Origin of the sequence: Peribacillus butanolivorans, assembly GCF_001273755.1 — a bacterium.
Classification (GTDB): Bacteria; Bacillota; Bacilli; order Bacillales; family DSM-1321; genus Peribacillus; species Peribacillus butanolivorans.
Map to the genome: position 1 here is coordinate 4,064,668 of NZ_LGYA01000001.1, position 83,826 is coordinate 4,148,493.

The following is an 83,826-nucleotide window of genomic DNA, read 5'->3' on the forward strand; positions in this document are numbered from 1 at the left end:
AAACAAATCGTGACCGTATCTAAAACGTTTGCTTCTAGCCAATTGTGTTCTAGCTGCGGTTACCAAAATAAAGACGTTAAACATCTGAATCTTCGTGAATGGGATTGTCCTTTTTGTTCTACTCACCACGATCGAGATATTAACGCAGGACTCAATCTAATGAATGAAGCCATAAGGCTTCTAACCGTAGGAACTACGGGAGTAGCCTAATTAAAAATTGGCCGATAGGCTAATGTTCTTAGGAATCCCCCACTTCAATCAGACCGTAAAGTCGATAAGTGGTGGGTAGTTCAATCAGCCAGTAATAAATATCATTATGAGCTTTGATAGATAGAGTGTTAGTGAGGAAAGCGAGCAGTAGGATAGAGGGCCACCTTTCAATCGAAATTAAAGAGCCCCATTCGTACTAGTACTAGTACGAATGGGGCTCTTTACAATAAAAGGGTACTTTAAAAAATCGAGGAACTACTTGCTATATCTCTTATAGTGGGATTATTCCTAATACAAGAGATACCAAAATCATGACAAGTGTCGATCCGCAAGCCCACTTCAAGAAAGTACGCTGCAGGGCTCCAAAATCTTCTCCTACCATCCCAATCAATAGATAGGTAGATGGAACAAGCGGACTTAATAGATGAACTGGCAACCCTAAAAGAGAAGCTCTTCCTATCATGGCAGGATCAATTCCATAAGCAGCACCTGCCTTAGCAAGTAATGGAAGTACGCCATAATAGAAGGCGTCATTAGACATGAAGAAAGTAAAAGGTGCGCTAATGATAGCTGTGATAACGGCAAAGTGTGCACCCATTTGGTCAGGAATGTGCTGAATCATAGAGTTTGCCATAGCATCTACCATTTCCGTTCCGGAAAGAATTCCGGTAAAGACACCTGCTGCAAATATCATCGAAACAACTGATAAAGCATTGTCAGCATAATTGGCTACACGTTCTTTTTGATCACTTACTTTCGGATAATTAATCGTAATAGCAATGGCAAAACCTATCATAAATAGGACCGCTGAAGGCATAAGTTCCATAATCAGCGCCACTAGCAGGGTAAGTGTTAACGCATAATTAAAGACAATTAATTTAGGACGCTTAATGTAAGCATCTTCGGTTGCAGCCGCATGTTGAGCTACAGCATGATAATCTACTTCTATTATCCCAATTCTTTTTCTTTCTTTTTTACCCATACAATATGCCATGAATAGAACGAATAGCACACCGCCAATCATAGCAGGAATAACAGGCGTGAAAACATCGGACATTTCTAGTTTCAAAGCAGTCATCACCCTTGCTGTCGGGCCTCCCCAAGGAAGAAGATTCATGACTCCAGATGCAGAAACCGCGATACCAGCTAATATAAGCGGTTTCATTCCAATCCGTTTATATAGCGGAAGCATGGCAGAAATCGTGATCATATATGTGGTTGTACCATCTCCATCTAACGAAATAAGTAAAGCCAAAACTGCTGTACCGATGGCAATTTTTACAGGATCTCCTTTTACAAGTCTAAGGATCGTATTAATGATTGGATCAAAAACTCCAGCATCAATCAAAATACCAAAGAAAAGGATTGCAAATAAAATCATGATTCCTGTTGGCGCCACACTTTTGATTCCTTCTAGCGCCATTTCACCCATTTGACTACCGAAACCACCAATAAGTGCGAAGGCACTAGGTACTACGATCAAAGCTATCATGGCTGAAAGTCGCCCTGTCATAATTAAAATCATAAACACTAAAATCATCAAGTATCCTAATAAAGCGAGCATATCTATCACTCCTATCTTCTAATAAAGTAAATTGTATATGAAAACGCTTAATCTGTAAGCGTTTTCAATTTATTGTGTTTTAAAACTATTTTGTTAATTGTGTTCATTGTGTTCACGGAGGTACTTTTCATCTTCAATTTTCAGACAATACCGGATGCCATGCCGGGGTTTGAATCGTTGGTTTTTAAATGATTTTAACAATATTGGTAATCTCTCAAGCACTTTTCTACCCACCGATTTTCCCATCAAAAAAACACCTCCATTTACGAAGGTGTTTTTATATTTCCTAGGTTATCTTTCTCTGAATCAAATCTTATAATATCTACGTTCTGGTCTCCCCACTACTCCATATATTACTTCTGCCTTACATTTCTTTACGGATATCAGGTATTCCAGATAACGCCTTGCTGTTGTTCTAGAAGCGCCGATTTGAGAGCTCACTTGCTCAGCTGACAAACCAATGTCGCTTATTTCAAGAACTTCCATTACTTTCGTTAATGTGATTTCGTCGACTCCTTTTGGTAATGCAGGTCCATCATTGGTTTCCGGCGTAGCCGATCCCTTTTTTAAAATAAGATCAACAAAATCCTGGTCTATATCTTGTTTAGATTGCATCAGGTGGGCTTTCTTAAGATACTCCTCTATGACTTGGTTGAAGCGCTTCATTTCTACCGGTTTAATTAAATAATTCTCTACACCATAGTGAAGGGCCTTTTCAAGTTGTTCTTTTTCTGTGGCTGCCGTAATCATGATAATATCCACATTCGGGAATTTCTGACGAATGCTTGGAAGTAAGTCTGTACCAAGCTGATCCGGCATATAGACATCAAGCAGAAGCAGATCAGGGCTTTTTTGTTCCAAGATCCGAAGAGTTTTTTTGGCATTTACAGCTTTCCCGACCACTTCTATTTCTTCAAAGTTTTTTAAAAATTTTTCATGGATATCCGCTACACGAAAATCATCTTCTGCAATGACCGCTCTTATTTTTAGCATTCTTTCCCTCCTGTCTGCTCTTTAGGAAGATACACGGTAAATACGGTGTTTTCTTCCTCGCTTTGAACTTCGATGATGCCACCCAACTCTTTTACAACATGATCAGCATTTGATAGTCCATATCCACTTGGATTTCCACTTGTTTTCGAAGTGAAACCCCGGTCGAAAATAAACGCGATATCATTCTCGGGTATTCCCTTTCCATTGTCACTTACTTCAAATACCATATCATTTCCGATATCGGTAGCGAAAAATTTCACTAGTGGCTCATCCATGCCAGAAACCGCTTCCAGCGCATTATCGATTATATTGCCAAGAATCAAGGTAAGTTGGGACAATTTTATATGGTCCGGGAGTTTCTCTAAGTAACTTTGTGAGTCTATTTCAAAGGGAATCTTCTTTTCTGATGCTTTTCCTATCTTCCCAAGTAACAGAGCTTGTACCTTTGTATCTTTAATCTGTTCGAACACAACACGGTTCAGAGAGTACAATTCGGATGTTTCGCTTTGAATCATATCTATTGCTTCATCATATTCCCCTAACTGTATCAATCCGGATAGAACATATAATTTATTGGTAAATTCATGGGTTTGTGCCCTTAAATCCTCTGAATGCATCTTCACTTCCGATAGTGTGTTAACCATTTCCTCTATTTCTGTTCGATCACGGAACGAAGCGACTACACCGCTTACACCTTCACTATCGAAGATCGGCGTGCAATTCACAATAACAGATTTATCTTTCCATGAAATTTCTTTATCCACTTGCGGTTCCCCTGATTTCAACACTTCATATAAATATGTTGAAGGAAACAACCCATCTACATTCAAATGGCGAACAGGTTCTTTTATATCCAGCAACTTTTTTGCCGGCTGATTCATAGATGTAATCAAACCATTTTGATCAATGGCTAAAATACCTTCTTTCACCGAGTGAAGTACAGCATTTTTCTCTTTATATAAATTAGCAATTTCAAATGGCTCTAACCCTAATGTATCTTTACGTATGCTTCTTGCCAGCATATAGCTCCCGACGATTGATATCATAATGGCTACTAAAGACACAATCATCTCTTTAGATAAATCCTTAAAAATTTGGGCACGAACATCGTTCACTAAAAAACCGACCGAAACGATTCCAATTATTTTTCCATCCTTATCAAATACCGGTGACTTTCCTCGAATAGAAAGACCAAGCGAACCAGCCGCTTCAGAAACGTAATATTCACCATTTTTTATAGCTCGGTTGTTATCCCCACCTTTCATTCGCTTCCCTATTTCAGAGGCTAACGGATGAGAATAACGAATTCCCTCTTTATTTCCTACAACGATGAATTCAGCCCCCGTTTCCTTGCGAATTTTTTCGGCAATCGGCTGGATCGTCCTAGCAGGATTTTCGGATTCAAATGCCTCCGTGACGGTAGGCATAAAACTAATGGTTCTTGATAACTCCAAAGCTAACTGACCTTTATCCTTCGCTATTTGTCTTCCTTCCATATAAGAAAAGGAGGTCGTTAATAGGAGAATCAAAAATAAGCTCAATGATAAGACTAACCCAAGAATCTTGGTTTCTAGCGATACTTTCTTCATATTCAACAGCATCCTCTATTTTCATTTCCACTTTTTAAATTTTATAGGAATATAACGATTTTACCATTTCTAATAAATAATGAACATTAACCCTGATAAAAAGAGAGAGCTTGTTTTGAAAAAGATTTATCAAACCAAGCCCAAAACCTGTTCAATACTAAATGGTATTTACTTGATTTATTTCTTATAAAGCTTGTGGAACTACTTGTTGAGTTTTACTAAAATCAGCCTTTTCTACGGGATAATTTAACCAGAGAGGAGGACAATCAACAGTAGGATTTGTTGAATAATGGTTTTCTTTGGCTTGTCCTGATTCTATCTTGCTTTGAAACCCTTTCTAATTGGAAGAAAGCAAAGCAGTTTAAAGCTTAGATTATCAAATTTCTCCAATGTTCAAAGGAGATATTCTGACTAACATCCCCTTTGAATACTTTATTTTCAAAAACATGTAAATGAATTAATTTGTCTTGTATCAATGCCAAAGACCGTCCAGAACCTGCCATTCCATCTGAAGCCTGCAACAGATCGCGGACCGACAAAAATGGGATAATACCAGAAACTTGCACCATTATTTAACCATATAAATGTATTCCGGAATAAGCAAAATGAAATGGCTCCTGGATCTACAGCAAATGTTGAAGCCGATTGTTGGAGAGGGATAAACGATGGCGGAGGGGCCGTTGGCGCTTGTGAACTTGGTGGTGATCCTGGTTGGCCCGGAAATCCTGGTGCACCTGGAAATCCCGGTTGGCTCGGAACCCCTGGTAAACCAGGTAATCCAGGTATACTTGGAAAGCCGGGTAGACCTGGAAACTGTCGTACAAGATAATCTTGATCTTCATAATGATACATTGGGTACATATACATAGCCATTCACCTCTACATGATTGAATGTAATAAGATATGGTGAATAGGCTTGAGATGGTTGGGCAACTTTGTAATTATTAGGGGGATTCTCACTTAGTACGCTCTGTAAAACATTATTGTAAGCGAAAAGGGAAAACATTTTTGACTCAATATATCTATATGGCTTCTCCAATGAAACTTCCTGAAGGTTCGTTTGACCTTAAGCCAGTCTCACCTGAACAATCAAATGTTTTCAAAGATGAATTGGATTTCACACATTTACATTTTGAAGATATTACGATAGGGCATCAAAAACAGGATTTTCATATAGTTCCCACATTGAAAAATGAACATTCAAAAGCCCGCTTGAACCCAATTCAAGAGAGCTTTACCATGACTTTTCAATATAGCAATCTCCATAAATAGAACGTCGCATAAGACTCCCAATTGGCCCACGCTCCTGATAATTTGAGAATTTCTTCTTTCGTAGGTTTTGCTTCAGTTTCCATAACCAATTTCATTGAATTATGCAACCCGACATCATCAATTGGAAAAGCTGCTGGAAAACGTAAACAGCGCATCAATACATAGTTCGCTGTCCACGGACCGATTCCACGAATTTTGGTCAGCATTTTTTCAGCCGCTTTAACATCCTTAGCATTTAACAACTCTTCTTTTGTGAGATCTCCTCGAACCATCAGTTGGGCCACGCCAATTAAATATTCGCATTTCTTCACGGTCATCTTCATTTCTACTAAATCTTCTACGGTTAAATTCGCGATCACTTCAGGCGTTGGGAACAGCCAATATTTCTCTCCTTCATATTCTACAGATTTACCGAATCTCTCAACAAGTCTCCGTTTCAATGTATAAGCATACGTCAAGTTGATTTGCTGTCCAAGAATTCCCCAGGCAATAGCTTCAAATAAATCTGGGATACCTATATTTCGCAGACCATAAAATTGACTTACTGGCCTTTGCAAGATAGGATCATTTTTTGCTAACTCATAAAATGGAAGCAGATTCCTGTCCAGATCAAACCATTGTCGAATGTATAGGGAAACGGCTTCATGAACATGTTCTTCTATTGAAGTAGTACGACCTAAAAATCGAACAAAAATCATCGTGTCGTTCTCAGCTCGGATTTCAACTAATATTGTCTCGTTTTCTACGAATAAGGCACGATAAATTTTTTGATCAACAATTTCGAATAGACATTCATTGGAGGATCGTGACAGGTAGCTCAAGTTTTCCGAAAAGCTAAACTCTTTGGGGGCGTGGATGATCAATTCAGCCTTCTCTTTATCAAGTAATTCTTTGTTCATTTTATATGGCTCTTTCATATTGCCCCTCCTTCTTCACATTCTCTTTATTCTAATCGTATTTCCAAAAAATTAATTACGTTATCTTGCACTTTCCTTCAAAATTTGGACGGGGTATGAAAACAAACAAAAAAAGTAATGAATCCTAGAGGCTGAAAGTTGAGAAATCATAAGTAAACCAAAAGAAAAAAGACCATTATTTTTGGTCCTTCTTAGTGTCCATCGTCCATATATTAGGTTTTCCTAAGACCCTCTCATTGTTGACGGATTTGCAAAAGGGAGGAATTAATTTAATAAACCTAATCGAAAAGCAAGGGCAACGACTTGCGTCCTATTTTTTGCTTTTAGTTTAGTCATTAAACTGCTCACATAATCTCTCACCGTATGCTCGCTTAAGAACAATAATTCACCTATTTTTTTATTGTCGTACCCTTCCGAAAGCAAATCAAGAATCGTGGTTTCTCTTTCTGTTAAGTGAAGATCGGAAGTTTTTGCCACTTCTTCACCTTTTCTTGAAAAATATAAACCAAGACGGTTCCCGACTTGTTCTAGTAAATCTAGTTCACCTTTTGAACAATCAAATTCTTCACCTAATTGATCAAAAGTAAGCCATCCAAACAATTGATCTTGATGGGTGATCGGTATAAAGATAACGGAAGACAGATTAAATAATTTTACATGTTCCTCTTTCACATAATTTTTTGGATTTTTTAAATAAATCGGCTTTTTGGAACTTAAAACTGTATTCTGCTCACTAAGCTGTCCTTTCATGCTCTGTACCTTTGGAAGCTCTGCACCAATTACACCATAGAATTGATTCGACCATGGGATATAAGCGTAAAAAACACATCGTTTATAGTGAAAATACTCTTCACATTTTTTTAATATATAGGCTAAATCATAAACTCCTGAAGAGCGAATCAGGAGTTTGTTTAATTTGTCTAATAATTGTAGCCTTTTAAGTTCCCTATTTTCATGGGGATTTTTCTTGGTAAGATCTGTAGTATCTGCATCTACCCAATTGTTATAACTATGGACAAGGTAAGTAAAAATAGATAATGAAAACATTAATATAGGAATGATTCGGTTATGTTTTATTTGGATCATGAGTGTAATCAAAGATTTTTGGAAAATCAATTGAAACAGGTTAAAACTTTTCATATTTAATATCGATAGCTGAGATTGAAGCCAATTGTCAAAGTGGCTAGCTAAATCTTCATCGATACCTACAATATTCGATTGGGTTAATAGTTGAAAAAATGAATGCAGCAACGTATCAGTTATTTTTCGATCTGACTCGGAAATGGAAGGTTCTAGACTGAGATAGATATTTATATTTTCTTCAATCTGTTTGCTATGAGTTTTGATGAACAATACGAATTGTTGAAACGTAATTTCTTCATATGGATGAAATGGCTGAGTCATAAGAAATTCTTCTCCTTCAAACAAAATAACCCTATAAATGGAGGATATTCACTCTATTATTATACATCATCTTATAGGATAGTATTTCAAACTGAACGTAGTAAGATGAATGTGTAGCAAGTTAGTAAATCTTTTTGAATCCGATTTCGAATAGTAAAAAGGTTCTTTGTACACAATTTTATACATGATTTTAATAAATATTGAAAGGATGCGTACTTGTAATGAGACTTGAAAATAAAGTAGCCATCATAACCGGTGGAGGTACAGGAATCGGTAAAGAAACAGCCTTATTATTTGCTAAAGAAGGAGCAAAGGTTGTTATCACAGACATAAATCAAGAATCTGGAAATCAAGCAGTAAAAGACATTCAAACAAACGGGGGAGAAGCACTTTTCGTCCAACACGATGTTAGCAAAGAGGAAGACTGGAAAATGGTTGCAGAGGAAACCATCAAGATTTTTGGCAAAGTTGATATTCTTTTCAACAATGCTGGAATTTATAAAATAAAACCTCTTGCAGAGATTGAAGTAGAAGAATGGAATCTTTTAATGTCTATTAATGTGACTGGCGTATTCCTAGGAATGAAACATATCATGCCTTTGATGGCCAAACAAAATAAAGGTTCAGTGATTAATGCTTCCTCCATAGCAGGTTTGATGGGATCTCCAGGACATGTTCTATATGGTGCTAGTAAAGGAGCCGTACGTATTATGACAAAAGATGCGGCGATGGAATATGCTTCTGCGGGGGTTAGAGTGAACTCTATCCATCCTGGATACATCGATACTGGAATGGCAGACTATGCTTCTGAGGTAACTGGAAATTCAAAAGAACAATTAGGTGCAAATTTATTTCCTTTAGGACATCTAGGATCTGTAAAAGATGTAGCAAATACAGTACTATTTCTTGCTTCTGATGAATCAGCTTACACGACAGGTGCAGAATTTGTGATTGACGGTGGGGCAACAGCAAGATAAAAGATTTAGCAATGTTAACAATAGGATATCGACTTGAATTAATTGCAGAATGGAGAGATTGATATGAAATTAAAAGACAAAGTAGCAATCGTAACAGGTGGAGCAAGTGGAATTGGTGAAGCGACTGTTCGCCTTTTTGCTGAAGAAGGAGCAAAAGTGGTCATTGCTGACTTTTCAGAACGTGGTAAAGACATATCAGTAGAATTGAATACGAATGGATATAATACATTATTTGTTAAAACAGATGTAACAAATGAAGAAGATATTAAACAGATGATCAATGAAACCGTGAATAAATACGGCAAGCTAGATATTATGTATGCAAATGCTGGAGTTGCTGATGATGCACCAGCACATGAATTGTCCTATGAAAAATGGAAACGAACCATCGATATTAATTTGTCAGGAGTATTCCTTTCTGATAAATATTCGATTGAACAGTTTCTTAAACAAGGTACAGGCGGTGTCATTGTTAACGCTGGTTCTATTCATAGTTTTGTTTCATTACCAAATCCAACAGCCTATTCCTCTGCAAAAGGTGGCGTGAAGCTACTAACTCAAAACTTATGTACTGCTTATGCAAAAGATGGTATTCGTATTAATGCGGTCTGCCCTGGTTATATTGACACTCCTTTACTTGCAAGTGTTGATCCTCAAACGAAAGAATATTTAGTTTCTCTTCATCCACAAGGCAGACTTGGAAAACCAGAAGAAATAGCAAAGGCTGTCTTATTTTTAGCAAGTGATGATGCTAGTTTTGTTAATGGTACAACCCTTCTTGTTGATGGGGGCTATACCGCACATTAATTTAAATTAAGGGATATCTTTTAATAACCAAGCAGTCTAAATCGTAGATCATTTAGAACTGCTTTGTTATTTCATTTTGTATAAAAAAAGTGAACTAACTCTTTCATCAACTGATAGACCCTTTTGTGATTCACAACCAAACTATGTTTGCGAAACAGCCAAGTTATCACTCTGCCATAAATTAATTCTATTTGTCGCAAATACTCCTGGAGCTTTATCTACCTTCCTTAACAGATTCAACCTATTTATAGTCACACAAGAAAAAAATCGATCACTAATATAGTGAAAGGCTTTTTTCTTATTTTTTCGGTCAGCCATCTTCGGCGTCTTTTCCTATTCCTATTTGAAAGAAATTACGTTATCTTGCTTTTATATTATCGAAATGTTTGTATATCAATACTTTCTTGTATACTAATTGGAGAGGTGAATGTGATGAATTTGAAAAAAACAGACATTCCGAATGATTACTGGAAAGCTATTGTAGAGTGTGACACAGCGTATGATGATCATTTTTTATATGGCGTAAAAACAACAGGCATCTTTTGTCGGCCCTCTTGTAAATCCAGGGTGCCCAACAAAGAAAACGTGCAGATTTTCAAAAATGCCAATATGGCTTTAGAAGAAAATTTCAGGCCTTGTAAACGCTGTAAACCCGAAGGCTTGAATCTGCCAACAGATGAGTGGATTGAGCAAATAACTGAATGGATTGAGCAACATTACAGCGAGCCCCTCACCTTGAACACATTGGCGGATATTTCTCATGGCAGTCCCTACCACTTACAAAGATTGTTTAAGCGTGTGAAAGGTCTATCGCCTACTGAATATATTCAACAGCTTCGCCTTGAAAAAGCAATTAGAATGCTTGAAAGCTCCGAACAGCCGGTAACCGAAATAGGATTGGCTGTAGGATTTTCAAGCACCCCCTATTTTATAACGTTATTCAAAAAGAAAACGGGATATACACCATCAGGATATCGAAAAGCTTACCATCAAAACTTGAAAAAGGAGCGTGAACAACATGATGAATGTTAAAGAGCAAACAATAGATTGGGCCATTTTAAAATACGATAAGTGGCAATTATATGTAGCCAAGTCTGAAAAGGGCCTTTGTTATGTAGGTTCACCTGGTCAATCGTATGATGAGCTGAAAACTTGGATACAAAAACGCTTCCCCTTGACGAACCTTGTTGAAAATGAAGAAGCCTTAAAGCCCTATCTAAAAGAACTGTATGAATATTTCGAGGGAAATCGACAAACTTTCTCATTACCCGTAGATGTTAAAGGAACGCCATTTCAACAAGAAATTTGGGCAGCATTGAATCAAATACCCTATGGAAAAACCTATTCCTATTCTGATATTGCCGAGCACATTCAAAGACCTAAAGCTGTTCGCGCAGTCGGAACGGCTATCGGTGCCAATCCAGTTCTGATTACAGTGCCCTGTCATCGGGTAATTGGAAAAAATGGAGCCATAACTGGGTACCGCGGAGGAACGGAGATGAAACAATATCTGCTTCAATTAGAAGCACAAAATGGAGGGAGATAAATGAATAGGGAGTTGAATTCACCAATCTACACACTTGACTGGGGCCAAATTCATCAAACATTGGACGACCAAGGCTTTGCAAAATTGCCTGTCCTGCTTACTCCTGAACAATGTCAAAACTTTATCAATTTGTATGACCAAGAAGAACTATATCGAAACACAATCAACATGGGACGTTATCGCTTCGGTGAAGGCGAGTATAAATATTTCGATTATCCTTTGCCTGCTTTATTGCAGGAGCTACGTACAGCATTTTACCCTGAACTCGCAATAGCTGCTAATCGATGGTTGCACCAATTAGGGAAAGAAGCCATTTATCCTGATACGTTAGCTGCTTTTTTAGAAGAGTGCCATGAAAAAGAACAAACCCGTTCAACCCCTCTTATTCTTAAATATGAAGCAGGCGGCTATAATTGTATGCATCAGGATCTATATGGAGACGTTTATTTCCCGTTCCAAGTTGTATTTACACTAAATCAGCGGGGAGTCGATTATACAGGAGGAGAATCCATTCTTGTGGAACAGCGCCCCCGAGCCCAAAGCCGAGGGCATGTCATCACGCTAGAACAAGGAGAAGCACTCCTCTTCCCTACGAACCACCGGCCAGTAGAAGGTAAACAAGGATATTACAAGAATACGATGCGTCATGGCGTAAGCACTCTTCAATCTGGAATACGCTACGGGATGGGAATCATTTTTCATGATGCAAAGTAACGGTACAACACAATGACATTGAGATTTTCAGCTTTTTGAACACAACTTAAGCCCCAACAAAACTCGAATTGTTTTGTTGGGGCTTAAGTTTTAGTTAGCTTTGGTCAGAACCTGAAAGCTATGATAAGTTTTCTCTGATCAACCTAATAATGCTTTTATAATAGGAAATATCATGCGGCACAAATTTATCTCTGCCAACATATTGATCTATCATCATTCTATGGTCATCTTGATTGATTTCAAAGCCTTGGATATTCACTTCTTCTTTTGTTCCGTCCCACAGGTCTTCAAAATCAGCCAATTCAACTTTTACCATCCCTGAAACTTCTTCTTTTTGTAAGGTGAAGTCACTGAAACACTGAGTACTTTCATATAGAAATACGTTAGCTAATTCTTTGTCGATGAAATTTTCTTTTGTTACATGATATTCAATAATCCCTAGTGGGACCAACTCAGCGAATGAAACATCGATGCCTATTTCTTCTTTAATCTCCCTTACACCGTCGTATATCGTTTCATGAGCCAGCAAATGTCCGGCAGCCGTAATATCCAATAGGTTCGGATAATCTTTTTTCATCGCACAACGATGTTGGAGATAAAGATAATCTACTCCCGCTTCTCTACTAACGAACCAACAATGGAATACCTCATGCCAATATCCTATTCTATGTACTTCTTCACGAGTAGCCACGCCGATTTGTTTACGATCCGCATCAAATACTTTCAACATCTCATTTTCCATATTTCGCTTCTCCCTACTTTTTATTTTTTACTTTTCGTCTCCAAACATTAAAAAGAAACTGCGACATAGAGGACAATATGGGATGCAGGTTAGATATAGGTGGTGAAAAAGAGCCAAGATTTAATGTGGTTCTATACCCTCACTCTTTTTTACACTACCTTCTAAACTTTTATTTTTCATTTTCCTGCTTTTTCTTTTTTCCAATTTTTCGGGTTTAAGTAACTTTTAAAGTTAGCAGCTACTTCTTTTCCGACTAAAAGTGCACCTACCCAGAACATTACTTCTGCAAAGACTATTGCACCTGTTATGACCCCCGCTTTTACCGCCGTTGGAAATGGCGTAAAAGGAGCTATTACAGGAATAATCCAAGTGAGAAGAGACACTATTAGAAAACCCATTCCTATTTTGTAAAACTTCGATTTCGTTACTTCCTTACCTTCTTTATCCAATTAAATAACCTCCGTTATGATTATGCTCATTTAATTTTTCCGGCAACCATTTTACTTTCAATATACCATTCTCTAAATATATTCTTTTTTTATACGTTTGAATGGACATTTCGTTTCATTATAAATGAAAATAAAAAAATAGTTGATAGTGAAAGCATAATCAATAAGCCACTGAGGTTACCTGGGATGAAAAATAGAGTAGCCAAACAGGATGATTTATAGGTAACAAATGTACAATTCTCCTCCACAATTGGGCCATATAACATCATTGTTACTCGTGTTATAGGCCAGATTCAGAAAGAGTAATGCTAGTATTTGTAAGTTGTATAAATAATAAATATTCATTTTCGATTTCCATTGTTTACCAAACTTGTATATGATATAGTATCATCGTAACTTATTAAAGATCTTTAATAAGTTTTTATATTAGGTGGTGAACATTATGAATGAGTTATTCGTTACTCCAAAATCTAGGAAGAAGGTTATCCTTAATGGTATTCGTACAACTCTTTTAGAACTTGGAAGTGCAACAAAAGTTGAACTCAGCGATAAATTAGGAATTAGTTTCCCGACAATAAGTAAATTCCTAGCGCAGATGGAGAAGGATGGCGAACTTATTTTAGTCGGCCTCGATGATTCTAGTGGTGGAAGAAGAGCAAAACGATATGCCTACAATCCTGAACATATGTTAGGTTTAGCACTATTTTTAGAGAGAACAGAGACAAATTATACAATTTTTAATTGTTTGGGTGAAGTGAAGGAACAGGGAAAAACGTCAAGTGTATTAATAGATGATGATCTAAAATTATTAACCAAGTATATTGAAGACATAATAGCTAAATACTCAAAGATTAGTTCTATGGCAATTGGTGTCCCTGGTTCGGTTGATAATGGTCGGATTTTTTATATACCAGGCTACGAGCATTTTCAAAATTTTGATTTAAAAGGATACTATGAGGATCGTTTTTCTATACCTGTGGTAGTAGAGAACGATATGAATGCCGCAGTTCTTGGATATCACAATAATAAGGGGAATAATGACAATCAATCTCTTATATATTTGTATTCCGGTCAGAATGGTCCAGGTGCAGGAATTATGATAAATGGAGACGTGGTGCGAGGAAGTACTTTTTTCTCGGGAGAGGTTTCATTCGTCCCGCAGTATGATGACCGAAATTTTCTGCAAGCTTTAGAAAATGGAAGTGGACCTAATAAAGCAACTATCCGTGAGGAATATGAGATTGATGCAATTAGCCGTTTAGTAGCTACGTTTGTAGCAATCATTAACCCTCATACGATCATCTTTTGCAATGATGAAGTGAACAAATTAATAATAGACCAAATTGTAATAGGGAGCTCAAAATATATCCCACTAGAACATCTTCCAGAGATAACAATGAGTGATTGGAAACAAGACTATCTATATGGATTACAAAATCTTGGACTTGATCTCATGATCACTGGAACAAGCAGGTAAAACGAATCAGAAGTAAAATGGAGCACCGCAAAAAAAATTAAAGGCGGGTTATATACATGGCTACATTCTTTTTAGTAATCATCTATTTGGCTTTCATCAGCTTAGGTTTACCTGATTCATTGTTGGGAGTTGCATGGCCTGTGATGCAATTGGAATATGGAGCACGGCTTGAGACTGCTGGCTTGCTTTTTATGACGATAGCAGGTGGTACAATTATTTCCAGTTTAGCAAGCGGAACTGTGCTTAAACGGTTCGGAACTGGGAATGTTACATTTGTCAGTTGCTTAATGACTGCTGGGGCTTTGCTAGGTTTCACTTTTGCACCATCGCTTGTTTGGTTAATTATTTGTGCCATACCACTTGGATTAGGTGCAGGTTCTGTTGATGCAGGATTAAACAATTATGTTGCTACACATTACAAAGCACACCACATGAGTTGGCTACATTGTTTCTGGGGAGTTGGGGCTACACTTGGTCCCATCATTATGTCTCAGTTTATTTCAGAGCAAAATTCTTGGAGACAAGGATATCTTGCTATTGCTGGAATTCAGTTCGCATTAGTTGTAATCCTATTCTTCACTCTGCCTTTATGGAATAGGGTCGCAAGAAACAGCAATGTTACTTTAAGTGAAGAGCCGGAAGATTCAAAAAGTGTATTTTATGATGAAGATGCTAAAGATATAAAACCTTTGAAGATTAGGGGAGTTAAGCTAGCTCTGATATCTTTCTTGTTTTATTGTGGTGTTGAAGCAACAATGGGCCTATGGGGAAGTAGCTTTCTGGTAAATGTTAAGGAGTTACCCGTAGCGGTAGCTGCACAATGGGTTTCCCTATATTACGCAGGAATAACAATTGGCAGATTTATTACAGGTTTTATTACTTTAAAGGTCAGTAACCGTACTCTCATTCGGGTAGGCCAAATAACAGCATTGGCTGGTGCGGTACTTCTATTCTTACCATTACCGTCTAGTTTCTCACTTGTAGGCTTTATCATGATTGGATTAGGATTAGCACCGATATTTCCGTGCATGTTACATGAAACACCAGCACGCTTTGGAAAGGAGCATTCTCAGACAATTATGGGCTATCAAATGGCTGTTGCCTATACAGGTAGTACGTTCCTGCCTCCTCTTCTTGGTTTCATTGCATCTCAATCAACAATAGGAATCTTCCCGTTTTTTATTGTTGTTTTTGTTGCAGCAATGATATTTGGTTCAGAAAAATTAAATTCCTTATTGAAAAAAAAGGATTTATCAAAGGGGAAAAATACGAATTCTAAAGTACTTTAGTGATATAGAGTTTGCATTGATAACTACGTTGCTTATTTTTATATTAATGAGAATAAAGATTTGTAGTTGTTTAGTATGAAAAAAAACTGATAAAGAGACAATGTTGAATGATTATGTGAAAAATAATAAAGCAAAGCGTTAATTATACAAACGAAAAGGTGAAGATGATGAAAATTGAACATGTAGCTATTTGGGTGAATGATCTGGAATCAATGTGTGCGTTCTACGCGCAGTACTTCAAGGGCACAGCCAATCGTTTATACCGTAATACGGAAAAGCAATTTGAATCCTATTTTATTACTTTCGAAAATGGAGCACGTCTAGAAGTTATGCGACAGAAAGGAATACAAGATAAAATGACTACCCCAATAACAGGATATGCTCATATCGCTTTTTCTGTGGGAAGCAAAGAGAATGTCGATCAATTAACAGAAACGTTAAAAGCAGCAGGATACCCTGTGTTGAACGGCCCACGTATCACTGGGGATGGTTATTATGAAAGCGTAGTAAGTGACCCTGAAGGAAATCAGATAGAGATAACAATCTAACAGAAAAGCAGACCGCATGATAAAATTGATTGTGACTGTAGTTACATAGGTTTAAGAAAGTTTTTTTGAGAAATGAAATGCTTATTCTTTTGTAATGAAACTTACTTTTATAAACAAGTTTAGTGTCACTGTTCTTCTGACACTTAAATTGTTTTATCCAAAAATTAATGAACAGCAACAAAATGATATACTTTTATTATTCTGATTCCTATGAAGGATACCAAAGAACTTGTCAAGAAAGGAAAATCTAATGTACATTGAATTTATTGCCACAACCATAGAAGATGCCCTTTTAATTGAAAAATCAGGTGCAGACCGTATCGAGCTCGTTTGTGCTTTAACTGAGGGTGGTTTAACTCCCAGTTACGCCCTGATAGAAGCTGTCGTCAGTTCGGTAAGCATTCCAGTCAACGTGATGGTAAGGCCTCATAGCCAATCATTTCAGTATTCTCCTGATGATTTAAGTATTATGAAAAATGATATAAAGATTATTTCCTCATTGGGGGCAAACGGCGTCGTATTGGGTGTATTAAATGAAAAAAATGAAATCAATCAAATATACCTGGAAGAACTATTAACAGCATGTGAAGGTTTGGAGATTACATTCCACCGAGCCATCGATGATACTCCTGACCCAGTACGAGCTGCTGAAATGCTAGCACAGTATCCGGAAATTACAACGATATTGACGTCCGGTGGACATGGTGATTTCTCAACCCGCATGCAAACCATTCACCAAATGAAAAAAGCCTGCGGCGACATCTCGATTTTAGTCGGCAGCGGCTTAAATAAAGATAATATCCTTTCTATCCATTCCGAACTAAATACCGGTTACTATCATTTTGGTACAGCTGTTAGAAAAAAAAGCAGCTTAATTGAAGGAGTTCAATTAGATAAAGCGAAAGAAATTGTAAACATGCTAAAGATTTAATGAAAAGATTCTGTTATTTTAATTTCATCATTGGGAAAGGGACCATTTTTTTGGTCCCTTCAGTTTGTCGACAAAAGCGGTTATATCTAATTGTTAAAACAAAGTTGATTGGAATGGAAGGTGCGAGACTCCTGCGGGAAAAGCGCGTCCAAGGGAGACCCCGCAGGCGCAAAGGCGCCGAGGAGGCTCCCGGACCGCCCGCGGAAAGCGAGTGCCTGGAGTGGAAATCAACGTTCGAATTTTTTTGGTCCCTTTTATGATTGATTCATTAAATTTTTGATTCATAATAAAACCCAATTCATTGAACAGTTATATACTCCATTCAACCAAATTATTGTATGATTAGGAAAACATTATGAAAGTGAGCTGAAATCTGATGATGTATTCACCACTATTTGAAAATGATGTACCTGTAGTTATTCTCCCTTAACGGTAGAATACTACAACTCCGTTAAGGACAGAATTATTTGTCTAGAGAAAACGGAGGGCGCAAAATGAAAAACACCTTATTAGGTTCTTTATATTTATCACTCGCTGCTAGTATTTGGGGCGGGATGTATGTTGTGGTAAAGGTTGTGGTAGACTCTGTTCCACCACTTGAATTAGTATGGTTCCGCTATGTAATTGCAATTGTTGCATTGCTAATTATTGGTGTTGTAACAAAACAATCATGGCGTATTGAAAAACGAGACTGGTTGTTAATTTTCATGATTGGGCTTATTGGAAATACAATTTCCATTGTAACCCAGGAAATTGGTACAATGCTCTCTACTGCACAAATGGGTGCCATTATAACTTCAACAACACCTGCATTCATGGTGCTATTTGCGCGAATTATTTTAAAAGAAAAAATTACGTTTAAAAAAGCACTTTCAATTATTCTAGCTACAATTGGTGTCTGTATTATAGTCGGAAATGCGCATATCAATTCATCTAATCAACTTGGTGCGGTATCGTTACTTATTGCAGCACTAACATGGTCGCTTATGTCTGTTCTTATTAAGCGTGTCCCCGGGCAATATTCACAAATTGTGGTAACAACCTATGCTATTCTTGTTTCAATTGTCTTACTTACGCCTTTTACAATTAATAGATTAGATAAACTCGACTTCCAAGCCATGATGCATCCAACTATTTGGGGCGGTCTTTTATACTTGGGAGTCATATCGACAGCATGTGCCTTTTTACTATGGAATCGCGGATTGCAAATGCTTAATGCTTCAAGTGGCGGATTATTTTTCTTTTTCCAGCCTATAGTCGGTACCTTTTTAGGGTGGTTATTGCTAGGTGAGCAAATTGGCTTGCTTTTTTGGATGGGTACTATATTAATCTTTATTGGTGTTATCTTTGTCATTCGAGAAGAATAAGCATCAGGAAAAAGCTGATTGGTGTTATTGCCGATCAGCTTTTTATATAACTTTTAATTTTTAAACACTTTATTATTTTCTAAACGACTTTATTAATAGATAAATGAGTCACTTAGTAAGTAATTCTTCCCATTCTTCAAGTGAAAGTTTATTGGTCATATGCTTATATGCATCAGGTACTTCTATTGAACACATAAGCTCCAAACTATTACCATCTGGATCATTAAAATAGACGGAAGCGTTTCCTTGATGAGTACGAACAAAAGGTTCAATGGACGTTCTTTTTCCAAAAGGGACAACTTCAATTTGCAGGGATTGAAGCCAAGTCAAAGCATTTTTCATGTTTTCATAAGATACTCGAAAAGCGATATGCCGTAGTGAAGGGTGATATGGAGTTTGATATTCTTCCCCCTCCCACAGACCTACCCAACTTTTGTTTTCCTCGATCCAAAAGAAGGCAGTATCTTCATCCTTCCATGCCATTTTCAAGCCTATTTTCTTATAAAATTCCATTGAAATGGCTAAGTCTTTAACAGGTAAATGGGCTTCATATAAACCTTCTATCATAGTAGATTCTCCGTTCTCATTCTAAGTAATGAAAGCTTTTACTATTCTTGCGAAACATAAATGCCGGTAATATATTTTGGGAATGTTGTATGTTCTATCATTTTTTTCATTGGTTCATCTCCTGAATATCTCAATCGTCTATTTTTCAGTCCGAATTTTTATAGTGTCCTAAAATAATAGATAAACGTTTCCTTTTGACCGTGGTGTTCATTTTTTTCCTCATTAATTGAAATCCGTTTAAATCCGTTTCTTTCTAAAACTTTTTGAGAGGCAATATTGTTACTTGTTGTTTTCGCATGTATCTGGTTTACACTTAATTCTGCCGCTGTGTTTACTAATAGCTTTAATGCTTTATTGGCTATTCCCCTTTGCGTATACTTCTCTCCAATTCTATAACCCACATGTGCCGAGCCATTGGTATTATCAATATCAACCAAGTTAATTCTTCCGACAATTGAGCCTGAGTCATTCTTAATGAGATAAAAATATGAAATATTTTCTTCTTGTTCTTTTAATAATTCCCTATGTCTATTTTTAAACGTTTCGAAGGTATAATAATCATCTCCACGACTTGGGACCGTTTGTTCAAAAAACCTTCTATTATTGCATTCAAATGTAAATAACTCTTCCGCGTCTCGTTCATTTAGCCTATTAATAAATATTTCCATCACTACTCATCCCTTTCCAAAACACTTGGCTCATCTTTACAAAGTTTGATAACTTCAATACCCTATAATTCAAGAAACCTATTTACATATCCTTCCTGATAATACCTGCCCTATCAAGTTCCCAAATCTTTTTGAGAATAAATATTTTTCCATACGTTGTATAAAGTGTAAAAGCTTTTACAAAAAAACAAGGGGAATCATTACATGAAGTCTACTGATAAGAATTTTATCGAGCGGTTACAACGACAAGAAGAAGACGCATTAGAATTTATAGTTGATAATTATTTGCCATTGATTAAGGGGATCACAAATAAAATTCTCTCCCCCCTTAAGAACGAAGGAATTATTGAAGAATGTATCAATGATATTTTTCTCTCAATCTGGAACAATTCGAAAAAGTTCCATGGCGATTCAACAGATTTCAGAAAATGGATTTGTGCGATCGCTAAGTTTAAATCGATTGATTCCTACAGAAAAGCTACTAAGAAAGTGGAATTTACGTCAAGTTATACCGATGTGAATCTAGAAAAATCAGCAGAAGACGAACTGATTATGATGGAAGATAGAACGGAACTACTTCAGTTAATCGAGCTTTTAGAGCCTGTTGATCGAGATATTTTTATCTTGAAGTTCTTTCTAGGTTTTAAGAATGAGGATATTTCGATAAAACTCGGGTTAACCAAAGCTTCGATTGACAATCGAATTTATAGAGGAAAGAAGAAACTAAATCAAAAAGCTACGAATCTAAAGTTAGGAGGTAGCGTAGTATGAAGGATATTTATGAATTATTAAATGATATAGACATAGACGAAACTGAATTTGAGGAAATGGAAGTTACTGAACTAGAAAAAGCTAAAGTCAAAAGAACTCTTAAAAAATCAATAAGCAAGAAGAAAAAAATGAAGGGTTGGCAAAAGAAAGTTCTGGTTGCTTCCATTATATTCGGATTATCCACCGCAACCATTGGATTATCGTTCACAGCTTCTGCTAAAAGCATTCCTTTGATTGGAGATATTTTTAGCTTTTTTGGTAATGGAAATACTGGTCTCTATGATGATATCAAGAATGATGGAAAGGGTCTTTATAGTGATTATAAGAACTACTCCAACGAAATTGGCCTTACCGAAGAAAGCAATGGCCTTACTTTCACGATAAATGACGCCATTTATGATGGAAAAACAGTAACCATCACTTATACCATTGAAAGTGAAGAAGATTTGGGTGACGGATCATTCTATATTCCCGGCCCACAAATAAAAGAAATGAAAGCCCAAGCAGGATCAGATGGAATTACAAAAGTAGCAGATAAAAAATATGTAGGCTTACTAACGGCTAGTAACTTAGATGAGCTTAAAGAAGATACGGTAAATATAGACTGGGATATAAACAGCATTAGTATTACCGACACGAATAAAGAGATAAAAGGAAATTGGAACTTTGCCTTCTCTCTAAAAGCAACGGAAAGCAACGAAAAGGTTATCAATAAAAGTGTAGATCAATATGGAGTAAAGGTGTCCGTTGAAAAAATCGCGATATCACCGATGTCCTTTGTCGTTCATTACAATCAAGAAGTTTCCGACTTGGTTAAAAACAAGTGGGATGAGGTCTATGTTGGATTGACCATTAAAGATGACTTAGGAAATGTGTACGCTGGACAAGGCAACGGAGGAAAAGGTTTCGGTTCTTATAATATGAGCTGGAGTAAGACCTTCCAAAAAATTGATCAGAACGCTACGAAACTGATTGCAACTCCTCATTTGTCCTTACGTAATTTCACTTCAGAGAACCATGGGGAAGTAACCATAACGGAAGATGGTAAAGAAAAGGTGTCATCCTTCCCAACAAAACCAAGTAGTGCTCCCAAAGAGTTGGTATTGGATGATATCGTGTTTGATTTGAAGAAGTAATAATTGTATCTATGAGAGGTATACTGAAACCCTGATCCGTGAGTGGAGAAAGGTTTATGTATATCTCTCTTTTATTGTTCCTTCTTATTCAGTTCTTGAATATGGATAAATACATGAATTCCTCTCCAAGTCAAAAATAAATAATTTTCTTCTGGTAAATAAATAAAAAATGATGTATTATAATTTCAGATATTAATTAATCTTATTTGGTTAATCGGAATTGAGGAGGGAAATATATGATTGGTTATGTATTTTTAAATCTTGCTATTATGCTCGTACTTTTAGGCGTTTTATTTTATATGAATAAGAAACATGTTTCTTTTACAAAAAGGGTCTTTACTGGACTTGGATTAGGGATTGTATTCGGACTTCTTTTGCAGTATTTCTATGAACCTCAATCAGAAGCGATTGTTAAATCAGTCGATTGGTTTAACATTGTAGGTTCTGGATATGTTAAGTTTCTGCAAATGATTGTTATGCCGCTTGTTTTCATCTCTATCTTGTCAGCCTTTACAAGGTTGAAACTAACTAGCAATATCGGAAAGATCAGTGTCCTGATTATCGGGATCTTGCTTGGAACGACTGCGATTGCAGCAGCCGTGGGGATTACATCCGCAACTGTGTTCAATTTAGAAGCCGTTCAAATTGAGCAAGGAGATGCAGAGTTAAGCCGTGGGGATCAAATAACGGAAACATACGGTACCATTCAAGATAAAACGATGCCGCAACAAATCCTTGAATTGATTCCGTCAAATCCGTTTCAGGATTTAACTGGAGCCCGTCCCACTTCAACTATTTCTGTTGTGATTTTTGCTGCATTTCTTGGGATTGCCTATTTAGGGGTCAAAAGGAAGCAGCCTGAACATGCTGAGTTTTTTGCTAAAATAGTAGATACATTGCACAGCATCATCATGCGCGTGGTAACGTTAATTCTACGTTTAACGCCTTATGGAATCTTGGCGATCATGACTAAGACGGTAGCGACAAGTGATCTGGACGCTATCCTGAAATTAGGAAAATTCGTGGGAGCCTCTTATGTCGCCCTAATTGTCATGTTCTTGATTCATTTGTTATTGTTGACGCTTGCCGGATTGAATCCAGTGGTATATTTGAGAAAAGCTTTCCCAGTATTATCGTTTGCCTTCACTTCAAGAACAAGTGCGGGTGCTCTGCCATTGAACATCCAAACACAGAAACAATTAGGAGTGTCTGAAGGAATTGCCAACTTTGCTGGATCCTTCGGTTTGTCGATTGGTCAAAACGGCTGTGCCGGCATCTATCCGGCTATGTTAGCCGTCATGATCGCTCCAACAGTGGGTATTGACCCTCTAACACCATCCTTTATTGCCATGTTAATTGCCATTGTAGCCATTAGCTCTTTCGGGGTTGCTGGCGTAGGTGGAGGAGCAACTTTTGCTGCTATTCTAGTATTGTCAGCAATGAACTTGCCAATTGCCTTGGCGGGACTGTTGATTTCCGTTGAGCCATTGATCGATATGGGAAGAACGGCTGTGAATGTCAGCGGAAGCATGACTTCAGGTATTCTAACAAGTAAAATAACGGGTGACCTGGATAAGGAAAAATTCAGCGAAGAATCATCATTGAAAATAGAAGCTGAAATGTAAAAGCAAAAGCACCAATCTTCTTATTTCTTGAAGATTGGTGCTTTTTTTATTGTCTGTATAATGATTTTACTTAAGAAGCCTATATAAAATGCCACTGTAAGATATACGCTCCTTAGAGCTGGTATCTTACAGTGGCATTTTTCTGTAAACGGATCAAGGCATTTTCTCAAAAGACCTATAAATCCGTATTTTTTATTTCTTTTTTTATTTGTCTCCCTGCATAATGATTGATCTGATAGGCTGATAGTGCTTGGAACATATACTGTATCGAAACATACACCCCACATGCAAGGAGTATTCCTGCTAGTACATCTAAAACAGCATGCTGTTTCGTAAATAGCGTGGATAAGATAATCAGTGTTCCAAATGCAGTGACACTAGCAAACTCCCATTTATGCTGGTCTTTCCGTTTATACACAACGATCATCATAATAAATGTTGTCAGTACATGAATACTAGGTAAACAGTTAACAGGTTGATCATGACTATAAACAAGTCGAACTAAATTGGCAAAGATATCGTTCCCCACCACTTCTGGACGAGGTACGGTCGTTTGCCAAAAACAATATACAATAAAACAGATAAGTTTTCCGCTAATCAAACTACCTAATGCAACAAAATAATGCTTGCGGTCAACAAAACAGTAATAAATCATCAATCCATATATATACGGATACCAAAGTAAATAAGGAACGACAAATTCTTTAATGAAGGGAATCTCCCCATCTATTAGAGTCGTAACATCGACAGCATGACCTGTTGATTGATTGATGATCGAGTAAATAGAACTAGTAACTACCAAAAGTAATAAATAACATAATGGGTGAAAAGAGAAAAGAGTATTGTTTTTCATAGTTCGCTCCGGCTTTCAATATATTAGTTATTTTCCAAAGATTATTATACAACATTTAGCACTCAATTGGACTCATAACATGCTAGATTTAATGATTCCCAGGAACTATTAAATGGATATCTTTGACTCTTTCTAATAATAGACCTTCTCATGATAAAAAAAGCCATGGTATGTTAATATATACCATGGCTTAAATAAGTTGCTTAATCCAACTCTCTCATTCGTTCGATAATACTTTTCTTGACCATATGAAACTGGAACTGTACCTATAAGAGAAAAAGGGTTATTCATCCCTCTTCCTTCTAGATTTTATTAAAGCGTCTTTTCCATACATAAGTTAAGGTAATAAAGAAGTAGATGCTAAGTGTAATAATCGTTACGATGATGGATGTCGTGAAAATGATTCCAATCAGGATCGTTATTAATGCGATGATCGCAGCCCAAGTTGTATAAGGGAACCATTTAACCGAATAGGCACTTGTTTTTTCAGGATGCTTTTTACGTGATTTCAAATGAGCTATAGCTATGATTAACCAGATAAATAATACGGTATATCCCAGCGATCCCATTAGGAAATCGAAGGTCTTGCTTCCAGCAAATAAGGAAATCAGTACACCGCCATATAAAGCTGAAGTACACATTAATATTGCGTAAACAGGAACTTTCTTCTTGGATAAACGTGAAAAGATTTTCGGAATGCGACCGTCCACGGCTTGTGTATACAAAACGCGAGATGAACCATACAGTCCAGAGTTCATCGATGAAATGATCGCTAGTAGAACAACTGCGTTCATAATATGGTCGGCACCTGGAATCCCTATCATTTGAAAGACCATCACAAACGGACTTTCAGGCACCCCGTTTACTTCGTTCCAAGGAATTAAACTAACGATGATGAAAAATGGAATGATATAGAAAGATATGATCCTAACCAATGTACTGCGAACGGCTTTTGGAACCACTTTTTCGGGATTTTTCGTTTCAGCTAACGTGACCCCAATAATTTCAGTACCACCATATGAATAGATCACAACAAGCATCGCAGTGATTAAACCTGTTGATCCATTCGGAAAGAAACCACCATGGTCAGTCAAGTTAGAGAAACCGACGGCTGTATGATCACCAAAAGTTACGAGCAGTAACAATAATCCAGCCATGATGAACACAATAATGACGGTAATTTTAATTAACGCAAGCCAGTACTCCGTTTCAGCAAAAACCTTTACCGACAGCAAGTTAATCGCTGTAACTAACACAGAAACAGCTAATGCCAGTATCCAAATTGGATATCCAGGCAGCCAATATTGAATGAAAATCGCTGCAACGACGGATTCTGCCGTTATGTTCAATACCCACATTTTCCAATAAATCCAATCTAGAAAATAGGCAGGATACTTTCCTAGGATCGATTGAACTAAGTCCCTGAATGTTCTTGCACCGCTATTGCGGACCGCCATCTCAGCTAAACCTTGCATAATGAATAATAAGATGATTCCACCAATTAAGTACGCAATAATTACGGATGGGCCTGCCATATCAATGGCTGAACTGCTTCCTTTGAATAAACCTGCTCCAATAGCACCGCCTAATGCCATCATCGTAATATGCCGTGAAGTCATTGTCCTCTGTAAATTCCGTTTGTCCGTTTCCATATCCTTACCCCCCAAAAAATCAAAAAAGGCATATCGTCTCTTCCTTCATAATCAAATGAAGAAAGAGACGATATGCCTTAAGCTTACCGCGGTACCACTCTTATTGGTTCTTTTGAACCCTGCTTTAAAAACCTTGTAACGAAGGTTAATCGTTAAAACAAGAGAATAGATTAAATCTAATCTTTCGCTTTACCACTCCCAGGCAAGTTCAAAGTATTATTGGACTGCGTTACACCACCCCGCAGCTCTCTTTACCGAATAATTTGCTTTTACTACTCCTGATCTTTGCGTTTTGAAAATTATATCTGAATATTTTTAATAATATCCAATACTATACGGATTCGATGTAAATTTGTCAATAATTTTTTTAGAATAACATTTTAAAAGAAACAAATCTTAGTGAATTGTGGTGAACTAGCTATATAAAATCAGTAAAATACTATTTAAAATTAAGTATGATTCGTTATCACAGAAACTTTAAGATTTTGTTTGCCCAAAGGATAGTATAAAAGAAGCCTACCAACCTTCTGGGGAAAACGGGAGATTATTGATTTGCTCATTTGATCACTCTTTTACATATATGCTAATTTAGTATCCTACCTCTGTAGCTTTTAGGCGTTAAAACGTAACACTATAGCAGATTAAAAGTATATGGCAAACTGATTTTTGGTTAGATGGTGCCGGATTTACAGATCATCAACTTCCCTAGAAATTAAGCATTTTCACCTAAATAATAGGGAGTATATCTGCAGTTTGATTGTCTCCTAAACGTAGTGCTATCCCAATGTGACTCACTTCTCATTTCTTTTTATGAACCTTCTAAAGTTACTTGCAAATCACCGATTAATTCTATATCAAATCTTAACACCCTATATGAAACTCATAACCCAACAGAAATATTGAAAATCTAACCATATATATCAATATAAACTTTTGAAATTTTATGAATTTTACAAAAAACATAACTAGTTAAATAGACCTATGTTATCATGAAGTAGAAAATAAAAATTCTACAGGGAGATGATAGAATGAGCAAATGGTTTATGAGTATCTTAGTAGTATTTATGATTATGGCTACATCATCAGTTTTTGCAGAAGAACAACAAAATTTTGGTTCGTCTGACTTGATATCGAACGATACAGTAGAAGGTAAAAATTCAGGTGATGACTATTCTTTCTCTGTTGATTTATCAGAAATTAAATTAGCTGAAGGTGAAGTAGCTACTATTCCTTTAGTTCTAGTTCCTGCCAATTCAAGTAACAACCTTATCCAACCAACAATAGCCTTTCCTGGCCCCGGAGGTGTTCTAAATTTATGGGCCGAAGGAAGTAAAGTTAGATACAAAATAACTATGTCTATACCAGCAACTGGTTTTACTGGTACTATGCTTATTACAAATCTTACTTCAGGGTTATCCTCTGGGAGAACTTCAGTTTCAGGGTTTAGCGGGGCTGTTTCATATAAAGCGCTATATAATAATAGATATAGTGCACAATTAACCGGATCAGCAACTTTCCTCGGTAAAGTTGTTTCTTATACGGTTCCAAATTACATTACTTGGGTTTCTAAATAAGGGATATTTTTCAAAAAATAAGTAGACAATATATTATTATATTGTCTACTTCCATATATAATAGAGTTAAAAGTGAAAGAGGGTTATTCAAGATGATTGGTCATGAACCTAAAGAGTTATTAAAAACTCTTCTAAATGATTATAAAATGCCCGCAGCATCATTAAGTAAAATTACCGGAATATCTGAACAAGTCATTTTAGATTTTGCAAATGGTCATAATATTCAATCCTCGATAACTCAAACAGAAATGATGGACCTAATAGATTTAGTGGGCCTTTTAGTCATAGGGATTCCTTCAACCGATGCAAATGAAAGGGTCACCGCTATAACTCAAGCACTGAACAATGAATTTGGTATACCAGTAGAGACGATCTCCTTATTCTCTAATCTTGAGTGTGAAGATATCGAAAAATTCATGAAAGAAAATGATTCTCTTTCAATCGAGAAAAGATACAAACTTGCAGTAACAGTCCTTTTTTTGCATTATATATTTAAATGATTTGTTCTTAACTTTATCCTAATTCTTCCGAAAAGAGGATATACCGCCGAATAGTTAGGGGCACCCTCTTTTCTTTATTAAAATTAGCAAATCATTAGCTCATTTAGTAAGTATGATGCATGATACTCAGAAACCAGTAAAGCCTCCAAATACATAATTTGTTAGGAAAGAAGTCATGTTAGTCATCCAATCAAAAAACAAGAAAACACCCATAACAATCGTGAAATATCCGCCAATTTTAGTGAAGTTATGATTATACTTCCTTATCCAGCCTGATTTTCCGATAAAAAATGACATGATAAAGAAAGGTATTGAAAATCCAAGGATATAAGCAATCATATATAATAAGCCTTGTCCCGTATATAACCCAAGGGTCATTACGGCACCTAATATCGGACCCACACAAGGAGTCCATCCAGCTGCATATCCTATTCCGATCAAAACAGAACCTAGATAGCCAGATGGACGGCTTTTAAAGGTTATTTTCCTATCCATCATTAAAAATTTCGGCTGAAAAACTCCGACAATGATTAGTCCAAACATAACGATTAAAATGGCTCCTGCTTGTCTAATAAAATCAATATATTCATAAAACAGTTCATAAAAAAACGATGTCGAAAGCCCTAGCACCACAAAAATGATTGAAAATCCGACCAAAAAGAAAAAGGTATGAAACAGTGCCTTACGATTTAATTTGTTACTTTCTTCTTTTAACTCACTAACTGTAAAACCTGTAATATAAGATAAAAAAGCAGGATATAAAGGCAAACAACATGGAGATATAAAAGAAAGTATTCCTGCGCTAAATGCTAAAAAGATATTTAAATCTACCAATCTATTTTCCTCCGCTTCTAAATTTCCCTAATACTCACCTCAAGTATTAAAACTCTGTCCCTAACCATGATGCAACAACCATTAAAACCCCAACGACGACCACAACAACCGGTCCAACAACAATTAAGCCAAATAACAAAGATACTATAGCATCAATAAAGGTACGAACTGGTCCTACCTTCTCTTTTTTATTCGCTTGCTCCGTTAATAAGTCTTCAAGATGACCGACTTTTTGCTTCAATACCTGCAACTCTTGAATCACTTTTGTGTCTTGATCCATTATTTATTCCACTCTCCCTCATTAACAATAAGTGTTAATTCTATCATTTACATCCATTTTCAAAAAGTAAAAGTGACGATTTTCCAAACCTCGAAACCAACTCTATCTGTCTATTTCCATCCATAAAAATAAAATCTATTTTTTCAAAAACTGTCATCAATGTTACAATAACAAAGTTGAAATTAAACCAATCTATAGAACACGTGAGGTATCATACTTTTTATGAAAGCACTACGATTATTAAAAAGTTTTAACTTTTTATATTTTGGCCTGCTTGCCATTTTCATTCCGTTTCTCCCAGTCTATCTGGCTGATCAAGGTTTGCGTCCAGCCCAAATCGGATTCATCATTGGTACAGGAGGTTTTGTCACCCTCATTACCCAGCCTTTATGGGGAATGATCAGCGACAAAACGAGGACTATACGTAAAGTCCTGTTGTTACTTATCTTTTTCTCGAGCGTAATCGGATATTTTCTATATGACTCAAGCAGTTATCTTCAACTCATCCTGTTTGCCATGCTGCTTTATTTCTTTCTGATGCCGATCGATCCCCTGACGGAAAGCCTCAACTTTACCATTGCGGAGAAATCTGGGATCAGTTACGGTTCCATCCGGACATATGGTGCATTGGGTTATGCGGTCATCTCGCTGATCACTGGCTATGTTATGTCATATTTCGGAGCAAACAGCCTGGCCTTCCTTTTTGCCGTCATAGGTTTGATCAGTTTCATTGTCAGCTGGATGATGCCTGATGCACCCGTTTCAGGGAAACCTGTCACCTTAAAGAGCCTTAAGCATTTTTTCAGTAATAAAGAGACTCTTCTTTTCTTGTTATTGGTCTTTATCTGTGCTGTTCCAGCAAGGATGAATGATACTTTCCTCGGAGTATATATCCGTGAACTTGGAGGAAGTGCCAAGCTTGTGGGCTTAACCTGGTTCTTAGCAGCAGGAAGTGAAATTGTTGTTTTCGCCTTAAGCTTCTGGTGGCTGCGTAAAGGTAAGGAAATCATTATTATTTCGTTCGCAGCTGCGTTTTTCTTTATTCGTTACTTCGTCTCTGCCTGGATTACCGATCCACATTTATTAGCTTATTTGCAAGTCATGCAGATATTGACTTTCCCGATCTTCTACTCTGCTGCCATTCAGTACCTGTATCGGATTGTTCCGGTGGAGTGGCGTGCCACAGGCCAGACCGTACTGGCGCTATTGTTCTTTGGAGTTTCGGGAATCATTGCTTCTTATATAGGCGGAGCAATATATGGGGCTTTCGGAGGCAAGACTCTTTACCTGTTCATCTCCTCCATCTCCTTTATAGGAATGGTCTTTGCTTTGGTTCTTTATCGGATATATGGCAAGAGGCTCGATACTGCAGAGGAAGCTGTATAATCTGAAAACATAACTGTATAAAAAAGAGCATGTTTTGATTAAACTTAATCAAAACATGCTCTTTTTGCATTCCGTTAGCGAAATAAAGGGGCAACCGTTAACATTAGCACAGAGGAGCAAAGCAGTAAAGTAGTTGCCCTGTTTGAGAGTTTTACTTGTCCGCCATTTTTATAGAACCCCGAAAATTGAAGCCGGTTTTTATAGAGTACATAAAGTAATGGAAAAATTCCCATAGCAACAATCCATCCACCCGTGGTATTCTCTACGTTTATACCAAAAATCGCATAGATTGAATTAATGATGAACCCCATTATCATTCCAATAACAAAAATAATGGTGATTATACGAAATAATTCTAAGATAACTCTTAACATCATTTCACCTGCCTTCTGCCTACTTTCCCGTTATCCGAAAAAAAAAGGCTGCAATCAGCAACCTTGAAAGAACTTTTACAAGATGGGATAATTCCCTAAATATAACAAACTTTCATCTTTTCGTAAATAGACGCTCTTTACTCTACTTCTTGAACGAGCGAATGTTTAAATGCGTAAATCACTGCTTGGGTGCGGTCCTGCACCGCAAGCTTACTTAATATATTGCTGACATGTACTTTGGCTGTTTTCAGGGCTATGTATAGTTCATCCGCAATTTCCTGATTCGTTTTCCCTTGTGTCATCAACAATAAAATTTCCATTTCACGGTTTGTCAATTGTTCATGAAGCTGGGTTTTCTGAGGGCGACGTAACTTTTCCATCATTTTCCCGGTCACTTCAGGTTCAAGTACACTTTGCCCTTGAAAGGTGGAACGGACGGCTCTCGCAATCTCGCTCGCCTTTGATGTTTTCAACATATAGCTTGTCGCCCCGGCTTCCAATGCCGGATACACTTTTTCGTCATCCAGGAAGCTTGTCACAATGATGATTTTTGCTTCAGGCCATTTTTCAATAATTCGTTTAGTCGCTTCTATGCCGTCCATTTCCGGCATGACCAAATCCATCAAAATGATATCTGGACGTAACTCCATTGCAAGTTCAACAGCTTTCAAACCATTGTCCGCTTCACCAATCACTTCGATATCTGCCTGTGCGGATAAATAGGCAGATACCCCTATTCTTACCATTTCATGATCATCGACAAATAATACTTTAATCATCATGATCACCTCCAGTATTTAATAATGGGATTTTCACTTCAAGTTGTGTTCCTTTATTCGGAACACTTACCAGCTTCATCGTTCCGCCTAATTCAACAGCCCGTTCATGCATGTTTTGCAGACCATATGATCCGGTTTTCGACTCCTCGACGTTAAAGCCGATGCCATCATCCGTAATCCGTAAAATGATCAACTCATCACGAACGATCAATAGCACTTCAAGCGAGCTCGCTTTTGCATGTCTTAGTGTATTGGAAATCGATTCTTGTAAAATCCGAAACAGATGGTCCTCAATCCCCTTATCCAGAGTAACGGGCTCCATCTTCCAATTTATATCCATCGTCACTTTTTGGGCCAATTCCTCGAGGAGCTCCTTCATTCCTTCCTGCAATGATTTTCCCTTTAACGCAACGGGTCTCAGGTGCAGCAATAAAGCCCTCATCTCGAGCTGAGATTGATGGATCATCTCTTCCACTACCTTGAATTGTTTCATTTCTGTTTTTTCCATATTAGATTGTGACTCTGTAATGGCCGACATGAACATCGAAGCGGCAAACAATTGCTGGCTCACTGAATCATGCAGTTCCCGCGCCAAACGGTTTCGTTCCTGTGAAACAATTTCCTGGATCTGTTTCTCCTGATCAATGGCCTTTTCATTCGCCATTTTTTGAGATAATTTTGTCTGCTCATTGATATGCTTTTGGATCTGATTCATCCGTTCAACCATTTTAGCCATCTCTTGGACTGGATACATTTCCTGTTGCGAAGGTAAGCGGCCTTGTTCAAGTAAATAAAGCCCTTCATCCATCCTTTGCAGCTGCCTCTTCCAAAACATCCCTGAAACGACTCCATAGATCAGCCCTACCGTAATGACCAGACTTGGCAGGAATATGACGAAGGGTAACCCCATAACCACTTTATCCCACAATAATCTCCAGTCAGATAAAGGAAAAACAAAGAAAACCGCTGCCGGCAAGGCAAGGGATAGGACGAAGGAAACACAAAGGGCACTCAATATCTGACGTGTCAGTATACTCATACCCGCTTCACCTCTAAATCCCCAACTAAGATAGAAGTGATGATATGAACCTTTTGATCCGTTTCATTGAACCCTTCCGTTTGATAGGAATAGATTTGATTAAATACCCTGGATTCAGGCTTATTATCAAAAATCCGTGCTCTACCTGCAATGACCGAATGATGGACTCTGATTTCAATGCCATACGGTACTAGGATTGTGATATTACCAACTATATTTCTGATGGAAATGACAGCGTCGTCTTTCGGTAAAATCGTCCGGCTTAAATCAATAACTGTATCACCGACCCCACCCTGAACATTTACCGAATTCCATTCATATACATGTTCGGCCGTTTGTTGATGACCGAACAACCTATTTTGAAATAGATAATTGGTTTTCAATAATCGCTCTTTATTGATCCGTTCTTCGTCAAACCCCTCATTGGTTAAAATGGGATTGATCCAATCAGGATTTTTTTTCGATTGATAATAAAGAAGTAATAGATAAATAAGAATTGCTATTAGGAAAAATCTAAAGACGAACATATTCAGGACAGTAATAATAAGAGTTATTATTCCTATAAAAAAAAGGATTTTCCCGATTGTCCGTTTTGAAAATTTCCTTCCTAAATAGATAAGTCCAATTGAAAATGCTAGGGAAAATAAGAGACCTCCACCCTTAAATGAAATCTCTAAAATAAGCAGGACGATTCCGATGAGAAAGATCCAACCCATATAATCTGTTTTCATTTTGTTCAACATCGGTTCGCCTCCTCTGTAAGTTATCATGATATTCTTAAAAGGCACAGGAACCCGTGCCTTTTAAGAATACCATGAATTTATCACGTTATAACAGACTGTTTTCCCCCACCTTCGATTCCAAGTAGTTGGGGGATAACAGCAAAGCTTTAATAAGAAATCGACTATGCTTCTTTCTGTTCCATTTCCTTTTCAAGCTGGACAATCCTGGCATCGATAGTATGTCGATTATAATCTGAATGGACTTGATTCTCAATACGATCGATATATTGCTCCATTTCACCAAACATCGCTATCGGTTTGGCATCGGAGCTACCAGCATTTAAAACCCGATTGATCCGGTGGTTTGCCCGGGCAATATTCTCCCTGCCCATCAGTTCCATTCTCTTAAGATGCATATCCTTGAGCTTATGCTTCATTTCTTCATATTTCCGCTCCAGTTCATCTAACTGAACTTCTGCACTTTTTTGCGCTTCCTTCAAACTTAGCGCCCGATCTTCATAGTGCAGGTTTTCCTTTAAGGCGAATTCCATTAAATCAATTTCTCCAGCCTGCTTAGCAATTTCAGCCTGATGTTTACGCTTTTCAGCTAGATTTTGCGCTTGACTATATTCACGAGTGAACTCTTCTTTCAGTAGATATTGACGTTCAACCAGCTTTCCGACCTTCTCTGCCTCCTGCTCACATTGACGCAGATATTGATTTAACATTCCAATTGGATTTTTTTGCTCCTTTTTATCCAACAAGTCGTGAAAATCCGCTGAAATCGTTTGTTTCATTCTTGAAAATAGATTACTCATTCCAATTCCATCCCTTCTCCTAGTTTTTATTTAACTCTTTCCACTCTCTTTCAAAATTCGAGAATGGGTCTGTTTCCTTCGATACAATTTCATCATTTTCATTCCATTTTTTATAGACGAGGTAAAGAACGTAAGCTGCTACCAGTCCTAATATCGCTGGGATATGAGAAACAGCAACTATTAGCACGATAAGGGAGATTGATCCCCAGGCAATTTTGGCTCCTGTCGATTCGGACTTCATGAACTGTTTGAATCCAAAATATAGAATAGCCAAGCAAATCGCCAAGCTGATTAATGGACCCACATTCGCTAGCAAGATAAATAATGCGATCAGCCCTACAATAAATAAACCAAATTTCTTCATTGTTTTCGTCCTCCTTTCCTTGTTTCTATCTTATCTAGTTTTGCAAGTTCGTATAATGAGCCTTAGCTATATTTTTAAATAAGACTTAAGGCGTAGTAGTACTAAGCCCCACACTAACGAGGGCGTTTTGTTCCTGAATTTGAGAGGTTTACTCGTGAGTTTGGCGTTTTACTCGTGAATTTGAGAGGTTTACTCGTGAATTTGGCTGCTTTACTCGTGAGTTTGGCTGCTTTACTCGTGAGTTTGGGCGCTTTACTCGTGAGTTTGGCGTTTTACTCGTGTTTGGCGTTTTACTCGTGAATTTGGCTGATTTACTCGTGAGTTTGGCTGCTTTACTCGTGAGTTTGGCTGCTTTACTCGTGAGTTTGGCGTTTTACTCGTGAGTTTGGACGTTTTACTCGTGAGTTTGGCGTTTTACTCGTGAGTTTGGCGTTTTACTCGTGAGTTTGGGCGCTTTACTCGTGAGTTTGGCGTTTTACTCGTGAGTTTGGCTGCTTTACTCGTGAGTTTGGTCGTTTTACTCGTGAGTTTGGCTGCTTTACTCGTGTTTGGCGTTTTACTCGTGAATTTGGCTGCTTTACTCGTGAGTTTGGAGTATTACTCGTGAGTTCAGCTGGTTTTAGTTATAAGAAGTTTCCGATAAGAGGTGTGTAGTGGGAAAGCCTTTAAAGTAGCTGTAAAACCTTGGTTAAATAAAATAAAATCTTCCGACTGTATAAAACCGGAAGATTACTTGACATGCATGCTTTTAGTAAAATATATATTCATTGCTTATTGTCTAAAAATAAAGTTATAGATAAAGACCTTCGACGTAAACAGACGTGATGGTTTTAGCAATTTCTTCGACAGAACTCTGATGTTCGTTTCGGACAATTTCCCAAAGATACATTTCATTTGCGAAAAACCAACCTCTTGCAACAAGCTCATGGTTTAATTCAGCTCTTGCTAGCCCATTTTGCTGTGCATAGGCAACGTCCTTTGAAATTCGCTGTATAAACTTTACACGGATTGCCTTCCATTTATCTGATATAACAGTTGAAATCCCAATAGCCTGCTCGAAAACTTGCATCATATTGCGTTCAGCCTCTGCCATTTTTAAAAAAGCATTAGCTTGTTTATTTATAATACGTTCTGCTTCGTCCTTCGATTTTGGAAAGAAAGAGGTCTCGGCAATTTCATAAAATTGATCCATAACATTCTCCATTAATACAATTAAAAGATCCTCTTTTCCTTTAAAATGAACATAGGCCGTTCCATACCCGATGTTTGCCTTTTTGATCATTTGGGAAATAACCGCAGCTTGAAAACCTTCTTCAAGAAATATTTCCTTTGCAGCTTCTAATAACTTTTGACGTGTCATAATTGAGCGCAAATGTCGCTTATCCCCTACTTTACCATTATCCATGCCTATTCCTCCCCTTATCTTCTAGCATAAAGGATTTCAATAAAAATAAAAAACATTTGAATAATTTAATGTTTATAATTTTCTGAATTAACTTATTGACATCATGTCATATTCTTTGGTACGATTCTCCTAGAATTATAAGAAAAATAGAATAAGGGAGGATAATTATGCTTTCAAACGGCTTTCAACACACATTAGATTACGCAAAACAAATGGATAAAGAAGATACCCTTCGTTGTTATCGTGAAGAGTTTTATTTAAAGCCAAATTCGATCTATATGGATGGAAACTCATTGGGGCTTCTTTCGAAAAGAGCGGAACGTACTCTTTTGGAATCTTTGGAAGATTGGAAAGAACATGGGATTGATGGATGGACACAAGGGAATCACCCATGGTTTTTCATGGCCGAGAAATTGGGCGCGAAGATTGCCCAATTAGTGGGAGCTTCTCCTGAGGAAGTTATTGTAACAGGCTCGACAACTGTAAATCTGCATCAACTTGTAGCTACTTTTTATAAGCCGGAAGGAATGCGCACAAAAATTTTAGCAGATGAATTAACCTTTCCGACTGATATTTATGCTCTTCAAAGTCAGCTGCGTACACATGGATACGATCCGGAAACCGATCTCATCCGCGTGAAAAGTCGCGATGGAAGATTTCTTGAAGAGGATGATATTATCGAAGCAATGACCGATGATATTGCCTTAATCGTCTTGCCAACAGTACTGTACCGCAGCGGTCAAATATTGGATATGAAACGATTAACTGATGAAGCTCATAAAAGAGGAATAGTAATTGGATTTGACGGATGTCATTCTATTGGTGCGATCCCGCATTCATTCAGTGAATGGGGTGTGGATTTTGCGTATTGGTGCAATTATAAACATTTAAATGGCGGTCCTGGCGGTGTTGGCGGCTTATATGTAAATCGAAAACATTTTGGAACGATGCCTGGATTGGCTGGATGGTTCGGCTCCAAAAAAGATAAACAATTCGATATGGAACATATTTTAACACCAGCTGAATCAGCAGGCGCGTATCAAATTGGAACGCCACATGTATTAAGTTGTGCACCTTTGATTGGGTCTTTAGAAATGTTTATAGAAGCTGGTATAGAGAATATTAGGGAAAAATCTCTTAAAATTAATCAATATTTAATAGACTTAATTGAACACGAGTTGAAGGACATGGGGTTTTTCATTGGAACTCCTAGAGAAGACGTACGTCGCGGAGGTCATGTGAGCCTAGAGCATAAAGAAGCTGCACGCATTTGTAAGGCATTGAAAGAAAACGGTGTGATTCCGGATTTCCGAGCACCAAACATCATACGTCTTGCTCCAGTTGCACTCTATACTTCCTTCGCAGAAGTTTGGGAAGTGGTACAAATTCTCAAAAAAATCATGACAGAAAAACAATATGAAAAATTCAAGAATGAGCGTGAAGTGGTCGCATAACATGGAATTCCACCAGATGAGGCTCATCCCTCTAATGGTTAGTATCGAATCAGTCGGTTATTATATTCGGTTAGCCTACGCTTAAAGAGGTGGAAGCTCACTGCCTATTAGGGTAGGATAAAATCTTTTTGGATAAAAAGGGGATGAACTATGGAGAACAAAAATACTCAATTGAACTTTAAAGATGGGCCAGAGAAAGGGTTAAAACGTGATTTAGAAACAAATCAGCTTTCCATGATCGCGATGGGCTGTGCCATCGGGACAGGGCTATTCCTTGGCAGCGGGCTTGCCATTCAAGCGGCAGGGCCAAGTGTATTGCTCAGCTATGCACTCGGGGCGTTCATTGTTTTGCTGTTGATGGGCTGTTTAGCCGAAATGACGGTTGCCCATCCTACTTCCGGTTCTTTTGGAGCTATTGCTGAAAAGTACATGACTCCTATGGCAGGCTATCTTGTCCGCTATTCCTATTGGATTGGCAATGTTTTGGCTGTTGGGGTTGAAGTAAGTGCAGTCAGCGTGTATATGAATTATTGGTTTCCGACCGTGCCGGGAATCGTATGGATTTTGTTGTTTGCAGGTATCCTGATTTATGTAAATGCTACCAGCGTGAATACATTCGCTACATTTGAGTATTGGTTCTCCTTTATTAAAATAAGTGCCATTGTTGGTTTTATTCTCCTTGGAGCCTATGTACTATTCGGTTCATCCGAACAGCCACATATAGGGCCGGAAAACTTTGTGAATGAAGGCGGTTTTTTCCCATTTGGTTTAAAGGGAATGTGGATAGCCGTATTTATTTCTTTATTCAGCTTTCTTGGAACTGAAATGATAGCGGTTACATCAGGAGAAGCAAAAGATCCAGATGCAGCTGTTCCAAAAGCATTGAAAGCGACTGTCTTCCGTTTATCCACCTTCTATGTGTTGACAATTGGGATCATGTTGATGATCGTTCCGTGGAAAACGGCTGGGATCGAGGAGAGTCCATTCGTAAAAGTGATGGAAATCTTGAACATTCCAGGTGCATCTGGGATCATGAACTTTATTATTTTAACGGCTGCTTTATCTGCCATGAATGCTCAGCTCTATGCTTCAACACGTATGATGTTTTCATTGGCTCGTGGAAAACATGCACCCAGCTTTTTAGGAAACCTAAACAAAAGGGGGGTTCCGGCAAAAGCACTTGCTGTCTCTACAACCGGGATTCTTATTGCTGCAGGCGTTCATGCGTTACTTCCTGGTTCCTCCTATGCATTCATGATGGGAATTTCCATGTTCGGTGCTATGTTCACATGGCTTATCATCTTCATTTCTCATTTGTTTTTCAGGGTGAAATGGGAGAAAACAGGCGGACGCAAATTACCGGTAAGGATGATCGGCTTTCCCTATTTAACGATACTAGGAGCCGTTCTTCTATTTAGCTTAATGATTACGACATGGTTTACAGATTTCAAAATTATGCTTCAATTCGGGATTCCATGGTTACTATTTTTATCGGTTGCTTATTTTGTTTCGAAAAAAAGAAATAGTAATCATAATGTAGTGGAGGAATCTCTGGAAGAGAAGATAGAATAGAATGACGGAATAACTAGTATGGAGAAATCACAGTTTTTTGAATATGAAAAGTGAGGGGATTGCGGAATGAAGAATATGGATACCAATGAACAAACAATAACTGGGCTAGAGAAAGAAATTCAAACCGATTTTCAAAAATCGATGTCTTACGGAGATTATCTCCACCTTGATAAGATTTTAACTAGTCAACATAGATGTTCTGATCATCATGATGAAATGCTTTTTATCGTTATCCACCAAGCGAGTGAGTTATGGATGAAGCTCATTTTACATGAGTTGACAGCTGCTACTCAGTGTATACGCAATAACAATTTGGAACCATCATTTAAAATGTTGTCGCGCGTTTCGAGAATTCAGCAGCAATTGATTCAGTCATGGAGTGTCCTTTCAACTTTGACACCGGCTGAATACATGGAGTTTAGGGATAAGCTAGGACAATCTTCTGGATTCCAATCTTATCAGAATCGTTTGATTGAATTTGCACTAGGTAACAAAAATGTCCATACGCTATCAGTCTATCAACATCAGACAGATCTATACGAGCAAATGCAGCAGGCTCTTCATAAGCCAAGTATTTATGACGCGGCGATTAATGCTCTTGTGGCCCGTGGACTACCTGTTGATCAAGAAGCTATTAATAGGGATTGGTCACAAAGATATGAACCAAATACCAGTGTAGAAGAAGCGTGGCTGACAGTTTACCGCGATGTCGAGCAATATTGGGACTTATATGAGTTGGCCGAGAAGTTAGTGGACATTGGCAATCAACAGCAATTATGGCGTTTTAATCATATGAGTACTGTGGAAAGAATTATTGGTCATAAACAAGGAACTGGTGGATCATCAGGTGTTACGTATTTAAAAAGAGCTCTAGACCAACACTTTTTCCCAGAACTATGGAGTCTAAGAACGAAGCTATAATAAGGAATTAAGTAGGTTGTTCTTTTTGAAAAAGCGGCAAAGAAAGCAATAGCTAGAAGAGACGGAGGTAAGATGCATGGGTACATGGATTGATATTTCACAACGTCTGGATGAAAATGTCGCAGTCTGGCCTGGAGATACACCTTTCTCATACAAAGTCAATTGGAGTAAAGAAGAAAGTGGATCTGTCAATGTAGGTCAAATCAATATGAGTATACACACTGGTACTCATATTGATGCACCTTTTCATTTTGATAATGATGGAAAAAGAGTGATTGAACTGGATCTCGATTTATATATTGGAAGTGCCCGAGTCATCCATTTACCAAACAAGACAAGCATAGGAGTCCATGAATTATCCAGTATAGATTTAGAAGGAGTGACCCGTCTGTTAATTCGCACAGATGCCTGGAAGGATCGTCGTGTGTTTCCACAAACTATTCCTCATATCCAACCAGAATTAGCGGCTTATCTTTCAGAACTCGGTGTTCGCCTTATTGGTCTTGATTTACCATCAGTAGATCCATTAGATAGTAAAGAACTGTCTGCCCATCATGAACTTGCTGAGCATGGAATTCACATTTTGGAGGGGCTTGTATTAGATGATGTGTTACCAGGGGATTATGAATTGGCAGCCCTCCCACTTCCATTAGTTGAAGCAGATGGAAGTCCGGTACGTGCTGCGTTGAAAAAATCACCCTAAAAAGAAATAGATTTTCACTAGGTTTAAATAAAAAACAAGCCGAGTCACAAAATGATTCGGCTTGTTTTTTTATCTTTTTTAATTAAGGTGCCCATGGAGAATTGCTATTCATCCCCTACTTATAGAAAATTTCCCATAACATTTTTATCTCCTCCCTTAGTTCGATAAAAAAAAATCAAAATCATAGATAGATTTCAGTTTATTCTTTATTTAAGAGGTTATTAATGCTGTGTTTCATAGTTTTTTCACATGATCATAACTACTACTTACAGGAATTCGGCTTACTTATTTACCTCCCCAAACTACGTTCATTTATGTTAAATTAAATGTAACAATTTTTAGAATTTTCATCTTTGAATGGAGGTCCATAAATGGAAAACTTTTATTTGTTTGTGATTATGTGTATTCTTCTCATTATTCTACCTGGTCCAGATACAGCAATAACAACAAGGAATACCGTTACCGTTGGGACAACGGGAGGTTTTAAAACGATGTTTGGTACGTGTTGCGCACTTCTTATTCATACATCAGCTGCAGTGTTTGGCCTTTCAGCAATCATTGTAAAATCCGCTTTATTATTTTCAATTTTCAAATACGTCGGTGCCGTTTACTTGGTATATCTAGGTATCAAGACGTTATGGGGATTAAAAAACAAGGAAGTGGCAGCAACCACTGAAACGGCTGTCAAAAATAAGTATGAAAACCAGTCTTGCTTTAAGCAAGGGTTCCTTACCAACCTGCTGAATCCTAAAGTGGCAGTTTTCTTCTTAACTTTCTTGCCACAGTTTGTTGACCATGGAACCAATACATTTTTACCGTTTCTTATAATGGGTTTAACGTATACCGTATTAACCTTAGTGTGGTTTGTATTTTATATCTATTTATTGAATCAGATTAGTGCTTTTATGAAAAAGCCTAGAACACAAGCGATTTTTGAAGGAATAACGGGTGCGATACTGATAGGTTTTGGGATAAAACTAGCTCTAGAAAAAGCTCATAATTAATTGGCTGTTTAAGCCCCTTCGTTGATAAAACGAAGGGGCTTTTATTGAAGGATAATTAGATGACTTAGAGATACACTGACTTCAAGTTCTCTATGAAATTTCCCATCTAATCATTACAAAATGCAATCGGCCGTAACGTCGGACAAAAGCGATTGTCTGGCCCTAGAAAATAATCAGCTGTGGATTTGAAATAAATTCGTACCGGTTATAAAAAAGTTGCACCGTCCGCCATCTGATCTAGCTCCAAGGGCAAAAAAGCATATTCTCCGTCCTTAATAATCTCACATTTACGAACTGGAATAGGATATTTAAAAATGGGCCCATCTATTACTGTGGTATGGAATTCTCCACCTTCTCCGCAGGGGTCAATACCACGGGCTTCAAGCTCCTTCACGTATTCATGGGTTAATGTTCGCCCTAAATCGTTCTCTCGCATTCCCAATGATAAATTAACAGTTATAATTATCGTTACAAATCCTAGATTTATGAACTCTTCGACAGCTTCACGATGGTTCATTTCCCATAAAGGCATCCCAAGCTTTAATCCAGCATTCTTCGTAACCTTTTCATGCCAACAGCCATGAGCAGGCATATCTAAGTCTCCAGTTACTAACACTTCTGCTCCTTGATTTTTAGCTTTGTCTAAAAGGTACATAAATACTTTTTCATAATCTGTCCAACTTGCAGCTGCAGTATATACGGGCAAACCTATAGATTTAGCTTGGGCACGAATGAGTTCCGGAGGCATTCCATGGGATCTGGAACGTTTCCCTTCTTCTTCCAGCATGACGATCAATCCAACTGCTTCTCCAACCTTCACTGCTTTATATAGAGCTAAGACACTATCCTTTCCTCCGCTAAAAGAAGCTATAAATTTATGCCCGCGAGCACTATTTTTCCAATCCATTAATTCTGCCATTCCTATCTTTCCCCTTTATTCTAATGACTTTTTTCACGATGCCTGTTATTAGCCAATTTCATATTTTATATATGAGGTTTCATAGCTCTATTTGTTTGATTTTATCACTATTGGACCTTACAGATAATATATTATTGCACCCTGATACAATAAAAAACTTGAAATCTAATGATGAAGAAAAGAGAAGATTATCTCAAAGAAACTACTTCATTGTCGACAGAGAAAAGATAAGTCATATGAGGCTTTTCTTGAAATTACTACTGCAATAGTGATCAGGACGATCTTTCATTAAAGGGCGCGATTCTTAACGGGTGCGTTAGCTCGTTAAGGAACACAAAAATGATCAAACTTTTTTATAAAAGAATAATCCAATTAAATAGTATAAGGGCATGTTTTGATTAATCTTTTTTCAAAACATGCCCTTTCTATTTATACATTTATCTGGGTTTCTTGTATTAATTTGATCAAAGCTACATCAGCACCATATATTGCCGCTTTTAGTCCTCGTAATTATTCAGCATATCCGTTTACAAAAAAACCAACTGTTTCGAGTTCACTTTCGGTTAATTTCCGGTTTAGCTGCTTGGCCAATTCCTGCTCCATTAAATCACGACTTCCCTGATAGTTGACGACAAGCCTTGCACAATTTTTCATTAGCTTTAGCTCTGTCTCCATTTCCTGCTTCGTGCTGGGCTTTTCGTGATGGGAGAGTATATATGTATCGGCATCATAGGCTTCAATCTTCTTAATGAGTAGCAAAGCTTGTTCAGCCGTATAATTCCATTTTTCAGCATAAAGATTGGCATAAAGACAATCTCCTAGAAATAATGTTTTTTCCTCCGGAACATAAATGATACAAGAGTCTGCTGCATGATCACCGCCAACGTGTTCAATTACACAGGTTATATCGCCAAGATCAATGGTAATCGCTGTTTCAAAAATAATATCGGGCAACGGCAGGTCAATATTTCTCTTTGTCCCGAGTTCCAATTTGATTGCATCGGCACAAAATGGAATCTCAATCCCAGCATCGACCCGTTGATCAAGATCGAGATCTTCCCATGAAAGCTGCTGCATATCCTTAATATTGTTGTAAGTTTTCTCCTGACAAATTACCGGAATTCTCACATTCTCCAGTCCAAATACATGGTCCCAGTGGGAATGGGTAAGAACAAGAAAATCCCCGCTTATATTAGCCTGTAGTAATTCGTCCTGAAAAAGCTGTGCATGCTGGACAGAGTTACCGGCATCAATGATGATAGTTTTCTTAGTTCCAGAAACGGCGGCGAGAATGGGCCGATCAGTTTCTCCCACTGGAGTCAGGTAGACAAGATGTTTCGATAGATGCTGTAAAGTTTGCATGTTTCTGTTCTCCTTAGGATAGTTTAATTATCTGACCAAAACATCAATCAGCTTGCTTAAGTATAGCAAAATTACACATCTGTTGATTAGCTAATTATCCCCATAAAAAATTTACCTATTCTGTTACGATGATAAGCATTGAAATCATCCCTTTTAATTAGCAGACACACCACCATGTAACTTCCATGTTCTAAGCAACTTGATTTGTGGATTAAACTTCTGAATCAATTGTTCAATCTTTCTATCACATTCATTTTGACTCATAAATCTCCTGCTATACATATATTTTTCAAAAACTCATTTTATCGCGTTAGCTTTATTTCTATCATTATAATAATTAAGGTTTCCAATATGTTGAATTTTACATAATTTCCTTTCCTTAGTAACCATACACGCTAGTGTATCTTTGAAACAAAGTTTGATCAAATTAATACAAGAAACCTTGATAAATGAATAAATAGAAAGAGCATGTTTTGAAAAAAGATGAATCAAAACATGCCCTTATACTATTTAATTGGATTATTCTTTTATAAAAAAGTTTGATCATTTTTGTGTTCCTTAATCAACTAACGCACCCGTTAGTTCATTAAGAAAAGCGCTTCTGGAATATTGAAAAAAAGAGGCCATCCTTTTTGGACAGCCCGCTTTCCGCTAATTATAAAATTTCTAGTAGAGCTCGATATCATTATATTGGTCACTTCAGAATGTTACCATCTATACTTCAGAGAAGGTATCTCCAAAATGAATTGGCTTTCAATCTTTGAAAACTATGAGAATACTGCAATTTTACGTGCGATAGATTCTGTTAAACGAGATGCTACTTTTGGAACAGCCCATTTAATAATTGGTGTTAACACCGCACCAGATAATCCGCCTGCATGGATTTCCACCGTACAAGTCATTATTGTTTTACCATTAACATCTTCTGCAGTAAAGTGACCGCTTCCTGTAAAATTATCTGATAAACCTTTTAGTTCAAACTTAATATTTGAAGGTTCATTCCATTCGGTAATATCTACCTGCGCTTGTATTGTTTTTTTAATACCTTTCACACTACCTTCAAATGTCCAAATAGATTGCTTGTCATTTATGATTTCATGTTCTTTATAGGCTGGTACTGTCGTTGCCCATTTTTCGAGATCACTGACATAATCCCAAACTGCTTGTACATCTACTGGAACTACTACTGTATGCGTTCCCGTTGCCATTATGATCCCCACCTTCACTATGTATGAATTGTAACTTTACATTTCTACAAAATAATTATTACATAAAAAGCATAAACTTACATCACTAATTATACATAGCTTTCCTTCTTCCAATCCCCCAATTATTTGTAGAATCAAAATTTTCCAATCCTCCACAATCCTGCCCTTTAATGGAATAACAGGACTGACGTTTTTAAACGACTTTAATGTCACTTAACAGTATTCCTTATGGAACTATCCTGCCCCGTTAGTTGCATAAAGAAAAAGAGAGCCGAAGCAACTCCCTTATTGAAGTAAAGCACCCGTTAGTAAATTAAGGGTAGTTTTTAACTTGAATTTGAATGTATGATTATATATGACATTCAAATAGCCGCCAATTGGTGGCCTTCTTATGACGCTACGCACCCGTTGCCAATTAATCATTCCTTCGAAAAACTGATTAGTTCATATAGATTACTACAAGCATCCATAAAGCCAAAGCACCAACGATAGCAAGTGCTATACGCGTAGATAGTATCCGCACTTCAAAGTCGGTTTTCTTGGATGGTTCAGGATATGCAATTACGTAAATTCCCTTTAATAGTGCGAGCCATGCAATGACTGTGGTGAATCCCTGCCAGTTTAATGCCCATACATTATGCAGGATAACAGTGCCTAAGCCTAGGAAAATTGATAGAAAGCCATACATAATCCCAAATCCTCTGTCCTCGACCACTAATTTTTTCAGTTCACGTAGTACTGATGGACGTACGAAAAGTATTCCTGATACGATAACCGTCATCCATCCCCAAAACAACCCTAAAAAGGTACTTACTTCCATTATCATCTCACTCCTTTCAATTATATTTATATTTTTTCTAGTTTGAAAGTATGATTATTGTAAGAATCGTACATTTTTTCAAATGGGACGATATTCATCAAGTCAAAAGATTTTGCAGTTATTTCACCTTCAATAAATAGTTGAATTCCTTGTTCAAAATTTTTTATATGTATTTTACAGTATTTCTTCATTTTTCCATCCCTCTCTTTGGATACCATTATTGAAGGTGACCCCTCGTCAGTTTCAAGTTTTATATAGATTAATTAATTAAAAGTCTAAAAAAACTTGAAGCTTACGTTACGTCATTTTGTATACTGTTTAGTAACTACTTTTTTGAAATATCTAGATAGATTAGAAAAATAAGGGGGGGTTAGATGAAACAGGGAGATATTATTATTTATGGATGTGTCATTATAGGTGCTGGTGTTGGACTGACTCTGGATAATGCATTTCCTGGTGTACTGATTGGATTGGGAGCAGGGTACTTACTTAAAACTTTTTTTCGTAAAGAAGAATAAAAGTGGAATTAATAAACAGTTGTTAACGATAAGGTTTTAACGTACAGGAAGGTAGGTTTATCAGTTGATACATATTAACAAAGTTGGAGAGCTGACAGGTGTTACAGTAAGAACACTGCGTCACTACGATAAAATCGGATTATTAAAACCAACATCCAAAACAGAAGGTGGTCATCGTTTATATACGAATAAAGAAATAAAAAAACTACAGCAGATTCAATTTTTAAAAAAGATTGGATTTCGCTTAAATGAGATTAAGGATATGCTGGCTTCCAGTGAGTGGAATTGGTCGGATAGTTTAAAGAGTCAATTATCTTTTGTAATAAAAGAGCAGGAAAACTTAAAGAAAATAGAGCAGTCGTTACGGGAATTGATACATGGAATTGCTATAGAAGGAGAAGAAAACTGGATTGCGATTCAGAAGATCATGGTATTATCCAGTAAAGATAAAGAAATACAGCAGGATTATCGCGAATCTGTATTTAAAGAAAGAGAAATAAAGCTATGGAAAAAGGTGCCCAATATGACAAGTGACAGTTCTGATTCACTAGAATGGATTGCTCTGATAGGTCAGTTAAAGTGTTATATAAAGGACGGTCCCAAAGCAACCAAAGTTCAAAATATCATTAGAAGAATGGATGAAAAGCGTTTAGAGGAATTTGATGGTGAGAATGAATTTTTAGATAAGCTGTGGGAAATAAGGATGTCGGAAAAGCAGTCAGAGAAACTGGGATTATATCCGATTGATCAGGATGTGCTTGAGTTTATGAATCAGGCATATGTATTTTTTATGGCTGAAAAGAATAATCCTCAACCGGAATAGGGGGGAAAGAATGGTGAGTACAGAACTACTTTTCCTGATAGGAGGTTTGGCTTTACTGGATACGCTAAGCCCTGCCACATTAGGGGTAACGGTGTATCTACTTTTAACAGATAAAGAGAAACTTACCCAACGTTTATTGGTTTATTTATTGACGGTAGCAGGATTTTATTTTACTGTTGGGGTTTCACTCATGTTAGGATTAGTTTTTTTGCTTGAGATTATTTCTGGCATATTTCAAAATCGAATCGTAAGCTGGACAGTCTTTATTATTGGAGCAATTTTGTTCATCGCAAGTTTTTATGTTCCAACAAAGAAAAATTCAGACCTGCCTTCTCCAAAATCAAAAAGCATTCTTTCAATTGTGGCTCTGGGATTCACTACTTCATTAATTGAAGTAGGTACAGCATTTCCTTATTTTGCAGCAATCGGCATAATGACTACTTCTAATCTATCATGGATGGAATGGTCTTCTATTTTAGCTGGATACAATTTTATCATGGTGATGCCTTCCCTCTTTGCTGTTTCTCTTTTATCTCCTGTTTGGTCGGAGGATGCAAAAACCTCTTAAGAAACTTCGGGTGAAAATAGCCAATAATACAGGATCGGCTTTTTCTTGGATAATGTGTATTGTTGGAATCATCCTAATTCTTAATAGTCTGGATTACTTGTAGGGTGTTTGACTTGACCAAAGTATTAAATAAAGGCAGAAAATGATCAAACTTTTTTATAACCGGTACAACTTTATTTCAAATGTGCTGTTGGGGTTTGTGTTTTATATCTATTTTCTCAGCTTTCCCAACGTTAAAAAAGGCTTGATCTTTCTCCAACCTACCTTTATCCAGTGTCTTCGTTCCATCAAGCTTGGTATACTATTTCTCCAAACAAAAAGAAAACAATCACTGGATTGCTGTCTTTTCGTCATCATTCAAATGAACCTTTTCCAATATACCGTTATTTTCGAAAGGGCATTTAAAAAGGTCGCTTTAAAGAAAGATTCTTCCTTTTTCTGATCTTCAGGTGGTTCTATATATCTTTTATTGTCCGCGACGAGTGTACTATCTGAGATTTTCGACTCGATGGCCCCTATCAATTGCGCTGCAAATTCTTCACCATCGATTATCACTATCGATTCTGTATTTAAAAAGGCCGATCGCGAATCCAGATTGAAGGAACCAACTGCACTTAATCGCTGATCATAAACAGCCGATTTACCATGCAATGAATAAAGCTTTGAATATTCATAAAGCCTTGCTCCTGACTCAACGATACTATCCCTAAGTGCCAAGTAACTGGAAAAAGCTATCACATTCGGGGTTGATGTCACCGAGTTGGTAAGTATGGTCCAATCAGCTTTTGAATCCATATTCTTTGGTACATATTCCTTCATGGCATCCGCAGGAACAATATAGGGACTCTGGATAAGTACCGACTTATTGGCGTTCGCAGCAATATCCACTAGAGATCTCCACACAAAAGGGTGTTTATTGAAACGTTCGATTGGATTATGAATGAAGGACACTTTTTTAGTAGGTGTTGTAGACTGGCTCCAATCGACGGCCGGGTTAACGAAATCGGCATTATTTTGAATAGCTTTGCTGTATTGATTTAATAATGTATTTCTGACGCGTTTTCCTTTTTCCTTTTGCCTTTTCGAAAGGTCCGCAAAGACTTTGCTCGTATACGGATGAGTCCATAATTCATGTATATAGCCCTTCATTTCAACGATAACACTATCTTTCTCCTGTTTAGCATTGAAAATGAGTACATCCCGGTCATAGACATAATTCTTGGGCGGCGGATTGCTTGCTAAATACTTATCGGCGATATTCCTTCCTCCGATGATGCCTAACTTTCCATCTGTAGTGATTATCTTGTCATGGAGGCGGTTATGCCAGGTCCAGGGCTTAAATGGCTTAAAGGTTTCGTAGTACCTTAATTCAATGTTTTCATGCGATGCCAGTGCATAACGGACACTGCTTAATTGACCTCTGAGTCCATGAGAAATTCCATCCAGAAGGATTCTAACTTTGACACCGCGGTCAGCAGCTTCGAACAAGGCTCCAAGAATAAGTTCAGTTGATTTACCTTTTCCAAAAGCGTAGTAGGCAATATCGATTGAATGCTGGGCTTCCTGGATCATTCGCATTCGGGCTAGTCCCGATTCATAACCATCTTCAAGAAGCAGGACACGATCCACGGTGGATTCCTTCTCCCCCATATATGCACTAATATGTTTAATCGGCCTATCTTCTTCTTTTTCCTTGAGGAAGTAGAAAAGGACAACTGCCGTCACCACTATATACAGGAAATATAATAGAAGAACGAGCAGAAATCCTTTCATCATCGTTTGTGCAGTCATAGCGCTCTCCCCCTTTACCCGATATTTTATTACTATTCGTAATAAGTACGGACTCTATTCAACATCTTCAAGCTTAAATAAATCCTCATAAAAATAACCCCTCTGACTAGTTAGCCAGTGGGGCTTATTGATATTCATTTCCTTTTTCCACATACGGATACATTTACCGGTCTTAAAGACTCTTGAATCCTAGATGAAACTTTATTTTCCTTTTAAATGTGACAGAGTCGTGAACATGAAAGCAGTTGCATAATATATATATAGAAGGAGGGATTTCATGCTTAAACGACCTGATAAGATAAGTATTTTCAATTATTGTTTTGCATTAGGTGTTTCCGAGGTGTTCTTTTTATCTAGCTTTTATCTTTCCATTCTAGACGTTTCATTATTTGCTCTAGCTTTACCATTTTCCGCTTTATTTCTCTTAGTCTCCTTATACCTATTCCTTCGAACAAACAAAGCTGCAAAGACTTCACACAATCAAGAAGAACGAAGAAGTGAAATTTATGCTTTCTATCATCAATCTTTCGGGATCTTCACAATCATTTTTTTCGTTTTGCTCTTTGCGGCTTTAGCGTATATCCCCTTGCTGCAAAATGGAGGACATGTCTATATACTTTATTGTTTACCCATGGCGCTATTTTGTTTGATTCCTTCGATTACCTCGTACAAGGGAATGAAATTATACAAACTGGAATCTGACAAGAACTTAACAAAAATCTAATCTGGTTATACATGGCCCTAAAGTGGCTCCTCTTGGAATCCGAAAGCTTTAGTGCTTTTTTTATTTCACTTCGGGCATTTTACCAAGCCTTCAAGTTCCTAGATACGGCCTGGATAACGGGCACCGGCGGCAAAGCCTTTCGTTTTGTGCAAGATCTGCTTTGAAATAACTTCAAGATTTAATGAAAATGAATTAAACTTCATGTCCGTTACCGTTAGGCCTAACTCCATTTGCCATGTTTTTTAGTTGAATGTATAGGTAAAATGAGGATATAATAAAGATAACTATCATATATAAAAAAAGACACTGGTAAAAACCAGTGTCTTAATGAACAGCAAACTGCATAAAGAGCAGCGGCTTTCTGTGGTAAGTCAGTAGCTACTCGATCAAGAAAGTAACCCTTTTCCTACATACATCTGGCCGGATGGTATGGAGGGGGTTACTTTTTTAATGTAACCGCGATTACTGCGACGATTAAAGAGGCGAATGAGATCATAAGCATCAAACCGTCCATTATAGAAATCACCAGCGACACCCCCTTTCTTAAAGGAGTCACCGCTGCCCACTATACCAAATTGCTGTCCATATCCATTATATCTGTATTTTCTTGTTATTTATAGAAAAATATAGATATATTTATTTTCAGTATTACTATCCATGTTTTTTTAATAAAAAATCCCACCAGAGAACAAATTTTACGTGATTTACCCCTTATTCTTCCACTACACGACCATCTTTATAAATTTTGAACCACCCAATCGTACCTGCAGCACCTTGATCCATCCAATGTATGTTACGCCTAACTCCACCAAAAGTTTTCCAACTTTCCTATGGTGTCGATTCAAAGAAAATAGCCGATTCATTATCGCCAGTTAAAGAGTCGGTCGTAATTAGTCCTCCTACAAAAAATCCCTCTAATAATAGAGATCCTATCTCACAAAATACAAACCGTACCGAACCTGCTTACAAATGAAAGGCAAAATGGGAAAGGGGAAAGAATATCCATAAATATTAATGAGAAACCAATTCTTAATGTAACTAACCTGGTCCTTTCGTTACACAACAAAAAGGTTGCCGCAGTAACCCTGATTTTTGAAGTGGTTCATTCAGGTCGTAAAAAATACACTAATAGCTATATAACTTAAAAACCCTGAAGCTCATTAACAGTTACAAATGTATATCCTTCTTCTGATAACAATTTTAATACACCTTCAATCGCTTGAAGTTCTTTACCAGTATCATCATACATGGGATGCATTAAGATAATCGAACCTGGTTTAATATGATCCTTCACATAATTTACTTTGTCAGCAGCAGAAGTGTAATAGCTATCTGGCTCAATATTCCAGGTTATAGTGTCCCTATCATTTTTATTTAAGTAATAAGGCAAGCCTACAAGTTTTTTTCCGTTGGGTGGTCGAACGTCAATTTCACCCTTATATCCGAAGTTTTGAATTAATTTATCCGTTTTCTCGATTTCCTCTTTGATATAGGAGGACGATTTAAAAACCATTCGCTTGTGAGAATAGGTATGATTTCCAATTTGATGTCCTGCTTCTACAATTTTTTTAGCTTCCTCTGGGTATCTTTCTATTTCATTACCGATTAGGAAGAATGTAGCCTTTACATTGTATTTATCTAATAGTGGTAGAATCTGATTTACATTCTTCGATGGACCATCATCAAAAGTCAGAGCAACCACTTTTTGATTTGTCTCAACTTTTGCTGTTAACCCTCCGAATAATTGGTGTGTTCTAGAATTCATTAATTTATATGTACTAAATAATAGAATGAAAACTAACAGTAATCCGATTCCAATAAATATTAATTTCTTTTTCATAAATACAACCTTTCTTTCTAAAAGTTTTTTTAATTATTTATTATAACAAAAACCGTTCCCCCCTCTTAACCAGCTATTTTTACTATCTAACCTTCTTTAGTTCAAAATCGAGTAGGGAGAAAATAAGTGTATTATTTTCGCCCCTCTCACAACACCGTACGTACGGATCTCGTATACGGCGTTTCAATTTATATTACAGTGTGTACTTTTAAGTAACGTTCTAAAGCAGAGGGGACTCCCCTCTGCTTGAGTCGTTTATTTGAGATTGCTCTTTGAACAACTTTCGATAATCCGATATACCGGTAACCTTTTCGACAGTAGGTTAATCCTTTCGCTTCTTCCTCCGGAATTCCTAGTCGAATAAGCGATTTAATTTGTTTCTTCGCTACTTTCCATTGTTTCCATATGATGACCCTAATTCTAGAGCGAAGCTTTGTGTCTATTCGTTCCGTCGTTTTTTTCATGTTTGCCACTCTGAAGTAGTTTACCCATCCAACTATTACTTGGTTCAATTTCAATATTCGGTAGGCTAGTGGAACATTCCAATTTCGCTTTGTCAGTTGTCGGAGTTTCCTTTGAAACTTCTGTACAGAACTTGGATGAGGTTTCACTTTATAGTTGTTGTTATTAGCGTCGTAATAATACCCAAATCCTAAGAATTTCAACTCTTTTGGACGTGAGATTCTACTCTTCTCTACGTTGACTATCAGGCCTAATTTCTCTTCTATAAATCTCACGATTGTGCTCATTACTCGGTTCGCTGCCTTTTCACTTTTCACAAAGATAAGGGCATCATCAGCGTACCTCACGAACCTTAGTCCTCTTTTCTCCAGTTCCTTATCAAGTTCGTTTAACATTATATTACTTAATAGTGGACTGAGGTTGCCTCCTTGCGGAGTACCGACAGGTGTGTCTTCATATTTTCCATTCACCATGACTCCACTAACTAAGTATTTTCTGATTAACGATATGACATTTCCGTCTTTTATTGTGTTGGATATGATTCTCATGAGTTTATCGTGATGGACGGTATCGAAGAATCTTTCAAGATCAATGTCGACTACCCAATCATGTTCATCATTCAGAAACTCCAGGCTTTTTATAATCGCCATTTCACAACTTCTTTTTGGTCTAAAACCGTAGCTGAATTCGCTAAACTGTTCTTCAAATATCGGACTGAGAACCTGATGAATGGCCTGTTGAACGACCCTATCCACTACTGTTGGTATTCCCAATTTGCGCATCTTTCCATTTTCTTTTGGGATCTCCACTCTTAAGGCAGCTTGTGGTTGGTATTTTCTTGTTCTGATGCGCTGACGCAGTTCATCTTTGTTCTCTTTCAGGTATTGCTTTAGTTCGTCGACTGTTACTCCGTCGACCCCACTTGCACCTTTATTTTTATAGACACGTATGTAGGCTTCGTTCATATTTTTATTACTTAGGATTTGTTCTAAAAGTTCCACACTCGTTTCTCCTTTCCTCTCACGTAGTAAGTGATATCTCCATTTTGGTTATTCTTTGAGGTACGCTCATACTTTCACCATTAACACATTCGGAGTTCGTCACTTACGCATTCGTGGCGTTGAAACACTATAAATTGTTCAGCCCTTCATGAAATTATTTCATTACTATGGCTTCTGCTGACTTCTTGCGACTAACCTTTTTCGACTGTACTTCTGTACATCCGCAAGACCTCCCAGGGTAAGACACCTATCTTTCCTCTTTTACTCGCCTGATTTACTCTATAAAGTTACGCACATCTTTTGGACTTTAACTTGTCTTGGAGTTTAATCCCTTTATAGAGCCTTAGTATCAGATTCCTGTTCGTCGAGCCAAGATTTTATTCCACGCTTCCTCCAGCCCTTACCTCACGATAAGTACCTTGCGCTTCCTTAGTGGTTGGTCGATGTGTACCCCCACAGTGGACTTTCACCACCTAGATAGTTGCCATGCCTGGCACACAAGAAAAAGGTTGCCGCAGCAACCCCTCTTTTTAAACTCAAGTACCCCTTAAGTGACGAAGAACCTGAAAAACATACTTCCTCTTACCTATCACAATCTGGGATCCACAGGATCCGATTCCATGGCCAATGTTCCTAGAACACATTCATGGACTCTCTCAATCGATTCACCTTTTACATATCTTTGAATGCCTTCGATTCCCAGAGAAAATTCTCTCAGCGCTAGTTTTTGCTTTTTGCCTGTATTCCTGCTTTTCAGCCGCTCAAGATTTTTCGGTAGCAAGTAGTCCATTCCATAAATAATGTTAAGGTACTTTCTTCCCCTTACTTTAATGGCGGGCTGCAATAGCTTGCCTTTATTTCTTGAAATGTAGAATTCCGGCTTGATTACAATGCCTTCATGGCCTTCGCTTGTGATATCCTGCCACCATTTAATGACCTCTTCTTCACTTGCTTCACTCGTGATTAGTTTGTATTCCGTTTCTACAAATAAACTAGATCGGATTGCAAACTCCCTGTTCATCTCCATATGCCATGTATGTGGCTGATCAAAAAAGGTTTCATTGCTATGAGCAAGCACGTGGAATGGAGCGATTTGTATAGAATTTATATCTTCAATCTCCCAGCAATACTTTTGAAAGACTTCTTTGAAAGTATAGGCATTTTCCAGTTTTTGCTCATACTCTTCCAACCATCCTTTTAACTCCATGTTCTCACGAGATGCTTCCGCTATTTTTTCCTTCAGCATCGTTCGATCAAGAATCGCATTTTCAGAAACGTGGGCATATTGGCTGCTGATGAGCTCTTTTGCCTTCAGGTTCCAGGGCATGATTTCAGCGTCAAGGAGCACATAGTCCGTATCGTACTTTTCAAAATAGCCGCTTTCATGCAAATCTTGATTGATTTTCAAGACCAGTTCTTCCTCCGTCGCGACGTCAAAGAAACGTCTGCCCGTTCTGGTATAAATAACTCCCAAAGATTCGAAACCTGTATGCTTCTTAGCAGCTTCAGTATCTTTAAATAGAAAAAGAATTGCCCGGCTCCCCATATGTTTCTTTTCAGCAATCATGGTTTGAATCCCATGGCTTCTGTAATAGTCGATTGCCTCTTTGGGATGCTCTAAATAATATTCCAATGCGGATGGACTTGGTGTTGGACTCATTGTAGGCGGGATGTATATTAATTGTTCAATCGGTATCGTGAAATGTGATACCGTATCAATCGCAGACTTTACAATATCCTGATGAATTTTAATCTCGCCCATTTTTTCTGTCAATACTGAATACCCATTGACGAACTTGCCAATATTCGGCGGATTCAAACGGTTTTTCTCCCATTCTCTTAGAGGATTGTCATCGGCTCCTGAAAAATCTTGACTCGCTTGTACCGAAATGAATTCTCCCTCCGGATAGCGAAAAGCTGTTAATGCTCCGCCAAAGACAACACCTTGATCGATGTTGATGGTATTGTTAATTAGCAGCGGTTGTGGCTTCGGATCATGTCCCCAGACAATCAGTGAGCTTTTCTTATGAGAAATATACCAATCTTTACGCACTGGCTTTCCTTTTTCATCAAATCCATTCGTATCACCGTAACGGCAGAAGTCACGCACAGCTTCAGACTGCTTTCCGATGAAAGCGTCTTTGATTCCGGCATGAACACAAACTAAAGTCTGTACATCATTCTTGGTAAATACATAATGGGAAGGAGCTTGAAGGAGGAATTCTTTAAGTGTCTGTTTCGTTTCCTCTGCTTTTTCGCTTCCATACTCCTCTTCGTACGCTTTAAATTCTTCTTCCACTTTTTCATCACCATGATTTAATGTTACGTCTCTTCCATCTAGCCATCTAGCAATTTTCCAGCCGTGATTGCTGTCAATCATATAGGCAACGTCCTTTTGAACATGTTCATAGAAAAAGAGCATCGTTTTAAGTGACTCTGGTCCTCTGCTCATGACATCCCCAATGGAAACAAACTTCCTGCCTTCAGGGTGAAGATAGAGGCCTTCCTCATTTTTTTGATAGCCTAGTTTTTCAAGGACGAGGATCATTTCCTTATAGCAGCCATGAATATCCCCAATGATGTCGATCCCATTCTGGATGTCTTTTTCAATTGGATTTGTACGTCTGATTACCTGAATATCTTCTGTTCCCTTTAACGTGTAAAGAGACAAATACCCTTCTTTTTTCAGGACGCGCTTTTCCCTTTTGAACGTCTGGTATTGCTGTTTAATACGTCTTTTTCCGCGTGGATAATCTCTTTGTTCATCTCTGACAAGCAGATCCTCTTCAGGTATATCCAGAACAATCGATAGGATTGGGACATTATTTTTTTGAGCTAAAGAGATATATCGTTTCCGATCCTCTGGGTGAAGATTGGTCGCATCAATAAAGGTTAATTTATTTAAACGGCATCTTGCTTCAATGACGGAATCCATCATGGAAAATGCTTCGCCTGAAATGGACTGGTATTCATCCATCAGATTGTCCGCTTCATCCTTTGGTCTGTCCCGCCAATCAATAAATTCAATATCACTCACCAATACCCGAAAGGCATCTGAACTAACGACCTCTGAAGGCAGAATCTCTTCTTTTTCAATCATGCTTTTTAACCATGTTGACTTACCGCTATTGGATGGTCCAATCAGCAAGACAATTCCTGCATGGGGCAATACGATTTGCATAGTTAGTCCTCCTTTCTTTCGAACACACACATTTGTGTCGGATAACCATATGTATCATGCTCTTCACCAATTCCTTCAAATTTAAGGCTATAGATATCACGGTGATTTCGCTCTGTACACCACTGACGAAATTCAGCTCTTGTCCACTCAAAACGATGATCGTTGTGTCGAAGAACATCCTCCATATCGTATACCTCGTTATATTCACGGTTTGGCGTTGTAATAATCAGGGCATTCGGTTGATAGTCATGTAATATCGTATCCAGCACCTTAGGCAGACGGTACTCGTCGATATGCTCGATGACTTCGCACAAGATAATGACATCCTTGTTCTTTAATCTTTCATCATAGTAGAAGAGTGAGCCCCATAGTGTTTCAGGAACCACAAATTTCTCTTTATTCTTCACTTTCTCGAATCGTCCTAAGGCTTTAATGGCAGCAGTTTGGGACGGTTCAACAGCCAGGATTTCTTTTATCCCTTCTACAAAACCAAGGCGTACTGAAAGTTTCCCTTCACCAGAGCCGAAGTCCACGATGCTTCTTGGATTCATTTGACTGACTGTATCAACGATTTTTTCATAGCGAAGATCATTCAGCCGAACCTTGCTTTCTTTTTCTTCCTTCTTCTCTTCAGGTTTCCTGTTCTCGACGATGCTGTATACTTCCTTAAATCTAAGTGATTGGCGATAGATATAATCTCGCATCGGATGATCTTTCAGCCACCCGTCTCCATATCTCTCAAGCTTTTCAATTTCTTTTTCATCAATGTAGTAGTGCTTATAGTTATCGATGACCGGAATCAATACAAACAAATGCCTTAACCCTTCTTGTAGTGTTTTCATTCCTTTTAAAGAAATGGATCTTGCCGAGCTTTTATCTTTAATTTGGAAAGAGTACTCAATTTCCGGACGGGTAATCATCACTTCATAACCAATCGGCTCAAATAAATCCTTTAATTGGTTATCAGAAAGAGAAGAAACCACAGGGCCAAACTCGAACTGAAACGAAAACGGATGATTCACCCACTCTGTATGCTCTTCCTTCGGCTGACCGTTCAAAGCTGTCCCCAGTGCAGACCTAATCAATGAACAAAAAATGCTGCTTACCGCAAACTCCCGATCATTTATGTAATGAGTAATGTCATAGGAATTGGAATTGCCTTTTACCAATTCGATCGGGTCCGGTGTAACAAAAATCGTCGCTTCCAGTTCTGTTTCTGTAAACTTGCTATAAAAAAGGCGCACTAAATGACCTTTATGATTTCTCTCATATAAATTTCTCGGGTTCTTAGACAATAAATAAGATATAGCTTGTACATTGTCGCCCGAAGCCTGAATCGTTAACTGCATTTGGAACACTCCTTTCAAACACTTCATTCATTAAAAAAGCTAAAGTAAAAGTCTTTCTTAATTCCCTATTATAACAACCTAATATTACCACATAATGAAGACTTATCAGCTTCAACTACCGACATTACACTCTGATAGGGAGCATTTTTTAGAAGCATGTAAAAATAGGCTCTGGTCATGAGGAAGGAATTTTTTATTATCTAATGGAATATTTATTACCTATCATAAAAAAGATTCGGAGTTGAAGAGAAAAGAATGAAAAAAATACATATTATCGGTGCTTCAGGTTCAGGAACTACAACCCTCGGAAAAGCATTATCAAACTCAATATCGACAGTTCATTTTGATACAGATGATTATTACTGGCTGCATAAGTTTAGTGAAAAAAGAGAAGTAAAAGAAAGAAAACAAATACTCCGAAAAGATTTATTAACTTATGATGAATGGATACTATCGGGTTCGTTATGCGGGTGGGGTGATGAATTTATAAGTTATTTTGATTTAGTTATATTTTTATGGATTCCAAAAAATATAAGAATAGAAAGGCTGCAGCAAAGAGAGGCACAAAGGTATGGCAAGGAAATTTTAGTTGGAGGCAGCCATTTCGATCAATATAATAACTTTTTAGAGTGGGCCTCCCTATATGACGAGGCTGGAATGGAAGTCAGGAGCAAGTATTCTCATGAAAAATGGATGTCAGGCTTAACTTGTCCTTTATTAAGGATTGAAGGAGATTATACCGTTCAAGAACGGGTGAAAATTGTTTTAGAGTATGTGCAAAATCTGCGAAAGAATTAATTCGGCCGACAGAAAGATAATCCGACCGTTGGGCAGGATAATTCGGCCTTTGCGCTATTTATTCGTCCCTCGCACATTTAATTCGACCTTCACGCAGAATAATTCGACCGACGGGCTATTATTTCGGCCTTCACACATTTAATTCGGCCTTCTCGCTATTAATTCGTCCTTCGCACATTTAATTCGACCTTTGGGCAATTTATTCGTCCCTCGCGCAGAATAATCCGGCCGACGCGCTATTATTTCGGCCTTTACACATTTAATTCGGCCTTCTCGCTATTTATTCGTCCTTCGCACATTTAATTCGGCCTTCTCGCAGAATAATTCGACCTTCCCAAAGAATAATTCATCCCTCGCGATTAATCGGCCTTCGCACATTTAATTCGTCCTTCGCGCTATTAATTCGTCCTTCGTACATTTAATTCGGCCTTCGCACATTTAATTCGTCCTTCGTACATTTAATTCGGCCGATGCGTCATTAGTTCATTAGGCGGCACATATTCTACAGTGAATCCTTAAGCTCCTTAGAGATTGTAGAAAAATAATCCATGACAAATAACCGAAATTGCTTGGCAACTGGTGTAAAGTATCGTTTTTCCGACCATCCCAATCCAATCGTCCTTTGGCAAGCAGGTTCTGTTATTCGAATTTTATGTGACAGCGACCCGGTTTGGTGCAGCCAAGTTAACTCTGATACAAAAGCGACACCTAAGCCCCTTCTGACAAGGTCTGAGATAACAGCCGGCTCATCGCCTTCAAATGCGATATTCTGAATAAATCCAGCTTCTTGGCAAAATTGATCCGTTAAGTTGCGGAATCCAAAACCTGTGTTCATGCTAATGAACGCTTCGTCTTTCACTTCATTAAGATGAATGCACGCCCTCCCTGCTAGTCGATGATCGGGAGGCACAATCAGAAATATTTCTTCCTTTATCAGCGGTTCCCACTTAATATCGGGGCCTTCAATCGGAACGGACGAAATGCAATAATCAATCTCCCCTTCAATAAGCAATTGTTTCATGGAAGATACAGATTTAAGAAATTGTTGAAAACGAACATCTGGATATTCTGATAAAAATGTCCCCAGTAAATCAGGCAGCACTCTTGGAATGGTAACAGCCAACGTAATATTCTTTTGATCCTGGTCCGCTAATTCCACAATCTCGCGCCTTCCTTCATTTAATTCTGCAAAAGCTCGTTCGACACGGTTCAAGAATATCCTTCCGGCCGCATTCAGCCTGATTTTTCGATGTTCCCGATCGAACAACGCCACTCCCAAATCTTCTTCAAGTCGAGAAATGGTTTTACTGAGAGACGGCTGAGCAATTTGAAGTTGCTCCGCAGCCTTCGTCATATGTTCTAGGCGTGCCACGGTTTGAAAATACTGCAGCTGTAATATTTCCATTTTTATCACTCGTTTCGTATAGATTCAAATCTATTATTATATAACTAATTATGTATTATACAGTATTTAAAAAAGCCCTTATGATGAAATAATCTCATTTAGTTAGAAAGGACAGGCTCATTAATGAAAGGATTACAACTCGTACTTCAAGACATAAAAGCAATGTGGAAACATAAACACGGAAGAATCGCCTTGATTTTTCTTTTAGTCGTTCCATTGATTTACTCAGGTTTCTTTTTAGCAGGGTATTGGAATCCTTACGGTAAGTTGGATCAGCTACCTGTTGCAGTGGTCAACCTCGATACAGGTTCCGAAATGGACGATAAGCCAATCGAGGCAGGAGATGACTTTGTTAAACAATTGAAGAAGCAGAAAGAATTGGACTTTCACTTTGTATCGGCAAAGGCGGCAGATACAGGGCTTAAAGAGGAAACCTACTATATGGTTGTCACGATTCCAGATGATTTTTCTGAAAATGTCACCACTTTAATGGATGAAAAACCGGAAGCCGCTAAACTTTTATATAAAATTAATCCGGGTAAAAACTTCGTTGCCTCACAAATTAGTACAACTGCAGTTGAAAAAATGACCACCAAAATCAATGCAAGCATCACTAAAGGCTATTCGGAAGGCATCCTTTCCAAATTCCAAGATGTTTCTAAAGGCTTAGCAGACGCCGGAAATGGAGCCGAGGAGCTTCATCAAGGAACTGTCGATGCGAAAAGCGGCAGTGAGAAATTAGCAGATGGTATTCAGAGATTAAATGATGGTGCCCAGAAGCTACGTACAGGAAGCACCCAGCTTTCGGACGGACAAGAAGCCTTATCTACTGGCGCGGAAGGTCTAACATCAGGTTCCCAGACCTTGTATACCGGCATGAAACAGCTAACAGATGGACAACAAACATTAGAAAATGGTATGAACAAGGTGAGCAAGGGAGTTAAAGACTTGTCAGCTGGCAATGCAAAATTGGTGCAAGGACAGGAACAGGCGGAAAGTACAGCAAATACCCTAAAGAAGCAATTGGATGCGTATGTCCAAAGTCATCCTGAAGCAAAGCAAGATCAAAACTTCAAGCAAATCCTTGCCTTATCTGATGGATTATCCAATGCGGCCACTACTTTAACCGCTGGGCAAAAGCAATTGGGGCAAGGGGCGGAAAAGGTGTCAGATGGGCAAGTCGCCCTTCAAGCTGGTATGAAAACGTTTGGTGATAAAATGGCGCAGGCTACCTCGGGTGCTAAGCAATTAAACGAGGGAGCAAGCCTTTTCACAAACGGATTTATAAAATGGACAAGTGGCTTTTCCACTCTAAACACCGGAATCACTTCACTTGCTGGCGGAAGCAGTCAACTAGCCAGTGGATCAACGGAACTTCAGGATGGACTTGCTTCACTAGAAACGGGCTCAAACAAGTTATCTTCCAAACTTAATGAAGCCGCGGATAAAACAGCAAGCCTTCAGTACAGCGATTCTACCACTTCGATGTTCTCTGAACCTGTGCAATTGGTCCAATCCAATCTTTCGGAAGTTCCAAACTATGGAACCGGAATCGCTCCTTACTTTCTGTCTCTAGCCTTTTATGTAGGCGGCATTATGGCTTCCAATATCCTGCCGCTAGGCCGTAGACAGAATCTTAAGGTTACCGGAACCGTTCATTTTACGAATAAATTAGGGCTAGTTTATGTTATCGGCTTGATTCAGGCACTTCTCGTGGATGCAGTTGTGCTCCTTGGATTCCATTTACATGTGGCTAGCGTTCCATTATTTATTCTATCAAGCATCATCGTTTCGTTTACCTTCATGACTTTCATACTTATGCTGGTAACCGTATTCGGAATCGTCGGCAAATTCGCAGCCGTGACCCTTCTTGTATTTCAATTAGCCACTTGCGGTGGAACATTCCCGGGTGAACTTGGAATGTCGATTTTAACACAAATCGGTCAATTTTTACCTATGGCTCATTCCCTTCAGGAGCTACAAGAAGTCATTTCAATAGGCGGCTGGTCAAACTTACAGACCCAGATTTGGATTTTACTTGCCTATCTCGTTTCTGCAGCAGTAATTGGCTGGATTACGAGTCATATCCAGCATGCAAAGGTGAATTCAGAAGATATAGCGTCATAACTTAAAAAGCAGTGCCATTCGATTAGAAATGGCACTGCTTTTTTATCTCTCCGCTTTTACTTGCAAAAAAAGCATGATCACAAGCATATTCCGAAAAGGAAACCGCCATGACCATGCCTTAATCTATAACCTATTCTAAAATTATTAACTGCACCATTTAGTCATTCAGACATTACTTATGATTAAGCGGTCTGATCAGCTTTTTCAGCTGGCTTATCTTTTGCCGGCCATGCGCGCTTAATAAATAATGACAAAATCAACGCCACAGCTGCGATAAAGGTAGACACAAAGAAGGAAAAGTTAATCCCATCCAGCATGGCCTGCATCCCGATTTGGGCCTGCATTTGATCCATCATCTCAGTAGTAGGCTGACCTGTTAATTTGCTCATCGCTTTAGTCATAAGATCCTCACCAGTCGAAGCTGACCGGTTAGACATGACCGTAACAAGTAGTGCTGTACCGATTGCTCCGGAAACCTGGTTCAGCGTATTATTCATCGCTGTACCATGTGGGTTCATACGGGCTGGCAGCGAGTTTAAACCATTTGTCATGATAGGCATCATTGCCATCGACAACCCGAATGACCGGATTGAAAACAATAGTACAATATGTGTATATGAAGTATCCATTGATAATTTACTGAAGAAATACGTTGTGACCACGGTGATAAACAAACCGATTGAAGCAAGCACGCGTGCTCCGAACTTATCGAAGAGCTTACCTGTGATCGGTGACATGAGGGCCATTAATAGTGCTCCAGGCAGCATCAGCAATCCTGAATCAAATGGTGAAATGCCACGGACTGTTTGTGTATACAATGGCATTAGGATCATTGCCGAAAACATTGCCATATTTAGTACGATCGAAATGGTTGCAGATAAAGCAAACATTGGATGTTTAAAAATCTTGAATTCAAGCATCGGTGTTTCCATTTTAAGCTGGCGTGTAATGAAAAGGACCAGTGAAACGGCACCAACTATTAATGTTCCGTATACCAAAGGACTATCCCAGCCCTTGCTTCCTGCTGAGCTAAATCCATACAACAAGCCGCCAAAGCCTAAGCTTGATAAAATGACAGATAGAATATCAATTTTGATATCAACTTTTTCTTTCTTGTCTTTAAGTTTAAAGAACCCAAAAATAAGAACCAGTAAAGCAAGAGGTGTAATAAAGTGGAAAAGCATTCTCCAATCATAATGTTCGATAATCCAGCCTGAAAGCGTCGGCCCGATAGCAGGAGCAAACATCATGACTAAACCAAACAATCCCATCGCCGAGCCGCGTTTTTCAACAGGGAAGGCAGTTAAAAGAACGTTCATTAATAATGGCATCATAATCGCCGAACCAGCAGCCTGAACCATCCGCGCGCCTAATAACAGCGGGAATGCGTGTGCTACACCTGCAACAATCGTCCCGATTGAAAATAACAGCATGGCTGTCAAGAACAGATTACGCACCGAATACTTTCTTATTAAGAAGGCGGTTGTAGGAATCATGATTCCGTTCACAAGCATGTATCCTGTTGTCAGCCATTGGACCGTAGACGTCTCAATTCCAAGGTCTGTTTTAATTGATGGTAGTGCAATATTCAATAGGGTCGAATTCAGTATGGATATAAATGCCCCGACCATTAAAATAATCAGGATACCATATGAGCCCTTTTTTTCAGTAATTTGAGCAGTACTCACTTTTTATCTATTCCTCCATTCAAACTAATAGTTCATTTTATTGTACGATAGGTATAACCCAATCTGCATAAAATCTATAATATACCTCTAGTTCAATTTTTGCAATAAAAATATACTGGTTTAAATAAGGGTTTGTACTGTAATAAAAAATAGAGTACGATTACATTTATACAGGCAGTATAATGGAAATTAGGTGATTTGATGAATAGTCGAAGGCAGAATGTCATCGATACAGCTCATAAGCTGTTTATTGAAAAAGGATATCAAGCCACGTCCATCCAGGACATTTTAGACGGCAGCGGCATTTCTAAGGGTACTTTTTATAATTATTTCCCTTCGAAGGGTGAATTATTTATAGCTATATTCCGTTCCTACCATAAGAAGCTACGCCAAGCCCGTGAAGAACTATTAATTGGTCAAGATTTAGCCGATATTGAAATTTTTATTAAGCAGTTGGAACTGCATATGATGGTGAACAAACAAAGTAAATTACTTATCCTGATCGAAGAAGTGCGTGTGTCTAACGACGATGAATTAAAACAATTCATCAACCGAATCCAATTATTAAGCATACGCTGGGTGTATAGTCGGTTCCTCGATATATTTGGGGAAACCAAAAAACCGTATCTGTTAGATAGCGCCATTCTCTTTCTTGGGATGATGACCCACTTGAATCATTTTAACTATAAAGCCAAAACTATCAGTTCACCGGAAATAAAAGTCATCCGTTACTGCATGAACCGAATCGTCCATATAGTCAATGAGGTAGCTGAAAGCGGAGAGCAGATTCTTGACCCAGAGCTAATTGATACATGGATTCCTAATTTCAGGTGCAATCTTCATACAAGCCACAATGATCTGCTGCAATCCACCTTGGCATTGAAAAAAGCAACAAACAAAGCTCTACCTTGCAGCGAAGATCGAACCAAAGCAATTGAACTGATTGATTTCATCCATGAAGAGATAACGCAATCCAGCAAACCACGCCAATTTTTGATAGAAAGTTTGCTGAACACCTTAAAAACCCAATACGCAACAATTGCCCAGCAATATGTTGAAAATTTCGAAGAAAATATCAACTTCTGCTTGAACCAATTAGAAAATGAAATATAAAGTCTGATGAAAATGAATGGGCTAACCTAAAAACTAAATACAAAGAAAAAACAGTATGTTATTGAACACATACTGTTTTTTCTATTTTATGAAATGGTGGAAGGTCGATTTATTTGTAACGACGGATGAATTATCTCTCTGAAGGTCGAATTATTCCTGGCCACTGACGAATTATCTCTCTGAAGGTCGAATTATTCCTGGTCACGGACGAATTATCTTTTAGAAGGTTGAATTATTGGCCACGGACGAATTATCTTTCTGAAGGTCGAATTATTCCTGGTCACGGTCGAATTATCTCTCTAAAGGTTGAATTATTCCTGGCCACGGTCGAATAATCGGAGGTGTTTTGCATGTGCAGAAATTGTGTATTCATGTGAAGGAAAATGGTCAGTTGTGGATATCAATAAACCAGTTCTCATCATCTGTAACCCACTTGCTATAAATTCCGTTTTCTCCATACACTCAGATACCCAACATTTTCCCACCCCGCTGCCACTGCTGCACTAAGATTTTCATCCTGCTCATAACCGACTAAATGCTTGCCTACATGATTTTCACTGATTACATGAACAATATCTCTCCATATGGATGCAGCAGCATTTCCAGAGGAAAAAACATTTGATACGCCAATCGTGTCTCCACTGACATTAGCAATAAAACCGGCAGTTATTTCATCTCCTTCTTTTGCATATACAACAACATCAGGCTGAAATAAGATATCCGGTAACAGAATGCCGTTTAATCCGGAAACCGATGTCCAGCACTGAAGTTCCTCTTCTGAGATGATTTTCCTGTATGCTGCCTTTTCAATATCTTCAATAATTTCAAGTTTATGGTAAATCCAACTAGCTTCATATAAAAGTTCAAAGTTATCTCCTAGTTTTAAGGATGAAAAACTGTCTTTAATAAACTCTGCTTGTGAGTCCTCTATAAAATTAAAGAATTCATCGTTACATACATCATTACTCAATGTAATGACATCGGGATAATAGGTCGGAGCTTTTTTATCCAAACCCCAGAGGTTATTTCCACTCCTAATTCGACATCCATGAAGTTTACTTATAATTCCGCACCAGACAACATTGTTCTTTACAGCTAATTCTTGTTTTGATGTCAACTTACCCCTCCTCTTTATCTTCCGCTGAACAAACCACTCTTAATTATATTCGCTGTTATACATCGGAAACCCCCGTCAAACTCATATGTATAAAAAAAGTGTCGATCACTACCAGATGAAATTTAGAATAAGAATAAGGACGCCTACTTCTATAACGCTTTTAAACTTTCCAGTAAAAGATAAATCCCTGTAAAAATTAAAAGGATATATGTAAATATTCTAAATACCCTTTGGTTTAGCCGTTTGAAAATAATTTGACCTATATACAAACCCAGAAATACAATTGGAATTGCATAAAGACTTGATTCCCATATTACTTTGTTGGTTCCAGTAAAGATTATTTGGGTTATGAGACTGATGAAATAAATAAAGAGATAAAATGCTAAGGTAGTTGCTCTTAACTTTCCTTTTTCAGTATCTGTTCCTGTAAAGTAAAGCAATAACGGAGGGCCAGGCATACCGATACTTGTCGTTAAAACACCTGATATCCCGCCAACTATGAAATCTCTAAATTGTGTTGGATTAACCCTAAAATTGCCTATCAGTAACAATGTTAATATTAAAAGTAGTATGCTAACCCCTAATTTTAAAGCATTAATGTTAATTGAAACAAAGATTAAAACACCCAATGGTACGCCAACTATACTTCCTAATATAAATCTTTTTAATAATATAAAATCAATGTCATTTCGTATCTTCAAAATTAATGATATTGAAATAACTAAAGATAAAATAATATTTATTTGTATGGCTTCTTGCGGTTGGAATAACATTAGTAAGAAAGGTGTCGCCATTATGGAAAAACCAAAACCTGTACTTGATTGCAGTATAGAAGCCACCAATACAATGCATATGAAAATTAGTGCAGTTCCCAAAGTACAAACCCCCTATTTTATAAATTATCTCTTCTTTTCTTTGCTGTACTTTTTCTTTTTCCCTTCTAATTTCATATACCCTCTCTTAGATGATTAATAAGCACTTGACCCTCTCGTTACGTAATAGCTTACATTAAATGTATCTTAATTAGAGGGGAACAATAAACCCAAACCCCATTTGAATTAACATCTCAAAAACTAAAGTTTCATTATATAGTGCAATTTTTTAGGCTTCATTTCTTTAGGCACGCTTACTTTGGTATTTGTAACCGATGTATGAACAAGAAAGACCTTCATAATTGAAGGCCCTTCCTTTTTTAGTATCAATAAGACCATTTCTCATCATCTGTAACCCATTGATTTTTCTTTAAATCAAAGGATTCATAATCATCGTGAAGAGAAAAGTAGGTTGGCAACGTGATTGCTTGTCCATCTGCTTTCTTCCAGCAATCTGCGACATAAGTAGCAAACGCTTGTTTTTCTGCATGGTTAAGTTCTTCTTGATTGTGTTCGTAGAAATCCCAAAAGTCATCTGTTTGATTACCTAACAGGTGGGTGTATCTTACATTTCCAATCATACCCAGACTACCTGCAAAGATAGTAGAATCCGTACCCTCGTTAAAGACTTCATTAGCTTGTCTATCCATTGAGAACATAGTAATGGATAAGTCAAACTCTGAAGGGTCATCTACAAATGCTACAAAATCCAATAATTCCACTTTAGAGTAAATGGTGTATTTATGTAACTCCTGCATGTTACTGATTAATGTTTCCGATTTTGCTTCAAGGTTTTCTTCTACTGACTTCATATAACTGTCGACCGTATAAAGTGATTTAACTTCTTCATCTTCTTTGACTGTTTTTTCTTCCTAAAAGCTAATTTTCTGTTTCGATGGAATAACTGATTTAGCTAGCCATCTGTTTTTGTTGTTTATATGCATTGTATTTATTCGTCATTTTATGAATAGGCCTATTTTGTCCCCTTCTTTAAAAATGGAGCATAATCCTAAATTCCCTCACAAAACAATTTTCAGTAATTATAAGGGATACATAAGGAAAGACTAACCAATATTGCTTAAAAAGGAGGGCTAAAAATGAGTTCGAAAGATAATGCTTTGTCCATATTAGCTTTAGGCGGAGTGAATGAAATCGGTAAAAACATGTATGTGATCCAATATTCAAACGATATTATTATTATCGACTGTGGTGCAAAGTTTCCAGATGAAAGTTTATTAGGAGTTGATTTAATTATTCCTGATATTACATTTCTCCAGGAAAATATAAATAATATCCGCGCTTTAATTGTGACTCATGGGCATGAAGATCATATAGGGGGTATCCCCTACATCTTAAAAAAAATAAATGTACCCATATATGCCACACGTTTAACACTTGGTTTAATTGAATTAAAATTAATAGAACATAGACTATTGGGTGATACTGAATTAATTCAGATTGACTCTGATTCAAAGATTGAATTTGGGAATATAAATCTAGATTTTTTCAAAACTAATCATAGTATACCCGACTGTCTAGGAGTCATCATACATACCCCAGAAGGTACAGTGGTTCACACAGGGGACTTCAAATTTGATTTAACTCCTATGAATAAGCAATATCCTGATATTCATAAAATGGCCAGAATCGGGAGTGAAGGTGTCCTGGTTTTATTATCTGAAAGTACTAATGCTGAACGACCTGGCTCAAGTCCTTCAGAGCATCTTGTTGGTAGCCATATTGAAGAGGCCTTTATGCAGGCTAAACAGAAAGTTTTTCTATCTACCTTTGCTTCAAATGTTAATCGTGTCCAACAAGTTGTGAACGCTTGCCGGAAGACAAACCGAAAACTCGCCTTATTAGGACGAAGTATGGTTAACGTCGTATCTGTCGCCATGGAGCGTGGGTACCTCGATATTCCTGATGGGATGCTGATCCAAGCACATGAAGTCGATAACTTTGCTCCTGAAAGAGTCGCGGTTTTATGTACGGGAAGTCAAGGGGAGCCTTTTGCTGCCCTGTCTCGCCTTTCCAGTTCGAATTATCGCGATATGAGTATATTACCTGATGATACAGTGATTCTTGCCTCTACTCCAATCCCCGGAAATGAACGGGATGTTTCACGTATCATCGACAACTTGTTTCAGCTGGGGGCCAAGGTCATTTACGGATCAGGAAGTGTAACAGGCATGCACGTTTCTGGACATGCCTACCAGGAGGAGTTAAAACTCATGCTTACCCTGATGAAGCCTAAGTATTTCATACCCATTCACGGTGAATATAGGATGTTGCACCAACATCGAATATTAGCTGAGTCTGTCGGGGTAGAGAAGGACAATATTTTCGTTATCAATAATGGCGATGTCGTGGATATTGAAGACTCGGTCGCCCGTCAAACCAGAAAAGTTCCTGCTGGCAATACCTTTGTTGACGGTATGGGCGTTGGTGATGTTGGAGAAATCGTACTGCGGGACCGTAAGCAGCTTTCCGAAGACGGGATGCTCGTAATTGTCATAACACTAAGCAAAATGGAAAGAAAAATAGTGTCAGGACCGGATACCATTTCCCGTGGATTTGTATATATTCAAAATTCCGAAGATCTCCTTAGACAGGTAAATCGCCTTGTCACGAAAACAGTCAACGAATTACAAAGTGATAAAATATACCGTTGGAATATCATTAAACAAACTATTAAGAAGGAAATAGGACAATATCTCTATAACCAAACGAAGAAGAAACCAATGATCCTTCCAATAATCATTGAAATTTAGCGTCAATTGAAAGCTCCACAAAAATGGAACTCGACTACATATAGTCGAGTTCCATTTTTTTAATCAAGTTCTGATTTACTTGCTTTTGCCACCATAACTGTTTTTATGATATTTGGTTAAAAAATACCTCTACCATCCGCTAACTCCTTCAAAAACCACAGCCCATATTTTCCTAAAATGTCCATACAAAGAAGGAATGGAAGAAACTCTGCGACTTTTAATGATGGAAAACTGAGTTCTTTAATTCCGAAGATATAATTGTGGTTTTCGTCGATATATTCTTATTTTCGGAGATATACTGAGGTTTTCGTCCAATATGGTCTAATTAGTGCATTTCTATTCTATTAAAACGCTGTTTTTTGGTAAAAAACAGCGTTACTTCTCATTACTTCCCTTTATTCATAGAATTCAATTCATCTTCAACTCTAACAAGTCTGTTTTCAATATCTAATTGCTTACTATTCTTTATGTTAGAAATCGTAAGCAATTTCTTAATAAAGTAATGGCAACAACGATAAAAAAGCATCATGAATGATAACATTCACAATGCTCGTTGCGATACTGACTTTGAAATTCAGGTTACTTTTCCTACGCTGATTTCTCAAATTGACAATCTTTCAATGGAATTACCTTTGTCTTATGAAAAACCTTGTACCCTAACCATACCGCTAAAAATATTGGTAAACCAATATAGGAGACTGCGACCCCATACCAGTCAATACTGCCGCTTAGAAACGCCTCGTAATTCTGCCCTGCAATGACAATCATACAGAGGAAGAATGAAAGAATCGGACCGAATGGAAACCATTTTGCTTTGTATTTTAACTCGTTTATGTCACCACCCTGTGCTACGTACGCACGTCTAAAACGATAATGGCTTACGGCAATCCCAATCCAAGCGATAAATCCCGTTAATCCTGAAGCATTTAATAGCCATGTAAATACATGATCCCCAAAAACAGATGTTAAAAAAGCTAGTCCTCCAATTATTGCTGTGAGAATTAAGGCATTCATCGGGATTCCCCTGTGGTTAACTTTGGCTAGAAACTTTGGAGCCTGATTATCTTTTGCCATCGACCATAACATTCGAGTTGATGCATAAAGCCCCGAGTTCCCTGCAGAAAGTAATGATGTCAAAACAACAGCATTCATGACAGAAGCAGCGAACGCAAATCCTGCCCGCTCAAAAACGAGCGTGAAAGGGCTTACAGAAATATTATCTACATCCCCGCCTAATAAACTTGGACTTGTATATGGAATTAACAGCCCGAGTATCAAAATGGCTCCGATGTAAAACAATAAGATGCGCCAAAATACTTGGCGAATCGCATTCGGAACATTTTTTTCAGGATTCTCACTTTCACCAGCGGCTATACCAACTAGTTCTGTACCTTGAAAAGAAAACCCAGCGATAAGAAAGATACTAATGATTGATAAAAACCCACCCTTGAAAGGCGCCTCGCCCATGGTGAAGTTTTCAAATCCAATCACCTCTCCACCAAAAACGCCTAAGATTGTTAATAATCCAATAATGATAAAGAAAATAATGGCCACGACTTTTACTAGAGAAAACCAATATTCTGATTCACCATAACTTTTAATAGATAAAGCGTTCAGCATAAAGACGAGTCCAAGAAACAATGCACTCCATATTATGCTTGGCACTTCAGGCAGCCAGAATTTCATGATGATGGCTGCCGCAGCTATTTCGACAGCAAGGGTAACCGCCCAGTTAAACCAATAATTCCAGCCAAGTGCAAAACCAAATGCTGGATCTACAAAGCGTGTAGCATAGGAAGAAAATGAACCCGATACAGGCATATATGTCGCCATTTCCCCCAAGCTTGTCATAAGAAAATACACCATTATTCCAATGCATACATATGCAGTGAGAGCACCACCAGGTCCTGCACTTTGGATAGTTGTACCACTTGCCAAAAATAGGCCAGTTCCGATAGAACCTCCAATTGCGATCATGGTCATATGCCTTGCTTTTAGGTTTCTTTTAACTGTCGGTTCTTTATTTTCAATGAGATTCATGTCCATTGGTTACTACCTCATTTTCTATTAAAATTAAAACTTTAAGAAATATTAAAAGAGATTTGTCTTAACAGCCGTATTGTTGGTAATAGTAGAGTTCATTAGAAATGAATAGTCTCCCACAACCTCTTTGCGGAAGACTATGTATTTACCCTTGTCTATCTGAAGGTAAGAACCTGATACGTTCACTACCAAGGTTACTTCACCAATTGAAGCTTCACTTTACTGGCTAAAAACAAAATAATTTCTTTTAAGTAAACGGGGCTTAGACATCAATTCATCATTATTTGATTGTTTCTCTTTCTTTCGTGTGTTAATCTTCAATTTCTTTCACTGTTCCAATTAGTAAATGGATGGGGCCTTGTTCATTTAATAGACATTGTCCTATCAGGTAACTCCCAATATACGAGATTATTTGTCTTCGTTACTTGCCAAGGCCACATAAGGCTCATCCTGCAATTGTTCAATTCCACACCATTGAATTAAAGTAAGGGCAATAATCTCCGCTGTCGCGAACACATTGTCCAGTAAGATATATTCATTTGGATAATGGGCAACCTCTGTTACTCCAGGACCAAAAACAATTGAAGGCGTTTCACCGACATGAGTGAGCAATCCTCCATCAGTCCCCCATGGAGAGGCTTCAATGACCGGATCTTGTCCAGCAACTTGCCTAAATTGATTGACGAGCGTATTCATTAGTTCATGTTCTACATCAATTGCCCCTGGAACCCAGCGTGCTCCGAACCATTCTAAAACGGGCGGATGATCCTTGAACCATTCATCCACTTCTTTGATCTGTAACAGCCAATTAGCCATTTCGTTTTTCGCCTGCTCCATCGTTTCCTCTGGCGCAACACCCATTCTACCTTCAATTTTCACGAGGTCAGGGACGGAGGAAGGCCAATTACCGCCTTCAATGACGCCTAAATTGATTGGAATCGGAATAGGTGTGTTCTGATAAAGCGGATCACTGATACGTGCATTTCGCTTTTCTTCCAGAGCACGAATATGATTTATTACGGTCATACTTTTTTCAATGGCACTTACACCTTCATACCTGGTTCCGCCGTGAGCTGACCGGCCTTTTACCAGAACTCGGAACCACATCGACCCCTGCTGTTTGGGAAAAATCCTCATATTCGTTGGTTCAGGGATAAGGGCAGCATCGGCTTTGTATCCCCTCAAGACGGCTGCTAACGTTCCGGCTCCGCCGCTTTCTTCTTCTATCACACTTTGAAATATGACATCTCCCTTTAAATGGATGCCATTTTCCTTTAGTGCCTGCATAGCAAGGATAAGGGATACATTGCCTCCTTTCATATCTGTTACGCCACGTCCAAACATTTTACCATTCTTTATGGCTCCACTATATGGATCGTCATCCCACTGATCCCGATCACCATCCGGAACCACATCGATGTGTCCGTTCAAGATAATGGAGCGGCCGCCTCCAGTTCCCTTCATAATTCCTACCACATTAGGACTGTTGGAAAATTCGCTGCGAGGAGAGTAGAAATAGGAATGCTTTTTCAGTTCCCCACCGTTAGGCTCCCAAATATCAACCTTCAGGCCCATTTCCTCTAGTTTTTGGGCGACGATAGCCTGAGCGTCTGCTTCATTTCCTTGGGTACTCGGTGCTTGCACCAACCTTTGCAATAAGTCTGTTCCTTCTTCCCGATGATCCTTGATCCATTGGTTAATTCGTTTTTTAAAATCCGGCACTTTTATCCTCCTTTTATACACATATTCTCATAGATTACCGAAAGTCCCATTCCACCTGCCATACATAACGTTACCATTCCGTACTTAACTTGGGAACGCAACATTTCATGCATCAGTGTGACTGTCAATTTTGCACCTGTTGCTCCTACAGGGTGACCAAGTGCAATTGCCCCTCCATTGACATTGACGATTTCCGGATTCAAATCTAACTCCTTGATCACTGCAAGTGCTTGGGCAGCAAAGGCTTCATTAAGTTCAATCAGTCCGATATCCTCTAACGATAGACCTGCTTTTGCCAATGCCTTTCGAGTCGCTGGTACAGGTCCAATCCCCATAACTCCAGGTTCAACACCTGCACTGGCGAATGCCTTAATTTTCAAGAGCGGTTTTAATCCCTTTTCTTCTGCTTGCTGCTTGGACATTAATAGTACAGCTGCTGCTCCATCATTCATGGGACAAGCATTTCCTGCCGTTATGGTTCCTTCATTTTTGAATACTGCTGAAAGACTGGCTAGTTGACTCAGATGAATGTCCTCGCGTACCCCTTCGTCTTGATTGAAGATTTGAAGCCCTTTTCGATCCTTGATTTTGAGCGGAATAATTTCTCGATCAAAGCGACCCTCTTCTATAGCTTTCCAAGCCTTCTTGTGGCTTTGATAAGCAAATTGATCCTGTTCTTCACGACGGATACCATATTTTTCAGCCAGGCGCTCGGCTGTTATTCCCATATGCTCATTTCCCAAGGAACATATTAATCCATCTGCCAGCAGAGCATCCTCCATCGTTACGTTTCCAAATTTACCGCCCCATCTATTTTTCACGATATAAGGCACATTGCTCATGCTCTCCACTCCGCCGGCAATGATTATGTCTTCTTGACCAGCAGCAATAGTTAATGCAGCATTGGTAATGGCCTTTAAACCTGATCCACATGCTTTGATTACAACGTGGCCTGGGACACTATGCGGGAAATTTGCCATCTGCGATGAAATTCGGGCCGAGTTAAGTCCGCCTCCATGGACATAGCCATGTCCGAAAATCACTTCATTGACCTTTTCTTTGCCTAATTCAGATTTTTCCATTAAGCCTTCCAATACTTGACGGCCTAATTCGGTAGCATTAACATTCCGGAGTGATTTCCCAAAGGATCCAACTGCAGTTCGCGCTCCAGCAACGATGACGACCTCATTCATGCTTCTTCCTCCTCTTACCTATTCAATGCTGTTGACAGTAGCCCCGATTTTCAACGACGCCTCTGTATTCGCAATCACATCATCAACTGTATAAGGTGCCATAACTTCCTTCAACACCAATCCCTCTTTTGTAACTTCCATGACAGCCATATCAGTAATGATTAAATCTACACTATGTCTTGCCGTTAAAGGAAGTGTGCATTTCTTTAATATCTTCGATTCACCCTGCTTGTTTACATGATTCATCAAGACAATCACCTTTTTGGCTTTTTGGGCAAGCTCCATTGCTCCGCCCATCCCCGGTACCCGTTTGCCTGGGACAATCCAGTTGGCCAAATCCCCCGTTTCACTGACTTCCAATGCCCCAAGGATGGTAATGTCGATGTATCCTCGACGAATCATGCCAAATGCAGTTGCACTGTCAAAGTAAGAAGCCCCCATTACAGACGTAATCGGGAACCCTCCTGCGTTACAGAGAGCAGGATCTTCTTCCCCCTGATTTGGACTGGGGCCTGTTCCAAGAACACCGTTTTCCGCATGGAACAGCACATGGATATCTTGAGGTAAATGATCGGCCACTAAGGTAGGGATGCCAATACCTAAATTGACGATTAATCCGTCATGGATTTCCTTGGCAGCGCGTTTGGCGATGCGATTTCGTACATCTACTCCCATGCCCATTTCCAATTCACCCCTTTTGTTGGAATCACCATATCTACATAAATACCTGGCGTGGCAATACACTCCGGATCCAATTCGCCTACCGGAACAATTTCTTCAACTTCTGCTATAGTAAAGGCTCCTGCCATCGCTACGAGCGGATTGAAATTGCGGGCACTCTTGTCAAAAACCAAATTCCCTAACGGATCTGCCTTTTTGGCATAAACGATACTCACTTCCGAGGTCAAAGCGGTTTCGATCAAATATTCCTTTTCGTCGATTACCATTTTGTCCTTGCCTTCTTCAGCTATCGTTCCAATCCCGACATCAACAAAAATCCCGCCCAAGCCTACTCCGCCTGCACGAATCCTTTCAGCTAATGTCCCTTGCGGAGAAAATTCCACTTGCAGCTTTCCTTCAGTCATGAGCCGACCGGCATTAGGATTAGATCCGATATGAGAGGCAATGACCTTTTTCGCTCTTTCAAGAGTCACTAGCCGACCAATTCCAATATCAGGGAATCCCGTATCATTGCCAATCAATGTTAGTTCCTTAACGCCCTTGTCCAGGATGCCCTGTATGAGTGTTGGCGGAGTCCCCACTCCCCCAAACCCACCGTACATGAGAGTACATCCATCAGTAATATACTCGAGTGCTTCTTCCAGGGTCACAATTTTGTTTTTTTTCGAAATGACCTGCTTCATATGGTTCCTCCTAAATAGCCTGCTTGTTCTCTATCAGACCTTCCGAGTGCAATTCATGCTGCAATTCCTCAACTGAAGCTTCCAGTATCTTTACAAGACTATCAATTTCTTCATTTGTAATAACTAGTGGCGGAGATATAATAACTGCATCACCCGCGATTCCTTCGATTGCGCCTGAAGCAGGATAGATCAACAATCCCTTCTCAAATGCCTTATTGACAATTCTTGTGGTTATGCCGTCTTGCAAGTCGAATGGAGTTTTTGAACTCCTATTTGAAACAAACTCAAGTCCCAGGAGAAGCCCTTTTCCTCGTACATCACCAATAATGTCAAATCTCTCAGCCAGCCCATGTAATTTCTCCAATAGATACTGTCCTTTCTCTTCCGCTGCCTGAACCAGATTCATTCGTTCAATGTAGGCAAGCACTTCTAAAGAAACGGCAGCAGATAGAGGATTTGCACTATATGTGTGTCCAGCCATGATTGACTTTGAACCTTTTAAAATGGGTTCCATAACCCGATCACTAACCAAAGTGGCTGCAATTGGAGTATAGCCAGCGCTCATACCTTTCCCCAATGCGATGATATCTGGGGTAACTCCCCAGTGTTCCATGGCAAACATTTTTCCTGTACGACCGATTCCAGTCATAACTTCATCGGCGATAAAGAGAATGTCATAGCGTTCGCATATTTCCTTAATCCTTTGATAATAACCATCCGGTGGAGTAACAGCACCAGCGGATGCCCCAATAATTGGTTCAGCGATGAAGGCGGCAATATTCTCAGAACCAAGTCTTTGAATGGACGTCTCTAATTCATTTGCACACTGCAGTTTACAGCCGGAAGATTCATAAGGGCATCGATAACAATACGGAGCAGATATACTAGGAAAATCCTCTAATAACGGAACAAAACGTTTTCTTCTTGACACATGACCGGACATCGATAAAGCACCCATCGTAATCCCGTGATAACTCGTCCAGCGGGAGACGATACGATTTTTCCGCTCAAATCCTTTTTCTTGCCAATGTTGAATGGCTATCTTCATCGCCGTTTCGGTTGCTTCCGACCCACTGTTCACAAAAAACGACCAATTTAAATCTCCTGGAGCTAACTCACTTAGCTTTTCGGCTAAAGTCTCTGCGGCTTCACTTGTAAAATGAGATCGGTATGCAAAAGAAACTTTACTTGCCTGCTCTGTCATTGCCTCAACAACATCTAATACTCCATGACCAATACTCGCCGTAACCGCACCTGAAGATCCGTCGATGTATTGTTTTCCATCTGTGTCATAAAGATATATTCCCTTCCCATGAGAGACAGTGGGATAGTTATGATCTAGAATGGGCTTAATTAAATGATTCCGCTTCATTTCATCTCTCCTTCATTTACATTTTTTATCGACTACACATCTATGAAGTTCTAGTACACTAAAACTCTTAAACTATTGGAAAAATCCTATTAACTGATTGAAAGAATAGATGGCAAATATGAATCCATAAAACCGAGTTTACCAACTAAAAGGTTCATCCTGAATCAGGATTGATTCTGTAGGGCAGCCTTCCATTGCATCATGCATGTCATCATACAGATTCTCAGGAACTACGGCATTCCCCTGATTATCATCCAAGATAACGAAAGCGATTCCTTGTTCGTCATAGTCATAAATTTCAGGACCTGTTGCACCGCATGCCCCGCACGCAATACAGGTATCTTTATCAACCCATGTGTATTTAGCCATAAACTTTTCCTCCTATTTAAAGAATCCATTTACAGAAGATAAATCTTTACCCCAAATATTCATGTCCTCATACTTATCCCAAATATTGCAATTCTTCGTAAATCTTCCTCCATATTCATATCCCAGCTGGTGAAAGACAGCGTTCATGCCCATTGACAAGGATCGCGCTAAAGAGTAGGAACAATAAATATTTTTCTTGATAAGTTCTTGTTCTAATGCTGAGATAAGTACCTTCATAAAACCATGTTTTCGATGATGAGGAATCGTTGCACAGTCTGTAAGTTCAGCATTATGATACATTTCATTTACTTCCGCAGATGCGGCACTAACGATGGATCCTTCATATTCGATAACACTAAAAATCGTACCTTCTTCCATCACTTTTTTGATATAACCCTCATCATTCATTGGGGTTGGATAGGTTTCAAAAATTGCACCGTATAAATTTGCCAGCTCAAGTGCATCTTCAATCTCAGCAAATCGAAGGGTATAATTTTCAGGTAGTTGCTGCTTTTCTATTATTCTAGGAATATCAATGACATCTTGGAGAATTTTGTCTTCCTTCATCCAATAGTCGCTTGTTCGCCTTTCATTGGTTAAATACAATGCCATGCAATAAGCGTCATTCCCATTAAAGTACTTACTCAATATTCCTTCCAGCATAAATCCATGGACCCATGTCGCAGATAAATCTTCTTGTCTAGCTTTAAGTATCACTTTTGTAAAGCCATGCTCTTGAGCGATGACTAGAGCTCGAGTTATCGCTTTTTTGATATTCCCCCGATAATCATCAATGCGTAAGCGATGATTTGCATGATCAAGATAGAGTTCCATCGTAAAACATTCCCCAGTCTCAATTCGGGAGAAAAAAGGCAGCTTTTGAACAGTCATTATGTATACCCTCCTTAACTAAAATTCGGGAGAAGTGATGCATCATCATCTACTTCTCCCGGCATTCTATTTCCAATTAAACAATTTCTTTACAGGGGCCTGAAGAAGCTGTTCATACGTAAACTCATCAGGATACTCACTCACGTCATATATAGATAAGGATTCATCCACCTTTTGATTCATCGAATCAGATACATAGATTCCACAATTTGGACAGTTCAGGGCTGGAACCTGAAGCACTTTTATTGATCGTTTACCATCTGGCATAATCCAGTAACAATCCTTCTTTTCACTTTCCTCAACGTTGGGGGCATTACACCACAAGCATTCCATCTTTATTCCCCCTTGCCTTCAGAACTTCCGACCATGGCGTTCTTTTTTTCTTGGGATAATCTTAATTTTTCCTTCATTTCATCCCGTTTATCACGGCGATCCTTCAAAGAAGCATGTTCATCAGTAGTTTCATACGCTTTTCTCTTGTCAAGGCGACGTAGGCCTTCTGGTACCAAATTGAATTTTTCGTCTGTCATCAGAGCAGAAATCCCCACAGCTCCTTTTCTTCCTTCGGTACCATATACTTCATCAAAGTAAGCATCTGCACTGCCGGCAACATAGTTCTTCGGTTCTGGATAGCTCGTGATAACTCCCTCAAAGTTCCGTAAGACCACTTTATCCGGACTTTGCGAAAGAAGGTAATTCGGAGTCAAGGCAATCTTTCCGCCTCCGCCAGGAGCATCCACCACAAAAGTTGGCACTGCATATCCTGATGTATGGCCACGTAACGCTTCAATGATTTCCAGTCCTTTTGAAACCGGGGCACGGAAATGGCCGATCCCTTCAGATAAATCACATTGATAAATGTAATAAGGTCTAACCCTTGCTTTAACACAGTCGTGCATAAGCTTTTTCATAATATGTACACTATCGTTAATACCAGCAAGAATAACCGCCTGATTACCAAGTGGTACTCCAGCCATCGACAACATATCACATGCCTTTTTGGCTTCTTCCGTCAGTTCAAGTGAATGATTGAAATGCGTATTTAACCAAATTGGATGATATTTCTTCAGAATATTGCATAAATTTTCTGTAATACGCTGCGGGAAAACGACCGGTGCACGAGTACCAATCCGAATGATTTCCACATGTGGGATCGCACGTAAATTACTTAATACGTATTCGAGAATCTTATCATTGATTAATAGGCCATCTCCTCCAGAAATCAAAACGTCTCTCACTTCCGGAGTATTACGAATATATTCAATCGCCCCGTCTAATTGCTTCTTAGGAACGCCCATGCCAACCTGACCTGAAAAACGACGACGAGTACAATAACGACAGTACATAGAGCATTGGTTCGTGACAAGAAATAGAACGCGATCCGGATAACGATGCGTTAGACCTGGAACAGGAGAATCCTCATCCTCATGCAGCGGATCTTCCAAATCATATCTAGTCTTGTTCATTTCTGCCGAAAGCGGTACAGACTGCAAACGAATCGGGCAGCGAGGATCATCGGGATTCATCAAGGATGCATAGTAAGGTGTAATATTTAAAGGAATTGTTTGAGTTGAAATCCGAACCCCTTCTTCTTCTTCTGGTGTCAAGTTCACAACTTTTTTCAGATCATCCAAAGTTTTAATTGTATTGGTTAATTGCCAGAGCCAATCATTCCATTGCTCTTCCGTTACATCTTTCCACAATTCAATCTCATTATAATGTCTACGTCCACCAAGGTATTCCTCATGTTTTACTTCCATTCCCATCAAACTCATTTAAATGCCCCCCTCTTTATCTTAAGAAACTATATCTATACTACTTGCAAGAATGATGCCAACATCCAAAACAAGAAAAACATAGGAAAAAGAGGGCAGATCGTCCCCTTAAACCGCAAGATTTTTTTCGTAATGCCTAATTTTTTGCAGCCAATTTCTTTGCACCAAAGAGATACGGATTTAATGCTTATCCTTTTGATATTGAAAAAAGAGGGTCTCTATTCGCGAGATCCCTCTTCAAGTTACATACTTATTCTATTGAACAACAATTCGCTAAAAGTATAAGTGAATGATAGCGTTTTCAATTACTCCCCTTTCATTTTGATTCCTTCGATCCTGCGGCAAAAACTTTTTCTATACCGTACTTGTTTAACTTATATTGTAATCCTTGTCTTTTAATATTGAGGGCCTCAGCTGTTTTGCTGATATTCCCATTATATTTCTCAAACATATTTATTATCATTTCCCTTTCCATTTCTTCAAGTACGACAGGTAAATCAATCTTATCTTTTAATGGAGGATGATGGCTCTGCGCATTTGATGCGGAATATTTTCCTGAAGGGAATAAATAAGCAGGAAGATGATGTTCATCAATCATAACTTCCCCTGCATCCATGACATTAAATGCTAACTCGATGGCATGTCCCAGTTCACGAATGTTTCCAGGCCACGAATATTGAAGCAGCCGTTGCATCGCCTTTTGACTGATCCCGCGTACATCCGAAAAGAATGATCTATTGAATTTTTGAATAAAGTTATTTGCTATTTCCGGAATATCCGTTTTGCGTTCCAGAAGAGAGGGCATTTGAATGGTTACGACATTCAAACGAAAAAATAAATCCGAGCGAATAATTCCTCGCTCTAACGCCTCATCTGGAGAAATGTTCATCGCAGCAATGATTTTCACATTAATTTTTTGCTCCTTCGATCCTCCAACACGGCGTACCTCGCCTTCTTGTAATACTCGCAGCAATTTTGCCTGCAGACCAAGGTCAAGGCTATTCAATTCATCAAGAAACAGGGTACCGCCATTTGCCTGTTCAAAAATCCCGAGTCGGTCCATCGCTCCGGTAAAAGCCCCTTTCGTTGTGCCGAACAGTAGCCCCTCCATTAATTCCTTTGGAACAGCCGCACAATTTTGCGCAATGAATGGTTGATTTCGCTGAGCACTTACATTATGTATACTTTGAGCAATAAGTTCTTTTCCTGTCCCTGTAGGTCCATAAATCATGACTGGAGAATGTGTACGAGCCGCTTTTTTTGCTAATGAAATAGCTTCTTGAAAAGCAGGACTACTCCCAATTAAATCACTAAAATGATAGGTGGCTGTCCCTTCAAAAAACTTATTTTTCTTATGGGTCTCGGCCAGCTGGGAACGCAAATCAACAATTTGATCGTACATGCTCATGACCTTAGTAATATCCTTTGCGATTTCTACTGCCCCAATAATTTCACCGTCCTCGTATAGAGGATACGTGCTATTAATAGAAGTTATTTTTTTCTCTTTTAAATTAACATATGTTTGAATGGACTCAATCGTTTCGATGCCTTTTTCCAATGCTACATGCAGCGTACTGGATTCATCAGTCAATGATGGATACAGTTGAAAGATATTTTCTCCTAACACCTGTTCACGATCCAGCCCGTCGATATGAGCCATCATTTTATTATAGAATACGGTATCTCCATCCTTATTAACGATATGGACACCAACATTAATCACATTCAATATCCATTCAAATTGAGTGGAAAACTGATTTACTGAAGATTTCATTTCATCATCTCCGCCCCTGTCATTGATAGAACCACCTGTAAATTATAGCATTTAATGGGAAACATTCATCTACATAATCTGAAAACTCACAATTTAATAATGATCGATAATTTCCATGCCGACTATCGTTGATTCTAGGATTTTCAAGCCGGTTAATAGATAGAACAATAAATACATATAAATAAAGGAATCTCACTCTCAGCAAAGAAAGTATTGATTAAGAGTATAATATAATGTCAGGGGTGAGCGAGATTTCAGAACGAAACAAAGAAAACGGGTTACAGATTAAACCATGGGAAGATAGAAACCTTGATTTACTTTTTCACCTTAATGCTCCAGAAATGATGGAACATCTCGGAGGACCAGAGAGTAAAGAACAAATTTTGAAACGCCACAAACGTTATCTTGAGATTGGAAGTAAAGGGTGTATGTTTAGCATCACCCTGTATCCAGAGGAAGAGGCTGTTGGCTCCGTTGGCTACTGGCGAACCGTGTGGAATGATGAAACCGTGTACGAAATTGGGTGGAGTGTCCTCCCTTCATATCAGGGGAAAAGGATTGCGTCCCGTGCAGTGAAGGCTGTAATAGCAAAAGTCAAAGCCGAACGGAAATACAAGTATATTCACGCATTCCCGTCCATCAATAATCCTGCTTCAAATGCAATTTGTCGCAAGCTTGACTTCAATCTTATTTCCGAATGTGAATTCGAATACCCTCCAGGGAGCTTTATGCGATGCAATAATTGGCGTTTGGAACTTCAACATCAAGCAAGGACGGAATAATTAGTGTGTAGGACGAATTATTTCTCTGTAGGTCGAATTAAATAGTGTATAGGACGAATTATCTCTCTGTAGGTCGAATTATTTTGTGTGTAGGACGGATTATTCGATGTAGGACTAATTAATTTGTGTGTAGGACGGATTATCTCCCTGTAGGACGAATTATTTCGTTTGTAAGACGGAATATCTCTCTGTAGGACGAATTATTTCGTTTGTAGGACGAATTATCTCTCTGTAGGTCGAATTATTTTGTGTGTAGGACGGATTATTCGATGTAGGACTAATTAATT

At 38.4% G+C, this 83,826-nt stretch carries 78 protein-coding genes, 2 pseudogenes and 1 other annotated feature; of the genes and pseudogenes, 33 read left to right on the plus strand and 47 right to left on the minus strand.

Annotated features, from left to right (window positions below):
* Positions 1 to 210, plus strand: a 210-nt coding sequence (locus AKG34_RS27150) for a zinc ribbon domain-containing protein (protein WP_152952377.1), incomplete at its 5' end; no start/stop codon positions are given.
* Between the two features lie 271 nt (positions 211 to 481).
* On the opposite strand, the gene AKG34_RS18735 is transcribed toward AKG34_RS27150, so the two are convergent.
* The 4 genes from AKG34_RS18735 to AKG34_RS18750 all read right to left on the minus strand — a co-directional run bounded on the left by AKG34_RS18735 (position 482) and on the right by AKG34_RS18750 (position 5,223).
* Positions 482 to 1,774, minus strand: coding sequence for a CitMHS family transporter (locus AKG34_RS18735; RefSeq protein ID WP_053347488.1), 1,293 nt, complete (start codon positions 1,772 to 1,774; stop codon positions 482 to 484).
* 306 nt (positions 1,775 to 2,080) lie between these two features.
* Positions 2,081 to 2,767 carry a response regulator gene (locus AKG34_RS18740; RefSeq protein WP_053347489.1) on the minus strand — a complete coding sequence of 229 codons (687 nt, stop codon included), beginning with the start codon at positions 2,765 to 2,767 and terminating at the stop codon, positions 2,081 to 2,083.
* Positions 2,761 to 4,356, minus strand: a complete 1,596-nt coding sequence (locus tag AKG34_RS18745; RefSeq protein WP_053347490.1) for an ATP-binding protein — start codon at positions 4,354 to 4,356, stop codon at positions 2,761 to 2,763. Before AKG34_RS18745 ends, AKG34_RS18740 begins: the two co-directional genes overlap by 7 nt.
* Before the next feature lie 438 nt (positions 4,357 to 4,794).
* A complete protein-coding gene (locus AKG34_RS18750) occupies positions 4,795 to 5,223 on the minus strand; it encodes a collagen-like protein (RefSeq protein WP_053347491.1) in 429 nt (142 codons plus the stop codon).
* Positions 5,224 to 5,364: 141 nt separating this feature from the next.
* On the opposite strand from AKG34_RS18750, the gene AKG34_RS28365 reads away from it, so the two are divergent.
* Positions 5,365 to 5,628 (plus strand): hypothetical protein, encoded by a 264-nt coding sequence (locus AKG34_RS28365; protein ID WP_053347492.1) that lies wholly within the window; start codon positions 5,365 to 5,367, stop codon positions 5,626 to 5,628.
* On the opposite strand, the gene AKG34_RS18760 is transcribed toward AKG34_RS28365, so the two are convergent.
* On the minus strand, positions 5,604 to 6,545 hold the full coding sequence (locus AKG34_RS18760; protein WP_407946266.1) for a DNA-3-methyladenine glycosylase family protein: 942 nt from the start codon (positions 6,543 to 6,545) through the stop codon (positions 5,604 to 5,606). The genes AKG34_RS28365 and AKG34_RS18760 overlap by 25 nt on opposite strands.
* A gap of 264 nt (positions 6,546 to 6,809) precedes the next feature.
* Positions 6,810 to 7,949: a LuxR C-terminal-related transcriptional regulator gene (locus AKG34_RS18765; RefSeq protein WP_053347493.1), complete on the minus strand. Its 1,140-nt coding sequence runs from the start codon at positions 7,947 to 7,949 to the stop codon at positions 6,810 to 6,812.
* A gap of 221 nt (positions 7,950 to 8,170) precedes the next feature.
* On the opposite strand from AKG34_RS18765, the gene AKG34_RS18770 reads away from it, so the two are divergent.
* From AKG34_RS18770 to AKG34_RS18790, 5 genes are all read left to right on the plus strand, one after another.
* A complete protein-coding gene (locus tag AKG34_RS18770) occupies positions 8,171 to 8,926 on the plus strand; it encodes an SDR family NAD(P)-dependent oxidoreductase (protein WP_053347494.1) in 756 nt (251 codons plus the stop codon).
* A 63-nt stretch (positions 8,927 to 8,989) separates the two neighbouring features.
* Entirely contained in the window at positions 8,990 to 9,733 is a 744-nt protein-coding gene (locus AKG34_RS18775) for an SDR family NAD(P)-dependent oxidoreductase (RefSeq protein ID WP_053347495.1), read from the plus strand.
* A gap of 432 nt (positions 9,734 to 10,165) precedes the next feature.
* Positions 10,166 to 10,765, plus strand: a complete 600-nt coding sequence (locus AKG34_RS18780) for a bifunctional transcriptional activator/DNA repair enzyme AdaA (RefSeq protein ID WP_053348163.1) — start codon at positions 10,166 to 10,168, stop codon at positions 10,763 to 10,765.
* Positions 10,752 to 11,279 carry a methylated-DNA--[protein]-cysteine S-methyltransferase gene (locus AKG34_RS18785; protein ID WP_053347496.1) on the plus strand — a complete coding sequence of 176 codons (528 nt, stop codon included), beginning with the start codon at positions 10,752 to 10,754 and terminating at the stop codon, positions 11,277 to 11,279. The genes AKG34_RS18780 and AKG34_RS18785 overlap by 14 nt, the downstream gene beginning before the upstream one ends.
* Entirely contained in the window at positions 11,280 to 11,993 is a 714-nt protein-coding gene (locus tag AKG34_RS18790) for a 2OG-Fe(II) oxygenase (protein WP_053347497.1), read from the plus strand.
* Positions 11,994 to 12,111: 118 nt separating this feature from the next.
* Here the strand turns inward: AKG34_RS18790 and AKG34_RS18795 are convergent, their stop codons facing one another.
* Together AKG34_RS18795 and AKG34_RS18800 are read right to left on the minus strand one after the other, a co-directional pair.
* Entirely contained in the window at positions 12,112 to 12,735 is a 624-nt protein-coding gene (locus AKG34_RS18795) for an NUDIX hydrolase (protein WP_053347498.1), read from the minus strand.
* A gap of 176 nt (positions 12,736 to 12,911) precedes the next feature.
* Positions 12,912 to 13,184, minus strand: a complete 273-nt coding sequence (locus AKG34_RS18800) for a transporter suffix domain-containing protein (protein WP_236694971.1) — start codon at positions 13,182 to 13,184, stop codon at positions 12,912 to 12,914.
* Positions 13,185 to 13,626: 442 nt separating this feature from the next.
* Here AKG34_RS18800 and AKG34_RS18805 point away from each other — a divergent pair, with 442 nt between their 5' ends.
* The 5 genes from AKG34_RS18805 (at position 13,627) to AKG34_RS18830 (ending at position 18,796) form a co-directional block, all read left to right on the plus strand.
* The gene (locus AKG34_RS18805) at positions 13,627 to 14,661 is read left to right on the plus strand and encodes an ROK family transcriptional regulator (protein ID WP_053347499.1); all 1,035 of its coding nucleotides are present in this window, start codon (positions 13,627 to 13,629) and stop codon (positions 14,659 to 14,661) included.
* Positions 14,662 to 14,717: 56 nt separating this feature from the next.
* Entirely contained in the window at positions 14,718 to 15,950 is a 1,233-nt protein-coding gene (locus AKG34_RS18810) for an MFS transporter (protein WP_053347500.1), read from the plus strand.
* 167 nt (positions 15,951 to 16,117) lie between these two features.
* Positions 16,118 to 16,498, plus strand: coding sequence for a VOC family protein (locus AKG34_RS18815; protein WP_053347501.1), 381 nt, complete (start codon positions 16,118 to 16,120; stop codon positions 16,496 to 16,498).
* 250 nt (positions 16,499 to 16,748) lie between these two features.
* Positions 16,749 to 17,429: a copper homeostasis protein CutC gene (locus tag AKG34_RS18820; protein WP_053347502.1), complete on the plus strand. Its 681-nt coding sequence runs from the start codon at positions 16,749 to 16,751 to the stop codon at positions 17,427 to 17,429.
* Positions 17,430 to 17,923: 494 nt separating this feature from the next.
* The gene (locus AKG34_RS18830) at positions 17,924 to 18,796 is read left to right on the plus strand and encodes a DMT family transporter (protein ID WP_053347504.1); all 873 of its coding nucleotides are present in this window, start codon (positions 17,924 to 17,926) and stop codon (positions 18,794 to 18,796) included.
* 108 nt (positions 18,797 to 18,904) lie between these two features.
* Here AKG34_RS18830 and AKG34_RS18835 read toward each other — a convergent pair whose 3' ends face one another.
* Positions 18,905 to 19,363, minus strand: a complete 459-nt coding sequence (locus tag AKG34_RS18835) for a VOC family protein (protein WP_053347505.1) — start codon at positions 19,361 to 19,363, stop codon at positions 18,905 to 18,907.
* A gap of 158 nt (positions 19,364 to 19,521) precedes the next feature.
* Positions 19,522 to 20,031 (minus strand): GNAT family N-acetyltransferase, encoded by a 510-nt coding sequence (locus AKG34_RS18840; RefSeq protein WP_053347506.1) that lies wholly within the window; start codon positions 20,029 to 20,031, stop codon positions 19,522 to 19,524.
* 204 nt (positions 20,032 to 20,235) lie between these two features.
* On the opposite strand from AKG34_RS18840, the gene AKG34_RS18845 reads away from it, so the two are divergent.
* The 3 genes from AKG34_RS18845 (at position 20,236) to AKG34_RS18855 (ending at position 23,563) form a co-directional block, all read left to right on the plus strand.
* A complete protein-coding gene (locus AKG34_RS18845) occupies positions 20,236 to 20,802 on the plus strand; it encodes a sigma-70 family RNA polymerase sigma factor (protein ID WP_053347507.1) in 567 nt (188 codons plus the stop codon).
* On the plus strand, positions 20,799 to 21,938 hold the full coding sequence (locus AKG34_RS18850; protein ID WP_053347508.1) for a DUF4179 domain-containing protein: 1,140 nt from the start codon (positions 20,799 to 20,801) through the stop codon (positions 21,936 to 21,938). The genes AKG34_RS18845 and AKG34_RS18850 overlap by 4 nt, the downstream gene beginning before the upstream one ends.
* 236 nt (positions 21,939 to 22,174) lie before the next feature.
* Positions 22,175 to 23,563 (plus strand): L-cystine transporter, encoded by a 1,389-nt coding sequence (locus AKG34_RS18855; RefSeq protein WP_053347509.1) that lies wholly within the window; start codon positions 22,175 to 22,177, stop codon positions 23,561 to 23,563.
* 175 nt (positions 23,564 to 23,738) lie between these two features.
* Here AKG34_RS18855 and AKG34_RS18860 read toward each other — a convergent pair whose 3' ends face one another.
* Together AKG34_RS18860 and AKG34_RS18865 are read right to left on the minus strand one after the other, a co-directional pair.
* Complete coding sequence (locus AKG34_RS18860) at positions 23,739 to 24,416, minus strand: phosphatase PAP2 family protein (protein WP_053347510.1); 678 nt, start codon at positions 24,414 to 24,416, stop codon at positions 23,739 to 23,741.
* Positions 24,417 to 24,718: 302 nt separating this feature from the next.
* Positions 24,719 to 26,068 (minus strand): amino acid permease, encoded by a 1,350-nt coding sequence (locus AKG34_RS18865; RefSeq protein ID WP_053347511.1) that lies wholly within the window; start codon positions 26,066 to 26,068, stop codon positions 24,719 to 24,721.
* Positions 26,069 to 26,128: 60 nt separating this feature from the next.
* Positions 26,129 to 26,363, minus strand: a binding site (T-box leader).
* A 733-nt stretch (positions 26,364 to 27,096) separates the two neighbouring features.
* Between AKG34_RS18865 and AKG34_RS18870 the strand changes: the two genes are divergently transcribed.
* A complete protein-coding gene (locus AKG34_RS18870; RefSeq protein WP_053347512.1) occupies positions 27,097 to 27,642 on the plus strand; it encodes a hypothetical protein in 546 nt (181 codons plus the stop codon).
* Between the two features lie 92 nt (positions 27,643 to 27,734).
* Positions 27,735 to 28,142 (plus strand): HTH domain-containing protein, encoded by a 408-nt coding sequence (locus AKG34_RS18875; protein ID WP_053347513.1) that lies wholly within the window; start codon positions 27,735 to 27,737, stop codon positions 28,140 to 28,142.
* 126 nt (positions 28,143 to 28,268) lie between these two features.
* Here AKG34_RS18875 and AKG34_RS18880 read toward each other — a convergent pair whose 3' ends face one another.
* Together AKG34_RS18880 and AKG34_RS18885 are read right to left on the minus strand one after the other, a co-directional pair.
* A complete protein-coding gene (locus tag AKG34_RS18880; RefSeq protein ID WP_053347514.1) occupies positions 28,269 to 28,976 on the minus strand; it encodes a cytochrome c biogenesis CcdA family protein in 708 nt (235 codons plus the stop codon).
* 46 nt (positions 28,977 to 29,022) lie between these two features.
* A complete protein-coding gene (locus tag AKG34_RS18885) occupies positions 29,023 to 29,256 on the minus strand; it encodes a hypothetical protein (protein ID WP_053347515.1) in 234 nt (77 codons plus the stop codon).
* 222 nt (positions 29,257 to 29,478) lie between these two features.
* On the opposite strand from AKG34_RS18885, the gene AKG34_RS18890 reads away from it, so the two are divergent.
* Positions 29,479 to 30,642: an MFS transporter gene (locus AKG34_RS18890; protein ID WP_053347516.1), complete on the plus strand. Its 1,164-nt coding sequence runs from the start codon at positions 29,479 to 29,481 to the stop codon at positions 30,640 to 30,642.
* Positions 30,643 to 30,716: 74 nt separating this feature from the next.
* Here AKG34_RS18890 and AKG34_RS18895 read toward each other — a convergent pair whose 3' ends face one another.
* The 7 genes from AKG34_RS18895 to AKG34_RS18925 form a co-directional block, all read right to left on the minus strand.
* Entirely contained in the window at positions 30,717 to 31,019 is a 303-nt protein-coding gene (locus AKG34_RS18895; RefSeq protein WP_053347517.1) for a hypothetical protein, read from the minus strand.
* Between the two features lie 134 nt (positions 31,020 to 31,153).
* Positions 31,154 to 31,795: a response regulator transcription factor gene (locus tag AKG34_RS18900; protein ID WP_053347518.1), complete on the minus strand. Its 642-nt coding sequence runs from the start codon at positions 31,793 to 31,795 to the stop codon at positions 31,154 to 31,156.
* Complete coding sequence (locus tag AKG34_RS18905; protein ID WP_053347519.1) at positions 31,788 to 32,834, minus strand: sensor histidine kinase; 1,047 nt, start codon at positions 32,832 to 32,834, stop codon at positions 31,788 to 31,790. The genes AKG34_RS18900 and AKG34_RS18905 overlap by 8 nt, the downstream gene beginning before the upstream one ends.
* A complete protein-coding gene (gene liaF, locus AKG34_RS18910; protein WP_053347520.1) occupies positions 32,831 to 33,577 on the minus strand; it encodes a cell wall-active antibiotics response protein LiaF in 747 nt (248 codons plus the stop codon). Before liaF ends, AKG34_RS18905 begins: the two co-directional genes overlap by 4 nt.
* 161 nt (positions 33,578 to 33,738) lie before the next feature.
* The gene (locus tag AKG34_RS18915; protein ID WP_053347521.1) at positions 33,739 to 34,374 is read right to left on the minus strand and encodes a PspA/IM30 family protein; all 636 of its coding nucleotides are present in this window, start codon (positions 34,372 to 34,374) and stop codon (positions 33,739 to 33,741) included.
* Between the two features lie 19 nt (positions 34,375 to 34,393).
* Positions 34,394 to 34,738 carry a lmo0954 family membrane protein gene (locus AKG34_RS18920; protein ID WP_053347522.1) on the minus strand — a complete coding sequence of 115 codons (345 nt, stop codon included), beginning with the start codon at positions 34,736 to 34,738 and terminating at the stop codon, positions 34,394 to 34,396.
* 790 nt (positions 34,739 to 35,528) lie between these two features.
* Positions 35,529 to 36,143 (minus strand): TetR/AcrR family transcriptional regulator, encoded by a 615-nt coding sequence (locus tag AKG34_RS18925; RefSeq protein ID WP_053347523.1) that lies wholly within the window; start codon positions 36,141 to 36,143, stop codon positions 35,529 to 35,531.
* A 167-nt stretch (positions 36,144 to 36,310) separates the two neighbouring features.
* Between AKG34_RS18925 and kynU the strand changes: the two genes are divergently transcribed.
* From kynU to AKG34_RS18950, 5 genes are all read left to right on the plus strand, one after another.
* The gene (gene kynU / locus AKG34_RS18930) at positions 36,311 to 37,597 is read left to right on the plus strand and encodes a kynureninase (protein WP_053347524.1); all 1,287 of its coding nucleotides are present in this window, start codon (positions 36,311 to 36,313) and stop codon (positions 37,595 to 37,597) included.
* A gap of 150 nt (positions 37,598 to 37,747) precedes the next feature.
* Positions 37,748 to 39,169 carry an amino acid permease gene (locus tag AKG34_RS18935; RefSeq protein ID WP_053347525.1) on the plus strand — a complete coding sequence of 474 codons (1,422 nt, stop codon included), beginning with the start codon at positions 37,748 to 37,750 and terminating at the stop codon, positions 39,167 to 39,169.
* A gap of 75 nt (positions 39,170 to 39,244) precedes the next feature.
* Positions 39,245 to 40,090, plus strand: coding sequence for a tryptophan 2,3-dioxygenase (gene kynA / locus AKG34_RS18940; protein WP_180319948.1), 846 nt, complete (start codon positions 39,245 to 39,247; stop codon positions 40,088 to 40,090).
* Between the two features lie 76 nt (positions 40,091 to 40,166).
* On the plus strand, positions 40,167 to 40,793 hold the full coding sequence (gene kynB, locus AKG34_RS18945; RefSeq protein WP_053347527.1) for an arylformamidase: 627 nt from the start codon (positions 40,167 to 40,169) through the stop codon (positions 40,791 to 40,793).
* Between the two features lie 371 nt (positions 40,794 to 41,164).
* Positions 41,165 to 41,797, plus strand: coding sequence for a LysE family translocator (locus AKG34_RS18950; RefSeq protein WP_053347528.1), 633 nt, complete (start codon positions 41,165 to 41,167; stop codon positions 41,795 to 41,797).
* A gap of 205 nt (positions 41,798 to 42,002) precedes the next feature.
* Here the strand turns inward: AKG34_RS18950 and AKG34_RS18955 are convergent, their stop codons facing one another.
* The 5 genes from AKG34_RS18955 to AKG34_RS28370 all read right to left on the minus strand — a co-directional run bounded on the left by AKG34_RS18955 (position 42,003) and on the right by AKG34_RS28370 (position 46,324).
* On the minus strand, positions 42,003 to 42,716 hold the full coding sequence (locus AKG34_RS18955; RefSeq protein ID WP_053347529.1) for a Dph6-related ATP pyrophosphatase: 714 nt from the start codon (positions 42,714 to 42,716) through the stop codon (positions 42,003 to 42,005).
* Positions 42,717 to 43,226: 510 nt separating this feature from the next.
* Positions 43,227 to 44,078, minus strand: coding sequence for an MBL fold metallo-hydrolase (locus tag AKG34_RS18960; RefSeq protein WP_053347530.1), 852 nt, complete (start codon positions 44,076 to 44,078; stop codon positions 43,227 to 43,229).
* A gap of 767 nt (positions 44,079 to 44,845) precedes the next feature.
* A complete protein-coding gene (locus AKG34_RS18965) occupies positions 44,846 to 45,286 on the minus strand; it encodes an SRPBCC family protein (RefSeq protein WP_053347531.1) in 441 nt (146 codons plus the stop codon).
* Positions 45,287 to 45,725: 439 nt separating this feature from the next.
* Positions 45,726 to 46,106 carry a hypothetical protein gene (locus AKG34_RS18970; protein ID WP_053347532.1) on the minus strand — a complete coding sequence of 127 codons (381 nt, stop codon included), beginning with the start codon at positions 46,104 to 46,106 and terminating at the stop codon, positions 45,726 to 45,728.
* Between the two features lie 26 nt (positions 46,107 to 46,132).
* Positions 46,133 to 46,324, minus strand: coding sequence for a hypothetical protein (locus AKG34_RS28370; RefSeq protein WP_053347533.1), 192 nt, complete (start codon positions 46,322 to 46,324; stop codon positions 46,133 to 46,135).
* A gap of 156 nt (positions 46,325 to 46,480) precedes the next feature.
* Between AKG34_RS28370 and AKG34_RS28375 the strand changes: the two genes are divergently transcribed.
* The 3 genes and pseudogenes from AKG34_RS28375 (at position 46,481) to AKG34_RS18990 (ending at position 48,118) form a co-directional block, all read left to right on the plus strand.
* Complete coding sequence (locus AKG34_RS28375) at positions 46,481 to 46,624, plus strand: hypothetical protein (protein ID WP_053347534.1); 144 nt, start codon at positions 46,481 to 46,483, stop codon at positions 46,622 to 46,624.
* 64 nt (positions 46,625 to 46,688) lie between these two features.
* Positions 46,689 to 47,447, plus strand: coding sequence for a MerR family transcriptional regulator (locus tag AKG34_RS18985; RefSeq protein WP_053347535.1), 759 nt, complete (start codon positions 46,689 to 46,691; stop codon positions 47,445 to 47,447).
* Between the two features lie 10 nt (positions 47,448 to 47,457).
* Positions 47,458 to 48,118: pseudogene (locus AKG34_RS18990) on the plus strand (GAP family protein).
* A gap of 254 nt (positions 48,119 to 48,372) precedes the next feature.
* Here the strand turns inward: AKG34_RS18990 and AKG34_RS18995 are convergent.
* Positions 48,373 to 49,806 (minus strand): phospholipase D-like domain-containing protein, encoded by a 1,434-nt coding sequence (locus tag AKG34_RS18995; protein WP_053347536.1) that lies wholly within the window; start codon positions 49,804 to 49,806, stop codon positions 48,373 to 48,375.
* Between the two features lie 277 nt (positions 49,807 to 50,083).
* Here AKG34_RS18995 and AKG34_RS19000 point away from each other — a divergent pair, with 277 nt between their 5' ends.
* Positions 50,084 to 50,530, plus strand: coding sequence for a hypothetical protein (locus AKG34_RS19000; protein ID WP_053347537.1), 447 nt, complete (start codon positions 50,084 to 50,086; stop codon positions 50,528 to 50,530).
* A 790-nt stretch (positions 50,531 to 51,320) separates the two neighbouring features.
* A pseudogene (locus AKG34_RS29035) lies at positions 51,321 to 51,434 on the plus strand (cupin domain-containing protein); the annotation flags it as partial.
* 237 nt (positions 51,435 to 51,671) lie between these two features.
* Here the strand turns inward: AKG34_RS29035 and AKG34_RS19005 are convergent.
* The 4 genes from AKG34_RS19005 to AKG34_RS19020 form a co-directional block, all read right to left on the minus strand.
* On the minus strand, positions 51,672 to 52,370 hold the full coding sequence (locus AKG34_RS19005) for a polysaccharide deacetylase family protein (RefSeq protein ID WP_053347538.1): 699 nt from the start codon (positions 52,368 to 52,370) through the stop codon (positions 51,672 to 51,674).
* Positions 52,371 to 52,558: 188 nt separating this feature from the next.
* Complete coding sequence (gene ltrA / locus AKG34_RS19010; protein WP_053347539.1) at positions 52,559 to 53,833, minus strand: group II intron reverse transcriptase/maturase; 1,275 nt, start codon at positions 53,831 to 53,833, stop codon at positions 52,559 to 52,561.
* Positions 53,834 to 54,422: 589 nt separating this feature from the next.
* A complete protein-coding gene (locus tag AKG34_RS19015) occupies positions 54,423 to 57,014 on the minus strand; it encodes a polynucleotide kinase-phosphatase (protein ID WP_053347540.1) in 2,592 nt (863 codons plus the stop codon).
* 2 nt (positions 57,015 to 57,016) lie between these two features.
* Positions 57,017 to 58,363 (minus strand): 3' terminal RNA ribose 2'-O-methyltransferase Hen1, encoded by a 1,347-nt coding sequence (locus AKG34_RS19020; protein WP_053347541.1) that lies wholly within the window; start codon positions 58,361 to 58,363, stop codon positions 57,017 to 57,019.
* 255 nt (positions 58,364 to 58,618) lie between these two features.
* Here AKG34_RS19020 and AKG34_RS19025 point away from each other — a divergent pair, with 255 nt between their 5' ends.
* A complete protein-coding gene (locus AKG34_RS19025) occupies positions 58,619 to 59,161 on the plus strand; it encodes an ATP-binding protein (protein ID WP_053347542.1) in 543 nt (180 codons plus the stop codon).
* Positions 59,162 to 59,663: 502 nt separating this feature from the next.
* On the opposite strand, the gene AKG34_RS19030 is transcribed toward AKG34_RS19025, so the two are convergent.
* Positions 59,664 to 60,566 carry a LysR family transcriptional regulator gene (locus AKG34_RS19030; RefSeq protein ID WP_053347543.1) on the minus strand — a complete coding sequence of 301 codons (903 nt, stop codon included), beginning with the start codon at positions 60,564 to 60,566 and terminating at the stop codon, positions 59,664 to 59,666.
* A 123-nt stretch (positions 60,567 to 60,689) separates the two neighbouring features.
* Here AKG34_RS19030 and AKG34_RS19035 point away from each other — a divergent pair, with 123 nt between their 5' ends.
* Positions 60,690 to 62,693, plus strand: a complete 2,004-nt coding sequence (locus AKG34_RS19035) for a YhgE/Pip domain-containing protein (RefSeq protein WP_053347544.1) — start codon at positions 60,690 to 60,692, stop codon at positions 62,691 to 62,693.
* Positions 62,694 to 62,875: 182 nt separating this feature from the next.
* On the opposite strand, the gene AKG34_RS19040 is transcribed toward AKG34_RS19035, so the two are convergent.
* The gene (locus AKG34_RS19040) at positions 62,876 to 64,324 is read right to left on the minus strand and encodes a DHA2 family efflux MFS transporter permease subunit (RefSeq protein WP_053348165.1); all 1,449 of its coding nucleotides are present in this window, start codon (positions 64,322 to 64,324) and stop codon (positions 62,876 to 62,878) included.
* Between the two features lie 258 nt (positions 64,325 to 64,582).
* Here AKG34_RS19040 and AKG34_RS19045 point away from each other — a divergent pair, with 258 nt between their 5' ends.
* Complete coding sequence (locus AKG34_RS19045; protein WP_053347545.1) at positions 64,583 to 65,494, plus strand: TetR/AcrR family transcriptional regulator; 912 nt, start codon at positions 64,583 to 64,585, stop codon at positions 65,492 to 65,494.
* 436 nt (positions 65,495 to 65,930) lie between these two features.
* Here the strand turns inward: AKG34_RS19045 and AKG34_RS19050 are convergent, their stop codons facing one another.
* The 3 genes from AKG34_RS19050 to AKG34_RS19060 all read right to left on the minus strand — a co-directional run bounded on the left by AKG34_RS19050 (position 65,931) and on the right by AKG34_RS19060 (position 68,295).
* A complete protein-coding gene (locus AKG34_RS19050; RefSeq protein ID WP_053347546.1) occupies positions 65,931 to 66,611 on the minus strand; it encodes a hypothetical protein in 681 nt (226 codons plus the stop codon).
* A gap of 149 nt (positions 66,612 to 66,760) precedes the next feature.
* Entirely contained in the window at positions 66,761 to 67,486 is a 726-nt protein-coding gene (locus tag AKG34_RS19055; RefSeq protein WP_053347547.1) for a sulfite exporter TauE/SafE family protein, read from the minus strand.
* Between the two features lie 323 nt (positions 67,487 to 67,809).
* Entirely contained in the window at positions 67,810 to 68,295 is a 486-nt protein-coding gene (locus AKG34_RS19060; RefSeq protein WP_053347548.1) for a hypothetical protein, read from the minus strand.
* Between the two features lie 285 nt (positions 68,296 to 68,580).
* Between AKG34_RS19060 and AKG34_RS19065 the strand changes: the two genes are divergently transcribed.
* Positions 68,581 to 70,254: a ribonuclease J gene (locus AKG34_RS19065; protein WP_053347549.1), complete on the plus strand. Its 1,674-nt coding sequence runs from the start codon at positions 68,581 to 68,583 to the stop codon at positions 70,252 to 70,254.
* Positions 70,255 to 70,842: 588 nt separating this feature from the next.
* Here AKG34_RS19065 and AKG34_RS19070 read toward each other — a convergent pair.
* The 11 genes from AKG34_RS19070 to AKG34_RS19120 all read right to left on the minus strand — a co-directional run bounded on the left by AKG34_RS19070 (position 70,843) and on the right by AKG34_RS19120 (position 82,757).
* On the minus strand, positions 70,843 to 72,300 hold the full coding sequence (locus AKG34_RS19070; protein ID WP_053347550.1) for an amino acid permease: 1,458 nt from the start codon (positions 72,298 to 72,300) through the stop codon (positions 70,843 to 70,845).
* Between the two features lie 405 nt (positions 72,301 to 72,705).
* Positions 72,706 to 74,019, minus strand: coding sequence for a peptidase (locus tag AKG34_RS19075; RefSeq protein WP_053347551.1), 1,314 nt, complete (start codon positions 74,017 to 74,019; stop codon positions 72,706 to 72,708).
* Positions 74,020 to 74,021: 2 nt separating this feature from the next.
* A complete protein-coding gene (locus tag AKG34_RS19080) occupies positions 74,022 to 75,212 on the minus strand; it encodes a thiolase family protein (protein WP_053347552.1) in 1,191 nt (396 codons plus the stop codon).
* An 18-nt stretch (positions 75,213 to 75,230) separates the two neighbouring features.
* Positions 75,231 to 75,893 (minus strand): 3-oxoacid CoA-transferase subunit B, encoded by a 663-nt coding sequence (locus AKG34_RS19085; protein ID WP_053347553.1) that lies wholly within the window; start codon positions 75,891 to 75,893, stop codon positions 75,231 to 75,233.
* Positions 75,878 to 76,576, minus strand: a complete 699-nt coding sequence (locus AKG34_RS19090; RefSeq protein WP_053347554.1) for a CoA transferase subunit A — start codon at positions 76,574 to 76,576, stop codon at positions 75,878 to 75,880. Before AKG34_RS19090 ends, AKG34_RS19085 begins: the two co-directional genes overlap by 16 nt.
* Before the next feature lie 10 nt (positions 76,577 to 76,586).
* Positions 76,587 to 77,948: an aspartate aminotransferase family protein gene (locus tag AKG34_RS19095; protein WP_053347555.1), complete on the minus strand. Its 1,362-nt coding sequence runs from the start codon at positions 77,946 to 77,948 to the stop codon at positions 76,587 to 76,589.
* 138 nt (positions 77,949 to 78,086) lie between these two features.
* A complete protein-coding gene (locus AKG34_RS19100; RefSeq protein ID WP_053347556.1) occupies positions 78,087 to 78,317 on the minus strand; it encodes a ferredoxin in 231 nt (76 codons plus the stop codon).
* Between the two features lie 12 nt (positions 78,318 to 78,329).
* The gene (gene ablB, locus AKG34_RS19105; protein ID WP_053347557.1) at positions 78,330 to 79,208 is read right to left on the minus strand and encodes a putative beta-lysine N-acetyltransferase; all 879 of its coding nucleotides are present in this window, start codon (positions 79,206 to 79,208) and stop codon (positions 78,330 to 78,332) included.
* 66 nt (positions 79,209 to 79,274) lie between these two features.
* Positions 79,275 to 79,541 carry a YokU family protein gene (locus AKG34_RS19110; RefSeq protein WP_053347558.1) on the minus strand — a complete coding sequence of 89 codons (267 nt, stop codon included), beginning with the start codon at positions 79,539 to 79,541 and terminating at the stop codon, positions 79,275 to 79,277.
* A gap of 2 nt (positions 79,542 to 79,543) precedes the next feature.
* On the minus strand, positions 79,544 to 80,968 hold the full coding sequence (gene kamA / locus AKG34_RS19115) for a lysine 2,3-aminomutase (RefSeq protein WP_053348166.1): 1,425 nt from the start codon (positions 80,966 to 80,968) through the stop codon (positions 79,544 to 79,546).
* A gap of 331 nt (positions 80,969 to 81,299) precedes the next feature.
* The gene (locus tag AKG34_RS19120) at positions 81,300 to 82,757 is read right to left on the minus strand and encodes a sigma-54 interaction domain-containing protein (RefSeq protein WP_053347559.1); all 1,458 of its coding nucleotides are present in this window, start codon (positions 82,755 to 82,757) and stop codon (positions 81,300 to 81,302) included.
* A gap of 233 nt (positions 82,758 to 82,990) precedes the next feature.
* On the opposite strand from AKG34_RS19120, the gene AKG34_RS19125 reads away from it, so the two are divergent.
* Positions 82,991 to 83,539, plus strand: coding sequence for a GNAT family N-acetyltransferase (locus tag AKG34_RS19125; RefSeq protein ID WP_053347560.1), 549 nt, complete (start codon positions 82,991 to 82,993; stop codon positions 83,537 to 83,539).
* Positions 83,540 to 83,826 lie beyond the last annotated feature (287 nt).

What these genes read in the sequence shown, in the direction of transcription:
- AKG34_RS18735 (WP_053347488.1), bottom strand. Translation starts at nt 1,774, where the DNA reads ATGCTCGCTTTATTAGGATACTTGATGATTTTAGTGTTTATGATTTTA.
- AKG34_RS18740 (WP_053347489.1), bottom strand. Translation starts at nt 2,767, where the DNA reads ATGCTAAAAATAAGAGCGGTCATTGCAGAAGATGATTTTCGTGTAGCG.
- AKG34_RS18745 (WP_053347490.1), bottom strand. Translation starts at nt 4,356, where the DNA reads ATGAAGAAAGTATCGCTAGAAACCAAGATTCTTGGGTTAGTCTTATCA.
- AKG34_RS18750 (WP_053347491.1), bottom strand. Translation starts at nt 5,223, where the DNA reads ATGTATATGTACCCAATGTATCATTATGAAGATCAAGATTATCTTGTA.
- AKG34_RS18760 (WP_407946266.1), bottom strand. Translation starts at nt 6,545, where the DNA reads ATGAAAGAGCCATATAAAATGAACAAAGAATTACTTGATAAAGAGAAG.
- AKG34_RS18765 (WP_053347493.1), bottom strand. Translation starts at nt 7,949, where the DNA reads ATGACTCAGCCATTTCATCCATATGAAGAAATTACGTTTCAACAATTC.
- AKG34_RS18770 (WP_053347494.1), top strand. Translation starts at nt 8,171, where the DNA reads ATGAGACTTGAAAATAAAGTAGCCATCATAACCGGTGGAGGTACAGGA.
- AKG34_RS18775 (WP_053347495.1), top strand. Translation starts at nt 8,990, where the DNA reads ATGAAATTAAAAGACAAAGTAGCAATCGTAACAGGTGGAGCAAGTGGA.
- AKG34_RS18780 (WP_053348163.1), top strand. Translation starts at nt 10,166, where the DNA reads ATGAATTTGAAAAAAACAGACATTCCGAATGATTACTGGAAAGCTATT.
- AKG34_RS18785 (WP_053347496.1), top strand. Translation starts at nt 10,752, where the DNA reads ATGATGAATGTTAAAGAGCAAACAATAGATTGGGCCATTTTAAAATAC.
- AKG34_RS18790 (WP_053347497.1), top strand. Translation starts at nt 11,280, where the DNA reads ATGAATAGGGAGTTGAATTCACCAATCTACACACTTGACTGGGGCCAA.
- AKG34_RS18795 (WP_053347498.1), bottom strand. Translation starts at nt 12,735, where the DNA reads ATGGAAAATGAGATGTTGAAAGTATTTGATGCGGATCGTAAACAAATC.
- AKG34_RS18805 (WP_053347499.1), top strand. Translation starts at nt 13,627, where the DNA reads ATGAATGAGTTATTCGTTACTCCAAAATCTAGGAAGAAGGTTATCCTT.
- AKG34_RS18810 (WP_053347500.1), top strand. Translation starts at nt 14,718, where the DNA reads ATGGCTACATTCTTTTTAGTAATCATCTATTTGGCTTTCATCAGCTTA.
- AKG34_RS18815 (WP_053347501.1), top strand. Translation starts at nt 16,118, where the DNA reads ATGAAAATTGAACATGTAGCTATTTGGGTGAATGATCTGGAATCAATG.
- AKG34_RS18820 (WP_053347502.1), top strand. Translation starts at nt 16,749, where the DNA reads ATGTACATTGAATTTATTGCCACAACCATAGAAGATGCCCTTTTAATT.
- AKG34_RS18830 (WP_053347504.1), top strand. Translation starts at nt 17,924, where the DNA reads ATGAAAAACACCTTATTAGGTTCTTTATATTTATCACTCGCTGCTAGT.
- AKG34_RS18835 (WP_053347505.1), bottom strand. Translation starts at nt 19,363, where the DNA reads ATGATAGAAGGTTTATATGAAGCCCATTTACCTGTTAAAGACTTAGCC.
- AKG34_RS18840 (WP_053347506.1), bottom strand. Translation starts at nt 20,031, where the DNA reads ATGGAAATATTTATTAATAGGCTAAATGAACGAGACGCGGAAGAGTTA.
- AKG34_RS18845 (WP_053347507.1), top strand. Translation starts at nt 20,236, where the DNA reads ATGAAGTCTACTGATAAGAATTTTATCGAGCGGTTACAACGACAAGAA.
- AKG34_RS18850 (WP_053347508.1), top strand. Translation starts at nt 20,799, where the DNA reads ATGAAGGATATTTATGAATTATTAAATGATATAGACATAGACGAAACT.
- AKG34_RS18855 (WP_053347509.1), top strand. Translation starts at nt 22,175, where the DNA reads ATGATTGGTTATGTATTTTTAAATCTTGCTATTATGCTCGTACTTTTA.
- AKG34_RS18860 (WP_053347510.1), bottom strand. Translation starts at nt 24,416, where the DNA reads ATGAAAAACAATACTCTTTTCTCTTTTCACCCATTATGTTATTTATTA.
- AKG34_RS18865 (WP_053347511.1), bottom strand. Translation starts at nt 26,068, where the DNA reads ATGGAAACGGACAAACGGAATTTACAGAGGACAATGACTTCACGGCAT.
- AKG34_RS18870 (WP_053347512.1), top strand. Translation starts at nt 27,097, where the DNA reads ATGAGCAAATGGTTTATGAGTATCTTAGTAGTATTTATGATTATGGCT.
- AKG34_RS18875 (WP_053347513.1), top strand. Translation starts at nt 27,735, where the DNA reads ATGATTGGTCATGAACCTAAAGAGTTATTAAAAACTCTTCTAAATGAT.
- AKG34_RS18885 (WP_053347515.1), bottom strand. Translation starts at nt 29,256, where the DNA reads ATGGATCAAGACACAAAAGTGATTCAAGAGTTGCAGGTATTGAAGCAA.
- AKG34_RS18890 (WP_053347516.1), top strand. Translation starts at nt 29,479, where the DNA reads ATGAAAGCACTACGATTATTAAAAAGTTTTAACTTTTTATATTTTGGC.
- AKG34_RS18895 (WP_053347517.1), bottom strand. Translation starts at nt 31,019, where the DNA reads ATGATGTTAAGAGTTATCTTAGAATTATTTCGTATAATCACCATTATT.
- AKG34_RS18900 (WP_053347518.1), bottom strand. Translation starts at nt 31,795, where the DNA reads ATGATTAAAGTATTATTTGTCGATGATCATGAAATGGTAAGAATAGGG.
- AKG34_RS18905 (WP_053347519.1), bottom strand. Translation starts at nt 32,834, where the DNA reads ATGAGTATACTGACACGTCAGATATTGAGTGCCCTTTGTGTTTCCTTC.
- liaF (WP_053347520.1), bottom strand. Translation starts at nt 33,577, where the DNA reads ATGTTGAACAAAATGAAAACAGATTATATGGGTTGGATCTTTCTCATC.
- AKG34_RS18915 (WP_053347521.1), bottom strand. Translation starts at nt 34,374, where the DNA reads ATGAGTAATCTATTTTCAAGAATGAAACAAACGATTTCAGCGGATTTT.
- AKG34_RS18920 (WP_053347522.1), bottom strand. Translation starts at nt 34,738, where the DNA reads ATGAAGAAATTTGGTTTATTTATTGTAGGGCTGATCGCATTATTTATC.
- AKG34_RS18925 (WP_053347523.1), bottom strand. Translation starts at nt 36,143, where the DNA reads ATGGATAATGGTAAAGTAGGGGATAAGCGACATTTGCGCTCAATTATG.
- kynU (WP_053347524.1), top strand. Translation starts at nt 36,311, where the DNA reads ATGCTTTCAAACGGCTTTCAACACACATTAGATTACGCAAAACAAATG.
- AKG34_RS18935 (WP_053347525.1), top strand. Translation starts at nt 37,748, where the DNA reads ATGGAGAACAAAAATACTCAATTGAACTTTAAAGATGGGCCAGAGAAA.
- kynA (WP_180319948.1), top strand. Translation starts at nt 39,245, where the DNA reads ATGGATACCAATGAACAAACAATAACTGGGCTAGAGAAAGAAATTCAA.
- kynB (WP_053347527.1), top strand. Translation starts at nt 40,167, where the DNA reads ATGGGTACATGGATTGATATTTCACAACGTCTGGATGAAAATGTCGCA.
- AKG34_RS18950 (WP_053347528.1), top strand. Translation starts at nt 41,165, where the DNA reads ATGGAAAACTTTTATTTGTTTGTGATTATGTGTATTCTTCTCATTATT.
- AKG34_RS18955 (WP_053347529.1), bottom strand. Translation starts at nt 42,716, where the DNA reads ATGGCAGAATTAATGGATTGGAAAAATAGTGCTCGCGGGCATAAATTT.
- AKG34_RS18960 (WP_053347530.1), bottom strand. Translation starts at nt 44,078, where the DNA reads ATGCAAACTTTACAGCATCTATCGAAACATCTTGTCTACCTGACTCCA.
- AKG34_RS18965 (WP_053347531.1), bottom strand. Translation starts at nt 45,286, where the DNA reads ATGGCAACGGGAACGCATACAGTAGTAGTTCCAGTAGATGTACAAGCA.
- AKG34_RS18970 (WP_053347532.1), bottom strand. Translation starts at nt 46,106, where the DNA reads ATGGAAGTAAGTACCTTTTTAGGGTTGTTTTGGGGATGGATGACGGTT.
- AKG34_RS28370 (WP_053347533.1), bottom strand. Translation starts at nt 46,324, where the DNA reads ATGGTATCCAAAGAGAGGGATGGAAAAATGAAGAAATACTGTAAAATA.
- AKG34_RS28375 (WP_053347534.1), top strand. Translation starts at nt 46,481, where the DNA reads ATGAAACAGGGAGATATTATTATTTATGGATGTGTCATTATAGGTGCT.
- AKG34_RS18995 (WP_053347536.1), bottom strand. Translation starts at nt 49,806, where the DNA reads ATGACTGCACAAACGATGATGAAAGGATTTCTGCTCGTTCTTCTATTA.
- AKG34_RS19000 (WP_053347537.1), top strand. Translation starts at nt 50,084, where the DNA reads ATGCTTAAACGACCTGATAAGATAAGTATTTTCAATTATTGTTTTGCA.
- AKG34_RS19005 (WP_053347538.1), bottom strand. Translation starts at nt 52,370, where the DNA reads ATGAAAAAGAAATTAATATTTATTGGAATCGGATTACTGTTAGTTTTC.
- AKG34_RS19015 (WP_053347540.1), bottom strand. Translation starts at nt 57,014, where the DNA reads ATGCAAATCGTATTGCCCCATGCAGGAATTGTCTTGCTGATTGGACCA.
- AKG34_RS19020 (WP_053347541.1), bottom strand. Translation starts at nt 58,363, where the DNA reads ATGCAGTTAACGATTCAGGCTTCGGGCGACAATGTACAAGCTATATCT.
- AKG34_RS19025 (WP_053347542.1), top strand. Translation starts at nt 58,619, where the DNA reads ATGAAAAAAATACATATTATCGGTGCTTCAGGTTCAGGAACTACAACC.
- AKG34_RS19030 (WP_053347543.1), bottom strand. Translation starts at nt 60,566, where the DNA reads ATGGAAATATTACAGCTGCAGTATTTTCAAACCGTGGCACGCCTAGAA.
- AKG34_RS19035 (WP_053347544.1), top strand. Translation starts at nt 60,690, where the DNA reads ATGAAAGGATTACAACTCGTACTTCAAGACATAAAAGCAATGTGGAAA.
- AKG34_RS19040 (WP_053348165.1), bottom strand. Translation starts at nt 64,324, where the DNA reads ATGGTCGGGGCATTTATATCCATACTGAATTCGACCCTATTGAATATT.
- AKG34_RS19045 (WP_053347545.1), top strand. Translation starts at nt 64,583, where the DNA reads ATGAATAGTCGAAGGCAGAATGTCATCGATACAGCTCATAAGCTGTTT.
- AKG34_RS19060 (WP_053347548.1), bottom strand. Translation starts at nt 68,295, where the DNA reads ATGAAGTCAGTAGAAGAAAACCTTGAAGCAAAATCGGAAACATTAATC.
- AKG34_RS19065 (WP_053347549.1), top strand. Translation starts at nt 68,581, where the DNA reads ATGAGTTCGAAAGATAATGCTTTGTCCATATTAGCTTTAGGCGGAGTG.
- AKG34_RS19070 (WP_053347550.1), bottom strand. Translation starts at nt 72,300, where the DNA reads ATGGACATGAATCTCATTGAAAATAAAGAACCGACAGTTAAAAGAAAC.
- AKG34_RS19080 (WP_053347552.1), bottom strand. Translation starts at nt 75,212, where the DNA reads ATGAATGAGGTCGTCATCGTTGCTGGAGCGCGAACTGCAGTTGGATCC.
- AKG34_RS19085 (WP_053347553.1), bottom strand. Translation starts at nt 75,893, where the DNA reads ATGGGCATGGGAGTAGATGTACGAAATCGCATCGCCAAACGCGCTGCC.
- AKG34_RS19090 (WP_053347554.1), bottom strand. Translation starts at nt 76,576, where the DNA reads ATGAAGCAGGTCATTTCGAAAAAAAACAAAATTGTGACCCTGGAAGAA.
- AKG34_RS19095 (WP_053347555.1), bottom strand. Translation starts at nt 77,948, where the DNA reads ATGAAGCGGAATCATTTAATTAAGCCCATTCTAGATCATAACTATCCC.
- AKG34_RS19100 (WP_053347556.1), bottom strand. Translation starts at nt 78,317, where the DNA reads ATGGCTAAATACACATGGGTTGATAAAGATACCTGTATTGCGTGCGGG.
- ablB (WP_053347557.1), bottom strand. Translation starts at nt 79,208, where the DNA reads ATGACTGTTCAAAAGCTGCCTTTTTTCTCCCGAATTGAGACTGGGGAA.
- AKG34_RS19110 (WP_053347558.1), bottom strand. Translation starts at nt 79,541, where the DNA reads ATGGAATGCTTGTGGTGTAATGCCCCCAACGTTGAGGAAAGTGAAAAG.
- kamA (WP_053348166.1), bottom strand. Translation starts at nt 80,968, where the DNA reads ATGGAAGTAAAACATGAGGAATACCTTGGTGGACGTAGACATTATAAT.
- AKG34_RS19120 (WP_053347559.1), bottom strand. Translation starts at nt 82,757, where the DNA reads ATGAAATCTTCAGTAAATCAGTTTTCCACTCAATTTGAATGGATATTG.
- AKG34_RS19125 (WP_053347560.1), top strand. Translation starts at nt 82,991, where the DNA reads ATGTCAGGGGTGAGCGAGATTTCAGAACGAAACAAAGAAAACGGGTTA.